This window comes from Stenotrophomonas sp. 169 (genome assembly GCF_014621775.1).
Classification (GTDB): Bacteria; Pseudomonadota; Gammaproteobacteria; order Xanthomonadales; family Xanthomonadaceae; genus Stenotrophomonas.
Map to the genome: position 1 here is coordinate 1024812 of NZ_CP061204.1, position 113180 is coordinate 1137991.

General features: G+C 65.8%; 104 protein-coding genes and 1 tRNA gene (2 of these 105 cut by a window edge). 50 read left to right on the forward strand and 55 right to left on the reverse strand.

Going from position 1 to position 113180, the window contains the following annotated elements:
* The 5 genes from ICJ04_RS04290 to ICJ04_RS04310 form a co-directional block, all read left to right on the forward strand.
* Positions 1-549, forward strand: partial view of a VWA domain-containing protein gene (locus ICJ04_RS04290; protein WP_223202985.1) — the 3' end only. The gene continues 1266 nt to the left of window position 1, outside the view; 549 of the gene's 1815 nt are visible here — the last part of the coding sequence; the start codon falls outside the window, past its left edge; the stop codon is at positions 547-549.
* Complete coding sequence (locus tag ICJ04_RS04295) at positions 549-2249, forward strand: BatD family protein (protein ID WP_188327196.1); 1701 nt, start codon at positions 549-551, stop codon at positions 2247-2249. The genes ICJ04_RS04290 and ICJ04_RS04295 overlap by 1 nt, the downstream gene beginning before the upstream one ends.
* A 65-nt stretch (positions 2250-2314) precedes the next feature.
* Complete coding sequence (locus ICJ04_RS04300; RefSeq protein ID WP_188326317.1) at positions 2315-3643, forward strand: dicarboxylate/amino acid:cation symporter; 1329 nt, start codon at positions 2315-2317, stop codon at positions 3641-3643.
* 226 nt (positions 3644-3869) lie between these two features.
* The gene (tkt, locus tag ICJ04_RS04305; protein WP_188326318.1) at positions 3870-5870 is read left to right on the forward strand and encodes a transketolase; all 2001 of its coding nucleotides are present in this window, start codon (positions 3870-3872) and stop codon (positions 5868-5870) included.
* Positions 5871-6051: 181 nt separating this feature from the next.
* Positions 6052-6774: an ankyrin repeat domain-containing protein gene (locus ICJ04_RS04310; protein WP_188326319.1), complete on the forward strand. Its 723-nt coding sequence runs from the start codon at positions 6052-6054 to the stop codon at positions 6772-6774.
* A 186-nt stretch (positions 6775-6960) separates the two neighbouring features.
* Here ICJ04_RS04310 and ICJ04_RS04315 read toward each other — a convergent pair whose 3' ends face one another.
* Complete coding sequence (locus ICJ04_RS04315; RefSeq protein ID WP_188326320.1) at positions 6961-8910, reverse strand: acetyl-CoA hydrolase/transferase C-terminal domain-containing protein; 1950 nt, start codon at positions 8908-8910, stop codon at positions 6961-6963.
* A gap of 206 nt (positions 8911-9116) precedes the next feature.
* Here ICJ04_RS04315 and ICJ04_RS04320 point away from each other — a divergent pair, with 206 nt between their 5' ends.
* Genes ICJ04_RS04320 through ICJ04_RS04330 form a run of 3 tightly spaced genes read left to right on the forward strand, consistent with a single transcriptional unit; the run spans position 9117 to position 11258 of the window.
* Entirely contained in the window at positions 9117-9479 is a 363-nt protein-coding gene (locus ICJ04_RS04320) for a BlaI/MecI/CopY family transcriptional regulator (RefSeq protein ID WP_188326321.1), read from the forward strand.
* A complete protein-coding gene (locus ICJ04_RS04325) occupies positions 9472-10680 on the forward strand; it encodes a TonB family protein (protein ID WP_188326322.1) in 1209 nt (402 codons plus the stop codon). Before ICJ04_RS04320 ends, ICJ04_RS04325 begins: the two co-directional genes overlap by 8 nt.
* 32 nt (positions 10681-10712) lie before the next feature.
* Positions 10713-11258, forward strand: coding sequence for an energy transducer TonB (locus ICJ04_RS04330; protein WP_223203035.1), 546 nt, complete (start codon positions 10713-10715; stop codon positions 11256-11258).
* 56 nt (positions 11259-11314) lie between these two features.
* On the opposite strand, the gene ICJ04_RS04335 is transcribed toward ICJ04_RS04330, so the two are convergent.
* Positions 11315-12115: an MBL fold metallo-hydrolase gene (locus ICJ04_RS04335; RefSeq protein ID WP_188326324.1), complete on the reverse strand. Its 801-nt coding sequence runs from the start codon at positions 12113-12115 to the stop codon at positions 11315-11317.
* An 11-nt stretch (positions 12116-12126) separates the two neighbouring features.
* Positions 12127-12954, reverse strand: a complete 828-nt coding sequence (locus ICJ04_RS04340) for a S1/P1 nuclease (RefSeq protein ID WP_188326325.1) — start codon at positions 12952-12954, stop codon at positions 12127-12129.
* Between the two features lie 118 nt (positions 12955-13072).
* On the opposite strand from ICJ04_RS04340, the gene ICJ04_RS04345 reads away from it, so the two are divergent.
* Positions 13073-13765 carry an aspartate/glutamate racemase family protein gene (locus ICJ04_RS04345; protein WP_188327197.1) on the forward strand — a complete coding sequence of 231 codons (693 nt, stop codon included), beginning with the start codon at positions 13073-13075 and terminating at the stop codon, positions 13763-13765.
* A 145-nt stretch (positions 13766-13910) separates the two neighbouring features.
* On the opposite strand, the gene ICJ04_RS04350 is transcribed toward ICJ04_RS04345, so the two are convergent.
* Positions 13911-14540 (reverse strand): OmpW family outer membrane protein, encoded by a 630-nt coding sequence (locus ICJ04_RS04350; RefSeq protein ID WP_188326326.1) that lies wholly within the window; start codon positions 14538-14540, stop codon positions 13911-13913.
* A 191-nt stretch (positions 14541-14731) separates the two neighbouring features.
* Between ICJ04_RS04350 and gap the strand changes: the two genes are divergently transcribed.
* The 9 genes from gap (at position 14732) to ICJ04_RS04395 (ending at position 27701) form a co-directional block, all read left to right on the forward strand.
* The gene (gap, locus tag ICJ04_RS04355) at positions 14732-15736 is read left to right on the forward strand and encodes a type I glyceraldehyde-3-phosphate dehydrogenase (protein ID WP_188326327.1); all 1005 of its coding nucleotides are present in this window, start codon (positions 14732-14734) and stop codon (positions 15734-15736) included.
* Between the two features lie 159 nt (positions 15737-15895).
* The gene (locus tag ICJ04_RS04360) at positions 15896-17050 is read left to right on the forward strand and encodes an N-acetylmuramoyl-L-alanine amidase (RefSeq protein WP_188326328.1); all 1155 of its coding nucleotides are present in this window, start codon (positions 15896-15898) and stop codon (positions 17048-17050) included.
* A gap of 89 nt (positions 17051-17139) precedes the next feature.
* On the forward strand, positions 17140-19830 hold the full coding sequence (locus ICJ04_RS04365; RefSeq protein ID WP_188326329.1) for a DUF2339 domain-containing protein: 2691 nt from the start codon (positions 17140-17142) through the stop codon (positions 19828-19830).
* Positions 19827-21185 carry a DUF3999 domain-containing protein gene (locus tag ICJ04_RS04370; RefSeq protein WP_188326330.1) on the forward strand — a complete coding sequence of 453 codons (1359 nt, stop codon included), beginning with the start codon at positions 19827-19829 and terminating at the stop codon, positions 21183-21185. Before ICJ04_RS04365 ends, ICJ04_RS04370 begins: the two co-directional genes overlap by 4 nt.
* Before the next feature lie 157 nt (positions 21186-21342).
* Entirely contained in the window at positions 21343-22518 is a 1176-nt protein-coding gene (locus tag ICJ04_RS04375) for a phosphoglycerate kinase (protein ID WP_188326331.1), read from the forward strand.
* Between the two features lie 60 nt (positions 22519-22578).
* The gene (locus ICJ04_RS04380) at positions 22579-23208 is read left to right on the forward strand and encodes an HAD-IA family hydrolase (RefSeq protein WP_188327198.1); all 630 of its coding nucleotides are present in this window, start codon (positions 22579-22581) and stop codon (positions 23206-23208) included.
* Positions 23209-23822: 614 nt separating this feature from the next.
* On the forward strand, positions 23823-25289 hold the full coding sequence (gene pyk / locus ICJ04_RS04385; protein WP_188326332.1) for a pyruvate kinase: 1467 nt from the start codon (positions 23823-23825) through the stop codon (positions 25287-25289).
* A 150-nt stretch (positions 25290-25439) separates the two neighbouring features.
* Positions 25440-26444, forward strand: a complete 1005-nt coding sequence (locus ICJ04_RS04390; protein ID WP_188326333.1) for a class I fructose-bisphosphate aldolase — start codon at positions 25440-25442, stop codon at positions 26442-26444.
* A gap of 129 nt (positions 26445-26573) precedes the next feature.
* Complete coding sequence (locus ICJ04_RS04395; protein ID WP_188326334.1) at positions 26574-27701, forward strand: ABC transporter substrate-binding protein; 1128 nt, start codon at positions 26574-26576, stop codon at positions 27699-27701.
* Positions 27702-27761: 60 nt separating this feature from the next.
* Here ICJ04_RS04395 and ICJ04_RS04400 read toward each other — a convergent pair whose 3' ends face one another.
* On the reverse strand, positions 27762-28358 hold the full coding sequence (locus ICJ04_RS04400) for an O-acetyl-ADP-ribose deacetylase (RefSeq protein ID WP_188326335.1): 597 nt from the start codon (positions 28356-28358) through the stop codon (positions 27762-27764).
* A 135-nt stretch (positions 28359-28493) separates the two neighbouring features.
* The gene (gene cysK / locus ICJ04_RS04405; RefSeq protein WP_188326336.1) at positions 28494-29453 is read right to left on the reverse strand and encodes a cysteine synthase A; all 960 of its coding nucleotides are present in this window, start codon (positions 29451-29453) and stop codon (positions 28494-28496) included.
* A gap of 209 nt (positions 29454-29662) precedes the next feature.
* Between cysK and ICJ04_RS04410 the strand changes: the two genes are divergently transcribed.
* A complete protein-coding gene (locus ICJ04_RS04410; RefSeq protein ID WP_188326337.1) occupies positions 29663-30646 on the forward strand; it encodes a LysR family transcriptional regulator in 984 nt (327 codons plus the stop codon).
* 62 nt (positions 30647-30708) lie between these two features.
* Here the strand turns inward: ICJ04_RS04410 and ICJ04_RS04415 are convergent, their stop codons facing one another.
* On the reverse strand, positions 30709-32220 hold the full coding sequence (locus ICJ04_RS04415; protein ID WP_188326338.1) for an amidase: 1512 nt from the start codon (positions 32218-32220) through the stop codon (positions 30709-30711).
* A gap of 258 nt (positions 32221-32478) precedes the next feature.
* Between ICJ04_RS04415 and ICJ04_RS04420 the strand changes: the two genes are divergently transcribed.
* The 4 genes from ICJ04_RS04420 to ICJ04_RS04435 all read left to right on the forward strand — a co-directional run bounded on the left by ICJ04_RS04420 (position 32479) and on the right by ICJ04_RS04435 (position 39245).
* Positions 32479-33633 carry an efflux RND transporter periplasmic adaptor subunit gene (locus ICJ04_RS04420; protein ID WP_188326339.1) on the forward strand — a complete coding sequence of 385 codons (1155 nt, stop codon included), beginning with the start codon at positions 32479-32481 and terminating at the stop codon, positions 33631-33633.
* Positions 33630-36755, forward strand: a complete 3126-nt coding sequence (locus ICJ04_RS04425; RefSeq protein WP_188326340.1) for an efflux RND transporter permease subunit — start codon at positions 33630-33632, stop codon at positions 36753-36755. Before ICJ04_RS04420 ends, ICJ04_RS04425 begins: the two co-directional genes overlap by 4 nt.
* Before the next feature lie 147 nt (positions 36756-36902).
* On the forward strand, positions 36903-38408 hold the full coding sequence (locus ICJ04_RS04430) for an alanine/glycine:cation symporter family protein (protein ID WP_188326341.1): 1506 nt from the start codon (positions 36903-36905) through the stop codon (positions 38406-38408).
* Positions 38409-39245 (forward strand): TrmH family RNA methyltransferase, encoded by an 837-nt coding sequence (locus ICJ04_RS04435; RefSeq protein ID WP_188326342.1) that lies wholly within the window; start codon positions 38409-38411, stop codon positions 39243-39245.
* Positions 39246-39466: 221 nt separating this feature from the next.
* On the opposite strand, the gene ICJ04_RS04440 is transcribed toward ICJ04_RS04435, so the two are convergent.
* A complete protein-coding gene (locus ICJ04_RS04440) occupies positions 39467-40807 on the reverse strand; it encodes a YcaO-like family protein (protein WP_188326343.1) in 1341 nt (446 codons plus the stop codon).
* A gap of 408 nt (positions 40808-41215) precedes the next feature.
* On the opposite strand from ICJ04_RS04440, the gene ICJ04_RS04445 reads away from it, so the two are divergent.
* A complete protein-coding gene (locus tag ICJ04_RS04445) occupies positions 41216-42670 on the forward strand; it encodes an alanine/glycine:cation symporter family protein (RefSeq protein ID WP_188326344.1) in 1455 nt (484 codons plus the stop codon).
* A 226-nt stretch (positions 42671-42896) separates the two neighbouring features.
* Here ICJ04_RS04445 and ICJ04_RS04450 read toward each other — a convergent pair whose 3' ends face one another.
* The 4 genes from ICJ04_RS04450 to ICJ04_RS04465 form a co-directional block, all read right to left on the reverse strand.
* Positions 42897-44318 carry a M28 family peptidase gene (locus tag ICJ04_RS04450; RefSeq protein ID WP_188326345.1) on the reverse strand — a complete coding sequence of 474 codons (1422 nt, stop codon included), beginning with the start codon at positions 44316-44318 and terminating at the stop codon, positions 42897-42899.
* A gap of 149 nt (positions 44319-44467) precedes the next feature.
* Complete coding sequence (gene mscL / locus ICJ04_RS04455) at positions 44468-44872, reverse strand: large-conductance mechanosensitive channel protein MscL (protein WP_188326346.1); 405 nt, start codon at positions 44870-44872, stop codon at positions 44468-44470.
* Positions 44873-44926: 54 nt separating this feature from the next.
* Positions 44927-45634 (reverse strand): fumarylacetoacetate hydrolase family protein, encoded by a 708-nt coding sequence (locus tag ICJ04_RS04460; RefSeq protein ID WP_188326347.1) that lies wholly within the window; start codon positions 45632-45634, stop codon positions 44927-44929.
* 109 nt (positions 45635-45743) lie between these two features.
* Positions 45744-46019: a hypothetical protein gene (locus ICJ04_RS04465; RefSeq protein ID WP_188326348.1), complete on the reverse strand. Its 276-nt coding sequence runs from the start codon at positions 46017-46019 to the stop codon at positions 45744-45746.
* A gap of 182 nt (positions 46020-46201) precedes the next feature.
* Between ICJ04_RS04465 and ICJ04_RS04470 the strand changes: the two genes are divergently transcribed.
* Positions 46202-46534, forward strand: a complete 333-nt coding sequence (locus ICJ04_RS04470) for a Rieske 2Fe-2S domain-containing protein (RefSeq protein WP_188326349.1) — start codon at positions 46202-46204, stop codon at positions 46532-46534.
* Positions 46535-46732: 198 nt separating this feature from the next.
* Here ICJ04_RS04470 and ICJ04_RS04475 read toward each other — a convergent pair whose 3' ends face one another.
* The 4 genes from ICJ04_RS04475 to thiS form a co-directional block, all read right to left on the reverse strand.
* Positions 46733-48580 (reverse strand): SLC13 family permease, encoded by a 1848-nt coding sequence (locus tag ICJ04_RS04475; protein WP_188326350.1) that lies wholly within the window; start codon positions 48578-48580, stop codon positions 46733-46735.
* Positions 48581-48619: 39 nt separating this feature from the next.
* Positions 48620-49354, reverse strand: a complete 735-nt coding sequence (gene trmB / locus ICJ04_RS04480) for a tRNA (guanosine(46)-N7)-methyltransferase TrmB (RefSeq protein ID WP_188326351.1) — start codon at positions 49352-49354, stop codon at positions 48620-48622.
* On the reverse strand, positions 49354-50148 hold the full coding sequence (locus ICJ04_RS04485) for a thiazole synthase (RefSeq protein ID WP_188326352.1): 795 nt from the start codon (positions 50146-50148) through the stop codon (positions 49354-49356). The genes trmB and ICJ04_RS04485 overlap by 1 nt, the downstream gene beginning before the upstream one ends.
* Before the next feature lie 61 nt (positions 50149-50209).
* The gene (thiS, locus tag ICJ04_RS04490; RefSeq protein WP_188327199.1) at positions 50210-50410 is read right to left on the reverse strand and encodes a sulfur carrier protein ThiS; all 201 of its coding nucleotides are present in this window, start codon (positions 50408-50410) and stop codon (positions 50210-50212) included.
* A 187-nt stretch (positions 50411-50597) separates the two neighbouring features.
* Here thiS and ICJ04_RS04495 point away from each other — a divergent pair, with 187 nt between their 5' ends.
* The 3 genes from ICJ04_RS04495 (at position 50598) to ICJ04_RS04505 (ending at position 53921) form a co-directional block, all read left to right on the forward strand.
* On the forward strand, positions 50598-52412 hold the full coding sequence (locus tag ICJ04_RS04495) for an autotransporter domain-containing protein (RefSeq protein WP_188326353.1): 1815 nt from the start codon (positions 50598-50600) through the stop codon (positions 52410-52412).
* 211 nt (positions 52413-52623) lie between these two features.
* A tRNA-Gly gene (locus tag ICJ04_RS04500) sits at positions 52624-52697 on the forward strand.
* A 378-nt stretch (positions 52698-53075) separates the two neighbouring features.
* Positions 53076-53921, forward strand: coding sequence for a hypothetical protein (locus ICJ04_RS04505; RefSeq protein ID WP_188326354.1), 846 nt, complete (start codon positions 53076-53078; stop codon positions 53919-53921).
* A gap of 28 nt (positions 53922-53949) precedes the next feature.
* Here ICJ04_RS04505 and ICJ04_RS04510 read toward each other — a convergent pair whose 3' ends face one another.
* Positions 53950-57204: a transporter substrate-binding domain-containing protein gene (locus tag ICJ04_RS04510; RefSeq protein ID WP_188326355.1), complete on the reverse strand. Its 3255-nt coding sequence runs from the start codon at positions 57202-57204 to the stop codon at positions 53950-53952.
* A 293-nt stretch (positions 57205-57497) separates the two neighbouring features.
* Between ICJ04_RS04510 and rimK the strand changes: the two genes are divergently transcribed.
* The 4 genes from rimK to ICJ04_RS04530 all read left to right on the forward strand — a co-directional run bounded on the left by rimK (position 57498) and on the right by ICJ04_RS04530 (position 61380).
* Positions 57498-58376: a 30S ribosomal protein S6--L-glutamate ligase gene (gene rimK, locus ICJ04_RS04515; RefSeq protein WP_188326356.1), complete on the forward strand. Its 879-nt coding sequence runs from the start codon at positions 57498-57500 to the stop codon at positions 58374-58376.
* Positions 58377-58725: 349 nt separating this feature from the next.
* Positions 58726-59220, forward strand: coding sequence for a hypothetical protein (locus ICJ04_RS04520; RefSeq protein WP_188326357.1), 495 nt, complete (start codon positions 58726-58728; stop codon positions 59218-59220).
* Positions 59221-59366: 146 nt separating this feature from the next.
* Positions 59367-60044, forward strand: a complete 678-nt coding sequence (locus tag ICJ04_RS04525; RefSeq protein ID WP_188326358.1) for a response regulator transcription factor — start codon at positions 59367-59369, stop codon at positions 60042-60044.
* On the forward strand, positions 60037-61380 hold the full coding sequence (locus ICJ04_RS04530; RefSeq protein ID WP_188326359.1) for a HAMP domain-containing sensor histidine kinase: 1344 nt from the start codon (positions 60037-60039) through the stop codon (positions 61378-61380). The genes ICJ04_RS04525 and ICJ04_RS04530 overlap by 8 nt, the downstream gene beginning before the upstream one ends.
* A gap of 109 nt (positions 61381-61489) precedes the next feature.
* Here ICJ04_RS04530 and ICJ04_RS04535 read toward each other — a convergent pair whose 3' ends face one another.
* Complete coding sequence (locus tag ICJ04_RS04535) at positions 61490-61903, reverse strand: hypothetical protein (protein ID WP_188326360.1); 414 nt, start codon at positions 61901-61903, stop codon at positions 61490-61492.
* A 443-nt stretch (positions 61904-62346) separates the two neighbouring features.
* Here ICJ04_RS04535 and ICJ04_RS04540 point away from each other — a divergent pair, with 443 nt between their 5' ends.
* The gene (locus ICJ04_RS04540; RefSeq protein WP_188326361.1) at positions 62347-62697 is read left to right on the forward strand and encodes a transcriptional regulator; all 351 of its coding nucleotides are present in this window, start codon (positions 62347-62349) and stop codon (positions 62695-62697) included.
* Positions 62698-62746: 49 nt separating this feature from the next.
* On the opposite strand, the gene coaE is transcribed toward ICJ04_RS04540, so the two are convergent.
* Genes coaE through ICJ04_RS04555 form a run of 3 tightly spaced genes read right to left on the reverse strand, consistent with a single transcriptional unit; the run spans position 62747 to position 65487 of the window.
* Positions 62747-63364, reverse strand: coding sequence for a dephospho-CoA kinase (coaE, locus tag ICJ04_RS04545; protein WP_188326362.1), 618 nt, complete (start codon positions 63362-63364; stop codon positions 62747-62749).
* Positions 63361-64224: an A24 family peptidase gene (locus ICJ04_RS04550; protein ID WP_188326363.1), complete on the reverse strand. Its 864-nt coding sequence runs from the start codon at positions 64222-64224 to the stop codon at positions 63361-63363. The genes coaE and ICJ04_RS04550 overlap by 4 nt, the downstream gene beginning before the upstream one ends.
* Positions 64225-64227: 3 nt before the next feature.
* A complete protein-coding gene (locus ICJ04_RS04555; RefSeq protein ID WP_188326364.1) occupies positions 64228-65487 on the reverse strand; it encodes a type II secretion system F family protein in 1260 nt (419 codons plus the stop codon).
* A 355-nt stretch (positions 65488-65842) separates the two neighbouring features.
* Between ICJ04_RS04555 and ICJ04_RS04560 the strand changes: the two genes are divergently transcribed.
* The 4 genes from ICJ04_RS04560 (at position 65843) to ICJ04_RS04575 (ending at position 72856) form a co-directional block, all read left to right on the forward strand.
* Entirely contained in the window at positions 65843-66247 is a 405-nt protein-coding gene (locus ICJ04_RS04560; protein WP_188326365.1) for a pilin, read from the forward strand.
* A gap of 277 nt (positions 66248-66524) precedes the next feature.
* Positions 66525-69572 carry a fused MFS/spermidine synthase gene (locus ICJ04_RS04565; RefSeq protein WP_188326366.1) on the forward strand — a complete coding sequence of 1016 codons (3048 nt, stop codon included), beginning with the start codon at positions 66525-66527 and terminating at the stop codon, positions 69570-69572.
* A gap of 685 nt (positions 69573-70257) precedes the next feature.
* Positions 70258-71982, forward strand: coding sequence for a type IV-A pilus assembly ATPase PilB (pilB, locus tag ICJ04_RS04570; protein WP_188326367.1), 1725 nt, complete (start codon positions 70258-70260; stop codon positions 71980-71982).
* A 166-nt stretch (positions 71983-72148) separates the two neighbouring features.
* Positions 72149-72856 (forward strand): YitT family protein, encoded by a 708-nt coding sequence (locus tag ICJ04_RS04575; protein ID WP_188326368.1) that lies wholly within the window; start codon positions 72149-72151, stop codon positions 72854-72856.
* A gap of 129 nt (positions 72857-72985) precedes the next feature.
* On the opposite strand, the gene ICJ04_RS04580 is transcribed toward ICJ04_RS04575, so the two are convergent.
* On the reverse strand, positions 72986-73522 hold the full coding sequence (locus ICJ04_RS04580) for a DNA-3-methyladenine glycosylase I (protein WP_188326369.1): 537 nt from the start codon (positions 73520-73522) through the stop codon (positions 72986-72988).
* Entirely contained in the window at positions 73519-75315 is a 1797-nt protein-coding gene (locus ICJ04_RS04585; protein WP_188326370.1) for a DUF4153 domain-containing protein, read from the reverse strand. The genes ICJ04_RS04580 and ICJ04_RS04585 overlap by 4 nt, the downstream gene beginning before the upstream one ends.
* 81 nt (positions 75316-75396) lie before the next feature.
* Between ICJ04_RS04585 and ICJ04_RS04590 the strand changes: the two genes are divergently transcribed.
* The 3 genes from ICJ04_RS04590 to ICJ04_RS04600 are packed head-to-tail and all read left to right on the forward strand — an operon-like array spanning position 75397 to position 77390.
* Positions 75397-75963, forward strand: a complete 567-nt coding sequence (locus ICJ04_RS04590; protein ID WP_188326371.1) for a YqgE/AlgH family protein — start codon at positions 75397-75399, stop codon at positions 75961-75963.
* On the forward strand, positions 75956-76423 hold the full coding sequence (gene ruvX / locus ICJ04_RS04595) for a Holliday junction resolvase RuvX (RefSeq protein WP_188326372.1): 468 nt from the start codon (positions 75956-75958) through the stop codon (positions 76421-76423). The genes ICJ04_RS04590 and ruvX overlap by 8 nt, the downstream gene beginning before the upstream one ends.
* Positions 76424-76439: 16 nt before the next feature.
* Positions 76440-77390, forward strand: a complete 951-nt coding sequence (locus tag ICJ04_RS04600) for an aspartate carbamoyltransferase catalytic subunit (RefSeq protein WP_188326373.1) — start codon at positions 76440-76442, stop codon at positions 77388-77390.
* Positions 77391-77425: 35 nt separating this feature from the next.
* On the opposite strand, the gene ICJ04_RS04605 is transcribed toward ICJ04_RS04600, so the two are convergent.
* From ICJ04_RS04605 to ICJ04_RS04685, 17 genes are all read right to left on the reverse strand, one after another.
* On the reverse strand, positions 77426-78370 hold the full coding sequence (locus tag ICJ04_RS04605; protein ID WP_188326374.1) for a hypothetical protein: 945 nt from the start codon (positions 78368-78370) through the stop codon (positions 77426-77428).
* Positions 78371-78622: 252 nt separating this feature from the next.
* Positions 78623-79423 (reverse strand): prolyl oligopeptidase family serine peptidase, encoded by an 801-nt coding sequence (locus tag ICJ04_RS04610; protein ID WP_188326375.1) that lies wholly within the window; start codon positions 79421-79423, stop codon positions 78623-78625.
* A 73-nt stretch (positions 79424-79496) separates the two neighbouring features.
* On the reverse strand, positions 79497-79763 hold the full coding sequence (locus ICJ04_RS04615) for a hypothetical protein (protein WP_188326376.1): 267 nt from the start codon (positions 79761-79763) through the stop codon (positions 79497-79499).
* Between the two features lie 11 nt (positions 79764-79774).
* Positions 79775-81136 carry a magnesium transporter gene (gene mgtE / locus ICJ04_RS04620; protein ID WP_188326377.1) on the reverse strand — a complete coding sequence of 454 codons (1362 nt, stop codon included), beginning with the start codon at positions 81134-81136 and terminating at the stop codon, positions 79775-79777.
* Between the two features lie 138 nt (positions 81137-81274).
* Positions 81275-83032 (reverse strand): phosphoenolpyruvate--protein phosphotransferase, encoded by a 1758-nt coding sequence (gene ptsP / locus ICJ04_RS04625; RefSeq protein WP_188326378.1) that lies wholly within the window; start codon positions 83030-83032, stop codon positions 81275-81277.
* A 2-nt stretch (positions 83033-83034) separates the two neighbouring features.
* Positions 83035-83304 (reverse strand): HPr family phosphocarrier protein, encoded by a 270-nt coding sequence (locus ICJ04_RS04630; RefSeq protein WP_188326379.1) that lies wholly within the window; start codon positions 83302-83304, stop codon positions 83035-83037.
* The gene (locus tag ICJ04_RS04635) at positions 83297-83689 is read right to left on the reverse strand and encodes a PTS fructose IIA subunit family protein (protein ID WP_188326380.1); all 393 of its coding nucleotides are present in this window, start codon (positions 83687-83689) and stop codon (positions 83297-83299) included. Before ICJ04_RS04635 ends, ICJ04_RS04630 begins: the two co-directional genes overlap by 8 nt.
* Positions 83690-83838: 149 nt before the next feature.
* Entirely contained in the window at positions 83839-84720 is an 882-nt protein-coding gene (gene rapZ / locus ICJ04_RS04640; RefSeq protein ID WP_188326381.1) for an RNase adapter RapZ, read from the reverse strand.
* A gap of 90 nt (positions 84721-84810) precedes the next feature.
* Positions 84811-85761 carry an HPr(Ser) kinase/phosphatase gene (gene hprK / locus ICJ04_RS04645; protein ID WP_188326382.1) on the reverse strand — a complete coding sequence of 317 codons (951 nt, stop codon included), beginning with the start codon at positions 85759-85761 and terminating at the stop codon, positions 84811-84813.
* Positions 85758-86210 (reverse strand): PTS sugar transporter subunit IIA, encoded by a 453-nt coding sequence (locus ICJ04_RS04650; protein WP_188326383.1) that lies wholly within the window; start codon positions 86208-86210, stop codon positions 85758-85760. Before ICJ04_RS04650 ends, hprK begins: the two co-directional genes overlap by 4 nt.
* 21 nt (positions 86211-86231) lie before the next feature.
* The gene (raiA, locus tag ICJ04_RS04655; RefSeq protein WP_188326384.1) at positions 86232-86564 is read right to left on the reverse strand and encodes a ribosome-associated translation inhibitor RaiA; all 333 of its coding nucleotides are present in this window, start codon (positions 86562-86564) and stop codon (positions 86232-86234) included.
* A 54-nt stretch (positions 86565-86618) separates the two neighbouring features.
* On the reverse strand, positions 86619-88067 hold the full coding sequence (locus tag ICJ04_RS04660) for an RNA polymerase factor sigma-54 (RefSeq protein ID WP_188326385.1): 1449 nt from the start codon (positions 88065-88067) through the stop codon (positions 86619-86621).
* Between the two features lie 40 nt (positions 88068-88107).
* A complete protein-coding gene (lptB, locus tag ICJ04_RS04665; protein ID WP_188326386.1) occupies positions 88108-88827 on the reverse strand; it encodes an LPS export ABC transporter ATP-binding protein in 720 nt (239 codons plus the stop codon).
* Positions 88827-89336, reverse strand: a complete 510-nt coding sequence (lptA, locus tag ICJ04_RS04670; RefSeq protein WP_188326387.1) for a lipopolysaccharide transport periplasmic protein LptA — start codon at positions 89334-89336, stop codon at positions 88827-88829. The genes lptB and lptA overlap by 1 nt, the downstream gene beginning before the upstream one ends.
* A 54-nt stretch (positions 89337-89390) precedes the next feature.
* Positions 89391-89951 carry an LPS export ABC transporter periplasmic protein LptC gene (gene lptC / locus ICJ04_RS04675; RefSeq protein WP_188326388.1) on the reverse strand — a complete coding sequence of 187 codons (561 nt, stop codon included), beginning with the start codon at positions 89949-89951 and terminating at the stop codon, positions 89391-89393.
* Positions 89948-90496, reverse strand: coding sequence for an HAD hydrolase family protein (locus ICJ04_RS04680; RefSeq protein WP_188326389.1), 549 nt, complete (start codon positions 90494-90496; stop codon positions 89948-89950). The genes lptC and ICJ04_RS04680 overlap by 4 nt, the downstream gene beginning before the upstream one ends.
* Positions 90497-90558: 62 nt before the next feature.
* Entirely contained in the window at positions 90559-91584 is a 1026-nt protein-coding gene (locus tag ICJ04_RS04685; protein WP_188326390.1) for a KpsF/GutQ family sugar-phosphate isomerase, read from the reverse strand.
* Between the two features lie 53 nt (positions 91585-91637).
* Here ICJ04_RS04685 and ICJ04_RS04690 point away from each other — a divergent pair, with 53 nt between their 5' ends.
* Genes ICJ04_RS04690 through ICJ04_RS04700 form a run of 3 tightly spaced genes read left to right on the forward strand, consistent with a single transcriptional unit; the run spans position 91638 to position 93457 of the window.
* Positions 91638-91868, forward strand: a complete 231-nt coding sequence (locus ICJ04_RS04690; protein WP_012510288.1) for a BolA family protein — start codon at positions 91638-91640, stop codon at positions 91866-91868.
* Positions 91869-91889: 21 nt separating this feature from the next.
* Positions 91890-93161 (forward strand): UDP-N-acetylglucosamine 1-carboxyvinyltransferase, encoded by a 1272-nt coding sequence (gene murA, locus ICJ04_RS04695; RefSeq protein ID WP_188326391.1) that lies wholly within the window; start codon positions 91890-91892, stop codon positions 93159-93161.
* Positions 93158-93457: an EF-hand domain-containing protein gene (locus ICJ04_RS04700; RefSeq protein ID WP_188326392.1), complete on the forward strand. Its 300-nt coding sequence runs from the start codon at positions 93158-93160 to the stop codon at positions 93455-93457. Before murA ends, ICJ04_RS04700 begins: the two co-directional genes overlap by 4 nt.
* A 65-nt stretch (positions 93458-93522) precedes the next feature.
* Here ICJ04_RS04700 and ICJ04_RS04705 read toward each other — a convergent pair whose 3' ends face one another.
* From ICJ04_RS04705 to purM, 6 genes are all read right to left on the reverse strand, one after another.
* Positions 93523-94206: a DUF3108 domain-containing protein gene (locus ICJ04_RS04705; protein ID WP_188326393.1), complete on the reverse strand. Its 684-nt coding sequence runs from the start codon at positions 94204-94206 to the stop codon at positions 93523-93525.
* Positions 94207-94208: 2 nt separating this feature from the next.
* Positions 94209-95009 carry a DUF3108 domain-containing protein gene (locus ICJ04_RS04710; RefSeq protein WP_188326394.1) on the reverse strand — a complete coding sequence of 267 codons (801 nt, stop codon included), beginning with the start codon at positions 95007-95009 and terminating at the stop codon, positions 94209-94211.
* Positions 95010-95073: 64 nt separating this feature from the next.
* On the reverse strand, positions 95074-95739 hold the full coding sequence (gene purN / locus ICJ04_RS04715) for a phosphoribosylglycinamide formyltransferase (protein ID WP_188326395.1): 666 nt from the start codon (positions 95737-95739) through the stop codon (positions 95074-95076).
* A complete protein-coding gene (locus tag ICJ04_RS04720) occupies positions 95736-96173 on the reverse strand; it encodes a hypothetical protein (RefSeq protein ID WP_188326396.1) in 438 nt (145 codons plus the stop codon). The genes purN and ICJ04_RS04720 overlap by 4 nt, the downstream gene beginning before the upstream one ends.
* Before the next feature lie 7 nt (positions 96174-96180).
* The gene (locus tag ICJ04_RS04725; protein ID WP_188326397.1) at positions 96181-96621 is read right to left on the reverse strand and encodes a hypothetical protein; all 441 of its coding nucleotides are present in this window, start codon (positions 96619-96621) and stop codon (positions 96181-96183) included.
* A gap of 133 nt (positions 96622-96754) precedes the next feature.
* On the reverse strand, positions 96755-97816 hold the full coding sequence (gene purM, locus ICJ04_RS04730) for a phosphoribosylformylglycinamidine cyclo-ligase (protein WP_223203036.1): 1062 nt from the start codon (positions 97814-97816) through the stop codon (positions 96755-96757).
* A 98-nt stretch (positions 97817-97914) separates the two neighbouring features.
* On the opposite strand from purM, the gene ICJ04_RS04735 reads away from it, so the two are divergent.
* The 3 genes from ICJ04_RS04735 to hda are packed head-to-tail and all read left to right on the forward strand — an operon-like array spanning position 97915 to position 100927.
* Positions 97915-99051, forward strand: coding sequence for a DUF2066 domain-containing protein (locus tag ICJ04_RS04735; RefSeq protein ID WP_188326399.1), 1137 nt, complete (start codon positions 97915-97917; stop codon positions 99049-99051).
* Complete coding sequence (locus ICJ04_RS04740; protein WP_188326400.1) at positions 99048-100220, forward strand: AI-2E family transporter; 1173 nt, start codon at positions 99048-99050, stop codon at positions 100218-100220. Before ICJ04_RS04735 ends, ICJ04_RS04740 begins: the two co-directional genes overlap by 4 nt.
* On the forward strand, positions 100217-100927 hold the full coding sequence (gene hda, locus ICJ04_RS04745; protein WP_188326401.1) for a DnaA regulatory inactivator Hda: 711 nt from the start codon (positions 100217-100219) through the stop codon (positions 100925-100927). Before ICJ04_RS04740 ends, hda begins: the two co-directional genes overlap by 4 nt.
* A 435-nt stretch (positions 100928-101362) precedes the next feature.
* Here the strand turns inward: hda and murU are convergent, their stop codons facing one another.
* From murU to ICJ04_RS04765, 4 genes are all read right to left on the reverse strand, one after another.
* Positions 101363-102076 carry an N-acetylmuramate alpha-1-phosphate uridylyltransferase MurU gene (murU, locus tag ICJ04_RS04750; RefSeq protein WP_188326402.1) on the reverse strand — a complete coding sequence of 238 codons (714 nt, stop codon included), beginning with the start codon at positions 102074-102076 and terminating at the stop codon, positions 101363-101365.
* A complete protein-coding gene (locus ICJ04_RS04755; RefSeq protein ID WP_188326403.1) occupies positions 102073-103095 on the reverse strand; it encodes a phosphotransferase in 1023 nt (340 codons plus the stop codon). Before ICJ04_RS04755 ends, murU begins: the two co-directional genes overlap by 4 nt.
* 52 nt (positions 103096-103147) lie before the next feature.
* Positions 103148-103420: a GlsB/YeaQ/YmgE family stress response membrane protein gene (locus tag ICJ04_RS04760; RefSeq protein ID WP_188326404.1), complete on the reverse strand. Its 273-nt coding sequence runs from the start codon at positions 103418-103420 to the stop codon at positions 103148-103150.
* 91 nt (positions 103421-103511) lie between these two features.
* Positions 103512-105005: a M20 family metallopeptidase gene (locus ICJ04_RS04765; RefSeq protein ID WP_188326405.1), complete on the reverse strand. Its 1494-nt coding sequence runs from the start codon at positions 105003-105005 to the stop codon at positions 103512-103514.
* A gap of 343 nt (positions 105006-105348) precedes the next feature.
* Here ICJ04_RS04765 and ICJ04_RS04770 point away from each other — a divergent pair, with 343 nt between their 5' ends.
* The 4 genes from ICJ04_RS04770 to ICJ04_RS04785 all read left to right on the forward strand — a co-directional run bounded on the left by ICJ04_RS04770 (position 105349) and on the right by ICJ04_RS04785 (position 108533).
* A complete protein-coding gene (locus tag ICJ04_RS04770) occupies positions 105349-105675 on the forward strand; it encodes a helix-hairpin-helix domain-containing protein (RefSeq protein WP_188326406.1) in 327 nt (108 codons plus the stop codon).
* 323 nt (positions 105676-105998) lie between these two features.
* A complete protein-coding gene (locus ICJ04_RS04775; RefSeq protein ID WP_188326407.1) occupies positions 105999-107057 on the forward strand; it encodes a L,D-transpeptidase in 1059 nt (352 codons plus the stop codon).
* Between the two features lie 88 nt (positions 107058-107145).
* On the forward strand, positions 107146-107805 hold the full coding sequence (locus ICJ04_RS04780) for a murein L,D-transpeptidase catalytic domain family protein (RefSeq protein WP_223203037.1): 660 nt from the start codon (positions 107146-107148) through the stop codon (positions 107803-107805).
* A gap of 128 nt (positions 107806-107933) precedes the next feature.
* On the forward strand, positions 107934-108533 hold the full coding sequence (locus tag ICJ04_RS04785; RefSeq protein WP_188326409.1) for a HutD family protein: 600 nt from the start codon (positions 107934-107936) through the stop codon (positions 108531-108533).
* 14 nt (positions 108534-108547) lie between these two features.
* On the opposite strand, the gene ICJ04_RS04790 is transcribed toward ICJ04_RS04785, so the two are convergent.
* From ICJ04_RS04790 to ICJ04_RS04810, 5 genes are all read right to left on the reverse strand, one after another.
* Entirely contained in the window at positions 108548-110155 is a 1608-nt protein-coding gene (locus tag ICJ04_RS04790; RefSeq protein ID WP_188326410.1) for a flavodoxin domain-containing protein, read from the reverse strand.
* Positions 110152-111111 carry an FAD:protein FMN transferase gene (locus ICJ04_RS04795; RefSeq protein WP_188326411.1) on the reverse strand — a complete coding sequence of 320 codons (960 nt, stop codon included), beginning with the start codon at positions 111109-111111 and terminating at the stop codon, positions 110152-110154. Before ICJ04_RS04795 ends, ICJ04_RS04790 begins: the two co-directional genes overlap by 4 nt.
* Positions 111112-111205: 94 nt before the next feature.
* On the reverse strand, positions 111206-112009 hold the full coding sequence (locus ICJ04_RS04800; RefSeq protein ID WP_188326412.1) for a DUF4198 domain-containing protein: 804 nt from the start codon (positions 112007-112009) through the stop codon (positions 111206-111208).
* Positions 112010-112097: 88 nt separating this feature from the next.
* Complete coding sequence (locus ICJ04_RS04805; protein WP_188326413.1) at positions 112098-112616, reverse strand: DUF2271 domain-containing protein; 519 nt, start codon at positions 112614-112616, stop codon at positions 112098-112100.
* Positions 112617-112647: 31 nt separating this feature from the next.
* Positions 112648-113180: the 3' portion of a PepSY-associated TM helix domain-containing protein gene (locus tag ICJ04_RS04810; RefSeq protein WP_188326414.1), read on the reverse strand. Its footprint extends 106 nt past the window's final position; 533 of the gene's 639 nt are visible here — the last part of the coding sequence; the start codon falls outside the window, past its right edge; it ends in the stop codon at positions 112648-112650.

Consider the following 113180-nt stretch of genomic DNA (forward strand, 5'->3'; position numbering starts at 1 on the left):
ATCCAGCGGCCGGCGATGGAGGATGCGGTCGCCAACCGGGCCGTGGTGGATGCGGCGCGCAAGCGCAAGAAGCCGCCCGGTGCGAAAGCGGGCGCATCGCCGCCGTCACAGGGCGGGAAGGGGCAGCAGCAGGCAGGGCAGGGCCAACCGCCGGCGCAACCGCCTGCGCAGCCACCGAAGGCATCCGGCTCGCCAGGCGCTGGCGCCCCACCGTCGCCGTCGCAGCAGAACACGACCCCCAACGCGCAGCCATCCAACAACGACGGCCAAGGTGCGCCGCAGCAGAAGCCTTCCGCTGATCCGCAGGCACAGGCACGCGCCGATGCCGAACAGCGTCAGCGCATGCAGCAGGCCATGAAGAGCGGCCAGGGCGATGGTGATGGCAAGCAACAGCAGCCGGCGCAACGCACGGATGGCCGGACTCCGCAGCAACGCGAACAGCAGCAGGCGGTGGAAGCCTGGATGCGGCGCGTACCGGACCAGCCAGGCGATCTGCTGCGGGCCAAGTTCCAGCTGGAAACCGAACGCAGGAAACGCGAAGGACCATGATGCGAAACGCCCCCCCCTCTACCCTCATGCGGATGCCGACCTGGCTGCTGGTGCTGATGCTGCTCTGTCTGCCGGCAGGCGTGCAGGCGCAGACCCGTGCCTGGCTCGACCGCGCCCAGGTGGACCTCGGCGACACGGTGACGTTGAACATCCAGACCGACAGCGATGCAGCGCCGGATCTGGCGCCGTTGCGCGCCGACTTCCAGCTCAGCAACCAGACCCGCAGCCGCCAGGTGGAGTGGAGCAACGGGCGCATGCAGACCCGCACGCTGCACGGCGTTGCGTTGTCACCGCGACGGGCCGGCACCCTGGTGTTGCCGCCGTTGCAGGTGGGATCGGTGTCCACGCCCGCCCTGCAGCTGCAGGTACGCGAGGCGGCGCCTGCACGCAACGACGGCAGCGCGCTGGCCTTCATTGAAACCGAGGTGGATGATCGCAGCCCGTATGTGCAGCAGAGCGTTGGCGTGGTCGTGCGGTTGTATTACGCCGCGCAGCTTGCCTCCGGCTCGCTGGTGCTGGATACCCCCGCGGGTGCGTCGCTGCAGGTGGTCGGACAGGACCGCACCGACGTGCGCGAAGTGAACGGACGACGCTATAACGTGGCTGAGCGTCGCTACCTGCTGATCCCGGAACGCAGCGGGCCGCTCACGCTGGTCGGTGCGCGCTTCGACGGACGCTCGGCGGGCAGCTTCTTCGATGATTTCTTCGGCGGCCGCGGCGATGGCCGCCTGCGTGCAGCCGCAGCGGACCAGACGCTCCAGGTGCAGGCACAACCGGCGGATGCACCGCAACCCTGGCTGCCGCTGCACGATCTGCGGCTGCGCTACACGCTTGCACCCGACCGTGCACGCAGCGGTGAAGCGGCGACGATCGAGGTCGAAGCAGTTGCCGTTGGCGCGACGCGCGCGCAGTTCACCGAACTGCCGGTGCCGGACGTGGGGGCCGATGCCCAGGTCTTCGCCGAGCCAGCGCAGTACGACGAAACCTTCGTCGGTGGATCGCCGCAGCTGAAGATCACGCGCAAGTACGCGGTCGTGCCGCGCCGCGAGGGCGCCCTGACCGTGCCGGGCATGCAACTGCGCTGGTGGGATGTGACGGCCGGGCAGCCGCGCAGCAGCACGCTGCCCGACCTGACGTTGGCCGTCGCGACGGGGGCGGCCGGCGCGGCATCCCCCGTGCCGCCGGTCCAGCCGGTGGATACCGACGCCGCCTTGCCGGGTAGTGAGGGCGAGCTGTCCGCCAACGGCCAGCATCCGCCGCGCGCGGCGGCTCCGTGGCCGTGGATCGCAGCGGTGGGCGCGCTGGTGCTGCTATGGCTGCTGACCCTGTGGTGGGGCTGGCGTCGCGGGCGCCAGCGTGCTGACGTGAGCGTCCCGGTGGCGGCTGCGGATGGCGCTGGTGCCACGCGTTCCTCCACCAAAGCGCTGCGCCGCGTGCTGGAGTCCGAAGACCTGTCCGTGGTCGCGTCCACCCTGTGCACCCTGGCCGGGGTGGCGCGACTGGAGCAGGTAATGGAAAAGCTGGGCGATCCCCGTCAGCGCGCGGCGCTGCAGGCGCTGCAGCAGGCGCGCTGGGCGGGCGAGGGCGACCTGGTCGCGGTGCGCCGGCTGTTGAAGGAGGCCTTCCATGACGGTCCGCACTGGTCGCAGCCCGTGGAAATCGCGCAGACTGGGTTGCCCCCCCTGTATCCGCGCGGTTGAAACACGCCGCGTGGCGGGGTGCAGCGCTTTGCTAAAGTACGCTCACTTGTAAGGAAAACGACCCGATGACAGCAGCCAGCCCCGCGAAGAAGAAGATGCCCCTGCACTGGAAGATGGGCATCGGCTTCGCCCTTGGCTTGGTCCTTGGCCTCGTGGTGCACGCGCTGGGCGGGCAGAACCCGGCCTTGATGGAGGCGGCCAAGTGGGTGATGCATTACGTCACCACGCCGGCCTCGGGCCTGTTCCTCAATCTCATTTTCATGCTCATCGTGCCGTTGATCTTCTCCGCGCTGGTGATGGGCGTGTCGGAAATGGGCGACGTGCGTTCGCTCGGCCGGATCGGCTGGAAGACGCTGGCCTACACCATCGTGTTGTCCAGCATCGCGGTGGCCATCGGGCTGGTGCTGGTCAACGTGCTCAAGCCGGGCGTCGGCGTGGATCCGGCGATGGCCAACCAGATCCTGGCCGAGAACCTGGAGCGCTCCAAGGAGATCGTCGCCGGCGTCGGCAGCCAGCCGAAGGGCGCGGACATGCTGCTGTCCATCGTGCCGAACAACATCGTCGCCGCCGCCTCCAGCAATGGGGCGATCCTGTCGCTGATGTTCTTCGCCCTGATGTTCGGCATCGGCATGGTGCTCACTGCGGAAGAGAAAGTCGCGCCGCTGCGTCGTGCGATCGAAGGTATTTTCGAAGTCTCGATGACCCTGATCAACCTGGTCATCCGCCTGGCGCCGTACGCGGTCGCTTGCTTCATGTTCAACCTGGCCGCGTTGTTCGGCTTCGAGCTGCTGATCCGCCTGGGCGCCTACGTCGGCGTGGTGGTGCTGGCGCTGGGGCTGCACATGGTGGTTACCTACGGCGTGGCCGTCTGGTTGTCCGGCCGCTCGCCGCTGGCGTTCTTCCGCGATACGCAGGAAGCCACGGTGATGGCCTTCTCCACGGCCTCCAGCAACGCCACCCTGCCGACCGCGCTGCGCGTGGCGGACGAGATGGGCCTGCCGCAGAAAGTGTCGCGCTTCGTGCTGACGGTGGGGGCCACGGCCAACCAGAACGGTACCGCGTTGTTTGAAGGTGTCACGGTGATCTTCCTGGCGCAGTTCTTCGGCGTGGACCTGAGCATCGGCCAGCAGGTGATGGTGATGGCGGTCTGCATCCTCGGCGGCATCGGCACAGCCGGCGTGCCGTCGGGCTCGCTGCCGGTGGTGGCGATGATCTGCGCGATGGTCGGGGTGAACCCGCTGGGCATCGGCCTGATCCTGGGCGTGAACCATTTCCTGGACATGTGCCGTACGGCGCTGAACGTCACCGGCGATCTGGCCTTGACCACGCTGGTGGCGAAAGGCGAGAAGGACGAGCCGGCAGTTCCGGCGGTCTCTACGGATCGTCTGGCCTGAATTGACTCACCCGCGTCGCCGGGGCGAATGACGCCTGGGTAGCGCCGAGCCGTGCTCGGCGGGTTTCCCCGTGTGCCCCTGCGCTCGCCATCCACGGGGCGGCGCTACCGGAATGACTGCCCCGTTGCCTGACCGGGGGGTTACCGTATGAGTCCGCCCGGCGTAGCGCGGCGCTACAATGACGTGCCCGCACGTCCGCGGCCGCCTCCCTGATTCCTATAGAACCATGACGCAGCCTACCCGCCGCCAGTTGGCCAACGCCATCCGTTTCCTTGCCGCCGATGCAGTCGAGACCGCCAAGTCCGGCCACCCCGGCATGCCCATGGGCATGGCCGACATCGCTGAAGTGCTCTGGAACGACTATCTCCGCCACAATCCGAACAACCCGAAGTGGTTCAACCGCGACCGTTTCGTGCTCTCCAACGGTCATGGTTCGATGCTGCAGTACGCACTGCTGCACCTGAGCGGCTATGACCTGCCCATCGAGCAGCTGAAAGCATTCCGCCAGCTGGGCAGCAAGACGGCCGGCCATCCGGAGCACCACGAAACCCCCGGCGTAGAGACCACCACCGGTCCGTTGGGTCAGGGTTTCGCCAATGCTGTCGGTTTTGCCTTGGCCGAGAAGCTGCTCGCCCAGCGCTTCAACCGTCCGGAGCTGGAGATCGTCGATCACCACACGTACGTATTCATGGGTGACGGCTGCCTGATGGAAGGCGTCTCGCACGAAGCGGCGTCGCTGGCCGGTACCTGGGGCCTGCATAAGCTCGTCTGCTTCTGGGACAACAACCACATCTCCATCGATGGCAACACCGATGGCTGGTTCACCGATAACACGCCCGAGCGTTTCGAAGCCTATGGCTGGAACGTGGTGCGTGACGTGGACGGCCATGATCCGGAAAGCATCAAGGCCGGTATCGAGGCGGCCTTGGGCCAGGACGACAAGCCGACGCTGATCTGCTGCCGTACCACCATCGGCTTCGGTTCCCCGGCCAAGGCCGGCAAGGAATCCAGCCACGGTGCACCGCTGGGCAAGGACGAGCTGGAGGCCACGCGCAAGGCACTGGGCTGGGAATACGGTCCGTTCGAAATCCCCGAATCGATCTACGCCGGCTGGCGTGCGGGCGGTACCGGTACCCTGCGCCAGGCCGAGTGGGAACAGCAGTTCGACAAGTACGCCGCGCGTTTCCCGGCGGAAGCCGAGGAGTTGACCCGCCGCTCGCATGGTGAACTGCCGGAAGATTTCATCGCCAAGGCCGACGCCTACATCGCGCAGGTCGCCGCGGAAGGCCCGACCATCGCCTCGCGCAAGGCATCGCAGCTGGCCATCGAAGCGTTCGCGCCGCTGCTGCCGGAACTGGTGGGGGGCTCGGCCGATCTGGCCCATTCAAACCTGACCCTGTGGAAGGCGAGCAAGTCGGTTGCTACCGACGATGCCAATGCCAACTACGTGTATTACGGCGTGCGCGAGTTCGGCATGACCGCGATCGCCAACGGCCTGGCCCTGCATGGCGGGTTCCTGCCGTTCGATGCGACCTTCCTGGTGTTCAGCGACTACGCCCGCAACGGCGTGCGCATGAGTGCGCTGATCCCGGCACATGCCATCCACGTGTACACCCATGACTCGATCGGCCTGGGCGAAGACGGCCCGACCCATCAGCCGGTGGAGCACCTGGCGTCGCTGCGCTACATCCCGAACAACGATGTGTGGCGTCCCTGTGACGCGGTGGAGTCGGCGGTCAGCTGGAAGGCCGCCATCACCCGCCAGGACGGTCCGAGCTGCCTGGTGTTCAGTCGCCAGAACCTGCCGCACCAGCCGCGTGACGCCGAGCAGATCACCCAGATCGAGCGCGGCGGTTACGTGTTGGCGGATGCGCAGGGGGGGGCGCCGGACGTGATCCTGATCGCCACCGGTTCGGAGGTCTCGCTGGCCACCGAGGCGAAGGCGGAGCTGGATGCCGCAGGCCTGAAGACCCGCGTGGTCTCCATGCCGTCCACCGACGTGTTCCTGCGTCAGGACGCGGCCTATCGTGAAAGCGTGCTGCCCAACGCCGTGCGCAAGCGCGTCGCGGTCGAGGCGGGCGTTACCGGTTTCTGGCGCCAGTTCGTTGGCCTGGACGGCGCCGTGATCGGCATCGACACCTTCGGTGCATCGGCACCGGCTGACGCGTTGTACAAGCACTTCGGCATCACCATCGCGCACGTGGTGGAAGCTGCCAAGGCGCTGTAAATACGGCCTGGAGGGTGCAGCGGGTCCTCGACCCGCTGCACCCGCTGTCCATCGGACCGCGCTGAATCGTCGCGGTTTTCCGGCCGCAGCGCCGGAATGATGCGTTGTCGCCTGGCCTGTTTCCAGCAGTGCATGGCCTTGTCATGCTGGCCCGTCCGCAACAAGCCGCGACGGCCCTTCAATGAAAACCACCCCGTTTCTCGCTGTCTGCCTGATAGCGATGAGCTGCTTCCCGGCCATGGCGGCCACGCCTGCCGTAAAGGCCGATCCGGCACTGTTCCGTTACAGCGTCGAGCAGATGCATAAGGTCTCGAACCCGGATCTGCTGGGGCATCGGAATTTCTATGATTTCCGGTCCACCGGTCCCGATGCGGCGTGGTTCGACGCGGTGAAGCAGGGCAATCTCGCCGAGGTCCGCCGACGCGTGGAAGCCGGGCAGAACCTGGAAGCCAAGGACGAAGACGCACTGGGCCAGACCGCGTTGGGCTGGGCGGCCTTCATCGGCTACGAGGACATGGTCCACTACCTGGTGGACCAGGGCGCGGACATCCGCGCGACGGACCGGGCCGACGTTTACAACGCGCTCAAGTCTGCCGTGATGGGCGGCAACGTGGCGGTGGTCGAATACCTGCACGGGCTGCTGCGCGACGAGACCGACTGGGACGCGCGTGAGAGCGACCAGGAAACGCTGTTCATGGTGGCCGCCGTGGACGGTCGCCTGGAGACGGTGGAGTACATCCTGCAGTTCCATCCGGATCTGAACGCGGTGGCGATCAACGAAAAACCGAAAATCAACGAAAGCCCGCTCAGCGGTGCCTGCGAAGGCGGGTTCGACGACGTGGCGAACCTGCTGATCGCAAAGGGCGCGATCAACCACAAGACCGGCCGATCAAGCTGCAACTGAGGGTAGAGCCGGCTTCAGCCGGCTGATCGTCCACGCAATCCCGCCGCCGAGCACGCCACCGCGCTACCACCGCGCGCGACGCCCACCGCATCACCCGGTAGAGCCGGCTTCAGCCGGCTGATTGACCTGCAGAATCCCGCCGCCGAGCACCCCTCCGCGCTACGGAGGTCGCACCCGCCCACCGCATCACGCCGTACGCGCCAACGCCAATCGCAGCAGTCGCGCATTCAACCGCTCACCGACGTTCGCAGGTGCCTGCAGACCCATCCGTTGCAGGTACACCGCATCGCCATCGCCGGGGGGTTGCCAGATCGCCGCCCACACGGTGCGCAGCTTCGCGCCGCGCGTCTGCGTATGAGCTTTCAGCCAGCCCAGCGCCTTCAGCAGCACCTGCTCCAGCTCCGTGAAATCACTACCCAGCGGATAATCCGGCAAGGTGCCATCGCTGCGGAACGCGGCCAGCGTGGCCGACAGTATCTGCGGCGTGTTGCGCTGTGCACGCGGGTCCGGCTGAGCATCGGTTCCGAGCTTGCGCGCCTCCTTCGCCTGCTGCAGCAGCGGGTCCTGGAAAGGCCGCTCGGTGATGCCCGCCATCGCAAGCACGCAATCCGCGTCCGTCAGACCGCGAAGATCCGCGATGCCATATTCGTCGAGGTAGATGTCGCGCAGGTGGCGCGGGATGGTCGTATGCCCGTAATTCCAGCGCACGTTGCTCTGGCGTGACCCCGCATCATCGCGGGCGGCACGGAACATCAGGATGCTGCGCGCCTCCGGCAAGGCGTGTGCCATGGCCACGAAGTTGTACTGGCCGCCGACACCGGATACCACGCGGCCATCTTCCAGCGCATCCGACACGGCCGCACCCAGCGCGGTAGCCATCATGCAGGAATTGAAGAAGCGCGCATGACGCCGCTGCAACCGCTCAAGCTCTTCATTGCTGCCGTACAACTGGTTGATTTCGCTGATGCGGCGCATGCCGATTGCGCGACACTCGTCCTCTGGCAGGTTGCGCAGCCAGTCGTAGAACTCGGGCGAGCCGAGATAGAACGCCCCGTGCAGGTACTCGCCTTCCGCCGCCAAGGTGGCGTGGTCGGCGGTGTAGGCGCTCCCGTTGTCCAGACGCTTCATCAGCGTCAGGTCATCGTGCACTTTCCGTTTGATCACGCCGCACTGCACGAGTTTGCGAAATCCTTCGTTGAGCATTTCGCTGCACCCGTACAAGCCTTCCTCGAACGGCCCCAGTCCACCGATCTCCGCCACCAGCGGATGCGTGGCCAACTGAGGGTCCAGTGCATGCAGCACGCGGCGGTACAACGCATTGTCGGTATGCCGCAGCACGAGGGCATGGCTGAGTGCATCGGCCAGTGCACCGATGCCGATCTGCAGCGTGCCACCGTCGCGCACCAAGGTGCTGGCGTACAGACCGATGGCATGGTCGGCATCGCTGACCGGCTGCCGCGGCAGGCCGAACAGCGCGGGGTAGGGGCCCGGTGGAGTGATGATCAGATCGAAGAAGGCTTCCTCCACGGCGGCCGTGCCGCCGATCCACGGCAGCTGCGGATCCACCTCGGCGATCAGCAGCGGACGTGGCAATCCCCGCGCGGCCATCGCATCGATCGTGTCCTGGGTGATGTCGTTGTTGCAGGACAACGACAGCCGGTCGCTGCCCTCGCGACGCGCTACCTTCTGCACGATGGCATGCGGTGCACGCTGCGCCACCGCATCTGCGGCGTGGGTGTAGTTGAGGCTGGTGTAGCTGGCCTGCGCCTGCCGCGAGCGCAGCAACGCACCGGACTGCATGTAGAACTCTTCCACCTGCACGTGGTCGGGCAGCGCATCACGCGCCATCGCATCGGCATAGGCCAAGCGCACCACGTCCTTGCCGAAGTGGCGCTCGGCGAAGGGGCCCATGAAACGCGCTTCCAGGCCGTCGCCGCTCGCCACCGGCGGGTTCAACGACAGTGCGGTGTAGATCTGCAGCGGGCGTGCGGGATCGTTTTCTACCCGTGCATACAGCGCGTTGAGCAGCCGATGCGGCTTGCCCAAGGCCAGTGGCGCACCGATCCGCACCGCCCCTTGCACCCGTCCCAACAACCAATCCACGGCAGCATCAAGGTCGGTCAGGTGATCGGTCATCGGCGCAGGTTCCTTGTTCGTGATGACCGCATTACAGCATGACCGCCTTGAACCGCCGTCTAAAAAGGGGACGGAGGGGATTAAGTCGCAATCGGCCACGCTGTCGGCCGATTGCGACTTAATCCCCTCCGTCCCCTTTTTCTCCTGCTTGACACGTGCTGCGATTACGTCTGTAATCGGCTTGTCGATTACAGGTGTAAACGTACATGCAGATCAGCGATGCAGAAGCTGTGGTGATGGAGGTGCTGTGGCAGCGGGCGCCGTTGGCTGCCGAGGAGGTCATCGCGGCCCTGCGTGCACGGGACTGGGCCGAGCCGACCATCAAGACATGGCTCAACCGCCTGCTGGCCAAGGGCGCGATTGCGGCTGAACGCGATGGCCGACGCTACCTGTATCGCCCGCTGCTGCAGCGGGAGGCGTGGGTGGCCCGGCAGAGCGAACAGTTCATCGAGCGCGTCTTCGAGGGCCGCGTCGCGCCCTTGGTCGCGCATTTCAGTGAACGCGGGCAGCTCAGCCCGCAGGACATCGCCGAGCTGCGCAGGCTGATCGGAGAGATGGGCGATGACTGACCTGCTGATGCTCTTATTGCGGGCCAGCGTGTGGCTCACGGTGGGCGTACTGCTGCTGGCCGTCGCGCGCCCGCTGCTGCTCCGGCTGGGCGGCGGGCCATTGGCGTATCGCAGCTGGTGGCTGTTGCCCCTGCTGCTGACGCTGCTGGTGGTGCCGCTGCCGTATCCGCCCGCCGCGCTCCCGGACGGTATGGCGTTGCTCGCCATGACGAAGGGTGCGGCGAACCAGAACGGACCGTGGCTGACCGCGAGCGGAGGGGCCACGTTGCTGGCAGCGCTGTGGGGGCTGGGTGCAGGGCGTGCTCTGCTCAGGGCATGCATCGCCCAACGCCGGTTCGAACGACAGTTGGGCGTCCTCCGGCAGCGCGAGGACGGTAGCTGGCAGGCAGACGTGGACGCGGGGCTGCCTGCGCTGGTCGGCGTGTGGCGGCCGCGGATCATCGTGGGTCTTGGCTTCGACACGCGCTTCGACCCGCAGCAGCGGGATCTCGTGCTTCAGCACGAACGCAGCCATCGCGACCATGGCGATCACTGGGTGAATGCCGTCGTCCTGCTGATGCGCTGCGTGTTCTGGTTCCATCCGCTGGCTGCCTGGAGCGCGCGCCGCCTGCAGCGCGACCAGGAACTCGCCTGTGATGCCCGCGTTCTTCGGTTACATCCGGCCCATCGCCGGTCTTACGCCACTGCGTTGCTGACAGCGCAACTGGCCCACCCGATCGCACCGGTGGCCTGCCACTGGCGCGGACAGCCTGTGTTGAAGGAGAGGATTTCCATGATGAAACAAGGAACGAGCGGACGCGTGCCCGTCGCCTGCGGTTATCTGATGGTGGCGGGATTGTGTATCGGTGCAGGCGGCATGGCCTGGGCAAGCCAAGGCGCAGGCAGCGCACCGGCGCTATCGGCGGCGCCGGTTGACCGCGATATCAAGGCGGCCCAGATGGCGGCCCCCGACTACCCGGAAGAGGCGTTCGAACGAGGTATCACCGGAAAGGTCGTACTTCGCGTTGATGTCGACGCCGACGGCAAGGCGAGTGATGTCAGGGTCGTGAGCGCGACGCCGGCGGGTGTGTTCGAGGCGGCCACCGTTGAGGCCGCGCGGCAGTGGACATTCACGCCCGCGGTGAGGGATGGGCGAAACGTACCGGGGACGCTGCAGATCCCCGTGCAGTTCGCACTCGACCAGCCGCCGGTGGGCCCATGACAGCACGTGCCGCCATCGCGATCGCGGCGTTGATGATGCTCGGTTGCACCCGCCACGACATCCGCCAGGCGGTGGATACACGCGAGGAGAATGTCGACCACCAGCGCCTGGATCCACTGCCCCGCTCCAGTATCGGGTCCGGCGCCGTGGAGACCTACACCCTGCAACCCGGCGAAAGCTACCGCATGCCGCAGCTGCACACGGCACCGCCCCCGGTGCTGGGAGATCGAGAACAGCGCCAGGAGCTGGCGTTGACCACGGTGTGCGTCCAGCTGGTGGTCGATGCAGACGGCAAGGTGGAGCGCAGTCTCCCGATTGCCGACCGCACGGAGTGCCGGGCCGGTGCGGCAGCCGAGAACGGGGCGCTGCGGCAAGCGGTCCAGGAGGCGGTGCAGCAGTGGAGATTCTCGCCCGCCGCCGTCTGTCACTTCGCGCCGGGCAAGCTTCCTCGCCAGCCGTCTGACTGTGAAGGTGCCGACCGCATCGAGCCCATACCGGTGAGCCTGCTGTACGCCTTCACCTTCGAAATAGTGAAGGGCCGACACTACGTCCGACGAAAAGGGGACGGAGGGGATTAAGTCGCAAACGGCCACATCTGTGGCCGTTTGCGACTTAATCCCCTCCGTCCCCTTTTTTATGCGCCGCCTTGCAGGTTGGCCTTGATGGCCGGGTGCATCAGCTTAGGCTCCGGCAGGGTGGCGTCGCGGGCTTGCCGGCTGGCGACGAAGGTCGCTTCATCCGTGCCGACGCGTACGTGGATGTTGTGCGCGCGCTGCTCGGCAATGGTGGTCTCGTTGCTGATCGCGCGGCCACCCGGGCCGTAGTCGTGACAGACGTATACCCGCGTGCTGTCCGGCAGTGCCAGCAGCGTCTGGATGGAGCGGTAAAGCTGGTGGGCATCGCCACCGGGAAAATCACAGCGCGCGGTGCCGGCGTCGGGCATGAACAGGGAGTCGCCGGGAAACAGCGCGTCACCGATCAGGTAGGCGATGCTGTCACTGGTGTGTCCTGGTACCGCGAGCACCCGGCATTGCACGGTTCCCAGCGCGAACGTTTCGCCATCAACGAACAGGTGGTCGAACGCCTCCCCGTCAGCGGCAACGTCCACTCCGTAGCGCGGGGCGAACGTTGCCTGCACCGCGCGGATGCCCTCGCCGATGGCCAGTGCGGCCTCTGGGAAGCGCTGCTTGAGCCAGCGGCCCGCCGACACGTGGTCGGCATGCGCATGGGTCTCCAGCACCCAGCGCAGCTCCAGTCCCTCGGCCTGCAGATGCCCGAGCACAGGGGTCAACGCCGTCTCGCTGACCGTGCCGGTTTCCGGGTCGTAGTCCAGCACCGGATCGATCAGGGCAGCCTGCTGGGTGGCCACATCGTGCACCACATAGCTGAAGGTGTTGCTGTCGGGATGGAAGAACGACTGGACATGGGCAGGCATCGGGTGACTCCTCAGCGCGGGCCGAGTGCGCGGTTCAGCACCTGCGCCAAGCGCTCGCCGGCGATGCGCAGTTCGCTCTCGGCCACGGGACGATAGCGGTCGGTGTAATCGTCTCCGAGCTTACGCGAGGTGGGGTAAACGCCTTTTTCAACCGCGATACGGCAGCTGGACTCAGCCCATGCCTCCGCATCCTTGCGCACGTCGACCCGGCGCGCCAGCGCAGGTTGCGGCAATGCCTGCAGCACCGTCAGGTAGCCGGTATCGTCCAATCCGCGGGTATTGAGCAGCCCGCTGTCCCAGACCGAATGCAGGTTGCTGCCGCGTCCATTGAACTGCACCTGGACCTCATTGCCGCCCTTGTCGTGGCCGAATCCCGCATGCATGGGCTGGTGGATGTCACCGACCAGGTGGACGACGAACTTCAGCGCCTGCGCGCGCTCGGCGTCGCTGTTCCTGCGGTCGGACAGGATACGGGTCTGGTCCTTCAGCGCTTCGACCACGCAGTTGCCGTCCGGGCAGTGCTTGGCGGCCTGGTAGACGCAGTTGTCTTCGGCAATGTTGACGTAATGCCAGCCGGCGGAACGCTTGCCGAGATCCCGGTCGGTGGCGCGCAGCTGGTCGGCCCAGGGGGCCACACCGGCGAGCGTGGGATCGGCTTCACTTGCCAGAAGTCTGTCTACTTCGGCACGTGCGGTGGGCGTCAGCCTGCTTTCTGCGACGCGCCCGACCAGACGATGGCCCTGTGCGCCCCACGCAAGCGCATCGGTGGAGCAGAGGGCCAGTGCCAGCGCCAGCGCGGTAAGGGGCAGGGGAGAGTGGAGGGGGAAGGGGCTTTTCATCGGCCCTATTCTAGCGGTCGGCCTGCAAGGTGGCTTGCCCCGAAAAGCGGGGGGCCGGACTCACGCAGCGGTATGCTGGCTTACGCAGGAAGTCGAGGAGAGCAGCGTGTCAGAAACCATGGTCGGCCTGATTGGCGGCATGAGCTGGGAAAGCTCCGCGCAGTATTACCGGCTGATCAACGAGCAGGTGCGGGAGGCCCGCGGGGGCGTGCACTCGGCGCGGCTGCTGTTGTGGTCTTTCGATTTCGCGCAGATCGAGGCGCTGCAGGCCGCAGGCGACTGGGATGGCGCAGGCACGCTGCTGGTCGATGCGGCCCAACAGCTTGAGCTTGCCGGCGCCAGCGCGGTCGTCATCTGCACCAACACCATGCACCGCCTCGCAGATACCGTGCAGGCCGCTATCGGCGTTCCCCTGCTGCACATCGCCGACCCGACCGCCACGGCGGTGAAAGCGGCAGGTATCCAGCGCATTGGACTGCTGGGCACCGCGTTCACCATGGAGCAGGCGTTCTACACGGGCCGTTTGGAACGCCAGCACGGCCTGCAGGTCGTCGTGCCGGATGCAGCAGATCGTGTGCTGGTGCACCGGGTGATCTATGAAGAGCTGGTGCGCGGCCACGTGCTGCCGGCCTCGCGGGAGGCCTATCGCGGGGTCATGCGGCGGCTGGTGGAACGCGGCGCGCAGGGGATCATCCTGGGCTGTACGGAGATCATGTTGCTGGTTGCGGATGACGATGCCGGCGTGCCCCTGTTCGACACGACGGCGCTGCACGCGCAGGCGGCCGCACAGCATCTGCTGGCGCAGCGGTAGCGCCGAGCCGTGCTCGGCGGGGCATTTCATGGGGAAGGCCCAGCGTCGGTAGCGCCGAGCCGTGCTCGGCGGGGCATTTCATGGGGAAGGCCCAGCCGGCTGAAGCCGGCTCTACCGGTACTGCAGAGGTAGCAGCCGCCGCCGGTCAGAACTTCACGACGTACGACACGCCATACGCCAGCGGGTCGATGTTGACGGTGCCCAGGTCCTGGCCATCCAGTTTGACCTTGCTGTCGATGTCCATCCAGCGCAGGTCCACCCGCAGGGCGGCTTTTTCGCTGAGGGCGAAGTCCACGCCCGCGTGCGCGGCAAGGCCCCACGAATCGTCCATTTTCAACGTGCTGCCGGCCAGTGCACCGCCTGTCTCTTCACTGAAAAACGTGGTGTAGTTGATGCCGGCACCGAGGAACGGCGATACCTTGCCGGCACTGTTGAAGTGGTACTGCAGGGTGACCACCGGCGGCAGGTGTTTGGTGCTGCCGACACGGCCCAGGCCGGCGATGCGGATGTCGTGCTTGAACGGCAGCGCGGCGAGGACTTCGATGCCCAGATTGTCGGCGATGAAGTACTCGCCGGTGATCGTCGGCTTGATGTCGCTGTCCACGTCCAGCTTCAGCGTACCGCCGGCCAAGGTGCCGTTATTGGATTTCGGCGCAACCTGGTGGACGCCGGCCGACAGCGTCCAGTCGCCCTTGGATTGGGCCATGGCAGGGGCGGCGGTAAGGGCCGAAGCGGCGGCCAGGGTGGCCATCATCAGGGGGGCGGTGCGGCGCATGGTGCAGGTCTCGTTGCGGGGTTGATGCCCGCAGTCTCTGCCCGCCCTGCACGCAACGCCTTGATCCGGATCAAATCCCTGGCGGGCGCGAGGGCTGGCGCGTCCTGTCCGCCGGTAGTGAAGGCGGTTTGCTAGACTAACCGGCCTTATCCATCCCGCCGCGCCGTGCGCGGCCGCAGGAGCTCATCAACATGGCAATCAAGGTTGGTATCAACGGTTTCGGTCGCATCGGGCGCAACGTCCTGCGCTCGGCGGTGCTGAACTTCGGCGACGACATCGAGATCGTGGCCATCAACGATCTGCTGGAGCCGGATTACCTGGCGTACATGCTGAAGTACGATTCGGTGCACGGCCGCTTCAAGGCGGAGGTATCGGTTGATGGCGGACACCTGGTGGTCAACGGCAAGAAAGTGCGCCTGACCCAGGAGCGTGATCCGGCCAACCTGAAATGGGACGAAGTGGGCGTGGACGTGGTGATCGAATCCACCGGCCTGTTCCTGACCAAAGAAACGGCGCAGAAGCATATCGATGCGGGCGCGAAGAAGGTGATCCTGTCGGCGCCGTCGAAGGACGATACGCCGATGTTCGTCTACGGCGTCAACGACAAGACCTACGCCGGCCAGGCGATCATCTCCAACGCCTCGTGCACGACCAACTGCCTGGCGCCGTTGGCCAAAGTCATCAATGACAAGTGGGGCATCAAGCGCGGCCTGATGACCACCGTACATGCAGCAACCGCCACCCAGAAGACCGTCGATGGCCCGTCCAACAAGGACTGGCGCGGTGGCCGTGGCATCCTGGAGAACATCATTCCCTCGTCCACCGGTGCGGCCAAGGCCGTCGGTGTGGTGATCCCGGAACTCAACAAGAAGCTGACCGGCATGAGCTTCCGCGTGCCGACCTCGGACGTGTCGGTGGTCGATCTGACCGTCGAGCTGGAGAAGGAAGCCACCTACGCCGAAATCTGCGCCGAAGTGAAGGCACAGAGCGAAGGCGCGCTGAAGGGTATCCTGGGCTATACCGAAGACAAGGTCGTGGCCACCGACTTCCGCGGCGAGACCCACACCTCGGTGTTTGATGCCGATGCCGGCATCGCGCTGGACAGCACCTTCGTCAAGCTGGTGTCGTGGTACGACAACGAGTGGGGCTACTCCAACAAGTGCCTGGAAATGGCCAAGGTCGTCGCGGCCAAGTAAGCCGCTTCACCACGTGATACGCGAACCCCGGCCGATGCCGGGGTTCGTCGTTTCAGGCCTGTGTCGGCGATCACGAAGCCCACGCGACAGGCGGTTTTCCGACAGCCGAGGACACGCCACGGATGCTAAATCTGTCGCTCCTCTTCGTAAGGCACCGCCATGTCGAACCCTCTCTTCCCACTGCTTTCTGCAGGGCTGTTCTGCGTTGTTGCAACGGTGCAGGGGGCGACGGCTGCCCCGGCGGACGATGCGGGTATCGTGGCGGCGATCGTGCAGCAGATGGAGCGGCCGCTCGCACCTTCGACCGGCACGGTCCGCGCTTCCACGGCTGCCGATGGCAGCTGGACCGTTGAGCTGGGCAGCCGTTTGCTCGCCGATGTGCGTGGCCCGCAGATACCGGCCGAGCTGGATGCGCGCCTGCAGGCGATCCGGTTGGCGGTAATGCTGCGGCGTGAGCAGCAGGGGGCCATGCCGCCGTCGCTGGAATTCCGCTTCAACGGCCACCGCCTTGAACATTATTTCCCGTCGCCGCCGGCGCGCCCGCGTGCGCACAATCCGCTCGATGAGGCGGCATCAGGGGTCGACGTTTTCATTTCAGCCAGCCATGGCTGGTACCTGCACGGCGGCACCACGTGGTACCTGCAGCGCCCGCCCACAAACGGCATGATCGAAGATCTGGTGACGCCGCAGTTCGCCCAGAAATTCGCGGACGCCCTGGATGGAAAAAAGGTGCGCTGGGCGTTCTCGCGCTCGGTGGAGACGGCGTTGCATCCGGTCGCCGGTAAACCTTGGTGGCAGATGGCCGCCCGCTATCACGCGCAGGCGCTGTATCCAGACCGCCCGGACATCTGGCAGAGCTACGCCGACCGCAGCACGCCGCTGCGCGAGTACAACGACGATATCCGCAGCCGCCCGCTGATGGCCAATGAAGTGGGGGCCGGTGTGCTGGTGCACCTGCATACCAATGCCGCCGATCCATTGGCTACTGGCATGATGGCCTTCCATCAGTCCGGTCGCAGCGAAGACCAGCGGCTGGGGCATGTGCTGCTGTGCAAGATGCGCGATGCCATCCGGCAGGTGCCGGCCTATGCCGATTATCGTGTGCGCGTGCAGCCGAGCACCGGCAACTTCGGTGAAATCCGCCTTGCACTGGCGCCCTCCATCCTGATCGAACTTGGCTTCCACACCAACCCGCAGGACGCGGCTGCACTGCAGGATCCGCAATTCCAGGCGGCCGTTGCCGAGGGCCTGCGCGAGGGCTATGACGCGTTCCAGCAGGGGGGCGGTGCAGGGGGCGAACGCGTCTGCCAGTGACCAGCGCGCCCAGCAGGCCCGGCTTGACGTAGCATGGCACGGCCCGTCGGCGCCATCGTGGCCCCGTAGCGACAGCAGGAAGCCGTTGAATGGAAGCGTTGATTGTCATGCTGGTGCTGGTGCTGCTGGCTATTCCGTTGTTGCTGGTGGTCGCCCTGGTGAAGATCGCCGGCCTGCGGCGCCGGGTAGGCGTTCTGGAAGAAGCCCTGCTGGGGCGTGAGGCATCACCGCACGCGCAGCAGCCCATCGCTGATGCGGCCGCTCCCGTTTCGGCCACGTGGGATCCGCTGCCGCCGATCCAGCCGTGGCCGGTGCAGGCAGCGGCTGCCGATGCGGATGATGTCGAGCGACCGGTGGTCGCGCCGCCCGTGCGCGAGGTCGCCGCCTCCGTTGCCGCGCCGCCGCCGCTTCCGCCCGGCACCCAGGAGGCCACGCCGCAGCCCGCCTACGTCGCACCGCCGCCGCCCTCCGGCCCGAATGCGGTGGAGCGCGCGCTGAGCGCTGCCAAGCGCTGGTTCACCGAAGGCAACGTGCCGGTGAAGATCGGCATGCTGGTGCTGCTGGCTGGCGTTGCGGCGCTGCTGAAATATGTAAGTGACCAGGGCCTGCTGGATGTGCCGATCGAGCTGCGCCTGGCCGGCATCACGGTAGGTGCGCTGGGCCTGCTGGTCTTCGGCTGGAAGCAGCGCAGCAGCCGCCGCCTGTTCGCGCTGGCGCTGCAGGGCGGGGCGATCGGCGTCCTGCTGCTGACCGTGTTCGCTGCCTTCAAGATCTACCATCTGGTCGACCCGCTGCCGGCGTTCATCGCCAGCATCGCCTTGGTCGCGGGCCTGTGTGTGCTGGCGGTGGTGCAGGATTCGCGCACCTTGGCGGTGCTGGGCATCCTGGCCGGTTTCATGGCGCCGCTCTGGCTGTCCACCGGCAGCGGCAACCACGTTGGCCTTTTCAGTTACTACGCCGTGCTCAACGCGGGCATCTTCGCCATTGCCTGGTTCCGTCCGTGGCGCGTGCTGAACCTGCTCGGCTTCGTGTTCACCTTCGGCATCGGCATCGCGTGGGGCGTGCTGCAGTACCGGCCGCAGGACCTGCCAAGCACGCAGCCGTTCCTCGTGCTGTTCTTCGTCTTCTATCTGCTGATCCCATTGCTGTACGCGCGTCGCCAGCCAGCGGAGAAGCGCGACCTGGTCGACGGCAGCCTGGTGTTCGGCACGCCGCTGGTCGCGTTCTCGCTGCAGGCCGCGATGCTGCATGACCAACCGATGCTGCTGGCCTGCATCGCGGTTGGCGTGGCAGCGCTGTATGCCGTGCTGGCCCGCGCCTTGATCCATCGCCGCTCGTTCGCGGTGCTGGCGCAGTCGCACGCAGTACTGGCGGTGGGCTTTGCCACGCTGGCGGTGCCACTGGCCCTGTCCGCGCGCGTTACCGGTGCCATCTTCGCGCTGGAAGGCGCCGGGCTTGTCTGGCTCGGCCTGCGCCAGCAGCGCCGCCTGCCGCAGATCAGTGGTGCGCTGCTGCAGATCGCCGCCGCGTTTGCGTTCGTGGCCGGTGCCGATTACTGGGACGGCGACGCACGCTTCCTGCTCAATCCCACCGCGATGGGCGTGCTGCTGATTGCCGTGGCCGGTTTTGCCGCAGCGTGGAGCTATCGTCGCCACGGTCGCGACAGCATCGCGCTGGTGTATTACCTGTGGGCGCTGTCGTGGTGGCTGGTGGGGCTGTCGGCCGAAAGCCTGCGCTTCCTGCCCAGCCGTCATGAACCGGCTGCGCTGCTGATCCTGACGGCGCTGACCGGCTGGCTGGCAGCGGAAGTGCACCGCCGGCAGCCGGCGCGTGCGCTCGGATTGACCACGTTGGCGATGCTCGCCTTGGCCTTCCCGTTGCTGCTGGCCCAGGTGGCGATGCACCGCCAGCCGTTCGCGGGGTATGGCGGCCTGGCATGGGCACTGGTCGCGGTGCTCGGCACCCGTTCGCTGCATGCGCTGCGCCAGGGCGCGGGCACGCTGGCGCGGGTGGCGCAGTTCCTGTGGTGGCTGCTGTGGCCGTGCGTGCTGTCACTTGCGCTGCAGCAGGTGGCCAGCCGCCTCAACATCGCGCAGGGCTGGGAGATTGTGATGGTGCTGCTGCCTTGGATCGTGCTGGTAGCGCTGACCATACACCGTTGGCGCTGGATCAGCCAGCCACTGGGGGCGGCGTTCGATCCCGCACGTCCGTTGCTGCAGATGGTGCTGTTCGGCGTGCTGGGTATCGCTTGGCTGTTCCTGCACTTCGTGCCGGGCTGGCCGGATCCGTTGCCGTGGCTGCCGGTGGTCAATCCGTCCGAACTCGCGCAGTGGGTCATGCTGCTGCTGGCCGCGCGCTGGTTGTATTCGACGCAGGCACCGGCCGTGCTGCAGCGGATCCGCGTGCCGGTACTGGCCATCGCCGGATTCATCGCCATCACCAGCGTGACCCTGCACGCCGTGCACCACTGGGGCGATGTGCGTTGGAATGACGCGCTGTGGTCGTCCAGCCTCGCGCAGACCAGCCTCACCGTGGTGTGGAGCGTGCTGGGCGTTATTGCCTGGGTGTGGGGCTCGCGCCGCGGCCAGCGGGTGTTGTGGACCGTCGGCGCGGTGCTGATGGCCGTGGTGCTGGCCAAGTTGATCCTGATTGATCGCAACCACCTGGGTAACCTGCTGGGCATTGCATCGTTCATCGCCTACGGCCTGCTGTGCACGGTCGTGGGCTACTTCGCGCCGGCGCCCCCGCGCCCGTCGCAGACCGTGGAGGAAGCTGCATGAAGACCTGGATGGCGCTGATGATGGCGCTGTGCGTGACCCCTGCCGCGCTGGCCCAGGAGCACCGGCAGCAGTATGTCGAGCAATGGCCGCTGCGCTTGTCCAGCGAGCAGTCCGGTGCGTATCGGGTCGTACTGGAGCCGGAAATCTACCGGCGTGCGTGGTCGCCGCAGCTGGCCGATGTGCAGGTCTACAACGCGACCGGGCAGGCGCTGCCGTCCGCCCTGCTGGCGCCGGACCAGCCCCTTGCGCAGCCGCCGGTGCAGCGTGAGCTGCCGTGGTTCGCCCTGCCGGCACTGGATGCGCGCAGCCGCAACGATCTGCAGCTGCTCACCGAACGCGATGCCGATGGCCGCGTCCGCCGTGTGGAAGCCCGCGTGGGCGCCAGCACGGGCACAGGTCCCTCGGCGGGCTGGCTGATCGACGCCAGCGTGCTGGGCCAGCAACCGCTGGCGGCATTGGTACTGGACTGGGCCGAGCGCGAGCAGCCGCTGCAGGTCAACGTGCAGGTGGATGTCAGCGATGATCTGCGCAACTGGCAGCAGATCGATGCGCAGGTGCCGCTGGTGGATCTGCAGCGGGCCGGCAAGCGTCTGCTGCAACGGCGGATCGAGATCGGCCATGGCGCGCGCTACGTGCGCGTGCTGGGCAACGATGCGCAGGCACTGCCGGCGTTGCGCGGCGTGCTGGCCGAGGTGCCGCCGGCACCGGCGACGATTCCTTGGGAGTGGCTGACGCTGCAGCCGAAGCAACAGGCCGATGGCGCGTTCGAGTTCGAGCTGGACGGTCGCTTCCCGATCGGTCGGCTGGACGTGGCAACCACCGGCAACAGCCTGGTGCAATGGACGGCCTTCAGTCGCGATGATCCAGGCGCGGATTGGCAACGCCGCACGGCGCCGTGGGTGGCGTATCAGGTGCAGGCGGACGCGGCCGGGCAGCAGCAGTCGCCTCCGCGCGAGCTCGGCGAGACGACGCGGGATCGCTACTGGAAGCTGGTGGCTGATCCGGCGAACAGTGCCACCGTTCCGCTGCTGCGCCTGGGGTACCGTCCCGAAGTTCTGATGTTCCTGAGCCAAGGGGCCGCGCCGTATGCCTTGGCCGTGGGCAGTGCGACCGCATCGCGGCAGGACGCACCGGTGGGCGTGGTGATTGCTGACCTGCGTTCACGTAATGGACCGGAGTGGCAGCCGAGCCTGGCGCGCCTGGAAGGGCCGCCGGAGGTGCTGGCAGGTGAAGCGGCATTGCAGGCACCGCGCGACTGGAAGCGATGGCTGCTGTGGTCGCTGTTGATCCTGGGCGTGCTGGTGGTCGGTGGGCTGGCCTTGAGCGTGCTGCGGCAGAAGCCTGCGGACGCCTGACCGAGGGTAGGGACGGCCGTTGGCCGTCAAACCTGCGCGGCGACGCAATGGCGTGCAGACGTCAATCACCTATCCCGGTTTGCGATGCGTCGTGACACCCCGGACAATAGTGGGCTGCGCCCTTCGCGGCGCCCCTACCATCGACCAGGAGTTGCCCATGTCCATCGTCCGCATGACCGATCTCGACCTTGCCGGCAAGCGCGTGCTGATCCGACAGGACTTGAACGTTCCGATCGAGAACGGCCAGATCACCTCCGAGCAGCGCATCACGGCCTCGCTGCCGACGCTCAAGCGTGCACTGGAACAGGGCGCGGCGGTGATGGTGACGTCCCACCTCGGCCGCCCGCAGGAAGGGCAGTGGAGTGAGGAAAACTCGCTGCAGCCGGTCGCCACCCGCCTGTCGGAGCTGCTGGGCCGTGACGTGCCGCTGATTCGCGATTGGGTAGACGGCGTGGACGTGCAGCCGGGCCAGATCGTGCTGCTGGAAAACTGCCGCATGAACGCGGGCGAGGGCAAGGATGACGAGGCGCTGGCGAAGAAGTACGCCGCGCTGTGCGACGTGTTCGTGATGGATGCCTTCGGTACGGCGCACCGTGCGCAGGCCTCCACCCATGGGGTGATCCGCTTCGCCCCGGTGGCTGCCGGTGGGCCGCTGCTGATGGCCGAGCTGGATGCACTGGCCAAGGCCCTGAAAGAGCCGGCCAAGCCGCTGCTCGCCATCGTCGCCGGCAGCAAGGTCAGCACCAAGCTGGAGCTGCTGGCCAGCCTGGTCGGCAAGGTGGACCAGTTGATCGTGGGGGGTGGCATCGCCAACACCTTCATCGCGGCGGCCGGATACCCGGTCGGCAAGTCGCTGTATGAGCCTGACCTGCTGGATACCGCGAAGAAGATCGTGGCCGATGCCAAGGCGCGGGGCGCTGAGATCCCGCTGCCGACCGACGTGGTGGTGGCCAAGCAGTTCCTGCCGGACGCCGAAGCGACGGTGAAGGCGGTCGACGCGGTGGCCGAAGATGACCTGATCCTGGATATCGGCCCGCAGACGGCGGCGCAGTACGCGCAGTTGATCCAGCAGGCCGGAACCGTGGTCTGGAACGGGCCGGTCGGCGTGTTCGAATTCGAAGCCTTCAGCAAGGGTACCGAGGCAATGGCGCGCGCGATCGCCACCTCCAAGGCCTTCTCGATCGCCGGTGGCGGTGACACGTTGGCCGCCGTGGACAAGTTCCACATCGCCGACGACGTCAGCTACATCTCCACCGGTGGTGGTGCGTTCCTGGAGTTCCTGGAAGGCAAGACCCTGCCGGCGGTGGCCGCGCTCGAAGCGCGGGGTGCGTAAGTGTCGGACGACCTGACCACGGCCAGCGTCGAGACGCGCTTGGCCGATGCGGGCCATGAGATGCTGTTCTTCGACCTCGACGGCACGTTGATTGATTCGCAGGTGGGCATCACCCGCTGCATCACCCATGCGTTCGAGCAGATGCAGCATCCGGCGCCGCCGGCGGAGTCGCTGCGCAGCTGGATAGGCCCGTCACTGCGGACCAGCTTCGGTCCGGTATTCAACGATGCGGCGAAGGTCGAGCAGGCCGTCGCGTTGTACTGCGAACGCTTTGAAACGCACGGCTGGAATGAGCATGCGGTGTTTGACGGCATCGAAGACGTGGTGCGCGCGCTGAAGGCGCGCGGTCATCGGCTGGCGGTGGTGACGGCGAAGAACGAGCCGCATGCGCGGCGCATCGTCGAGCACCTGCCGTTCGGGGACTGCTTTGAGGATGTGATCGGTGCCACGGCGGATGGGTCACGCAGCAGCAAACCGCAACTGGTGGCTGAGGCGCTGTCGCGGCTGTCAGTGCAGCCGGCGCAGTGCTGGATGATCGGTGACCGCCGCATGGACATCGAAGGGGCGCGCCATCACGGACTGCGCAGCATCGGCGTGCTGTGGGGGTTTGGTGGTGCCGATGAGCTGCAGGCCGCCGGCGCAGGCACGCTGGCAGAAGCGCCCACGGCGCTGTTGACCCTGCTCCCGTAGCGCCGAGCCTCGCTCGGCGGAATGTATCCGCCATCGCGGTGCCGGACGCAGGCCGCGCTGCGCGCTCGCCGACCACGGGTCGGCGCTACCGGGTGACCGGCGTCCACGCGTCCGTCAGGCGTGTAGCGCCGAGCCACGCTCGGCGGAATGTATCCGGCATCGGGATACCGGACGCAGGCCGCGCTGCGCGCTCGCCGACCATGGGTCGGCGCTACCGGGTGGCCGGCGTCCACGCGTCCGTCAGGCGTGTAGCGCCGAGCCACGCTCGGCGGAATGTATCCGGCATCGGGATACCGGACGCAGGCCGCGCTGCGCGCTCGCCGACCACGGGTCGGCGCTACCGGGTGACCGGCAGTCCTGTAGCGCCGAGCCACGCTCGGCGGAATGCGTCTGGCATCGCGATACCGGACGCAGGCCGCGCTGCGCGCTCGCCGACCATGGGTCGGCGGCGCCCAGGCAGCGCCCACATGCGCTGCGGACAAACCTGCTTTCACAATGCTGACCCGTATTGTCTTGCAGACATCGGGCAGACCGAGGCGCTGCAACGATGTAACCGCATACATGACGTGTGAAGGATGTGCTAATTTCTCTGCTTTAACGGGAGCCCATCCACCATGTTCGAGCGTCAGCGTCGCACCAAGATCCTAGCCACCCTCGGCCCAGCCACTGATCCGCCGGGCATCCTCGAGGAGCTTTTCCGCGCTGGCGTCAACGTGGTTCGCTTGAACTTCAGCCATGGTGATCCGTCCGGTCAGGCCAAGCGTGCCGCCGAAGTGCGCGCCGCCGCTGCCCGCGTGGGCGTGGAAGTGGGCATCCTGGCCGACCTGCCGGGCCCGAAGATCCGTATCGAGCGCTTCGCCGAAGGCAAGATCCATCTCAAGGCCGGCGACCGCTTCGACCTGGTGGCGGCGACCAACGTACCGGCCGGTGACACCACGCAGGTCGGCGTGAGCTACCTCGGCCTGCCGCAGGACGTGCGTCCGGGCGATGTGCTGCTGCTGGATGACGGCCTGATGCAGTTGCAGGTCGTGGAAGTGCAGGGCGAGCGCATCATCAACACCGTGCTCAACGACGGCGTGCTGTCGGATCGCAAGGGCCTGAACAAGCAGGGCGGTGGCCTGTCGCTGGGCGCGCTGACCGAGCGCGACAAAGAACTGATCGGCATCGTGGCGAAGATCGGCGTGGACTTCATCGCCGTCTCGTTCTGCCGCAACGCGCAGGACATGAACGATGCCCGCGAGATCGCCGAATCGCACGGCTGCTACGCCGCGCTGGTGTCGAAGATCGAGCGCACCGAAGCCATCGAGAACCTGGAAGAGATCGTCGACGCCAGTGACGTGGTGATGGTGGCACGGGGTGACCTGGGCGTGGAAATCGGCGATGCCGAGCTGCCGGGCCTGCAGAAGAAGATCATCAAGGCGTCGTTGGCGCAGAACAAGGTGGTGATCACCGCCACGCAGATGCTGCAGTCGATGGTGGAAAGCCCCATCCCGACCCGCGCCGAAGTGCTGGACGTGGCCAACTCGGTCATCGACGGTACCGACGCGGTGATGCTGTCGGCCGAAACCGCCGCGGGCATGTACCCGGTCAAGGCGGTCGAAGCGATGGCGCGTATCTGCCTGGGTGCCGAACGCCAGTTCCAGACCGAGACCGATTTCAGTGCCTCGCCGCGCAACCTGGAACGGGCCGACCAGGCCATCGCCATGGCCACCATGTTCCTGTCGCAGCACGTGGGCGTGCGGGCCATCGTGGCAATGACCGAGTCCGGCGGCACCGCGCGTTACCTGTCGCGCTTCCGTGCCTCCGCGCCGGTGTTCGCGGTGACCCGCCATGACGGCGCGCGCCGGCAGATGGCGCTGATGCGCGATGTGTTCCCGATCAACTTCGACAGCCGCGGCCTGACCCCGCGTGAAGCGGCGCGTGGCAGCATCCGCCTGCTGGCCGACGCCGGCCTGCTGGAAGCCGGTGACCGCGTCGTGTTCACCAGTGGCGAGCACATGGAAACCCATGGCGCCACCAACACGCTGCGCCTGCTGGAAGTCGGCGTGGACGGCACGGCCAAGGGGCTGGGCGAGCTCTGACCCCGCACGGGCCGGCTCCCTTCTGTCCGCAGAGGGGAGCCGGCCTGATCGTGCTGATGGTCTGGAATCGTTTCCATCCGACCTCCACGTCGAGGTCACGGCGTGCGCGGGCTATAATCACGTTTTTCCCGCACCCGCCACAGGAAGTACATGAGCATCGAACAGCTGGCTGAAACCGCCCAGGCCATGGTCGCCCCGGGCAAGGGCATCATCGCGATCGACGAATCCACCGGCACCATTGCCAAGCGCTTCGCCAGCGTCGGCATCGAGAACACCGAAGAGAACCGTCGCGCCTACCGCGAACTGCTGCTGACCACGCCGAAGCTCAACGAGCACATCTCCGGCGCGATCCTGTTCGACGAGACCATCCGTCAGTCCACCAAGGACGGCGTGCCGTTCGCCAAGTACATGTCCGACAACGGCATGATTCCGGGCATCAAGGTCGACAAGGGCGCACACCCGCTGGCGGGCTGCCCGGGCGAGCTGGTCACCGAAGGCCTGGACGGTCTGCGTGAGCGTCTGCAGGAGTACTACAAGCTGGGTGCGCGCTTCGCCAAGTGGCGTGCGGTCATCAACATCGGCGAAAGCATCCCGTCGGGCACCTGCATCGAGTCCAACGCCCATGCGCTGGCCCGTTATGCCGCCCTGTGCCAGGAATGTGGCCTGGTGCCGATGGTCGAGCCGGAAGTCATCATGGATGGCGACCACGACATCGAGACCTGCTACGAAGTGACCGAGGCGACCCTGCGTTCGCTGTTCGACGCGCTGTACCAGCAGAACGTGTTGCTGGAAGGCACCATCCTGAAGGCCTCGATGGTCATCTCCGGCAAGGACTGCGAAGAGCAGGCCGACGCCGAGGAAGTCGCCGAGTCGACCGTGATGTGCCTGAAGAGCACCGTGCCGGCGATCCTGCCGGGCGTGGTGTTCCTGTCCGGTGGGCAGAGCGACGAGCAGTCCACCGAGCACCTCAACCTGATGAACCAGATGGGCAACCTGCCGTGGCCGCTGACGTTCTCCTATGGCCGTGCCATGCAGCAGGCCGCGCTGGCGCTGTGGGGCAAGGACACCAAGGCCAACTACGCCGCCGCACAGAAGACCGTGTACGAGCGTGCCAAGGAAAACGGCCAGGCCGCCCTGGGCAAGTGGAACGGCTGAGTCCTGCCGTCCCCTGATGCACTGCAGACGCCGGCCATGTGCCGGCGTTTGTTTTTTCCGGGTATGGTGTCGCCATCCCGGGGCCTGGCCGACCCGCGGTACTTCCCTTACAGGCCAGGGAGAACATTCATGCGTATTGCAACGACGCTGCTGGCCGCTGGGCTCGCATTGGCACTGAGCGGTTGTGGACTGAAGCAGGCAGGCGCCTACGGTGCCAAGGCGGCGTCACTCGGATTCGACAAGACGGCCGTCGGTGAGATCACCTCGGCCAGCCCGCTGAGTTTCAGCGATGGCAGCCGCTACCAGCTCTACGCGATTGAACTGAAGGACAAGCAGGCGGTCTCGCTGAAGCTGAGCGGCGCCCTGTCCGGTGCATTGTCGGTGTTCCGCGAAGACGGCACGCTGGTGACGCGCGGTGAAGCCTCGGAAGAGGGGCCGGTGGAAGTGACCTTCCGTGCCGACGGCGCAGGTCGCTATCGCGTGGCAGTCAACGGTGACGGCGCATCCGCGTACGGCCCCTATCGCCTGCAGGCAGCCGAAGTAGTGCCCTACGATGGCAAGCCGCTGGTCGGCAGCGGGCAGATCGTCGACCTGCTGGCGTCGGACCGTCAGGAGTACACCCTGCAGGTCGAAAAGGCCGGCCTGTACCAGATCGACCTGGCCTCCGGCGCGTTCGATACGGTGCTGGAGCTGCATGGCCCCAACGTGGATGAAGAAGACGACGACGGCGGCAGCTCCACCAATTCACGCATGAACCTGATGCTGGAGCCGGGCACCTACACGCTGGCCGTCAAGTCGATCGACGACAGCAGCAGCGGGCAGTTCCGCCTGGACGTCAAGAACACTGCGCTGTCGGCTGACATCGTGTCCTCCGACGGCACCACGATCTCGCCGGGCATCACCGTGCAGGCGCTGCTGAGCCGGGAAGATGGCGAGCGCCGTTTCATGTTGAACGTGCCGCAGGCCGGCCCCGTGCGGATCGATGCGTTGTCTGACCAGGTGGACACCACCCTGCAGCTCAACGGACCGACCATCGATCTCAGTGACGACGATGGCGGCAGCGGCACCAACGCACGCCTGCAGGCCAACCTGCCGGCCGGCCGCTACCAGTTGGTGGTTGCGAGCCTGGAAGAACGCCAGGCCGTGGTGCAGGTGCGCGTGAGCAATGAAGGCGGCGAATCACTGTCGCTGCGGGATGCCGCCAATGCGGATGTCGCCGTGCCGGTCGCCGAGGCAGTGGACGTGGACACTCCCTGATCGCGAAGGGGCGACCGCGCTCGCGGTAGGGCTCTCAGAAGGCGTGGCGACCGCCGGTCGTCACGCCATCGCGGCGAGCGGAGCATGCATACGCTCCGCCCAGCTGCTCGACTCCGCGTCGCCAAGCGGTTGCCCGGCAGCTGCCAGTGCCTGCTGGTAAGCCTTGAAGGTGGCGGTGTTGTAGGCCACCAGGATGATGCGGCGCGGCTCACGATGGCTGCGCTGCCAGGCCAGGGTCTCGGTAGCCGCTACTTCGGCGGCACGGTACAGCGGATAGCCGTACACGCCGCAGCTGATGGCCGGAAAGGCAATCGAACGCGCTCCCAGCTTTTCAGCCAGTTGCAGCGACTTCCAATAGCAGTTGGCCAGCAGGGCGCGCTCGTCGCGCTGGCCGTCATGCCACACCGGACCGACGGTATGCAGCACGAAGCGGGCGGGCAGGGCGTGCGCGTCTGTCGTCACGACCTCACCGGTTGGACAGCGGACACCGGGGCGAACCTGCGGCAGTCGCTCGCAGTCTTCCAGCAGGCCAGGGCCCGCTGCCAGGTGGATCGCACCGTCCACGCCACCGCCACCCAGCAGGGACTCATTGGCCGCATTGACGATCGCATCCACCGCCAGGGTGGTGATGTCCCCCTGCCACACTTCGATCTTCATGCGTACTTCTCCTGGATGTCGTTGAAACGGCGCAACGGCCCGCGTTGCATGCGCCACCGTACCGGGGGCTGCATGCAGGCTGCGTCATGACCGTCTCACACGGTGCGAACAGTAAAAGAACAGGCGATCAGGTCCTCACGGCAGACCGGCCAGCCACTCGTCGTCGGAGCCTTCATTGACGTCGGCGAACAACGGCGTGGAGAAGTAGCGCTCCCCGGTGTCCGGCAGCATGGCCAGGATGACCGCGCCCGGTTCGGCGCGGTCGGCCACGTCCAGCGCACTGGCCAGGGTCGCACCGGCCGAAATGCCGACGAAGATGCCTTCTTCGGCGGCCAGCCGACGGGCGGTGGCGATGGCGCGGTCGTCGTCCACCGTCAGCAGCTCGTCCACCACATCGCGGTTCAGTACCTCGGGCACGAAGTCCGGGGTCCAGCCCTGGATCTTGTGCGGTTTCCAGTCGTCGCCCTTCAACAGCGCCGCGCCGGTCGGCTCGGTCGCCACGATGCGGGTCTGCGGACGGGCCACTTTCAGCACCTCGCCCACGCCGGTCAGGGTGCCGCCCGTACCCCAGCCACTGACGAAATAGTCCAGCCGCTTGCCGGCGAAGTCGCGCAGGATCTCCGGTGCGGTCGTATTGCGGTGGTAAGCCGGATTGGCCGGATTCGCGAATTGGCTGGCCAGGAACCAGCCGTGTTCCTTGGCCAGTTCTTCCGCCCGACGCACCATGCCGCTGCCACGTTCGGCCGCCGGCGTCAGGATGACCTTGGCACCGTAGGCGCGCATCAGCTTGCGGCGCTCGATGGAGAACGTCTCGACCATGGTGGCGACGAATTTGTAGCCGCGTGCGGCGGCCACCATGGCCAGTGCGACGCCGGTGTTGCCCGACGTGGCTTCCACGATCGTGTCACCGGGCTTCAGTACACCGCGCTGCTCGGCGTCGAGAATGATTGCCAGCGCCAACCGGTCCTTCACCGAGCCGCCCGGATTGAACGATTCCACCTTTGCGTACAAGGTGACGTGGTCCGGTGCCAGGCGCTGCAGCCTGACGATGGGGGTGTTGCCAATGGTGTCGAGGATGGAATCGTACAGGGCCATGGGGCGCTCCGGGGACGTGCCGCGCCATGCGCGGAGGGAAAGGAAAGGCGGTGGATGCTGCCATCCGCCCTGGCCGGTTGACCGTAGCGCTGCCATATGACAGCAGGAAATGACCAGATACCTGTCTTAAACAACATTTGGTTATAAGCTGGTGATGACATCTGCCCTACAGTGGATCTCTCCTCCCTTTCCCACCTGCCCGCACCGTCATGACGCTCACCCAGCTTCGCTATCTGGTGGCCATTGCCGACGCCGAGTTGAACATCACGCTCGCCGCGTCACGCGTGCATGCCACCCAGCCCGGTTTGTCCAAGCAGCTCAAGCAGCTGGAAGACGAGCTGGGTTTCCTGTTGTTCGTGCGCCGGGGCCGAAGCCTCGAATCGGTGACACCGGCCGGGGTTGAGGTGATCAGCCGCGCCCGCGCGGTGCTGGGCGAGGCCAACAACATCCGCACCTATGCGGCCAACCAGCGTCGCGAAAGCCAGGGGCAACTGGTGTTGACCACCACCCACACGCAGGCGCGCTTCGTGCTGCCGCCGGCGGTGGCGCGGATCAAGCAGGCCTATCCGCAGGTCAGCGTACACCTGCAGCAGGCCGCCGAAAGCGATGCGCTGGACCTGCTCAGCCAAGGGGACGCGGACATTGCGATCATCAGCACGGCCGGTGGTGAGCCCAGTGCAGGCATCGCCGTGCCGCTGTACCGCTGGCGCCGGCTGGTGCTGGTGCCGAAGGGCCACCCGCTGGACCGGACCGGACGCGCGCCGGACCTGGCGGACCTGGCGGCGCACCCGCTGGTCAGCTACGAATCCTCCACGCGCACGGCCTCGTCCCTGCAGCGTGCATTCGCCGGCTCCGGGCTCACGCCGGACATCGCGCTGACGGCGCTGGATGCAGACCTGATCAAGACCTATGTGCGCAGCGGGTTGGGCGTGGGATTGCTGGCTGAAATGGCCGTGAGCGCCGCCGATCACGATCTGCGTGCCTGGGTTGCCCCTGCACCGATCGCCGAGTGCATTGCCTGGGCCGTGCTGCCGCGCGACCGTGTGCTGCGTGATTACGCGCTGGAACTGGTGCACGTACTGGCACCGCAGATCGACCCCCGCGACCTGCGCCGCGTGCTGGACGGCAACCAGGCGCCTGCGTGGCCGCTGCCGCCGACCTGGGAATCGCTGACCCAGACCATCACCTCCTGAGGAAGCCCGGTAGTGACGGCCGCTGGCCGTCAGCCCCGGGGTCGCATCCCCGGCCCCACCCGTCAGCCGCCGACAGGCTCCATCGGCGTCAATCGGGGCATCGCGGCTTCGATCACCTCGCCGATGCGCAGGACGTCCTGCTCATGGAACCGCCTGCCCATCAGCTGCACGCCAGTGGGCAGACCCTCGGCCAGCCCGGTTGGCACGACCAGCGACGGGAAGCCCAGCACAGGTAACGCCATCAACGGCCAGCCGGATGCGATGGCCATACGTGCCGCCGGCAGCGAGGCGTAATGCTGACCGTGCAGCATCGGTTCGTCGTTGGCGACGGGCAGCAGAAGGATCGGATAGGACTGCAGCGTCTGTTGCACGCGGCCGATCAGCGCGGCCCTGCGTGTGTAGCCACGGATGTAGTCGGACAGGGTGGGATGCGGCCCCCACATTTCGGCGGCGATGGCGTAGTTGTAGCGAATCCACGCCTTGATGGGTGCGTCACCATCGCGCTCGATGTCCGGCAACAAGGCACGCGTTTCCTCCATCACCAGCAACCACCACAACCGCCACGCCTCTTCCAGTTCCGGCACGCGCAGTTCCTGCACCCGGTAGCCGGCGGCCTGCAAGGCAATCACGGCCCGTTCCAGTGCCGCGCTCACCGTGGCCGAGCGGGGACAGATGGCATCCTCGCGCAACACCCCGATCACCGGAGGCTGGCTGCCGGTACTGCCCGGGAAGGGCAGTGGGATCGATCCGGCGACGCGCGGATCGAAACCGCTGAACCCGTCCAGCATCAGGCGAAGATCGTCGACGCACCGTGCGATAGGGCCCTCGACCAACATCAGTTGCAGCCCCAGCGCGTCCTCGCCACGGACAGGACTGAACAGGCCAGGGATCCGGCCAGGGGTGGGGCGCAGGCCCGGAACGCCGCAACAGTAAGCGGGGTAGCGGATGGATCCGCCGATGTCGTTGCCCTGCGCCAGCGGCACCATGCCGGTCGCCACCGCGCAGGCCGCGCCGCCGCTGGATCCCCCGGGTGTATGCAAGGGGCTCCAGGGATTCCACGTGGTGCCATGCAGATCGTTGCGGGCATCCCAGCTGAAAGAAAAACAGGGGGTGTTGCTGCGGCCCAGCAGGACCGCCCCGGCCTGGCGAAGGCGGGTGATCTGCGGCGCATCGGCGATGGCGACGTTGTCACGCAGTGCAACCACGCCGTTGGTCATCGGTTGGCCGCGCACATCGGTGTTGTCCTTGATGGCGACGGGAATTCCGTGCAGCGGGCCGCTGCTGCGCCCTTCGGTCAGTGCCTTGTCGGCTTCAGCGGCAGCGCGCAGCGCGCCCTCCGCATCGACGAAGTTCAGGGCATTGACGTGTGGATTGACCTCGTCGATCCGACGCAGGCAACTGCGCACCAGCGCCGTCGACGTCAGCGTGCCCGCCCGCAGGCGTGTCGCGGCCTGGCGCGCCGTCAGCTGCCAGGGCGCGCGTGCCGGGCTTCGTGGCGTCGCCGCCCCTCTCGCGGTACATGCGGCGGCGGATGCTGCGGCGGCCAGGAACTGTCGACGATTGATGGGTGCCATGGTGAGGGCCTTCCAGGTGGCAGGACACCCTCAACATGGACGGTGCCCGGCGCGCCGGCCAGAGGCACATGCGCCGTTGAGCTGACGCGGCAAGGCCCGACACATCCCGACACATCGCGATACGCCGCGCCAAGCCCTTGCACGGAAAGGGTTCCGGCCGCCACCGCAGGCCGTGCACATGACGGTAAACGCTTGGCACATACGGTCTTCGCACGCTGGCCCCTACACTCGGCGGTCATGCAGAAGGCGGGATCTTTCATGTTGGGACGTTTCGCAATGGGCACGGCTGCCGGTCTTGCCCTGCTGATGGTGGTCGGGTGCAAGGGCGAACCGGAGGCGGCACGCCGCCAGGCTGCCGATGTGCCGGTCACCGCGCAGGTCGTGGAGATGGCCGCGTGGAGCGATACGTTGCAGGCATTGGGCACGGCAAAAGCACGCGAGTCGGTGACCATCACCGCCAAGGTCAGCGAAATCATTGAACAGGTGCACTTTGACAGCGGCCAACAAGTGCGCGCCGGTGCACCGCTGGTGACCCTGCGCGGGCAGGCACAGCAGGCTGCACTGACCCAGGCCCAAGCGACGTTCGCTGAAGCGGATCAGCTGTACCGTCGGCAGCGCGAGCTGGCACAGCAGCGGCTGGTCGCCAGTTCCACGCTGGATACGCAGAAAGCCATCCGCGATTCGGCCGAGGCCCGCGTGGCGGAGATGCAGTCCGAGATCGGTGACCGCAACGTGCGCGCGCCCTTCGCTGGCGTGCTCGGCATCCGCCAGGTAAGCCCCGGCTCGCTGGTCACCCCGACCACCGCCATCGCCACGCTGGACGACATCGAGCGCATGCACGTGGATTTCCAGGTGCCCGAGTCCGAGCTGTCCTCGCTGGCCAACGGCAACAAAGTGGAAGCCACCAGTGTGGCGTGGCCGGGCCGTACGTTCGAAGGTGAAGTGACCACCATCGATGCCCGCGTCGATCCGTCCACACGTGCGGTGACCGTGCGCGCCGATTTCGCCAACGGCGACCACGCGCTGCGCCCCGGCATGCTGCTGGACGTGAACATCTATCGCCCGGAACGCCAGGCGCTGATCGTGCCGGAGATCGCGGTGGTGCAGGTCGGACGCGAGTCCTTCGTCTATCGCCTGAAGGCCGACAGCACCGTCGAACGCGCCGACGTGATGACCGGTGCGCGCCGTGCCGGCGTGGTCGAGTTGAAGCAGGGCATCCGCCCCGGCGAGCGGATCATCATCGATGGCACTGGCAAACTGCGGCCCGGCTTGAAGGTGGAGGCGCGCGAGGTCGCGCCCGTCGCGGCGCCGGAACCGGAAAAAATGACGCCTCCGCCGGCGACGCCAGCGCCAGCAGCCGACGCCCCGACGGCACCGGTCACCCCGGTCGCACCGGCGGGTAACGGCGGATGAAACTCTCCAACATCTCCATCCAGCGGCCGGTGTTCGCGGTGGTGATGAGCCTGCTGCTCATCGTGCTGGGCATCATGTCGTTCACCCGGCTGACCCTGCGCGAGTTGCCGGCCATCGACCCGCCGGTCGTGTCGGTATCGGTGGATTACCCCGGCGCGTCGGCGGCGGTGATTGAAAGCCGGGTCACCCAGGTGCTGGAAGATTCCCTGTCGGGTATCGAAGGCATCGACATGATCAACGCGCGCAGCACCAATGGCCGTGCGCAGATCAGCCTGGAGTTCACCAGCAACCGCGACATCGAAGCCGCCGCCAACGACGTGCGTGACGCGGTCAGTGGCGTGGCCGACCGCATGCCCGACGAGGCACGCGCGCCGGAGATCGAAAAAGCCAACAGCGACGACGAGGCCATCATCTGGTTCAACCTGTCTTCGTCGAACATGGACACGCTGGCACTGAGCGATTATGCCGAGCGTTACGTCGTGGACCGGTTCGCCAGCCTGGACGGTGTATCGCAAGTGCGCATCGGTGGCCGCCAGCGTTATGCGATGCGGATATGGCTGGACCGCGACCAGTTGGCAGCGCGTGGGCTGACCACCGGCGACGTCGAGACCGCCCTGCGCAACGAAAACGTGGAGCTGCCCGCGGGCCGCATCGAATCGGCCGATCGGGACTTCACCCTGCGCGTGGAGCGCAACTACGTGAAGCCTGCGGACTTCGCCACCATTCCGCTGGGCAAGGGCAGCGACGGCTATGTGGTGCGGATGGGCGATGTGGCCAAGATCGAGCTGGCCTCGGCGGAACGGCGCGCCTACTACCGCAGCAACGGCGAGCCCGGCGTCGGACTGGGTATCGTCAAGACCTCCACCGCCAACGCGCTGGACGTGACCCGCTCAGCGCGTGAGCAGGCCGATCGCATCGCCGAAACGCTGCCGCAGGGTACGCAGATCGGCGTCACCTTCGACAACACGACCTTCATCGAGGCCGCGGTTGATCGTGTCTACGCCACGCTGGTGGAGGCGATGCTGCTGGTGCTGGTGGTGATCTGGTTGTTCCTCGGCAGTTTCCGTGCCGCGTTGATCCCGGCGGTGACCGTGCCGGTGTGCCTGGTAGCGGCCTTCATCGCGCTGTACGCGTTCGATTTCTCGATCAACCTGCTCACCCTGCTGGCGCTGGTGCTGTGCATCGGCCTGGTGGTGGATGACGCGATCGTGGTGGTGGAGAACGTACAACGTCGCATCGACCTGGGTGAGCCCCCGTTGGTGGCCTCCAAGCGCGGCACCGCGCAGGTGGCCTTCGCGGTCATCGCCACCACGGCCGTGCTGGTGGCGGTGTTCCTGCCGGTTGGCTTCCTGGAGGGCAATACCGGACGCCTGTTCCGCGAACTGGCGGTGGCGTTGGCGGCCGCGGTCGCGTTGTCCGCCTTCGTTGCGCTGACGCTGACGCCGATGATGGCTTCCAAGCTGCTCAAGCCGCATTCCGGCAAGGCGCCGCGCGGGCTGTACGGCGTGATCAACCGCAACCTGGACAAGCTCGCCAGCGGCTATGGCAATGTGCTGGATCGCCACGTCGACCGCACGTGGGTCTATCTGCTGGTGATGGTCGCCGCGCTGGCGGCAAGCTGGGTGCTGATCAAGTCGCTGCCTTCCGAACTGGCCCCGGCCGAAGACCGCGGCTCGTTCCAGATCATGATCGACGGTCCGGAAGGGGCGGGCTTCGACTACACCGTCGGCCAGGTGCAGCAGGTGGAAGCGATCGTGGCGCGCCATGTAGGCGACGAACAGCCCATCGCCCGCGCCAACCCGCGCGTGCCTGGCGGCTGGGGCTCCAGCGAGGAAATGCATACCGGCCGCATCAGCGTGTTCCTGCAGCCGTGGCGCGAGCGCACGACCTCCACCCCGGAAGTGGCCGACGAACTGCAGAAAGAGCTGGATACCGTGCGCGGCGTGCGCGTGCGCACCCAGGTCGGTGGGGGACTGGTGCGTGGTGGCGGACAGCCGTTCCAGATCGTCCTCGGCGGGCCGGAGTATGCGGAGATAGCGCAGTGGCGTGATCGGGTGCTGCTGCGCATGGCCGACAACCCCGGCCTGGTCGGCGTGGATTCGGATTACAAAGAGACCCGGCCGCAGATGCGCGTGAACATCGACCGCCAGCGCGCGGCCGACCTCGGCGTGCCGGTGACGGCGATCGGCTCAGCGCTGGAAACGATGATGGGCTCGCGCCGCGTCACCACCTTCGTGGACAACGGCGAAGAGTACGACGTGCTGGTGCAGGCTGGCCGCGACGGGCGGGCGACACCGGCCGACCTGGCCGCGATCCGCGTGCGTTCCAGCGGCGGCGAACTGGTGCCGCTCTCCAACCTGGTCACGCTGAGCGAAGTGGCGGAAGCCGGCTCGTTGAACCGGTTCAACCGGCTGCGCTCGATCACCATCAGTGCCGGCCTGGCGCCGGGCTACCCGCTGGGCGAGGCCATCACCTGGGCGCAGGGCGTCACCCGCGAAGAGCTGCCGCAGCACGCGCAGGTGAGCTGGAAGGGCGAATCGCGCGAGTACCTGAGCTCCGGTGGCGCCGTGCTGCTGACCTTCGCCATGGCGCTGCTGGTGGTGTACCTGGTGCTGGCGGCTCAATTCGAAAGCTTCATCCATCCACTGACCATCATGTTGACCGTGCCGCTGGGCGTGCTCGGGGCCTTGGTCGGGTTGTGGGTGAGCGGGGGGACGGTGAACCTGTTCAGCCAGATCGGCATTGTGATGCTGGTCGGCCTGGCCGCGAAGAACGGTATCCTGATCGTCGAGTTCGCCAACCAGCTGCGCGACGAAGGGCGGACGGTGCGCGAGGCGATCATCGAGTCCGCGCGGGTGCGCCTGCGGCCGATCCTGATGACGTCCATCGCCACCGTGGTGGGGGCGATTCCACTGGTCGTGGCCGGCGGCCCTGGCTCGGCCAGCCGTGGCACGATCGGCGTGGTGATCATTTTCGGCGTCACCCTGTCCACCTTCCTGTCGCTGTTCGTGGTGCCGGCGTTCTATGCCCGGCTTGCCCCGTTCACGCGCTCGCCGGAAGCGGTGGCCCGCGAGCTGGAAAAGCAGGAAAAGGACACCCCCTCGGTCGGCGGCCACGCCTGAGAGACCCGGTAATGACGGCCGCTGGCCGTCAGGTTTTCCGGACATTGACGGTCAGTGGCCGTCACTAGCGGCCGTTCGCCAGCTAGAATCAACGCGGTTCCCTTCAGCCGACGGGACGTCCTTTGTTCCGCCGACTGGAGAGAGCGCGTGGAAGCAGCTGTACATTTCATCAACAGCATCATCTGGAGCAAGGCGCTGATCTTCATGTGCCTGGCGGCCGGCCTGTATTTCAGCGTCCGTACCCGCTTCATGCAGCTCCGCGGCTTCTTCGAGATGTGCCGACTGACCGTTGCCGGTGAGAAATCCGACGCCGGCGTCTCGTCATTCCAGGCGCTGGCCATGTCGATGGCCGGCCGCATGGGCATCGGCAACATCGCCGGCGTGGCCACGGCCATCGCCTTCGGCGGACCCGGTGCGATCTTCTGGATGTGGGTGATGGGCTTCCTCGGCGCATCGACGTCCTATATCGAATGCACGCTGGCGCAGATCTACAAGACCAAGGATGCCGAGGGCCGGTATCGCGGTGGCCCGGCGTACTACATCGAAAAGGCCATGGGCCTGAAGTGGTATGCGATGGCCTTCGCCCTGGCCACCATTGTCGCGGCCGGCTTCCTGATGCCTGGCGTGCAGGCCAATGCCATCGCTGACAGCATCATCAATTCCTGCCGCGGCAGCTCGCTGTGCGGTCCGCTCGATGGCCAGGCGTTCGGCATGGACCAGGTGCAGGCGCTGAAGCTGGGTATCGGCATCGTCGTCGCCCTGCTGCTGGGCGTGGTGATCTTCGGCGGCGTCAAGCGCATCGCCAGCTTCGCCGAAATCGTGGTGCCGTTCATGGCCGCCGGCTTCATCCTGATGGCGGTCACCATCATGATCCTCAACGCGGATCGCGTGCCGGAAATGTTCGGCATCATCTTCGACAGCGCGTTCGGTACCCATGCCGCCTTTGGCGCAATGATGGGCCTGGCCGTGGAGTGGGGCGTCAAGCGCGGCATCTACGCCAACGAGGCAGGCCAAGGCACCGGTCCGCACGCGGCGGCGGCATCGGAAGTCTCCCACCCGGCCAAGCAGGGCTACGTGCAGGCTTTCGCGGTCTATTTCGACACCATGATGGTGTGCACCTCCACCGCGTTCCTGATCCTCGCCGCCGGTACCTACAACGTGTATTCGCCCGTTGCTGGCGCCGAGCCGGTGTTCCAGGGGCTGGCGGGGATCGCCGAAGGCGCCGGCTATGCACAGGCCGCCGTGGAAAGCGTGATCCCGGGCTTTGGTGCGGCCTTCGTTGCGGTGGCGATCTTCTTCTTCGCCTTCACCACGATCATGGCCTATTACTACATGGCCGAGACCAACCTCACCTACCTCAACAACAACGCCAAGCGTCCGCTGACGGTGCTGGCCCTGCGCCTGGGCATCATCGGCATGGTCATCTTCGGTGCGTTCCACAACGCGCAGCTGGCCTGGGCGCTGGGTGACATCGGCGTGGGCCTGATGGCATGGCTGAACATCGTTGCCATCCTGATCGTGCAGAAGCCGGCGATGATCGCGTTGCGCGACTACGAGCGACAGAGAAAACTGGGCCTGGATCCGACCTTCGATCCGGTCGCATTGGGTATCAAGAATGCCGATTTCTGGCAGAAGAAACAGGAAGCTGCGTAAGTGAACAATCCTTGGAACAACCGCCGTCCGTCCGCGCGTCCGCCGCGTGCAACGCCGCTGCCGCGTACCGAAGCACCGGCGCCGCCGGGCGGTGGGCGCGGCAACACCGATGAGCTGCGGCTGTTCGGCGTCAACGCGGTGCTGGCCGCATTCAACAAGCGGCCGCAGGCGGTGCGCAAGGTGTACCTGCTGGAGGCGCTGATCCCGCGCATGCAGCCGCTGCTCAAGTGGTGTGTGGCCAATCGCGTCGGCTACCGCGTGGTGGAAGACGGGGACCTCAACAAGCTCTCCGGAACGACCCATCACGAAGGCATCGTCGCTGACGTGCAGCGCTCGCCGGTGCTTACCCTTGAAGCGTGGCTGCAGGATCTGCCCGCGGGACCTGCGGTGGCGCTGTGGCTTGACGGGGTAGGCAATCCGCACAACCTCGGCGCGATCCTGCGTTCTGCGGCGCACTTCGGTGTGGCCGGGCTGCTGTTGCCGGAAACCAGCACGTTGGGCATCTCCGGCGCGGCCGCCCGCGTTGCCGAAGGTGGGGCAGAATCGGTTTCGCTGGTCCGCCTGCCGGCTACCGCCGAGGCGATGCGGATGCTGCGGCAGGCCGGCTTTGGCTTAGCCGCCACGGTGGTGGACGGAGGCACCAACGTGTTCGCCGCCTCGCTGCCGGACCGCCTGGTCTATGTGATGGGCGCGGAAAGCGAGGGCATGGACCGCCAGCTTGCCGCCGACTGCGAACAGCAGGTGTCCATTCCCGGCACCGGTGCCGTTGAGAGTCTCAATGTGGCGTCTGCCACGGCCGTCCTGCTCGCACAGTGGGCAGGCGCACGTAATTCCTGATCCACCGGCCGGTGCTTTCCCTATGCCCCGGGTCGGGGCATAGGAGCAACGTGTAGCAGCACCATCGTGTTGGCAGTCTGCAGGACGATGGCGTTGGCCGGTACATCCGCAGGGATGCACCCCACCGTGTGGGGTGGGGTGATGCGGCGGCCCGGCCGCGATGCGGCCGGGTACTTTTTCAACGCCTGTGGCACGTGTCAGTGTCGGCAGGAGCCGATCGGTCAGCCTTGGTTGGACGCCTCGTCCAATGCCGCCAGCGAGACCGCCACCGGTATGCCCTGCAGCAGCAGATAGTTCGCATCGAACGGCGCGATCAGTACCTGCACGCATGCAATGGACTGCTCTGCCGCCTCCCAGGCCGGCAAGTACTGCGTCTGCCAGACCGTGAGTCCGCTGCGCTTGAAGTTCTCCTGCAGGAACACGATGCGACTGGCCAACGTCGTACCCACCGTACCTTCGCGCATCTGGCCGAAGGGCACGCGGTCGACGCTGGCACAGGAGATCACCTCCTGCAGGTTCTGCAGCGCGAACTGGCGATGTTCACCCTGCAGGAGCGGCACGGACCCCTGCCGACGCTGAGCGGACACGGCATCCCCATCATGGCGACTGGGCGCCCAGGCACTGCCCTCGTGCTGCTGCAGCAGGTGCCGCAATGCGCGCGTCGCGGCGTGTTCCGGGCTGATGCCTGCGCCGGCGGCCACGCACCAGGCATCGGCCGTCGGTCCTTCCGCGCATGCCAGATAGGTCGGCACCGAGCCCTGGCCGGCGATGTCGAACAGGTGCACCGGGCTGCCTTGGCGCTTCGTCGTGGTTTCCCACAGCGCGCGGATCTGTGCTGGCAGGGTGTCGGTATCCACGCGACGCAGGTACCGCCGCTGGCGCAGGCCGATGCCCTGCACCGCGAAGCGTCCCAGCGCCACCTCTTCCTGGGCCGACAACATGCCCTGCAGCAGGGCTTCGTCCTGGGTCGCCCCCGCCGCCACGCTACGGTTGCTGCTATACCGTCCCAGCAGCGTGTAATCGAAGTCGTCATGGACCTTCGTCGGCGAGGATCCGCGCGTCACGTCGTGCAGGTACTGGGCATTCACCAAGGCGGTGGGCACCGGCAGCGAGCGGCTTGCATTCACTTCATGGAACAGGGTGGTCGCGATGCTCGCACGCGGCTGCTCGGCGATCACCGGCATCAGTTCGGAGAATGCCTGCTCTACGCCTGGCAGCGTCAGATAGTCGCTCGCCTTGCACGTCACCATGCGTGATGTATTGGCGTAATCCGCATGAAGCAGCTGGGCGATGGCCGGGAAGAGGGCGCTGCGCAGGGCTTGCGCGTGATCCATGCCGGATCCACACACTTCGATGTCATGTCCGATACGGGCACGCGTCTGCAGACGGACTCTCTCCAGGTGCAGCCCCTGCGTGTCCAGGCAGATCTGCTCATGGTCCACCTTCATCGCGGTGATCAGCTCGCTTGCCGCGTTGTTGGCCACAGCAAACGGAATCTCGCTTTCCAGCCCGGCGACGTCTGCGATCGGTGAGCTGCAGAGGGGCAAAGGACGTGCATTCATTGGTGCGCTCCTGAAGATATCGAGTGGCTGCCTGCATCCGCTGTACGTTGCTGACGTGGGGTCATTGGACGTCGGCGGGGCCAGGCAGGCAGCGGGGTATACCTGGCACCGACGATGCTGCGTTCGTCGTCGTGTCGCAGGGACACTCCGGCCTGGCAGCTTCAGGCGCGGTTTGCCAATGTGCGCGACGACAGACAGCGGCTTGCGTCGCAACCGTTCCTGATCGATGGCGAAAGAGCTGCTTGGGTCAGAAAAACACTTCTGTCGGGGGGAGCAGAAATCTGCATTCGAATGGCGAACCGGGGCGAGCGGGACGTCGGGCAATGCGTCATTTCGTTTTTTTCTCATTGCTGTGTCCGATCACGCTGGGCAACGTGGGGCCACCCACCGGCAGCAAGGAAACACGCAATGAGTATCGAGTCGGCAACAAGCACGATCGTTGCCCTGGTATGGAGTCCCTACCTGGTCGGCCTGTGCCTGGCGGCCGGTCTGTACTTCAGTATCCGGACACGTTTCATCCAGTTGCGTGCGCTGCCGCAGATGCTGGCGCTGATGTTCCAGCACCGTGGTTCCGCGGCGGGCTTGTCGCCGTTCCAGGCGCTGAACATTTCGCTGTCCAGCCGCGTCGGGGTCGGCAACATCGCGGGCGTCGCGATGGCCATCGCGTTTGGCGGGCCGGGCGCGATTCTGTGGATGTGGGTGGTGGCGTTCTTCGGCGCATCCAGCGCCTTCATCGAGTCCACCCTGGCCCAGATCTACAAGGAACGGGACAGCCAGGGCCACTACCGCGGCGGGCCGGCGTACTACATGGAAAAGGGACTGGGACAGCGCTGGTATGCGCTGATCTTTGCCCTGTGCACCGTCGCGGCAGCCGCGATGCTGGCCGGCACCCAGTCCAACGCGATCGCCGGTGCGCTCAACGAAGCGTGGGACGTGCCGGTGGCCGCGACGGCGGTGGCGGTGGTGTCCCTGCTGGGGCTCATCATCTTTGGCGGCGTGCGCCGCATCGCGGTGGTTACCCAGTGGGTCGTGCCGGTGATGGCCATCGCCTATCTTTTGGTTGCACTGGTGGTGATGGTGATGAGCTACGAGCGCATTCCGGAGGTGATCGGCCTCATCGTCCGCAGTGCCTTCGGCGTTGACGCTGCCTTCGGCGCGATGGTGGGCGTGGCCATCCAGTGGGGTGTACGCCGTGGTGTGCTGTCCAACGAAGCCGGCATGGGCAGCGGTGCACATCCTGCTGCGGCCGCCGAGGTCTCCCACCCGGTCAAACAGGGTCTGGTACAGGCTTTTTCGGTCTACATCGACACCATGGTGGTCTGCAGCGCGACGGCCTTTCTGATCCTCTCCACCGGTCTGTACAACGTGTACGATCCCGCGGTGAACGGCGTGCCTGACGAAGCGCGCATGCTGGTCGCCAACCTGCCGGGGATGGAGGCAGGGCCACGATTCGTGCAGCATGCGGTGGAATCGGCGTTGCCGGGCTTCGGCAAATCGTTCGTCGCGCTGGCGATCCTGCCGTTCGCGTTCACTACGATCCTGGCGCTCTATTACATGGGCGACACCAACATCAGTTATCTCTGCCGGAACAAGCCGGCGGCCTGGGTGGTCAACGCCTTCCGGCTGACGTTCCTGGGCATGGTGGCGTATTCCTCGCTGCACAGCGCGACCGTGGCGTGGACCCTGGGCGACATCGGCGTGGGGGTGATGAGCTGGTTGAACATCATCGCCATCCTGCTGCTGCAGAAGCCCGCGTTGGCCGCGTTGCGCGATTACGAGAAAAGCCGCAACGCAGGCATCGACCCGGTGTTCAACCCGCGTGCGATAGGCTTGAAAAACGCACCGTTGTGGGAGCATCCGTAGTCAGGTAGAGCCGGCTTCAGCCGGCTGCCGTTCGCGCGGTCCGACACCGCGTGGCCGCTTCGCTCGCCGACCGTGGGTCGGCGCTACCGGGGCGCGGTCCGGCACCGCGTGGCCGCTGCGCTCGCCGACCGTGGGTCGGCGCTACCGGGGCGCGGTCCGGCACCGCGCGGCCGCTTCGCTCGCCGACCATGGGTCGGCGCTACCGGGGGCTGCGTGGTCCGGTGGATCACTCGTTCGGCGGAACGGTGGCCTTGGCTTCGCTGCCGAATGTGCCGTCGGCATCGGCGGCCAGATAGGCCATCACCGTGTACGCCGCGACGTTCTGCGCCAATGCTTTGGGGTCGATCTTGTCCAACGTATCGTCGGCCGTGTGGTGCAGGTCGAAATAGTCCGTCCCGTCCTGCGCCAGCCAGGCCCATGCGCCGCCCTTGGCCGCAAGCGGGCCGATGTCCGGACCCGGGCCGCCCTTGTCGGCGGCGTACTCGATACCCAGCGGCTTCAGCACCTCGGCAATCTGCCGCGTGGCATCGCGCGAGGCGTCCGGGTTCGGCGAACCGGTGTTGAAGGCGTAGATGCGGCCAGCGCCGAAGTCACTCTCGGCAGCCAACTGGTGCCGCACGACATCCTTCGCGTGCGCCTCGGCATACGCCTTGCCGCCGTAAAGACCCTGTTCTTCATTGGCAAACGCGACGACCCGGATGCTGCGCTTCGGTGCCTGCTTCAACTGGCCGATCAAGTGCCCGGCGGCCATGGTGATGCCGACGCCAGCGCCGTCGTCCACCGCGCCCGTGCCCAGATCCCAGGAATCCAGATGGCCCCCGATGACGACCACTTCCTTCGGCAGCGAGCGCCCGGTTATTTCGCCGATGACGTTGTACGAGGTCGCCGTTCCATCCCAGCCGCAGTCCAGCGCCAGGCTGACCGTGGTGCTGCCCCGTGCAACCAGACGTGCCAACTGGTCGGCGTCAGGCACCGACAATGCCGCCGAAGGGACCGGCTGCAGGCCATCGTCATAGCGGGTGATGCCGGTATGCGGCACACGGTGCGAATCGGTACCGGCGGAGCGCATCAGGAAGCCGACCGCGCCCTTGCGAATGGCTTCGGACGGTCCCTTGCTGCGGATGGCGCCGCCACGACCGTAATCGCGGCCGTCGCGGAACGGCAGCATCTGGTAGTCGACGAAGGCGATCTTGCCCTGCAGCGATCCTGCGGGCGCGGCCTGCAGCGCGGCCAGATCAGCGAAGCGAACCACCTCGGCCTGCACCTTGCCGCCCGGGCTGCCGCCGAGGGCGGTAATCGTCAAAGGCTGTGCGTGCGCGCCCACCACCGCTGCGTGCTCACTGCGGCGCTCCCATTTCGGGAACGTCACCGGTTCCTTCCACACCTTGTCAAAGCCGAGTGCCTTGAATTTGGCTTCGGCCCAGGCAACGGCGCGCGCGTCTGCCTCACTGCCGGCAATGCGCGGACCGATCTCGGTCGTCAGCGATTCCACCACTTTCCAGCCGGTGTCGTCGGCCAGGGCCTGCTCCCGCAGTTCAGCAGCGGTACCCAGCGAGGCGGGGGCCAGCGTGGTGGTATGCGGGGCGGCGAAGGCCGGTGACGCGAGCAGGGCAAGGGAAGAGGCGAGGGCAAGGACGCGGCGACGCATGGACGACTCCAGCAGGGGCATAAGCGTCCGAGCTTAGCAGTGCCGCCGCCCCGCGCATGGGCCCTAGGTCATGGCCATGGGAAATGGCCAGATGAGGAAAAGGGCCAGGTCCGCTCCGGCGGGAGGACGGGCCTGGCCGTGTGCCGCGATCAGTGCTTCAGGTTGTCGCGGATTTCGCGCAGCAGCAGCACTTCTTCGGACGGGCCCTTGGGCGCGGCTTCCTTCTTCTTCGACATACGGTTGATGAACTTCACGACCAGGAAGATGGCAAACGCCACGATCACGAACTGGATCAGGGTATTGATGAAATCACCGTAGCCGATCACCACGGCCGGGATCTCCGTCCCGTCAGCCGCCAAGCGAGCAGGCGCCAATGTCCACGCCAGGTCGGAGAAATCAACTTGGCCGATCACCCAGCCCAGTGGCGGCATGATGATCTTCTCGACCAATGCGGTAACGATCTTGCCGAAGGCCGCACCGATGACAACACCGACGGCGAGATCGATGACATTGCCACGCGTTGCGAATTCCTTGAACTCACTGATGAATCCCATGGAGATCTCCTGATAGGGGGGGGCTGACTGCGAAAAATCCTATCGCAGGCAATGTCAGCCGGCGATGACGCCATGGCGTTCGCCGACATTTTCCAATCGTGCACTGAAACGATCACCGGGTTTCAATGCGGCCACGCCGGACGGCGTTCCCATGAATACCAGGTCGCCTGCGCGCAGCCGCCACAGCTGCGACAGCTCATGCAGAATTTCCGGGACGCTCCAGATCATCTGGTCCAGCAGCGATTGCTGGCGTACCTCGCCGTTGATTTCCAGCGACAGGTTCAGCGCGGCGAGGTCACCGACTTCACCGGCATGCACGATCTCGCTGATCGGCGCCGAGGCGTCGAACCCTTTCGCGGTGTCCCACGGGTGACCCTTCTGCTTGGCCGCGGCCTGCAGGTCACGACGGGTCAGGTCCAGGCCTACGGCATAGCCGTACACCAATGCCTGCGCCTGCTCGATGGGCAGCACGCCTTCCGGCGCATCGCTGCCGATGGCAACGACCAGCTCTACTTCGTGGTGAAGGTCGGAGGTGGCAGGCGGGTAGGGGATGACATCATCGTGGCCGACCACGATGGCGTCGGCAGGCTTGCTGAAGAACATCGGCCGACCCCGCGCCGCGGCATCGGGAACGACGGCGCCCATTTCCTTTGCGTGGTCGGCGAAGTTGCGCCCTACGCAATAGATGCGGTGTACGGGGAACGTGCCGCCACCGACAACCGGGATACGGGGAACAGGATGGGCGGGAATTACATCGGTCATGCGCGCGTCCTAACGATCAGGTCGTCGCAGTGTAGCGCCGCGCCCGGCGAACGTGGCGCCTGCTGGGAGAGGCAGCGCTACGCCATGCCTTATCGAGCGGAGCGGCCTGTCAGTGGGTCGGCAGCGCAGGCTTGCGGACCACGCGGTACTCGCCTTCCACCACGGTGGCATCGGCCACGCGGGTGGGCGCCTTGCGCTGGGCCAGCAGCTTCCACGCCAAGCCGGCAAGGATCATCGCTGCACCGACGAAAACACCCACGAACACCATCACACCCAGAATGGCGACCCCAAGCAGACCCACCGCAACGCGCACCAGCGGGTGACGCGGCTTGCGCGGCGCAAACAGAGTGCGGAATTGGCCGAATTGGAAGGTGCGGTTGATCATGGGTAACTCACTTGGCTGAAATCAGCGAACAACCAGTATCAGGGCGATGCTTCGGCGCATGAGTGAAAAAATCGTTAAGTACGCCGCTCGTTCATTACAGATCAACGACTTGCATTCATGTAACAGCCAGCCATGTGGACAGGCATGCGACAATCAGTGCTTTCCCCGATTCAGAGTCAGAAATGACCGACCAAGCGCTCATCGCAGTCGACAAGATCACCGACGGTGGCTTCGCCGAGGCCGAGGTGGTGATTGACGGGGATGCCGAGTCGCTGGTGCTGTATCGCGAAGGCGACAGCGTGCGGGGGTTCCTCAATATCTGCCCGCACGCAGGGCGCCGGCTGGACTGGGCCCCCGGCCAATTCCTGAAAAGCCGGGAAGGACACCTGGTCTGCGCCGCGCATGGGGCCTCGTTCGCGCTGGACAGCGGGCAATGCGTAGCCGGGCCGTGCAAGGGTGATCGATTGCGCGCGGTCGCCGTGCAGGTGCGCGACGGACATGTCTTCCTGGCATGAACCGCCCGGCGCGCCCGCCCGCACGGTAGAGCCGACTTCAGTCGGCTTCCAACAGCAGAGGTAGAGCCGACTTCAGTCGGCTTCCACAACGGCAGCCGACTGAAGTCGGCTCTACCACCAGCCCCCCCCAGCCAAGCCCCCCAGCAGCCGGCCCTCCAGCAGCCAGCAGCAAGCAGCCGACCCCAACCCCAATCCGGCTCAGAACATGATGTTGATCATCGCCACCACCACCATCGTATAGATCAACGACAGCGGTCCCCCCACGCGCCACAGCTCGCGCGGGGTGTAATTGGCCGGTCCCATGACCATCGAGATCACCGGGTTCGACGCGGTCATCAGGTTGTTAGACGCAGACAACGCCACGATCAGCGCAAACGCGGTCGGGTTGCCCCCAGCCGCCAACGCAAGATTGACCGCGATGGGCACCATCACGATGGTCGCGCCCACGTGGCTGATCACCAGCGAGAACGCGGTCGTCAGCAACGCCAGCGCCACTTCCAGCACCCACACCGGGATGCCCTCGGGCAGTTTGTCGATCGTATGCCCCGCCACCCAGGCCGCTGCGCCGCTGGAATCCATCGCCCAGCCGAGCGGAATCAGCCCGGCCATCATGAATACCGTCTTCCAGTTGATCGATGCGTAGGCTTCGTCCATCCGCAGCACGCCGGTCAGCAACATGCCGGCCACGCCGGTCATCAGGGTCAGCGCCACCGGCAGGTTGGATGTCAGCGCGATCAGGATGGTCAGCGCGAAGATGGTCATCGCCAGCTTGAACTTGTGTGGCCGCTGCTCGCCCTTGGGGTAGTCGGTGACGATGACGAAATCGCGTCCGCGGGCGGCCTGCGCCAGATCGGTCCAGATGCTGTGGAAGACCAGCATGTCGCCGGCGCGCAGCTGCACCTTGCGCACGTCCTCGCGGATCACCTGCTTGTCGCGGTTGATCGCCAGCAGGCTCAGGCCGCGTTCCTTGCGCAGGCGCAGCTCGGCCGCGCTCTTGCCGATCACATCGGAGGTCGGCGGCACCACTGCTTCGGAAATGCCGGCGCGGCTGGGATTGAACAGATCGCCAAGGTGCTTCAGTCGGGAGGACATGCGCAGGAACTGGTTCTGCGCGAAGTCACTGACCAGCCGCCGCGAGCCCATCACCCCGATCACGCTGCCGACCCAGATGCGCATCTCGGCCGGCGGTGCCAAGCGGGTGTCGTTGCCGGTCTTCAACGCCAGCAGCAGCGGCGCATCGTGCAGGGTTTCGGCTTCGCCCAGGGTCATGCCGACCATCGGACTTTCGGCGCTGACCACCAGCTCGAAGACATCGCCTTCGATGCCGTAGGTCTTGGCGAAGTAGCTCTCCGTGCGCGCTGGCGTGACGCCGTCATTGGCCAGCGTTTCTTCTTCCACCAGCTTGCGGTTGCCGTAGAAGTGGAAGTACAGCAGCGAGGCGATCAGCAGCGCGACACCGATCGGCAGCGGCGCGAACATCCGCAGCGGCTCGATGGTGGCCAGGCCGGAGGGCAGGTTGTTGTTGGCCGATGCCAGCAGATCGTTGAGCAGGATCAGCGGCGAGTTGCCCACCATGGTCAGCGCGCCGCCCATCACGATGGCCGCGGCGATCGGCAGCAGCAGCCGCTGCAGGGTCAACCCGGTGCGTGCGGCCAGGCGCGAGGCCACCGGCAGGTACAGCGCCATCACCGACGGGTTCTGCATGAAGGACGAGTTCAAGCCGGAAATGGCCGTGGTCATCAACAGCAGGCGCTGCTCCACCCCATGGCCGCGCCGCAGCAGCCACGCCGCCAGTCGGTTCAATGCGCCAGTGCGGTCCAGACCCGCGCCGAGGATGGTCGTGGCGATGATGCTCATCACCGCGTTACCGGAGAAACCGGCGAAGATTTCTTCCGGCGCGATCAGGCCGGTGACGCCCAGCACGACCAGCACCACCAGCGCCACCACATCGGCGCGGATGCGGTCGAACAGGAACATCGCCATCGTGAAACCGACCAGCCCGAGGACGAGCTTCATGTCGGTTGTCAGCGTCAGCGCGGTTTCCATGGGGGACGCGTTCCGGTCAGCGTGGGGGAGGGTGGATCTTTACGTGCGGTCGTACAACAGATCCCAAACGCCGTGCCCCAGCTTCTGGCCACGGGTTTCGAAATGGGTCTGCGGCCGCCATTCCGGGCGCGGTACATGGCCGCGCGCACCGGCACGGTTGACCAGCCCATCGGTCGCGTCAAGCACGTCCCACATCTGCTCGGCGTAGTCTTCCCAATCGGTCGCGCAATGCAGGCGGCCACCTGGACGCAGCTTTCGCACCAGCAGGTCGGCGAAAGCCGGCTGCACCAGGCGACGCTTGTTATGGCGCTTCTTGTGCCACGGATCCGGGAAATAGATGCGCACTTCATCAAGCGCGCCATCGGCGATTTCCTTCTCCAGCACTTCCACGGCGTCGTGGTGGTACAGGCGAACGTTGTCCACATCGTCGTCAGCCAGCGCGTTGAGCAGGCGGCCGACACCCGGCGCATGCACTTCGATGCCGATGTAATCGCGGCTGGCGTCCTGCTGCGCAGCGAAACGCAGGGCAACACCATTGCCGAAACCGATCTCGAGCACCTTGTGCGCATCGCGTCCGAAGGTGGAGGCCAGGTCGCGGACTTCACCAGTGAAGTCCAGGCCGAAACGCGGCCAGCGGTCATCGAACGCGCGCTGCTGGGCCGGGGTGAAGCGACCTTGGCGCAGCACGAAACTGCGGATCTCGCGGCGGCCTTCGTGCACGGTGAACGGCTTGGCGGGCGCCTTGGAGCCGGTACTGGAAAACGGGTCGGTCATCAGCCGATCAATCCATCAAGGGGGGAAGAGGCGCTGGCGTAGCGCTTGCGCGGAATGCGGCCAGCCAGGAAGGCCTCGCGGCCAGCTTCCACGGCCTTGCGCATCGCGCTGGCCATCAGCACCGGATGGCGGGCACCGGCAATGGCGGTGTTCATCAGCACGCCATCGCAGCCCAACTCCATGGCAATGGCCGCATCGGACGCGGTACCTACCCCGGCATCCACGATGATCGGCACCTTGGCATCTTCGATGATCTGCAGCAGGTTGTACTTGTTCTGGATGCCCAGGCCCGAGCCGATGGGCGCAGCCAGCGGCATCACCGCGGCGCAGCCGATCTCTTCCAGCCGCTTGGCCAGGATCGGGTCGTCGGAGGTATAGACCATCACCTCGAAGCCGTCCTTCACCAGGATCTCGGCCGCCTTCAACGTGGCCACCACGTCCGGGTACAGCGACTTCTGGTCACCCAGCACTTCCAGCTTGGTCAGGTTGTGCCCGTCCAGCAGTTCGCGTGCCAGCCGGCAGGTGCGCACGGCGTCTTCAGCGGTGTAGCAGCCGGCAGTGTTGGGCAGGATCGTGAAGCGATCCGGCGGCAGCACGTCCAGCAGGTTCGGTTCGCCCGGATTCTGGCCGATGTTCGTGCGGCGGATGGCCACGGTGACGATCTGTGCGCCCGCGGCCTCGGTGGCCAAGCGGGTTTCTTCCAGATCCTTGAACTTGCCGGTGCCGGTGAGCAGGCGCGAGGCGTACGTCTTGCCGGCAATCACCAGCGAATCAGAGGGGGCATGTTCGATCATGTCGCGGATTATCCCCTAGTTGGTAGCGCCGGGCCATGCTCGGCGAACGCAGCGGTCAGCTTCACCCACCGCCCAGCGCGTGCACGATCTCCACCACATCGCCGTCCGCCAGCACATGCGTGGCATGCAGGCTGCGGGTCACGATCTCGTTGTTGACCTCTACCGCCACGCGACGTTCCAGCAACTGCTCGCGCTGCAGCAGGTCGTGCAACGTGGTGCCAGAGGGCAGGGTGCGGGCTTCGCCATTGAGCTGGATGTCCATGTCGGCATTGTCCCCGATGCGTCCGGCGAAGGCACGCGGGCGGTGCCCGTCATCGGGCAGGGATGTCGCTGAAGGACCCCAAGAGCGACAATGCATGTCGCGGCGCAGCGTGACTTTGGCTGCGCGGGTGAAACCATTGCACCGTGCGCTGGCGTACTGCCGGCGATTGATACCACAGGAGTTCCACATGTTGTTCAGCAAACGTCCCGTCCGCACCCTGATTGCCGCCGCAGTCGCCCTCGCTGCGCTGCCGGCCATGGCGGTCGAACCGGCCTTCAACCGCACGGTGTTCATCGGCGACAGCTTGACCGACAGCGGATACTTCCGCCCGCTGCTGCCCGCTTCGGTACAACCGGTGACCGGCAAGTTCACCACCAACCCGGCATGGGTGTGGGCTGAACACGTGGCCGATTACTACGGCACCAACGCCACGCCGAACGGCAACGGCCAGACCGGTGACAACTACGCCGCCGGCGGCGCCACCGTGGCGACTGACGTGGTGGGTCCGCTGGGCCCGACCCCGTCGCTGGCGACCCAGGCCAGCCGCTATCTGGCGGCCAACGGCGGCAAGGCCGATCCGAACGCGCTGTATACGGTGTGGGGCGGTGCGAACAATCTGCTGGGCATCACCAGCCCGGCGCAGGCTCCTGCCGTGATCGGCGCGGCCGTGACCAGCCAGATCGGCATTGTCGGCACCTTGCAGGCGGCGGGTGCCAAATACGTGGTGGTGCCGAACCTGCCGGACATCGGGCTGACCCCGATGGCCCGTGCCGGTGGCCCGGCGGCGATGGCGCAGTACACCGCGGTCGCCTCGGCCTACAACAACGCCCTGTACGGCGGCCTGACCCAGGCGGGCATTGAGTTCATCCCGCTGGATACGTTCACCATCCTGCGTGAAATCGTTGCGGATCCGACCACCTATGGCTTCCGCAACGTGACCAACGCGGCCTGCACCGTGGCCTCGTCGGTCACCTGCAACCCGACCAGCCTGGTCGCGCCGGATGCGGCGACCGCCTATGTATTCGCCGATGGCATCCACCCGTCTGCAGCCACCCACGAAATGCTTGGCCAGTACGCGATTTCCGTGCTGGAAGCACCGCGCCTGCAGCAGGTGCTGACCCATTCGGCGCAGACCGTCGGCCGTTCGCGCGCTGACCAGGTCAGCCTGCACCTGGGCGGCGCACCGGCCGATGGCCTGTCCTGGTGGGGCGGCCTGCGCGGCGACATGCAGCGCTACGACCACGCCGACCTGTACGACGGCATGGCCCCCGCCGGCCTGTTCGGCATCGACTGGGCACGTGATGGCATGGTCGTCGGTGGCTTCGCCGGCTACGGCCGCATGGATGCCGACTTCGGCAACAGCCAGGGCGATTTCACCCAGTCCGACACCACGGCCGGCCTGTTCGCCGGCTGGTACGGCGAGCGTGCATGGGTCAATGGCCAGGTCAGCTACAGCTGGCTGGACTACGACGTCACCCGCAAGGTGCACCTCGGCCCGGCAACCCGCGAGCACAAGGGATCGCCGGAAGGCAGCAACCTGACCGCCGCGCTGAACGCAGGCTACGAGTTCGGTGAAGAGGGCAGCTTCCGCCATGGCCCGGTGGCCGCGGTGATCTGGCAGAAGATCAAGCTGGACGGCTACCTGGAAAGCAACGCCAGCAGCACCGCGCTGGGTTACAACAACCAGGATGCTGATTCCACCGTGGGCCGCCTCGGTTGGCAGGCGCGCCTGGACGGCGGCAGCATCAAGCCGTACGTGCAGATCACCTATGACCACGAGTTCGAAGACCGCCAGGACGGCAGCGCCTTCCTGCAGAGCCTGCCGGGCGTGGGCAGCTACCGCGTGCCGGGCCTGAAGTTCGACAAGGACTACGCCACCGCCATCCTGGGCGCGCGCATGGAACTGTTCGGCCTGCAGAGCAACATCGGCCTGAGCGCGACCACGATGCAGAAGAAGGCGATGGACACGTCCATCTTCGCCAGCGTCAGCGGCGCGTTCTGACCCTGATCCGGAATGACGGCCGCTGGCCGTCATTCCGGACCGCTATGGGCATGGGTAGAGCCGACTTCAGTCGGCTTCTTTCACCGCCCGGATTTCTGACGCGCCGGTGCAGCCGACTGAAGTCGGCTCTACCAGTCGGCTCCATTGCTTGGGTGACCGCATGCGCGCATTGCGCTCATGCCACCCCGCCGCCTAAACTGTGCTCCGCGATGCGGGTGTAGCTCAATGGTAGAGCTGTAGCTTCCCAAGCTACTGACGAGGGTTCGATTCCCTTCACCCGCTCCACTGTTCCAAATCAGTCCGCAAGTGATTGATTGAGCCATGCCCAGCATTCGATGCCATGCGGCAAGGCGCTCACCATCCCCCCCAGATCGATACGCTGGCCGATGCGGGCGCGCCTGCATCAGAAGAGTGTGCTGGAAAGTCGCCCCAAGCCGGCCAATCCGCTGCGCTGGTGTGCACGCGACGTTCGCACCCCAGCCGTAGCTGCCCGCTGCATGGAAATGCACCGCCGCATGCCAATCAGGATGATCCGGCCCGGAGCCCTATCTGCTTTTTTTTGTTTCTATTCTGGAACGTTTTTCGTTTGGAATGGAGTTACTTGCCTGAGCTGCGTCCGAGAACATCGGGCGGTAGAATCACCAAAACTGCGAAGAGTTGCGCATGAAGCTCATCAGCAAACAACACGATTATTACGACACCGTGTTGGCCTATGGTCGCGATGAAAGCATTGTGTATGTGCGGGAGCCCAGCAGGGATGTGCTGCCGCTGCCAGGCGACTTGCTTCCGTGGGCTGTCGCAGACAAGTACGGCGGGCCAGCCGGGCCGCGGGCGGCGGTTGTCTTTGAAACCCATCACCCTCCGTATCCGTATTGGCAGCGATATGGTCATCAGATCCTGCCAGAGAGCGCGTCGTTAAGCCCCTATTTCCACGAAGCATTTTTGAGTGTTGCGGGTACGGTCTACCCGATATGGGTGGATGTGAGCGCCAGCCGTCATGATGATCCGGCAGCGGTAGGCGTGTGTGGCACCCCTTCGCTTGAGTCCTATCGGGCCGTTGTCATGGACAACCATGCCCGTTACACCGATCGGGACCCGCATGAAATCGCGGAAGTAGAGGTGGAGATTTTTGAACGCGAGCGAGAAGTGGAACGGCGGTATGAAAATGTGCGGGATCGCCTGCTGGCCCACGACTTCACTGACCTTCACATTGAGCAGGGGGCCCCGGTGCTCTTGTTTGCGTCGACCATGACGCTGGATATAGAGCCGGTCCGTTGGGAGGGCCTGCCCCGGAACAGCGTCGTGATGGTGCGGAACCCTAACTTGAAGGACTTGGGCTTCCAGCGGATCCTGGACCCACACAGTTGCTTCCAGCAGATTTCGCAGTTCATTGGCGGCGTCATGCCAGGCCGCCAGATGCCCATGGTGCAACTGGACGACAAGCACATGGTTCAAAAGAAGGGCTTTGACATCAAGTATTCCTTCCGTAAGCGCCCCACCGGCAAGTAAGTCCGGCAGGTCACCTCTCGGCTCCCGGCTACGGCTCGCCGTGCAGCGCGTGTGTTACGTCGGTTCGACTCCGCAGGGCGCGCGCGACGGCATCTCCCAGTTCGTTGAGCGACGCGGATTTGGGCAACAGTTCTCCAATGCCAGCGGACGCGCTCAGCTCGACTTCGGAAGGGAAGATACTCGCGGTCAGCGCAATGATGGGCAGATTGCGTGCTGATCCGTCCGTCGCCCGGAGTTCCCGGGCCAGCGTGTAGCCGTCCATCACGGGCATCTGGCAATCCGTCACCAAGAGATCGAACCGCCCGTCGCGCAACGCCGCGAGCGCCTGTGCGCCGTCTTCCACGGCGACGCATTCCACGCCCAGTTGCCCCATCCGCCACTGGATGATCTCCCTGCTGGTGGCATCGTCTTCTGCTACCAGAACGCGCCATCTGCGTCCCGGTGGCGGGGCAGGCAAGAAGGGTATTGGCCCAGTGCCTGACGGTGCGGCCTCTCCAGCAGTGGCCGGTTCTGGCGGCAACACGGCGAGGCGCAAGGAAAGGACGGCGCAGGTCCCCAGGCCTGGCGTGCTCTTCAGTTCCAGCTCGCCTCCCATCAGATCGGCCAAGCGACGACTGATGCTGAGGCCCAGACCCGTGCCGCCATACTTTCGCGCGGTTGAAAGGTCTGCCTGGGTGAAAGGCTCGAAGATGCGCTCCAGCTGGTCGGCAGGGATGCCGATGCCGGAGTCGGTGACAGAGAAGGCCAAGCGTTGCTCACCCACCGCATCGGCCACGACGTCGACACGTATGGACACTTCACCGTGCGCGGTGAACTTGATGGCGTTGCTGGTGAGATTCATCAGTATCTGTTGCAGTCGAAGTTCATCGGCCAGGACGCGGCTGGCGACGGCAGGGGCGAGCGTTGCCGACAGGACAAGCCCCTTGGCGGCGGCTTGTGGGGCCAGCATCGCGTGCACCGTGTCCACTGAATTGGCAAGATCAACGGCGGTCCATTCCAGTGTCAGCGCGCCTGCCTCGATCTTCGACATGTCCAGGGTGTCATTGAGCAATTGGCGCAATACAGCCGAGGATCGATTGATCTTGGCGAGGATCGCACTCTGTTCCTGGTCGAGGCCGGTGTGGCCAAGAACTTCGAGCATGCCGGCGACGCTGCTCATCGGCGTGCGGATTTCGTGGCTCATCGTAGCCAGGAACTCGTCCTTCGCTTTGCCGGCCTTTTCTGCGACTGCAATAGCGTCTTCCAGGGCAATCGACGCTTCGTGCGACTCGGTCACGTCCACCCAGTAGCCACTCCACTCCGTACCGGCTTCCGTGTTTTCCGTAAGCTCGCCCTTGGAGTAAATCCAGCGCCATCCTTCCGGGGACAGGGCCCGGAATTGGAATGACAACCCCGTGCCTGTGGCAGCGGCAACTTCTGTTGCATCGACCAGTATCTTCTGATCATCAGGATGGACCCGAGCGAATAGTGCGCGCTCGTCCTCGAGCACGTCTGACAGCTCAACGCCGAAAAGTGAAAAGACGTCGCCAGCTACATAGGGGAAAGTGAAGGTGCCATCCGGCGCGCGGTGGACCTGGTAAACGATGGCAGGTAACTTGCGGGTGACCCGGGACAGCCGATTTTCTGCAATGCGACGCTGGGACACCTCGCGTCGAAGCCGCATGTGGCCAACGGTGTGGACGAGGCCGCCAGTGAGGAGAATCAACAAGGCAGGCAACGCCCAGAGCATGACCCGCCGCCAATTGATCGCCGGTTGGTCGCCAACGCCCAGCCAATCGTTTCGAATGCGTTCCCGTTCTCCTGCAGCCACATTGCGGACAACCTGATCAAACGCGGAGGCCAGGGCGGCGCTGTTCCCAAAGGCCGCAAACGTCAAACGGTCCTCAGTGCCCGCCGGTGCAGCAATCTGCAGCCGCCCCGCGTACGCATCGCGGAGATACGGATCCACCACAGCAAGATTGCCGACATAGGCGTCTGCACCGTCTCTGTCCAGAAGCGTGAGGGCTGTCGCCGCATCGGCTGCAGTGATGAGTCGAACGTCGGGCGCTTGCGCCTTGATGAGCGGTCCCAGCCTGTCTGGCTCGGACAGCACGACCCGCCGGTGGTTGAGATCGCGCAGGTCAATGACTCTGGGTGCGCCAACGTGGGTGAGGATGACATTTGGAATGGTGATGAACGGCTCGCTGAAACGCCAGCCCGCGCTTGCCGCCGCGTTGGTCATGGGGACGGCCAGTGCCGCATCTATCGTCCTGTCCCGCATTGCCCGCTGCAGCGCCTCGCCGTCCTCGAATTCCACGATCTGCAGATTCCTGGCGCCGGCTTCAACGAATCGCTGCAGGTAATCTCCGGCAACGCCTGACGGTTTGCCCTGTTTGTCGCGAAAAGCGATGGGTTCCCAATTCAGGGGCACGCCCAACCGTATTGGCTGAGAGAGGGTCTTGGTCTCTTCAGGAGAGAATCTTATGCCTGGGGTGACTGCCCAGTCCAAGGGCGTGAGCCACTTCACGCGCAGGGCAGCGCGCGTCGCGTCTGGCAGCGAATTGAGTGCCACGTCCAATGCTTCGGCCAACGGCTGAGCGGAATTTGGAACGCCAAAGTACAGATTCATGGGGGGAATGTCGGGACGCTGCAGCAGGGTCAGTCCGCGCAATGGTTCCTGCTTGGTCAAGTGCTGTATGACGTAAGCGTTGCCGATATAGAGGTCGGCGTCCTCAAGCGCCACGCTCTTCAAGGCGGCCCGTGTTCCGTTGGCACGCACAATCTGAGCGCCGGGATAGCGATCCCTGACGCCGAGTGCTGTCACCTGATCATCTTCAACCGCTATCCGTAGACCCGCCAGATCAAGGCTGGTGATGGATCGGCGATCAGTGGAGCGCGCCGTGATTCCCAAGGGAGCCGTGGCAAATTTCTGTGTGAACACCATGCAGCGGGTGCGCGCGGACGTGAGCTGCACGTCCATGACCACGTCGATGTCCCCTGCGCAGGCAGCCTCAAGCACCGCTTCCCAACCAGGATAGTTCCTGGGTTCCAGCCTCACGCCAAGTGCGGTCGCTGCGGCTTGCAACGTCTCCGGAGCGAAGCCGGAAAGCCGAGCGCCTTCGACTTTCTCAAAGGGCAACCAGTCGTTGTCATTGACACCGACCCGGATGACCGGATGGGCATGCAGCCACGCACGTTGTTTAGGCGTCAGCGGCAGCTCAGGTGCCTGAGCATGTGACAGCGCGCTGCAGGCAGCGCAATACGTTGCCAGCAGCCATCCGAACACCATGCCAGGACGCATCATCCTCCCTCAGGTCGTACAAGTAACTCAGCTTAATGAAGACAATGAGAAAATGGCGTGTCGATGGGTGATGGGCAGTGACGCCTCCTCATTGGCGTGTGCTGTGAAGGCGGACCCGGCAAGGGCAGTGGAGTGATCCGCGTAATGCATGGCAGCGAGGCCCATTTATGGCCCTGAGGACGCTGAGATCGGAGCGAGGGCGAGCGCTGAATCAAGGTCCGGTCACTCGTGCTCGACCGCCGGGCATCGTCACCGCGCACACGCTATGCTGCGCGCTTCTGCACGGCCCGGCTCCGATGAAACTCGCCATCCTTTCGCGCAACAGCAAGCTGTATTCCACCCGGCGCCTGGTAGAGGCCGCTCGCAGCCGCGGCCACACCGTACGCGTGCTTGATCCGCTGCGCTGCTACATGCGGATCGCCGCCGACGGCTTCACCATGCATTACAAGGGGAAGCCGATGACCGGGGTGGATGCGGTCATCCCGCGGATCGGTGCCTCGGTCACCCGCTACGGTACGGCCGTGCTGCGCCAGTTTGAGCTGATGGGCGCCCGCACCCCTAATCCGTCCGATGCGATCCTGCGCTCGCGCGACAAGCTGCGTGCGCACCAACTGCTGGCTGCCAAGGGCATCGACATGCCGGTGACGGTGTTCGGCGACAACCCGGATGACACCGTGGACCTGCTGTCCATGCTCGGCCCGCCGCCGCATGTGGTGAAGCTCAACGAGGGCACCCAGGGGCGCGGGGTGATCCTGACCGAAAAGGCCAGCGCCTCGCGCGGCATCGTCGAGGCCCTGCGCGGCCTGTATGCCAACTTCCTGATGCAGGAGTTCATCGGCGAGGCCCAAGGGGCCGACCTGCGCTGCCTGGTGGTGGGCGATCACGTCGTGGCCGCCATGCAGCGGCAGGCACCAGAGGGCGATTTCCGCTCCAACCTGCATGCCGGCGGCAGCGCGCATCCGGCCAAGGCCAGCCGGGCCGAGGCGCAGATGGCCGTGCGATCGGCCAAGGCGCTGGGCCTGAGCGTGGCCGGCGTGGATCTGATCCGCTCCGCACGCGGGCCGCTGGTGCTGGAAGTGAACTCCACCCCCGGCCTGGAGGGCGTGGAAGGCGCCTGCAACGTGGACATCGCGGGCCGCATCATCGCCCACGTCGAAAAGATCGTCAGCCGCTAGCGCGCCGTAGATGCCATCACCCCGGTAGGGCCGAGCCACCCTCGGCGGAAAGCCCTCCACAAGCGCCCGTCTGCAGGTTGCTTGTGTAACCAATTGAAACAAAAGACTTCCTGTACTTTCGCAAGTGCAGGGTCCACGTTTTAACGACCCTTTAATTGCGCGTGTCGTAATCTCCTCCCTACCGCAGCTCTGCCTCATCAGCAGGATCGGTATCGGGATATGAAATTTTAAGGCCCGGGCGTGTTCGCCCGGGCTTTTTTTTATCTGACGCGCCGTAAGGGCCAGTGCGCCCTTGATTCCGTCGTCACATGCCTCGTACAGTCTCTTCTCATTCATGGAGGTGACGGGTATGAAATCGTGGCAGAAGGCGGTCTTGATGGCCGCGCTGGGCATGGCCTGCATCACCGCTGCTTACGCGGAATCCCCGAAGCAGAACGACGCCACCCCCGTCCAGCTGGACCTGAATGTGCCGGCCAAGGAGCAGCTCAGCGGGGTCGAACGCGCGCTCCACAGCGAGCGGTACAGCGAAATCACCTTGGATGAAAAGAGCAAGGTCAGCGCCGCCATCAACCGCATCCGCGTCCGCCTTGGGGACAACGACACCGTGGAGCAACTCAATCCGCAGGCACGCACGGAAGTGCTCAATGACGAAGCGGTGGTCAACACCATCCTCGGCCGCGCCCATGCCGACAGCCGCATGGTCTGCCGCCGCGAGCGCGCCACCGGCACCAACCGCCCCGAACGCCTTTGCCTGACGGTTGCGCAGCGGCGCGAGGCGACCGAGCGTGCCCGCAAGGACATGAGCACCCTGACGCGCCCCAGCCCGAAAGACGTGAACCTCTGACGTTGACGCGCCCTGCGCGCCCCTTCGTGTGAAATGTTAATGCCCGGGGCTGTATGGTTGGCGTCAGCCGCCAACAGGCCCGGGTCGTAACCCTCCAGGTTGCGACCGCGCCAAGGCAGGCATCCCACCACGAACCAGAGGTCCCAGTGCGAATTCTCGTCATCGAAGACAACAGTGATATTGCCGCCAACCTCGGCGACTACCTCGAGGACCGCGGGCACACGGTCGACTTCGCCGCCGACGGTGTAACGGGCCTGCACCTGGCCGTGGTGCACGAGTTCGACGCCATCGTGCTGGATCTGAACCTTCCCGGCATGGACGGCATTGAAGTCTGCCGCAAGCTCCGTAACGAAGCCCGCAAGCAGACCCCCGTGCTGATGCTGACCGCCCGTGATTCGCTGGACAACAAGCTGGCCGGCTTTGATTCCGGTGCGGATGATTACCTGATCAAGCCGTTCGCGCTGCAGGAAGTGGAAGTGCGGTTGAACGCGCTGTCCCGCCGCGGCAAGGGTGTGCAGACCCGCGTGCTGGAAACGGGCGATCTGGAATACAACCTCGACACCTTGGAAGTACGTCGCCAGAGCAAGCTGCTGCAGCTCAACCCGACCGCGCTGAAGATCCTGCAGGCGCTGATGGAAGCCTCGCCGGCCGTGGTCACCCGGCAGGAGCTGGAGACCCGCGTCTGGGGCGAAGAACTTCCGGATTCGGACTCCCTGCGCGTGCACATCCATGGCCTGCGCGCCGTGGTGGACAAGCCTTTTGAAGTTCCGATGATCCAGACCCGTCATGGCATCGGCTACCGGATCGCTGCACCGGATGCCTGAAGACCCCGTACGCAGGGGGCGTCGCCGGCGCGGACCTTACCGTCGTCGGCTGCGCAGCCGCATCATCGTCTCCTTCGTGCTGTTGGGCTTCTGCCTGACCACGCTGTTTGCGTTCGCCACGAACTGGGCGCGCGCGCGCGTGGAAAACCAGCTCGTCGAAGACGTGATGAACCGGAACATCGACGAGTACGCCAAGCGCTACTACTCCGATCGCAGCCGCAACCCGGACCTGCCCGTGCAGCAGATCCGGGCGTTCTTGTACCCGCGCGACAAGTTCGACCGCGTCCGCGAAGAGCGGCCCGAATGGGCAGGCTTGCCCAATGGCAACCACAACGTCAGTGGCCTGGACGAGGATGGCAGGCCGTACGCCTACAAGCTGGCTGTGCGCAAAGCCGATGACGCCTGGTTCTTCCTTGCCTACGACATGACCGAGGCCACGCGGGGTGAGGCGCAGCTGAAACGCGCGCTGTGGATTTCCGTGCTGGTGTTCAGCCTGCTGTCCTTGGTGCTCGGCTGGTGGTCCGCTTCCAAGGTGATGAAGCCCGTCTCAGACCTGGCGAAACGGCTGCGTGCGTATCGCGGCGGCACCAGTGATCCCGAACCGCTGGCACCGCGTTTTCCCGACGACGAAGTGGGGCAGCTGGCCCAGGCGCTGGACGATTATTCTTCGCGGCTGACCGAGGTGGTGCAGCGCGACCGCGAGTTCAATGCCGACGTCAGCCATGAGCTGCGCACACCGCTGGCGGTGATCCGCGGTGCCACCGAGCTGCTGCTGACCCGGCCTGGTCTGGACGAAAAAGTGCTGCAGCGTCTGCAGCGTATCCAGCGTGCCGAACAACAGTGCAGCGATCTGATCGGCGCGTTGCTGCTGCTATCGCGCAATGAGCGCGGGCAGGGCACCAGCAACGTGGCACGGGTCGCCGAACAGCTGCTCGAATCGCACCGCGCACAGCTGGGCGGCAAGCCCATCACCCTGACCTTGGAAGGTGACCGCGACCTGATCGTGGATGCACCGGAATCGGCATTGTCGGTGGCGTTGGGCAACCTGATCGGCAACGCGGTGAAGTACTCGCAGGACGGCGAAGTGCGGGTCAACGTGGGCAACAACGCCGTATCGGTGGCCGACAGTGGGCCCGGCCTGAGCGAAGAGGACGCTGCCAAGCTGTTCCAGCGCGGTTACCGCGGCACCCACGCCGGTCACTCGCAGGGCGGCGGCATCGGCCTGTCGATCGTCAGCCGCCTGTGCGACCTCTACGGCTGGCAGGTCAGTGTCCGCCCCGGCGGCGACCGTGGTGTCGTGGCCACGTTGACCTTCGCCCCCAAGCTGCTGGGCTGACGGCAACGAGGGTAGTGACGGCCGCTGGCCGTCCGCCCTTGCCGCTGCGCTCGCCGAGCATGGCTCGGCGCTACCGGGATGGTGCCCACTGCTCGGTCCGCAGCGCGCTTCATCGCCCAGCGTCCAGTACAGCCACCGCCGAGTCCGCCAACTCCCTACCAGCTAACAGCAGGCCCTGTTCGACGCGCGCATCCAGCGAAGACCGCCCATCTCCCTGCTGCCGTGTCCGGTGGACGGCATGCAGCAGGCGCATCACCGCGCTCAGTGCAGCCAGATTCCTGCTCACGCGCGCAAGTTCGGCGCAGCGATCGACCGGCACTCCGGCCTCTCCCCACGGCTCGCCATCGCCGGCATCACCGCGCTGCATTGAATCGAGGAAGTCGATCAGCGCAGGCTTTGGCTCGGGCATTCCGCCGTCTGCCAACGCCGCGTCCAGCCGTTCAACCAGGTGGAAGGGGATGTCCAACACCGCATCGCCGATCAGGGCGTGCAGCCGTGCACCAGGGGGAGAGAATGCCGCCATGAAAGCCCTCGCAGAATCGTAAAGCCACCTGCCCAGCGGCGAGGTGGCGGACGGTGCGGGTTGGCGTACCGGACCTCGATCGGATAAACCGGCGGATATGGGAATCCCCACGCACCGCCCGCCGCAGAACGGAAGGGCAGTGCATTCTCCGCCGTGCCCGGAACCGGCCACAACAGAGTCATCCAGCTAAGAGCAACGGGACGCCAATCCCGGCCGGAACTGCTCGTTCCAGCCCGGTCATCGTGGGCAGAACTGCCACGCGCGTACATCAGGAAAGCTGTATTCGTTTCATGAGCCGGCTGCGGTCCGTAGTCACCGGCGCTTGCGGAGCAACCCGAGTTTACGAGTGATGTAAACTTGACAACAAAGGACGTGTTTTGGTCGCTTGAAGCACTGATTGATGATTTCTGGGACGACGTGGCTCAACTGTGAGAGAGGCCCCAATGAACATTTTGACTATTGGCGTTGCCAGCATATCCGACGTCAAATCACGCCTGAAGGCCCTGATTCCTACTCAGCGTGACAGCTCACCTCGATTCACTTTCACGAGTGGTGAGGATCTGTTGCGCACGTTGAATCCGAATCGCTGGAGCCTGCTTCAAGCGCTCGCTGGAGCGGGCCCTCTTGGGGTGCGTGAGCTGGCCAGACGCGTTGATCGAGATGTAAAAGGTGTACATACCGATAGTGCCGCCCTCGTTGCATGTGGGTTGATCGACAAAACGGCTGCGGGCGCATTGCACTTCCCCTATGACGGAGTGCATGTGGAGTTCGACACGAAGGTTCGAGCTGCTTAGGTACCCGGCGCCGCTGCGCTCGCCGAGCGTGGCTCGGCGCTACGAGGAATCAGGCCGCGGCGGTCGCAAGTTGCAGGTAGATCGCATGCAGCCGCTCGACTTGCGCCTGCAATGCATCCGGGTGGCCATCGTTGGGCACTACATCGTCCGCCAGGGCGAGCCGCTGCGCGCGGCTGGCCTGCGCGTCGATCATCTGCTGCGCCAGCACCGCGTCGCTGCCGTCGCGCTGCATCAGCCGGGCAAGTTGAAGGGCTTCCGGCGCGTCCACCACCAGTATCCGATCCAGCCAGCTATAGGCATCGCGGCCGCCAGCTTCGGTAAGCAAGGGGATGGCGGCAATGGCGTAAGGGCTTTCCGCCTGCGCGCACTGGTCGTGCAGCAGTTGGCGAATGGCCGGGTGGGTGATCGCTTCCAGCGCTTTACGCTCCGCCACGGCGGCAAACACATGAGCACGCAGGCGGCCACGGTCCAGCGTGCCATCGGCCTGCAGCATGTCCGGCCCGAAGCGTTCGGCGATCATCGCCAGCGCCGGGCTGCCTTGGGACACCACTGCACGGGCAGCCACATCGGCGTCGGCCACGGTGACGCCAAGCGCTTCAAAGCGGCGGGTCACTTCGCTTTTTCCGGAGGCGATGCCCCCGGTCAGGCCGACCACGAACCGGCTCATCGCAGGTTCGCGTAACTCAGGTAGGCATTGATCAGCGGCTCGCCCCACATGAAGACCAACCAGCCGGCGATCGCCAGATAGGGGCCGAACGGGATAGGCGTCGCGCGGTCGCGGCCTTGGCTGTACAGCAGGATGGAGCCGATGATCGCGCCCACCACCGACGACAGCAGGATGATCGGGAGGATGCCCTTCAGGCCTACCCAAGCGCCCAGTGCGGCCAGCAGCTTGAAGTCGCCGTGGCCCATGCCTTCCTTGCCCGTCAGCTGTTTGAAGATCCACCAGACCGACCACAGTGACAGATAGCCCACCAGCGCACCCAGCAGGGCAGGTTTGGCCGGCATGTACAGGTTATCGACAGCCCCTATCAGTCCCAGCCACATCAGCGGCAGGGTGAGCTGGTCCGGCAGCAGCTGCGTTCGCACGTCGATGCCGGACAGCGCCACCAGGAAGCACGACAGCACGATGGCACCGAAGCCCTGCCAGCCGAAGCCGAACTGCCACACGCTGGCCAGCACCAGTACGGCGGTCAGCAGCTCGACCAGCGGATATTGGATGGAGATCGGGACGTGGCAATGACGACACTTGCCACGCTGGATCAGCCAGCTGAACAGCGGGATGTTCTCGTACCACGCCAGCTTGTGCTTGCAATGCGGGCAGTGCGACGGCTCCACCACGATGCCAGGCGGCGGCGGCTCGTAGATGTCCTCCTGCTCCAGCACCTCGTGCGCGTCACGCTTCCACTGCCACTCCAGCCGCTTGGGCAGGCGCAGGATGACAACGTTGAGGAAGCTGCCGAGCAACAACCCCAGGCCGGCCGCGGCGGGAAAGCCGAGGCCGGGATGCTGGTCTAGAAATGCCATGTGTTATCCAACCACCGCGCCGAGTTTGAAGATGGGCAAGTACATGCCGATCACCATACCGCCAACGACCACGCCAATGAAGACCATGATCATCGGTTCCAGCAGGCTGCTGAGCGAATCGACGGCGTTGTTGACCTCTTGCTCGAAGTACTCCGCCACCTTGAACAGCATGGTGTCCAGGGCGCCGGCCTCTTCGCCGATGGCGGTCATCTGCACCACCATGTGCGGGAACAGGTTGATCTGCTTCATGGCCATGTTGACCGGGTAGCCGACCGACACGTCGTCACGCATACGCAGCACGCCTTCTTCGTACACCTTGTTGCCGGTAGCGCCTGCGACGATGCCGAGGGCTTCGACCAGCGGGACACCGGCTTTGAAGGTTACCGCCGTGGTGCGGGCGAAGCGGGCGATCGAGCTGTTGTGCATGATCTGGCCGATGACCGGGACCTTGAGGATGAACCGGTCCATGGTGTGCTGCATTTTAGGAGAGCGCTTGTAGGCCATGATGGAGCCGACGATCACTCCCGCGATTATGATCGCGATCAGCCACCACCACGACGTCATGAAACGCGACATATTGACAATGATCTGAGTAAACGCGGGAAGCTCGGCCCCGAAGCCGGCGAACACTTCTTCGAACTGGGGAACCACGAAAAGCAGAAGGATTGACGAAACGATAAGAGCAACTGCCATGACCATCGCAGGGTAGAACAATGCCTTCTTGATCTTGCCCTTCAACGCCTCAATGTTCTCTTTGTAATTGGCGACCGTATCGAGCACCGTCTCCAGCACACCAGCCCCTTCACCAGCTCGGACCAGGTTTCGATACAGCTCGTCGAACTGTACCGGATGCCTGCTGATGGCCTCATGTAGCGACGAACCCCCTTCAATATCCGTTCGAATTGAGTCCACCATCTTCTTCATCCGGGGGTTCTTATGACCACCGCCAATGATCTCCAATGACGAGACAATTGGTACGCCGGATTTCATCATAGTCGCCATCTGACGACTGAAGAAGGCGATATCTTTAGCAGACACAGGCTTGCCTGCCGCACCAAACAGCGGCTTGCTCTTTGGTTTCACGATCTTGGGTGTGATCCCCTGACGTCGAAGCTCTGCCTTGAGCAGATTGGCATTCTTGGCCAACTGCTCACCTTTCATCTTCACGCCCCGCTTGTCGGTCCCCTCCCAGACAAACGGTGCCATCTCCGTGGTGCTGCGCGCCACGGGCTCTTTCTTCATCGCACTGCGACTTGCGGACATTCTGCACTCCCCGGCCTGCCATCCCCAGCAGGCATCTATTTCGAGATGCTAGCGGATTCGTAGCCATCTGGGCAGTGCAGGGGGCTGACTACATCAGACTGGGCCGGAAGTGACCTAAAGTGACGCCCTGCGTCACATTGCGGGGTGCATCGCACTTCAAGGTCCGGGAGCTTCTCAAATCTGCAAATGCTGCCATCATTGTGCCCGGGGAAGATTGGTCGTGCCGGGGAAAGTTGGCACGTAACCTGCTTTGACTTCACCCGCAAGGCGCTGCGACCCGCTCATCCGGTGGGATCACCGGCTCCGGCAGCAATTCCTCTTCCGTGCCAACTTTTTTTCTTGGGGATGTATAAAAATGAAGAACCAGAAGGGCTTTACCCTCATCGAACTGATGATCGTTGTTGCGATCATCGCAATCCTGGCTGCTATCGCTCTGCCGGCGTATCAGGACTACACCATCCGCTCGCGTGTCTCCGAAATGGCCGTGCTCGCTTCGGGCGCGAAGGCGACGATTGGTGAAAACATCGCTAGCGAGAATGCGATTAATGACAATGCCTGCCGCGGCGTTGCTACCTTCGACACCCCCACCACTAACACTGCCTCGCTTGAATGTGCAGCTGGCGTTGTGACCGTCACGGGTACCGAGAAGGCGGCCGAAGTCGTTCTGACCTACACCCCTGACCTGGTCGATGCGGGTACGCGTTGGACCTGCGCTTCCGAGAGTGAACCAAAGTACCTGCCGGCTGAGTGCCGCAGCTAAGTCCATTGACACCACTCATAAGGTGGATTTAAGTCAGTGAGACAAGGGCTCTGCGTTTGCAGAGCCCTTTTTTTTTACGAGCCTTGTTAGCTGGAAGGATTCGCGGCGCGTACCGACCTGGCATGCCAGGTCGCGAGTAGACCTGTTCGGTCAGGAGCTCAAAAATCTATCTCACCAAAAGGTTATGAGTGGGTGGGGCGACTCGAGAATTCCGCTCGTTGACTGGGGTCGATTCCTTCGGTAAGAGGGAACGTGTGCCTTTCGACTGCCCCAATAGATGACCCCCGCCACCCGCCACCCCAGCATCTACCTCCTCCCCATCTTCATCCTCTCCGGCTTCGCCGGCCTGATCTACCAGTCCATCTGGAGTCAGTACCTCGGCCTGTTCCTCGGCCACTCGTCCCACGCCCAGTCCCTCGTCCTCATGCTCTTCATGGGCGGCATGGCCCTGGGCGCATGGTGGGCCAGCCGGCGCAGCACTGCTTGGCGTTACCCGCTGCTGGCCTACGCCGCCATCGAGCTGCTGATCGGCATCCTTGGCCTCGTATTCGATTGGACGTTCCAGGGCATCACCGGGCTGGCATACACGTATCTGTTGCCGGGGCTGCAAGGGCAGGGCGCCACCGCCTTGCGTTGGCTGCTGGCGACGATACTGGTATTGCCCCAATGCATCCTGCTCGGCGCAACGTTCCCTTTGATGAGCGCGGGCTACCTGCGTGCGCAGCCGCAGGCGCAGGGCGAAGTGCTGGCGGGGCTTTATTTCGCCAACAGCATCGGCGCGGCGTGTGGCGCACTGGCATCCACGTATCTCCTGCTGCCTGCGTTGGGCTTGCCGGGTGCGGTGATGGTGGCAGGGGCGCTGAATATCGTCGTGGCCGCGCTGATCTATCCACTGGCGCGGGGCGGACTAGGTCACGCAGTCAACGCGAAGGCCGAGAACCCGGCATCACCCCCGCGATCCGGCGAAGCAAGCGGGCACTCCACGCTCCGGGTCATGCCGGTGCTGGCCGTGCTCAGCATCGCGCTGCTGACCGGAGCTACCTCGTTCGTCTACGAAATAACCTGGGTGCGCATGCTGTCGCTCGCTTTGGGCACCACCTTGCACTCGTTCGAGCTGATGCTTGCCGCGTTCATCGCCGGCATCGCCTTCGGTGGGCTGTGGTTGCGCCACCGGGCCGACCGCATGGTTTCTCCCCTACGCGTGGCGGGCTGGGTGCAGGTGCTGATGGGCCTTGCCGCGTTGGCGTCGATGTTCGTCTATGCGCAGGCCTTCGAGTGGGTCGGCTGGCTGATGCGGGTGATCGTGCGCAGTGCGGAAGGCTACGGTCTGTACAGCGTGGCCAGTGCGGTAATCGCGGTGGCGGTGATGTTCCCGGCGGCGTTCTTCGCAGGCATGACATTGCCACTGCTGACGCTGGCGCTGCTGCGCGAGGGACGCGGTGAAAAGGTGATCGGGCAGGTGTATGCGTTCAATACGCTGGGTGCGATCGTCGGTGTGCTGGCCGCCGTGCATGTCCTGATGCCGATGCTGGGGTTGAAGTACGCACTGCTGGTCGCGGCGGTGGCAGACATAGCTTTGGGTGTGTGGCTGTTGTGGCCCATCGCGAGCCGCGAAAAGGCGACCCGTCGCACAGGCTCCCGGACGGGCGCGTTCACTGCGGTCGCGTTGGGCCTTGCCGGCGTCGTCGCTGCTGTCAGTCTGGTGCGCTTCGATCCGCTGGTGCTCAGTTCGTCGGTGTATCGCCACGGGGGTGCACGCCTGCATGACAGCGCGAAGATGCTGTTCTTCAAGGATGGCCAGACCGCCACTGTGTCTGTATTCGAGACCGATCGCGGCGCCGGTCCGGTGCGTTCGATTGCCACCAATGGCAAGGTGGATGCCGGCATGACGGTCACCCTGGACCAGGAGCCCAGTGGCGATGAGTCCACGATGGTGTTGCTGGGGGCATTGCCTTTGGCGCTGGGCCATGGCGTTGATCGGGTGGGGGTGATCGGCTTTGGATCCGGCCTTACCACGCACACGCTGCTCGGCGATCCGCGCGTGGCGCGTGTGGACACGGTGGAGATCGAGCCGGCGATGGTGGAGGGCGCGCGCCTGTTCGGTGATCGTGTGTCGCGCGCCTATACCGATCCACGCTCGCATATCGTCATCGATGATGCCAAGGCGCACTTCGCGGGCAGTGGGCAGCGGTACGACCTGATCATTTCCGAGCCGTCCAATCCGTGGGTGGGCGGCACGGCGTCGTTGTTCAGCGATGAGTTTTATGCATTCGTCCCACGCCAGCTCAACGAGGGTGGGCTGTTCGTGCAGTGGCTGCAGTTGTACGAGATCACGCCGGAGCTGGTGTCGTCCGTACTGGATGGGCTGGTGGATCATTTCAGCGATGTTCGTGCGTATCTGGCCAACGATTCAGACCTGATCATCGTCGCGACGCCGAAAGGCCGTCTGCCGGAGCTCAACGCGGAAATCTTCGACCAGCCGGCGCTGCGTGCGGAGCTGGCGCGCGTGGGCGTACATGGGCTGGATGACCTGCGCGACACCTTCGCCATGGGAGATGCTGCGCTGCGTGCGTATCCGGCTTTGTATCCGTCGCCGCGTCATTCCGATTACCACCCGATTCTAACCTTGCGCGCGCCAGTGGCCCGCTTCCAGCAGGGGTATGTCGGCGACGTGGAATCGATCATGACCGCACCCTGGCCGCTGACGCGCGACTGGGGTGGGGCAGAGCCGCGACTGCCCCGCGCCGATGGCAGCCAGTTGAATCTGCAGGTATTGCAGCGTCGCACCACCGCGCAGCTGTTGTCCCAGCGCCTGCAGCATGGCGCGGACCTGCCTGGCGGCGGCGACCATGCGTTGGCGGACGCGCTGCGCACATTGGGCGCTCGCTGCGAGCTGGAGATTACGCCGCTGGAGACCGCCGGGCTGGTCTTCTTCCTGGCGGGGGAGACGGTGCCGTTCCTTGCACCCGAAGAACGCGAAGCGCTGTGGGTGAGGCCGACGTGGCGGCCTTGCCCGTTGCGCGATCCGACGGTGATTGATGCGCTGGCCCTGGTGTCGGCTGCCGCGTCTGATGACCACGCACAGGTGCTGGCGACAGGGCAGCGGTTGCTGGAAGGGCGGCATAGCGCGGGGCTGCTGGCAGATGCGCGATCAGGGTATTACCTGTTCGGCGCGCTGCAGCACGCTGCGTGGGCGAGCGGTGACACGCGATTGGCGCGGGCGCTGTCGGATCGCTATTGGGATGCGCTGGGGCCGGATGCACGAGCCAGTGGCCGGCTGCGGCTGCTGACCTACATGGCTGCGTTGGGGAAACAGGACCGGTAGGCCCGAGCCGTGCTCGGCGGATTCTGTCCGGCATTGTGGTGTCTGACACAGGCCGCGCTTCGCGCTCGCCGACCATGGGTCGGCGCTACCGGGTGATCGGCAATCGGGTAGCGCCGAGCCGTGCTCGGCGGGTTCTGTCCGGGAGTGGGGTGTCTGACGCAGGCCGCGCTTTGCGCTCGCCGACCATGGGTCGGCGCTACCGGGTGATCGGCAATCCGGTAGCGCCGAGCCGTGCTCGGCGGGTTCTGTCTGGGATTGTGGTGCCTGACACAGGCCGCGCTTTGCGCTCGCCGACCGTGGGTCGGCGCTACCGGGTGATCGGCAATCCGGTAGCGCCGAGCCGTGCTCGGCGGGTTCTGTCTGGGATTGTGGTGCCTGACACAGGCCGCGCTTTGCGCTCGCCGACCGTGGGTCGGCGCTACCGGGTGATCGGCAATCCGGTAGCGCCGAGCCGTGCTCGGCGGATTCTGTACGGCATTGTGGTGCCTGACGCAGGCCGCGCGTTGCGTTCGCCGACCAGGGGTCGGCGCTACCGACAGGTCGAGGCGGTGATCCGCTGGGGCAGTGCAGGGCAACGTGGCCGACTCAGGTAAGATGTAAGGGCTGCAGGGGGAGCCGGCAGCGGACCAACAATGCAGGGCCATGTGGGGCGGGATGCGCCGGGTGGTCTGGAGTGAGGAGCCGCATGAACGCAGTTGCCACCGCTAACCTCGTCGGTATCACCGGCATCGCGCGCCGTCTGGTGCAGGACGGTGCGTTGGATGAAGCCGGCGCCCGCGATGCGATGGCCAAGGCGACCGCTGCGCGGTTGCCGCTGCCGCAATGGTTCGCCCAGAACAAGGTCGTCACCGCCTCGCAGCTCGCCGCGGCCAACGCGCTCGAGTTCGGCATGCCGCTGTTCGATGTCAGCGTGTTCGACGCCAATCAGAGCGCGATCAGCCTGGTCAGCGAGGAACTGCTGCGCAAGCATCACGTGTTGCCGCTGTTCAAGCGGGGCGGCAAGCTGTACGTGGGCACCAGCAACCCCACCCATTCGCTGGACGAGATCAAGTTCCACACCAACCTGGTGGTGGAGTCGATCCTGGTCGATGACGACCAGATCCGCCGGGCGCTGGAGCAGTGGCAGACCAGCCACGATTCGATGACCTCGTCCATGGGCGACGACGACGAGGGCATGGCGAACCTCGAGATCGGCACCGACGACGACATGGCGGCCAGCGACTCGGGCATCGACGCCAAGGGTGATGACACCCCGGTAGTGAAGTTCGTCAACAAGGTGCTGGTGGATGCAATCCGCAAGGGCGCGTCGGATATCCATTTCGAGCCCTACGAAGATGACTATCGCGTGCGCCTGCGCATCGATGGCCTGCTGAAGATGGTGGCGCGTGCGCCGGTCAAGTTGAACCAGCGCATCGCGGCGCGCCTGAAAGTCATGGCGCAGCTGGATATCGCCGAAAAGCGCGTGCCGCAGGATGGGCGCATCAAGCTCAACCTGAGCAAGACCAAGCAGATCGACTTCCGCGTCAGCACCCTGCCCACGCTGTTCGGTGAAAAGGTGGTGCTGCGTATCCTGGACGGCAGTGCGGCCAAGCTGGGCATCGACAAGCTGGGCTATGAGGCCGATCAGCAGAAACTGTTCCTGGACGCCATCCACAAGCCGTACGGCATGGTGCTGGTGACGGGACCGACCGGCTCGGGCAAGACCGTGTCGCTGTACACCGCGCTGGGCATCCTGAATGATGAAACGCGCAATATCTCCACGGCCGAAGATCCGGTGGAAATCCGCCTGCCCGGCGTGAACCAGGTGCAGCAGAACAACAAGCGCGGCATGACGTTTGCCGCCGCGCTGCGTTCGTTCCTGCGCCAGGATCCGGACATCATCATGGTCGGCGAAATCCGCGACCTGGAAACGGCCGAGATTGCGATCAAGGCGGCGCAGACCGGTCACATGGTGCTGTCCACGCTGCATACCAATGACGCGCCGCAGACCATCGCACGCCTGATGAACATGGGCATCGCGCCGTACAACATCACCAGTTCGGTCACGCTGGTGATCGCCCAGCGCCTGGCGCGTCGCCTGTGCAACAACTGCAAGCGCCGCACCGACCTGCCGGCGCATGCCTTGCTGGCCGAGGGCTTTACCCAGGCCCAGCTGGATGCGGGCATCGAACTGTATGAAGCGGTCGGCTGTGATGAGTGCACGGAAGGCTACAAGGGCCGTACCGGCCTGTATCAGGTGATGCCGATGACCGATGAGATCTCGACGATCATCCTGGCTGGCGGCAACGCGCTGCAGATTGCCGATGCCGCCCAGGCGATCGGCGTGAATGACCTGCGCCAGTCCGCGTTGATCAAGGCTGGCAAGGGCGTGACCAGCCTGGCTGAGATCAACCGCGTGACCAAGGACTGAGGGTGCTGACGGCCGCTGGCCGTCATTCCTGGTGATGACGGCCAGCGGCCGTCATCACCGGTCTCTGGCCTGAATCGCCTCGGCCATCACGACCGTGAATGATTTCAACTGCAACTGTCATCGGGATCGTGTCTAATACGTCTCCCCACCGCGACACCCCACGCTCATGTCCCTCCAATCCCATGGCCCCGCGCCGTGCGACGACGCTGACGGCCACCTCGTCACTGCCGGTCCGCTGACCCCGCCGCCGGACGTTGCCGGCACTGCGCTGGATGCCAAATCATTGCGTCATTCGTATGCCGAGGACGTGCAGGGCATGGTGCTGGCCACGTTGGTGGCGTCGTTGGGTCTGGCCATCTTTGCCAAGGGCGGGCTGATGATCGGTGGCATGGCCGGGCTCGCCTTCCTGATCCACTACGCCGCCGGCTGGAACTTCGGGCTGGTGTTCGTGCTGGTCAATCTGCCGTTCTACTGGGTGGGCGTGCGCCGCATGGGCTGGGAGTTCACCCTGAAGACCTTCGCGGCCGTCACCGCCTGCGGCATCCTGACCGACCTGCTACCGCGCTGGGCCGATTTCGCGCACATCGCGCCGTTGTATTCGGCAGTGGTGGGCGGTGCGCTGGCTGGGCTGGGCATCCTGTTTTTCATCCGTCACCGGGCCAGCCTGGGCGGCATCGGCATCCTGGCGGTCTACCTGCAGCGTACCCGCGGCTGGAGCGCTGGCAAGGTGCAGATGAGCTTCGATGCCATGCTGATGCTGGTGTCGTTCTCTGTGCTGGCGCCGATCCAGGTCATGTATTCGGCGATCGGCGCGGTAGTGCTCAGCTTGGTGCTGATGTTCAACCATCGCCCCGGTAGGTACATGGGCGTCTGATCGGCCGCTGCGCTCGCCGAGCATGGCTCGGCGCTACCGGGCGCAGGCGTTACCGCCGGGGCCGGTACATGGGCGTCTGATCGGCCGTTGCGCTCGCCGAGCATGGCTCGGCGCTACCGGGCGCAGGCGTTACCGGGACGCCCACGCGGGTTTCAATTCGAGTATCCGCGCCTGCACCGGGCAGTCATCGGCGTGGGCGCCTTTCAGGTAGCCCAGGCTCATCAGGAACTCGCCGGTGATCTCGCCGCCGGTGAAGCGGAACGTCTTCTTGAACAGCTTCACCCACTCGGCTTTGTCCAGCGGGTGATGCGCATCCAGCCACCCGACGAAGCTGCCGTGGCGCTCACGCAGCCCTTGGATCACCTGCGCATTGTGGATCGCCGCGGCCACCTTCAAGCGGTTGCGGATGATGCCCGCGTCACCGAGCAGGCGGTCGATGTCCGGCTGTTCGTAGGCCGCCACCACATCCACATCGAACCCGTCATAGGCGCGGCGGAATCCTTCGCGCTTCTTCAGGATGGTTTCCCAGCTCAGCCCAGCCTGGTTGATTTCCAGCACCAGCCGCTCGAACAGTTCGCGTTCTTCGCGCTGCGGAAAGCCATATTCGTGGTCATGGTAATGGCCATGTACGGGATGGCCGGGGGCGATGAGGCAATAGCCGCTCATGGCGTCTGCTCCGGTTCTTCGGAAAGATTATCGATGCTGACCGGCGTCCGGCCATCGACCGCCAGACCGGGCCAGCGCGGCGCCTGTGGAACCAGCTTGCCCTCGCGAACGGCGGCATGCAGCTGTGCACTGCCATCGCGGGTATCACCGGAACCAAATGCATAACTGCCTGCGGTCCACCAGCCCTGGCGGCCCAGTGCGTGCAACTGGCAATACGCGCCCAGCTGATGCGGCAAGGCACACAGCAGCACGTCCTGTCGGCCGTCGTTGTCGAAGTCAGCGCTTACGATCACGCAGGGTTTTTCGCCGTCCAAGCAGTCAGCGGCTTCCAGCTTTCGTGCCAGCAGCGCCTGCCACCAGCTGTCCGGCGGGGATGCTGATCCGCTGGCAAGCGGCAGGCGCTTGCGCAGCACGGTGACATCCCGAATGCCCGCGTCGATGGCCGGCTCGCCTGTGCCCCACTGCCCGGTGCGGGCCAGCACCTGGGTGACCACGCTGCTCGCACGTGCGTCGGCAACAAATGCAGGCTCCTGCTGCAGGTCACGCAGGGCCTGCACGCCGCGGCGGCCGACCTCGAAGCGCAGCATCATCGCATCGGCGATGCTGATGCCATCGGGGTTGGCCAGCAGACGCGCGCGCTGGCTGGCGACGGTGATGCGGGCCGGGTCCAGCAGGGGCGAGCTCGACAGCAGGGCTGCGCCGAGCACCACCCAGCACATGACCCGGTTGACCGGCTCCAGCCCCTGCAGCCAGCGCCCGCGCCGATGCACCGCCGCCCAGCCGTAACCCAGCGCGTAACCGATCACCACCACAGCGATCAACACGGCCCAGAAGCGGTCCAGCGTCCAGCCGTACTGGGTGATGCGCAGGCACGTGGCATACAGCGCCAGCGCGGCGAGCACCGGCAGCGCGAGCAGGCTGGCTTCCACCAGACGCCGCAGCCATGCAGGGTAGGGCGGTGTGTCGCTGTCATGCTGGTAGACGGCGTTGACGAAGGTCACCAGCAGCAGTGTCAGGGTGATCAGCAGGAAGGCGGCCGAGCGGGTGTTCCACAACGCGTCCAGGCCGGTGAAGGGCAGGCTGACGGTGAAGATCACCGTTATGAAAGACAAGAGTGGCAGCAACCCGCGGCATACGGCGAACAGCACCTGACGGGTGATCTGGATCGCGCGCTGCTGGGTGCGGCCAATCAGTACGCCGAAGCCGGCCAGCGTGCCGGTGGCCAAGGCGATGAAGGCGTCCTGGCCGAACAGCTCCTTGAAGAAGGTGATGTTCAACAGACCGAACAGCGCTGCCCACAACCACAGCAGCAACCAGGTGAGCAGGGTGAACAACGCGGCCAAGGCCAGCGTCAGACCGTTCTGCCACGCGCGTTCGAACAGCGCGTCATAGCTGGCGCGCCAGTGCCCGTGCTGCAACCGATACTGCCACCACGGCAGGCTGATGAACGTGGCAATGGCCATCGCCAGCGAGAACGGCAGGCGCAAGGGTTCGCTGCGCAGCCCGGTCTCGCCCTGCAGGTTCCAGCCGATCCAGCTGGACAGCCCCAGCACCACCACCGACGCCACTGCGGCGTGCAGCCACAGTCGGCGGTCACGCAGGTCCACGGCGGTCAGCGCGATGGCGGTGGGCACGGTCAGCACCCACGCATACCAGCGGTAGCGCGAGCCGATATCCTGCAGCGGCCAACTGCCGGCCAGTTCCTGCGCCACGTACAGCATCAGCCCCTGCAACAGCGCAATGAGCACGATGGCACTGCGGGTGGACGGGGGCAGTGGGGGGCTGGTGGGCATCGCGGTCTCACAAGCTGCGGCGTGGCCGCCATCCTACCGTCTCACGCACCCACACACGGCCCAGCAGGTAGAATGTGGCCCATGCCTGAGATCTCCACATCCCTCGCCCATCATCTGCTCGTCGCGCTGCCCTCGCTGGCAGAGGCGCCCTTTGCCCGTAGCGTCGCGCTGATCTGCCAGCACGATGAAAACGGCACCATGGGCGTGCTGGTGAACCAGCCCACCGACTACACCATTGGTGAGGTGCTGGCCCAGATGGACATCACCACCGACGACGAGGCGCTGCGCGTGCGCGTGGTGCTCAACGGCGGCCCGGTACACCCCGAACGCGGCTTCGTCATCCATGACGACGCACGTGCGTGGGAGTCCAGCCTGCCCGTGGGCGATGGCCTGTTCCTGACCACCTCGCGCGACATCCTGGAAGCGATGGCACGCGGCGATGGCCCGGCCAATGCTTTGGTCACCCTCGGCTGTGCGGGGTGGGGCGAAGGGCAGCTGGAAGGCGAACTGGCGGACAACAGCTGGCTCACCGTGCCGGCCGACGCCGACCTGCTGTTCCGCACCCCGCTGGACGAGCGCTGGCAGGGCGCGGCCTCGCGCATCGGCGTGGACATGTTCCGGATGACCGATTACAGCGGCCATGTCTGAGCCGGCCGCCATCCCCCGCGATGGCACGGTGCTGGGCTTTGACGTCGGCTCGCGCCGCATCGGCGTAGCCATCGGCAGTGCGTTCGCTGCGCATGCGCGCGCGGTGGCCGTGGTGGATGTACACGGCAGCGGACCGGACTGGGCGGCGGTGGAACGATTGATCAAAGAATGGTCGCCCAACGGCCTGGTGGTGGGTGATCCGCTCACTCTGGACGGCAAGGACCAACCCAACCGCAAGCGTGCGCAGGGCTTCGCCCGCCAGTTGCGGGAACGTTTCAAACTGCCGGTGGTGATGATCGACGAGCGCTCCAGTTCGGTCGAAGCCGCGCGCCGCTTTGCGGTTGAGCGCAGCGAAGGGCGCAAGCGTCGCCGTGATGCCGCCGCGCTGGACGCGGTGGCCGCTGCCGTGATCATCGACCGTTGGTTGTCCAGCCCGGATGACGCCATTCCTGTTTCCTGACCTGCCGACCCTGCCCATGACTGCCTCGCAATTCGATTCTTCCGGACGCCTGCGTCACCTGCTCACCCTTGAAGGCCTGCCGCGCGACACCCTGTTGCAGCTGCTGGATCGCGCGGGGCAGATCCGCGACGCCGCCGTTGGCCGGGTCGGCAACAAACGCGCAGTGCTGGCCGGGTCTGCGGTCTGCACGCTGTTCTTCGAGCCGTCCACGCGCACCCGCAGCTCATTCCAGCTGGCCGCGCAGCGGCTCGGCGCCGATGTCCTGAACTTCGATGCGTCCACTTCGTCCACCCGCAAGGGCGAGACCGCCACCGACACGCTGCGCAACCTGGAAGCGATGGGCGTGCGCGGCTTCGTCGTGCGTCACCCCGATGATGGGGCAGTGGCCGAACTGGCTGCCTCGGCGGGCGAAGGCACCGCGCTGATCAATGCCGGCGACGGCCGCAGCTCGCACCCCACCCAAGGGCTGCTGGACATGCTGACCCTGCGCATGGCCAAGGGCAGTGATTTCGCGAAGATGAAGGTAGTGATCGTGGGCGACGTGAAGCACTCGCGCGTGGCCCGCACCGACCTGCATGCGCTGCGCACGCTGGGCGTGGGCGAGATCCGGGTATGCGGTCCGCAGTCGCTGCTGCCGGACGATGACACCCTGCACGGCTGCGTGGTCGGCGACGACTTCGATGCCATGCTGGAAGGCGTGGACGCGCTGATGATGTTGCGCCTGCAGCGCGAGCGCATGGAAGAAGGCCTGGTGCCGTCACTGGAGCAGTACCACGCGCAGTACGGTCTGCATGCCGCCCGCCTGGCCCGCGCCGGAAAGGATGCCGCCGTGCTGCATCCCGGCCCGATCAACCGCGGCGTGGAGGTTACCGACGAGGTGGCCGACGGCCCGCAGTCGTGGGTGTTGCGCCAAGTCGCCAACGGCGTCGCCGTGCGCATGGCGGTGCTGGAAACACTGCTGGGTTGACCCTGCGGGGCAACGGCTCAATCCGTTGCCCCGTGTTACCCCGATTGTTTCCCCTGTTCGCGGATCTGTTCATCGGGCGTGGCCTGGCCCTGCAGGTCGAGCCACCTCGTCAGTGCCTGCTGGGTCCGCTCGTTCCATCCGTCGAGATGCAACTGCAGCGTACCGTTTGAGAATATGAAGAACTGCGGTGTATCCCACACCTGCACGAACGGCCAGTCCCGTTCGTGGCGGGCGATAAGGAGAGCCTGATCCTGATGCGACGCGTTCCAGTCCGTTATCAACGGTAATTGCAGGTCGCCGTCCACTGGCGTCAGCCACCTCACCATAGATGGGCGCCGCTCTGGCGCGATCGTGCGCATCCAGGCTGCCGCCTCGCGTGAGAAACCGCAGGCAGGATGCCCCAGGATCAACACGCCGCTATATGCGTGCATGTCCAGGGGGAGCTCCAGCAGCCGCGACCCATCTGCAGAGACCGCGTACGCGTTATGTCGCTGTGGGGCGGACATCCGCTCCACCTTCGGCACGGTGGTCAGTTGAACCTCGGGGAAGCGCTTGGACCAGTATGAAGCGCCGTCGAAATCACGCTGGGCCAGCAGCATGCGATGGACGTAGCTGATCTCGCGATGATCTGCTGCCTGCCGGCCGTGCAGTATCGAGGCCAGCGCGGCAGCTTCTTTGGCCAAGCCCTCATCCGGCGCGTGATGTGCGACCGTCGCCAGCCCGTACAGCCGTGCTTTCAGGAGTTCGGTGGAGGACTGGGAATCAGCGGGCGTGGCACCGAAGTGGTGAAGGAACGCACGTCGTATCTGATCGGCACGGTCTTCTGAATCGCGCGACGAGATAACCTTTACATCACGTTTAAAGGCGACAAGGAGCGTCTCAGTGGGCGCAGCGCTAGCCAGTGCAGATAGGATGAGCCCTGCAAGGAGCAGGGTCAGCCTCGCGGATGGCGCCCGCCAACAAACAGTGTCGAGTTTCATGTCAGACCCCTGCGGCTTCTTCTTTCAACCTATCTGGCGAAGCGGTCGTGGGCTATCAAAAACCGCGCGTGTAGCGAATGCCGGCCGCTGGTCGTCAGGACGTCACGGTGCCCGAAGAGGGATCGGCGACCTGCGTTCAATTTTTCGCTGCTCATGGCCCATCGTGCGGGTTGCCAGGGCGGGGCGCAGTCGGTGCAGGGTTGAGCGTGGGGTGGGGGAGGGCTGACGGCCAGCGGCCGTCCTTACCGGGATTCAGCGCTTCTGCGCGAACAGCCAGGTCCACATGGCCGCATCGGCGTACGTGGCATCCCACGCGTTGTGGTTGCCGTCCGGGTATTCGGTGTAACGGGCATCGCGTGCGCCGACTGCCTTGAATGCAGCGTGCAGCTTGCGGTCGTCGCTTGGCGGCACGACGTCGTCCTCGGCGCCATGGAACATCCAGATCGGCACGTTCTTCAACCGCGCCGCAAGCGCCGTGTAGGGGTCTGCTTCGTGGGCGACCGCCTCGACGAACAGGCTCTCCCGCTCTTCGCGCGGGGCCAGCACCGCGCCGCATACCGGCACGATGGCGGCGAACCGCGTCGGCTCGGCCAGTGCGATGTTCCAGCTTCCGTAGCCGCCCATCGACATGCCGGTCAGGTACTGACGGGCGGGATCTGCAGCGAACTCGGCAACGCTGGCGTCCAGCGCGGCCAAGGCGATGCGGTTGTTGCGGCCACTCCATTCCTCGCGGTTGGGCACCTGCGGCAGCACGACCAAGGCCGGGAACGTCTTCGCATGTTCACGCAGATACGGCCCGATGCCTGCCTTGGTCTGCTTCCTGCCATCGCGGCCGCGCTCGCCGGACCCGTGCAGGAACAGCACTACCGGCAGGGGGCCGGCCGCGCGGATGGCGTCGGAGGGAACGAACACCTGGTAGCGCGACGCCTGACCGTCAACGGTGATCGTGCGCGATTCAAAATGCCCGGCGGTGGGGTCCGGCGCCGTGGCGCAACCGGCGAGGGTCATCATGAAGACGGCAAGTGCGGAGCAACGCAGCAGCAGACGGCGCATGGGAGTCCAGGAGGCAGTGATGTAATCGCTTCCATCGTAGTCCTGTTCTGCCGCCGCGGCATCGTGCGCTGCATCAGTCGGGGCGGGGGAAACTCGCGATGATGTCCAGCTGCTCGCGGGCTTCTTCGTTGCCTGCCGCCGCAGCGGCCTGTACCTGTTCGATATCCGGATGGACCACGATCAGCAACGGGTTTTCGCAGACAGGGCAGTCATATTCGGTCACGTCCTCGGCCAGCTCCATCACCATCGTGCGCGAGCTGCCCTTCCATTCGCATGAGGCGCAGGTGTGCTGCTGGTCGCGCCAGCCGGTCTGGAAGTAATTGTTTACGGTAGTGGCCATATCGGTATCGGTCAGTGCAGCAGAATGAGGGTGGCCAGGCCCAGGAAACTGAAGAAGCCCATGACGTCGGTCACCGCGGTGACCACCACGGTACCGGCCACGGCCGGGTCCACGTTCATGCGCTTGAGCATCAGCGGCAACAGCACGCCGGCCAGTGCAGCGGCACAGAAGTTGATCATCAGGGCCAGGGTGATGACGATCGACAGCAGCCAGCTGTGGAACCAGACGAAGGCGATCAAGCCGACCAGCAGGCCGATCAGGGTGCCGTTGATCATGGCGACCCGCAGTTCTTTCCACAGCAGGATCTTCGCATTGCTTGGGCCGACCTGGCCGAGCGCGATGCCGCGCACCATCAGGGTCAGCACCTGCACCGCCGCATTGCCGCCGACGCCGGCGACGATGGGCATCAGCACGGCCAGCGCGACCACTTTCTGCAGTGTCAGTTCGAACTGGCCGATCACACTGGCGGCGAGGAAGGCAGTGCACAGGTTGATGCCCAGCCAGACCACGCGACCGCGCACGGCGCGCTTGATCGGCGAGAACAGATCTTCTTCTTCGTCCAGGCCGGCGGCGCCGAGCGCCTGGTGTTCGGCCTGCGAGCGGATGATATCGACCACGTCATCGATGGTGATGCGGCCGAGCAGGATGTTGTTGTCGTCCACTACGGGGGCCGATACCCAGTCATGATCGGAGAACTGCCGGGCGACTTCATCCGCGCTTTCGCCGACGTCGATTGCGGGCTGCTCGTCGTCGATCAGCCGGTTGATCGGCGTGTTGTCCTCGTGGGTGACCAATGCCGCAAGCGACAGGCGTCCCAGGTACTGATGGCGACGGCTGACCACGAACAGGTGATCGGTGTGATCGGGCAGCTCACCGCGCAGGCGCAGATAACGCAGCACGACATCGACGTTGACGTCCGCGCGCACGGTGACCACGTCGGGATTCATCAAGCGGCCGGCGCTGTCCTCTGGATACGACAGCACCTGTTCGAGGCGTTCGCGGTTCTCGCGGTCCATCGACTTGAGCACTTCGTCGATGACGGTGTCCGGCAGGTCTTCGACCAGGTCGGCAAGGTCATCGATGTCCAGGTCTTCGACCGCAGCGATGATCTCGTCCGGGTCCATGTCGGCGAGCAGGCTCTCGCGCACTTCGTCGCCGACGTGGACCAGCACCTCGCCGTCGTCTTCCGGATCGACCAGCCCCCACACGATCTCGCGCTTACCGGGCGGCAACGATTCGAGCAGGTTGCCGATCTCGGCCGGCGCCAGCGTGTTGACCAGGCGGCGCACCGGGCCGAGCCGACCACTGTCCAGTGCATCGGAAAGCAGGCGCAGTTGGCGCGCGGTCTTGTCGTGGCGTATGGCCTCGGCCATCGGAACTCCCGCAGGAAAGAGAAAGGCTGCGATCCCGGGGAGGATGCCGCATCAGGGGTGGTCAGGGCGTCATTATGGTCCTGCTATGTGAAAAGCAGAAGCCAGGAAAGAGTGACGGCCAGCGGCCGTCGCCACCGGTCAGCAGGCTTCCAGCCAGCGTTCGATGCTGCGGCGGTCGCGGGCGGCGAGCAGCTTCGGCGCACGCTCGCGTAGTTCGCCGAGGTTGCTTTCGCGGATCGCGCGGCGCACTTCCAGCAGCGTGCCGGGATGCAGGCTGAATTCCGTAAGTCCCAAGGCCAGCAGCAACGGGGCCAACCGCGCGTCGCCGGCGATCTCACCACAGACCGCCACCGGGATGCGGTAACGCTGACCGGTCTCGATCACCAGCTTCAGCAAGCGCAGTACCGCAGGGTGCAGCGGCGAATACAGCTCACCCAGGGCTTCGTTGTTGCGGTCGGCGGCGAGCAGGTACTGCACCAGATCATTGGTGCCGATCGACAGGAAATCGACCAGGTCGATGAAACTCTCCAGCGCGAACGCGGCGGCGGGCACTTCAATCATCGCGCCCAGCGGCACCCGTTCGCTGATTGCATGGCCTTCGGCGCGAAGCTGCACGGTCAGCTTGGCCATGCGACGGCGCACGGCCAGCAGCTCCTCGCGCGTGCTCACCATCGGCACCAGCACGCGCACTTTGCCGTAGGCGCTGGCACGCAGGATCGCGCGCAGTTGGGTGTCTGCCACCAGCGGACGGGCCAGCGACAACCGCACGCCACGCAGGCCCAGTGCGGGATTTTCCTCGTTGCTCAGGGTCAGGCCGGTGCGGTCGGCTTTGTCGGCACCGAGATCCAGTGTGCGGATGGTGACCAGTCGGCCGGCCATGCCCAGCGCCGCATCACGGTAGGTGCGGAACTGTTCTTCTTCGTCCGGCAGTTCGTTGCGCTGCAGGAACAGGAATTCGGTGCGGTACAGGCCAAGCCCCTGCGCGCCCAGCGCATGCGCCTGGGTCACGTCTTCCAGCGATTCGGCGTTGGCCAGCAACGCGATGTCCACGTGGTCGAGCGTGCGGCTGGGCTTGCTGCGCAGGCGGCCCAGGTCGCGCTGTTCGCGTGCGTGTTCTTTCAAACGCACGCGGTAGTCGCGCAGGTCTTCGGCGCGCGGGTTGACGGTGATGGTGCCATCGCTGGCGTCCACGATCAGCACGTCGCCGTCGCTGACCTTGTTGAGCAGGCCCGGCACGTTGACGATCAGCGGCAGGTGCAGGCTGCGTGCCAGGATCGCGCTGTGCGACAGCGCGCTGCCGGCCACGGTGACGATCGCCACCACGCCCTGCGACTGCAACTGCGCCATCTCCGACGGGGCGATGTTGTCGCAGACCAGGATCTCGCCGGCAAGGCCCTTTACCGCGGGGGGCAGCACCGGCTGCAGGAAGGCGTGGATGCGGCCGATCACATGATCCAGATCGTCCATGCGGCTCTTCAGGTAGGCATCGTCCATGCCATCGAAGACCTTGGCCAACCGGTCGCGTTGCAGGCGCAGCGCATACCCGGCGCTGTAGGGCCCACTGCGGATCAGTTCGTCCAGCCCGAACAACAGCTCGGGATCGTCCAGCAACAGTGCGTGCAGGTCGAGAAACTCGCCGGCTTCCTGGTTCAACGCCCCCTGCAGCCGCTGCCGCAGGTCGTGCATCTCCGCACGTGCGGCGTCCAGTGCGGCGTGCAGGCGCTTGAGCTCCTTCTCCACCTGCTGGGGGGCGATGCGCTTTTCGGCAACGTCCAGCGAGTGCGCCAGACGCACCCGCGCCCGCCCCAGGGCGGTACCACGGGACGCGCCATGGCCGGACAGCCGTTGCACCGGCGGCAGGCCGGTGGGGGACAATCCAGCGCGGGCGCGCGGCATGCTCAGCTGTCCTCGTCGAAGCGACGCTCGAACAGCGAGACCACCGCATCCATCGCGGCCTGCTCGTCTTCACCATTGATGCGGATGGTCACCGGTGTGCCTTGGGCGGCGGCCAGCAGCATCACACCCATGATGCTCTTGGCATTGATCTCGCGGCCCTTGGCGGCCATGGTCACGTTGCAGCGGAAAGGCGCCAGCTCCTGCACCAGCTTCGCAGTGGCGCGGGCATGCAGGCCCAGGCGGTTGGTTACGGTGAGTTCTTTCTCAAGCATCGTCGACTATCGCTCCATTGCGCGCGCCCGCCGCCGCAGTGGCGGGCAATTGATCCAGGTCCTGTTCCGGATAGTTCATCACTCGTAACAACATCGGCAGGCTCAAGGCCGCTACCCGCCGCGCCGGCGTTCCCAGTCGGGCCAGTTTCGCGGCCAGGTTGCTGGGACTCGCGCCGTACAGGTCGGTCAGGATCAGCACCCCATCGCCGCCATCCACACGGCGCATGGCAGCCGATGCGTGGGGCAGCAAGGTGTCCAGATCTGCATCGAACGGCACGTCGAACGCTTCAGTCTTCAACGGCAGATGCCGCAGCAGCCGGGTCGCCACATCAAGCAGGGCAGATCCGACGCCAGGGTGGGTTACGAGGAGAATGCCACAGGTCATGCCTGAACGTTAACAGGTCGGCATGAAGCTGCGATAGCAGTCGTAGAGCCCTTCAGTGTTCCGTATTCATAAAAAAGGGGACGGAGGGGATTAAGTCGTTATTGGCTACTGCACGCCGATAACGACTTAATCCCCTCCGTCCCCTTTTTTCAGTCGAGTTCGCGGTGGTAAGTGGCAACGTCCTGCCAGCCCTGTTCGCGGGCATGGCGGGCGAGGCGTTCGGCGAGGAACACCGAGCGGTGCTTGCCGCCGGTGCAGCCGAAGGCCACGGTGACGTAGCTGCGGGTGTCGTTGCCCAGCTTGGGCAGCCAGGTGTCGAGGAAATCGGTCAGCTGGCCGACGTAGCGTTGGACTTCGGGCTGCGCCTCCAGGTAATCGCGCACGCCGCCTTCGCGGCCGCTCAGCGGGCGCAACTCGGGGTCCCAGTGCGGGTTGGGCAGCACGCGCGCATCGAACACGAAGTCGGCCTCGGCCGGCACGCCGCGCTTGTAGGCGAACGACTCGAACAGCAGCGACAACGGCGTGGCATGGCCGAGGGCGTACTCGGTCACGATGCGCCGGCGCAGCTGGTGCACGTTGAGCGCGGTCGTGTCGATGATGGCGTCGGCGGCGTCGCGGAGCGGAGACGTCAGCTCGCGTTCGCGCTCGATGGCCTCCGGCAGCGACAGGCCCAGCTGGCTCAGAGGGTGCCTACGGCGGGTGTCGGCGTAGCGTTTCAGCAGCGCTTCGTCGTTGGCTTCGAAGAACAGCAACTGTGCGCGCACGCCGGCTTCTTCGGCCTGGCTGCGCCACTGCGCGAGCTGGCTGAGGTCGCTCTGGCCGCGCACATCGATGCCTACCGCCAGGCGCCGCGGCGCGGTGCCCTTCACTGCCAGCACGCTGCGCACGAATCCGGGCAGCAGGTCGATGGGCAGGTTGTCGGAGCAGTAGTAATCCTGGTCTTCGAAGGTTTTCAGGGCCACGGACTTTCCAGAACCGGACAGGCCACTGACGATGATCAGGGTCGGGGCGGGCGGGGCAGGGCGGTTCATGGCGGGCTCACTGGTGGCGGGCGGGGTGGTGGCGGCTGGCGGGGTGGCGGTGATCCGTGGGTTGACGGCCAGCGGCCGTCACTACCGGGTTCAGGGGCTGCGGCGTTCGAGCAGGTTGCTGTGGCGGGCGATGAACATCGCGGCGGGGTCGATGCCCTTGGTGCGCAGGATGTGCAGGCGCGTGGCGGCCTCGGTCAGCACCGACAGATTGCGTCCGGGCATCACGGGCAGGGTGATCAGCGGCACATCCAGGTCCAGCACGTGGCGGGTCCCGGAATCACCGGTCAGGCGTTCGTATCCGTAAGCGCTGGGTTCGGTCATCGGCTTTGTCAGGTGGACGATCAGCCGAAGGTACTTGTTCTTCTTTACCGCCGTGTCACCAAACATCTCGCGCACGTTCAACACGCCCAGGCCGCGCACTTCCAGCAGGTCCTGCAGCAGCTCCGGGCAGGTGCCGTCCAGCACATCCGGGGCGATCTGGGTGAATTCGGGGGCATCGTCGGCGACCAGGCGGTGACCACGGCTCAGCAGTTCAAGCGCCAGCTCGCTCTTGCCGGACCCGGCTTCACCGGTGATCAGCACGCCGATGGAATAGATCTCCATGAAAACGCCATGCAGGATCACCCGCGGTGCCAACGTACGGGCCAAGTGGTACGACAGGTGGTTCAGCAGCTCGTGCCCGCGCTTGGGCGAAAGCCATAGCGGCGTATTGGATTCATCGGCTGCAGCACGCAGGTCTTCCGGGCAGGGTTGGTTGCGGGTGATCACCAGTGCCAGCGGGTGCGACTGCATGATCTTTTCGATGGTCTCCCACCGCAGCCGGGAATCGAGCGAGTCCAGCCAGGTCAGTTCTTCGGTGCCGAGGATCTGCACTTTGTTGGGGTAGATCGCATTGAGGTAGCCGGCCAGCGATGGGCGGCGGGAAACCGTGTTGCCGGCCTCTAGCTCGCGCTTGTCGCCTTTCTGTCCGGCGACCCAACGCAAGGCCAGCCTGTCGCGTTGCTGGTCGAACAGTTCGCGTGCGGTGATGCTCGTATTCATGCGGCGCTCGCCGGTGGCGGGAAGTCGATGATGGCGCGCAGTGCGTCTGCGTCCTTGGCGTCGCGCAGCGCGTCGCGGATGCTGGATTCGGAAAACAGTTCGGCCAGCTCGGACAGCAGCATCAGGTGCTGGTGGGTGTAATGAGACGGCACCGCGATCGCGAACACCAGGTCCACCGGCTCTTCCGCACCGAAATCCACGGGCGTCAGCAGCTTCAGCAGCGCGCCGCGGGGGCGTTCCAGGGCGGGTGCGCGGCCATGTGGAATGGCGATACCGTGGCCGATGGCCGTACTGCCCAGCGCCTCGCGCTCGCGCAGGTTGCGGTGGATCTGTTCGGTGTTGGCCTGTCGGCAGGCCAGCAGGTGCGCTGCAGCCAGCAGGACGCCGTCGCGGTCGGTGGCCGCGCAGACCTGGGTCTGCACGGCTGCCATCAGATCAGTCAGGGGCATGAGCGGGATGAAGTGAAGGCATCAGCCGTCATTGTCGCCCAACGGCAGGGGGACGTGCGCTTGTTTCTTCTGCTGCTTCTTTTCCTTCTCCGACGTCAGCAGTCGGTCGACCTTGTCGGCCAGGATGTCGATGGCCGCATACATGGTCTGGCCATGGGCTTCAGCGTGCAGCGTCTGCCCCGGAATGTTCACGGTCGCATCCACGTGGTGTTCGTTCTTCTGCAGCTTCAACGTGACCCGAGTTTCGCAGTGCTCGCCGACGAAGTGGTTGCCTGGCCGCTTGAACTTGGTCTCTACATATTCCTTCAGGGCCGGGGTGACTTCGACGTCTTTGCCAAACGTTTCAATGCGCATCGGGTATCTCCTTTTGGATTTGCCAATGAACCTTTCCGCCGGGCGCGGTATGCGTCAAGCGATTCTGACTCTTTCGTGCGAGGCGGAAATGTTCATGGCTTCACGATACTTCGCCACGGTCCTGCGCGCTACCGGGATACCCGAGGTTTTCAGCAGGTCAGCCAGCTTGGCGTCAGAAAGCGGCTTGCGCGGGTTCTCATCGTCGATCAGTTTCCGGATCATCGACTGGATGGCCGTACTGGACGCCTCCCCGCCGCCGTCGGTATCGATGCCGGAGGCGAAGAAGGCACGCAGCGGCAAGGTGCCGCGTGGCGTGCGCACGTGCTTGCGGGCGATGGCGCGCGAGATGGTGGATTCGTGCAGGCCGAGCTCTCCGGCGATTTCGCGCAGGGTGAGCGGGCGCAGTGCCTGTGCGCCGAACTCCAGGAACCCGGCCTGGTGCTGCAGCAGGCTGCCGACTACCCGCAGCAGGGTCTCGCCGCGCGCCTCCAGCCCCTTTAAAAGCCAGCGTGCCTCTTGCAGGTGGGCTTTCAGGTACCCGGCATCTGCTTCGCCACAGCGGCGGATCAGGCTCTCGTAGCCCCGGTGGATGACCACCTTGGGCCCGGCGTGACCGGCCAGCGCGGCCCGCCATACGCCGGCCTGTCGCCAGATGACGACATCCGGCACGACATAGGTGTCCTGTGCCACAGCGGCGATCTGCGTGCCTGGGCGCGGATCCAGCGAACGCAGCAGCGTCACCGCCGCGTCCACGTCGGCCACGGGTTGTTTCAGCTCCTGTGCGATACCGGCTACGCCGCTGCGCGGCAGGCGCTCCAGCGGGCCGCCGGCGATGCGCCGGGCCAGCGCAAGCGCCGGTGTGTCCAAGGGCAGTACATCCAGCTGCAACTGCAGGCATTCGCCCAGTGTGCGCGCCCCCACGCCGACCGGATCAAAGCGTTGGATCTGATGCAGGACGGTCAGGATTTCGTCGTCGCCCGCATGGATGTCGGGCAGCAGCGTTTCGGCGATGCCGGAAAATGCTTCCCGCAGGTAGCCGTCGTCTTCGATCGCATCGATCAGTGCGGCACCGATGTTGCGGTCGCGGCTGGACAGCGGCGAAAGATGCAGTTGCCACAGCAGGTGATCGGCGAGGGTTTCGGTATCGGCAACCCGCTCGGCGGCGCTGCCCAGGTCATCTTCATCGAACGAGCCGCTGCTGCTGCCCGAGCCGCTCCAGTCCACTTCTGCGGGCGTCCAGTCATCATCGCCACCGGCATCCGCGGACGGCGCCCCGCTGTCTGCCGGTGCGTCCTGACCGGCAGGTGCTTCACTGCTGCCTACTTCGCTGCCGGGCGTCCGCTCCGGGCTGTCGTCCCAGTCCAGCAGCGGATTGGTTTCCACTGCTTCGGCGATTTCGACATCCAGCTCGGTCGTCGACATCTGCAGCAGCCGGATGGCCTGGCGCAGCTGCGGCGTCATGACCAGATGCTGCCCCAGCGATGTCTGCAACCGCGTTTTCATGCCACCGCCCAACGGAAAGAGGAGGGTCCGGCGGCCACCTTCAGAGCTTGAAGGAGTCTCCCAGATAGACGCGGCGGACATCCGCGTTGTCCAGCAGATCCGCAGGCGCACCTTGGGCGAGCACCGTACCTTCAGCGAGGATATACGCGCGGTCGCAGATTCCCAAGGTTTCGCGGACATTGTGATCGGTGATGAGTACGCCGATGCCGCGCTGCTTCAGGTGGGTCACGATGCGCTGGATTTCGCCGACCGAAATCGGATCGACACCGGCGAAGGGCTCGTCGAGCAGGATCAGGCGGGGCCGTGCGGCCAGTGCGCGGGCGATTTCGCAACGACGTCGCTCACCGCCGGACAGGCTGGCACCCAACTGTTCGGCGACGTGGCCGAGCTGCAGTTCGTCCAGCAGGCTGGCCAGTTCGCGTTCGCGGCCGGCACGGTCCAGGTCATCGCGCAGCTCCAGCACCAGGCGGATGTTGTCGGCCACGGTGAGCTTGCGGAACACCGACGGTTCCTGCGGCAGGTAGCCCACGCCCTGCTTGGCGCGGGTGTACATGGGGTCGCTGGTGATGTCTTTGCCATCCAGCACGATGCTGCCGGCATCGGCGGCCACCAGGCCGACGATCATGTAGAAGCAGGTGGTCTTGCCGGCGCCGTTGGGACCGAGCAGGCCCACCACTTCGCCCGCTTCCAGGGTAAGCCCGAAGTCCTTGACGACTTCGCGCTGCTTGTAGCTTTTGCGCAGGCCTTTGGCAACGAGCATTACTTGCTGCTCCCTGCGGCCGGTGCCTTGTTCTTCGGCTGGATGACCGTGCGCACGCGGGTGCCGTCGCCACCGCTGTTCATTTCACCGCTGCGCGTGTTGTAGACCATGCGCTGGCCCGCATTGGTGCCGCGCGCGCTGGTGACCTTGTAGTTGCCGGTCAGGGTGATGATTTCACCGGTGATGTCGTAGTCGATGCGGTCGGCGGTGGCGTCCATCCAGCTGCCGTCGTCCATCTGCTGGCGCATCTTGGCTTGCTTGCCGGTGAAGATCGCACGCACCGGTTCGCTATCCTTGATCTGGATCTCCGCACTGGCCGAGCGCAGGTCCAGCGAGCCCTGGGTGATGATCACCCCGCCGGACAGCGTTGTCTTGCCGTCACCGGTGAGCGTGCCGGACTGGGCGCCGGCGTCGATGTTCATCGGCTCGTTGCGGTCGGTGGATTTCGCATGGGCGGCCACCGGGAACAACAAGCTGAGCGCGCAAAGAACTGCAAAGTGGATTTTCATCGTGTCCGTTCTGCCGGATGGGGTGCCCGGGCCAGCCGGGCAGGAAAAGAGGGATCAGCGCTGGGGCGTGTAGCGGCCCTTGGACTGGCTGAGGAAATGATACGTGTTGTTCTTGGAATCCAGCTCGAAGCCGACGCCGCTCTGTTCCATGCCCGGCCGGGTCATGGTCACCAGCGCATCGGTGGCGGCGCGGTTGTCTTTCGGGAAGACGTTGAGGTGCGTGGTGCGGAACGTGGTCGGCGGGGTCGCCCCCTCGCTGGGACTGTCGCCACTCACATCGCCGCGCAGGCGCATCTCTTCGCCCTTGGCGCTGACCCAGCCGGTCTGGCTGCGCAGCGTCCAGTGGTTGCCATCGCTGGCCGGCATTTCGAACACCGGGGTGGCGATTGTCATGGTCTGGTCGGCGCGCAGGCGCTCAAGCCGCGGCGCGCGCAGCGTGGTCGATTCCTTGCCCTCGTCGTCCAGCACCACGATCTGGAAATCGTGCAGGACGTAGTCCACGGTGCCGTCGTCCACGGTGACCTGCGGGCCCTTGTCCCGGTTGCGCAACAGCGACCAGCCGCTGAGCACGGCCACCACCAGCAGTACGCCGCCGATCACGGTGCGCCAGTTCATGCGCCGAACCCTGCAAGCACGGCGTCGACACGGCCCTGAGCGGCGAGCAGCACATCGCACAGTTCGCGTGCGGCACCGCGGCCACCCTCGGCGTGGGTCTGCCAGTGCACGCGCTCGGCGATCCACGGGTGCGCATTGGCCGGCGCGACCGCCAGGCCGACGTGGCACAGCGGGGCCAGGTCGGGCAGGTCATCGCCCATGAAGGCCACCTGGTCCAGCCCGATGCCGTGCTGTTCGCACAGCGCCTGCACGCTGGCCAGCTTGTCGCCGACCGCGATCTGCGTGTCGATGCCCAGGTCTGCCCCACGCTTCAACGCCGACTGGCTGTTGCGCGCGGTGATCAGCACCGGATGGATGCCGTGCTTCTGCAATAGTTTCAGTCCCAGCCCGTCCTGCACGAAATATGCCTTGCTCTCATTCCCTTCACGGTCGTAGTAAAGCTGACCATCGGTGAGCGTGCCGTCCACGTCAAAGCAGGCCAGCCGGATACGCCCGGCAACGGCATGCAGGTGGGCGGGGAAAGCGGGCAGGGGGGACCAGGGCATCGTCAGGGGGGTATCCGGATTCGTCGTGCGGTAATCAATGAATGGGGGCGGGACGTGTTCGGTTAAACCACCCGGGCCCGCAACAGGTCATGAATGTTGAGTGCACCCACCGCGTGCCCGCCGCCATCCACCACCATCAAGCCGTTGATTTTATGCGTTTCCATCAGTCGTGCGGCCTCGACCGCCAACTGATCGGCATTGATGGTGCGGGGGTTGCGGGTCATCACATCGGCAATCCGCGCGCTGCGCACGTCCAACTCGCTGTCCAGCGCGCGGCGCAGGTCACCGTCGGTGAACAGGCCGATCAGTACCCCATCCGCATCGACCACGGCCGTCATGCCGAGCCGTTTGCGGCTCATTTCCACCAGCGCCTCGCTCAGGCTGGCGCCGATGTCCACGCGTGGCAGATCGTCACCGCTGTGCATGACATCGGTGATGTGCAGCAGCAGGCGGCGGCCCAGGCTGCCGGCCGGGTGCGAGCGGGCAAAGTCATCGGCGGTGAAGCCGCGCGCATCCAGCAGCGCAACCGCCAGCGCATCGCCCATCGCCAACGAGGCGGTGGTGCTCGAGGTCGGTGCCAGCGCCAGCGGGCAGGCTTCGGCCGGTACGCTCACATCCAGATGCACGTCCGCGGCGCGCGCCAGGCTGGACTGCGGCTTGCCGGTCATGGAAATCAGCACGTTGCCCTGCCGTTTCAGTACCGGCAGCAGCATCAGCAGCTCATCGGACTCGCCGGAATAAGACAGCGCCAGCACCACGTCGGCTTCGGTGATCATGCCCAGGTCGCCGTGGCCGGCTTCGCCGGGGTGCACGTAGAACGCCGGCGTGCCGGTCGACGCCAGCGTGGCGGCGATCTTGCGCGCGATGTGCCCGGACTTGCCCATGCCGGTGGCCACTACGCGGCCCCGCCCGGTCAGGATGTGCTGGCAGGCCTGCTGGAAGGCATCGCCCAGGCCGGCGGCCACCGCCTGCAGCGCTTCCTGTTCTATCTGGAACACGCGCTTGCCGCTGGCGACCAGCGCGGCCGGGTCGGCCGGGGCCTTGCCCGGCAGGCCGGCAGGAGGGAGGGGCAGGTTGGTGTCAGCCATTCGGATGCCACGCAGCAGAGTAGAATGAACCGACATTTTATTAGGAAAGCCCGTTGGACGCTGACACCATCCGCAATCTGATCGAAACCGGCCTGCCCGGCGCCCGTGCCGACGTGCAGGGCGATGATGGCGTGCACTTCGAGGCGACCGTGGTCTGCGATGCCTTCGCGGGCAAGATGCCGCTGGCCCGCCACCGCATGGTGTACGCCACCCTCGGCGATCTGATGGGCGGCGCGATCCATGCGCTGGCACTGAAGACCGTGACCCCGGCCGAAGCCGGCTGAACCCGAAAAAGACCCTGATACATGGCCAAGATCGTTGTGACCGGCGGCAAAGCGCTGCACGGTGAAGTAAGCATCTCCGGCGCCAAAAACGCCGTCCTCCCCATCCTGTGCGCGACCCTGCTGGCCGACGAACCGGTCGAGATCACCAACGTGCCGCACCTGCACGACGTGGTGACCACGGTGAAGCTGCTGGGCGAACTGGGCGCCAAGGTCACCATCGACCAGGGCACGCTGTCGCGTGGCAGCGCCATCGTGGTCGACCCGCGTCCGGTCAACCAGCACGTGGCGCCGTATGAGCTGGTGCGCACCATGCGCGCCTCGATCCTGGTGCTGGGCCCGCTGCTGGCCCGCTTCGGCGAAGCCGAAGTGTCGCTCCCGGGCGGCTGCGCGATCGGCTCGCGTCCGGTCGACCAGCACATCAAGGGCCTGCAGGCCCTGGGTGCGGACATCGTGGTCGAAAACGGCTTCATCAAGGCCAGCGCCAAGCGGCTGAAGGGTGGCCACTTCACCTTCGACATGGTCAGCGTGACCGGCACCGAGAACGTGCTGATGGCCGCGACCCTGGCCGAAGGCACCACCGTTCTGGACAACTGCGCGATGGAGCCGGAAGTCACCGATCTGGCGCAGTGCCTGATCGCGCTGGGCGCGAAGATCGAAGGACTGGGCACCGCCCGGCTGGTCATCGAAGGCGTGAAGCGTCTCCATGGCGGGCGCCATGAAGTGCTGCCCGACCGCATCGAAACCGGCACCTTCCTGGTGGCGGCGGCAATGACCGGCGGCAGCGTGACCGTCACCCGTGCGCGCCCGGACACGATGGAAGCGGTGCTGTCCAAGCTGATCGAGGCCGGCGCCACCATCAGCACCACCGCCGACACCATCACCCTGGACATGCAGGGGCAGCGGCCGAAGTCGGTGAACCTGACCACCGCGCCGTATCCCGCGTTCCCGACCGACATGCAGGCGCAGTTCATGGCGCTCAACTGCGTGGCCGATGGCGTAGGCGTGATCAACGAAACCATCTTCGAAAACCGCTTCATGCACGTCAACGAACTGCTGCGCGTGGGCGCGGACATCCAGGTCGAAGGCCACACGGCGATCGTGCGCGGTGCCGAGCGGCTGAGCGGTGCACCGGTGATGGCGACCGACCTGCGCGCGTCGGCCTCGCTGATCCTGGCAGGCCTGATGGCCGATGGTGATACGACCATCGACCGCATCTACCATCTGGACCGCGGGTACGAGAACATCGAAGAGAAGCTTTCTTCGCTCGGTGCCACCATCCGGCGCGTGCAATGATCCTGCGCGGCAAGTTCACGCGCCGCCGCAAGGCGCTGCTGGCCCTGGTGCTTCTGATGCTGGCTTACCTGGCGTATGCCTGGTTTGCCGGCCTCGCCATCACCAAGGGAGTAGAGCAGAAGGACATGGACTGGAACGCCGACGGCACGGTGACCCGTGACGAGATCCTGCAGGCGTTTTACGCAGTGGGCGTTTCAGAAACCAAGGAAGGCAACCGCGAGTGCCGCACCTTCCTGTGGCGCAAGAGCGGCGAGCAGATCCGCGTGGACTGCCGCACGGTGTTCCAGGCGGAATGAGGGTAGTGACGGCCGCTGGCCGTCAACACGGGGAATGACGGCCAGCGGCCGTCACTCCCCATGCCTCAGTTGATGCCCTTGATGGTCAGGTCCAGCGCGTCCTTGCCGCTTTCACGCTGCAGCAGCCGCGCCGGCACCGGGAACTCCGGCACAATCCAGGCGATCAGTTCCTTGTTGCCGTCCACGCGCGACACCTTCGTCGCTTCGTAGCTCTTGCCAGCCACGGTGACAGCCTCCTTGCCCACCACGCGGTAGGTCATCGGCTTGATGCGGCCTTCGTCGACCATGCGGTAGTTCAGCGGCTTGCCGGCGGCAAGGTCGCGCGCGATCGCCAGGTTGATCAGCAGCGCATCCATGTCGCCGGCCTTCAAAGCGACCGGTCCTGCGCGTTCGGGCTTGATGTCGCCGGTCCACGTGGCCTGGTTGCTGGTCCAGTTGTAGTTGGCCTGCACGTTGCGCTTCTTCACCAGCAGCACCGAGCTGTCCTGGCTGCTCAGCGGACGCAGGCGCCCGTTGGCTTCCTCGAACACGGTGCTCTGGCTCAGGTCGGCCAGCTGGTTCTTCACCTTGAGGCTGTAGCGCCATTTGCCCGTGCCTTCACTGGCCAGTGTCATGGTGCCGTTGGCCTGCATGCCCATGTAGCTGGCCAGGTAATCGGCCTTGAACGGCTGCAGGGCCATGGCGGGCAGGCTGGCCACCGACAGGGCGGCAGCGGCGATCCAGGTCAGCGGGCGTTGAAACGTGGTCATGCTCAGACTCCTTGGTATTCGATCAGGCGCAGGTCGATGTTGTCCTCGCCATCTTTGCGTTGCAGGATCCGCACCGGCGTGGGAACACCGTTTGCGATCCACAGGATGGTTTCGTCATTGCCGCCATTGGTGCGGTACACGCGCAGCGCGTCGTAGGACAGTTCGCCGACCTGCACGCTTTCGGTGGCAGGGGCGGCCTGGTAGTCATGCTGGCGCACGCGGCCGACATCGACGTAGCGGTAGTGCAGGCTGCTGCCCGGGCGGGCGTCACGCATGATCGCCAGGTTCAGCAGCAACGCGCTCTGGTCGCCGGGTTGCAGCGCAATGGGCTGGGTGCGTTCTTTCTTCAGGTCGCCCAGCCAGCGTGCCGTCCCGGCCTGCCAGTCGTAGGTGCCGGTGACTTTCTTGCCGAGGAACAATCCCTTGCGCACGGTGCTCTGGCTCAGCGGCACGTATTGGCCGTTGCGGTTCTCGAACACCGTGCTCTGTTCCAGATTCAAGCCGAGCACGCTGGCAAAGCCACGCCGGCCGACCACCTGCATGTCCACCCGCCATTGAGTGCCGCTGGCATGGGTGACGCGCATGGTGGCATCGCCTGCTTCCTTGCCCTTGTAGAGGGCCTGGTAGGTGGCGGTGAACGGCTCCAGTACCGGGGGCTCCCACGCCATCGCCGCCAGGCCGGGCACCGGCGGCGCTTCGGCCGGGACGGCAGGCGCGGCCTGCTGCGCAGCCGAAGGCAGCGCCGCCATGCAGAACAGGGCGGACAGCAACAGCGCGGGTCGGTGCAGCGTCGTCTTCTTCATACCGGGCAGAGGCAAAGGGAAGGGGGCAGCATGCCAGCGCCACGGTCAGTGGCGCGTGTTCAGCTCAGAGGGGCGAGCGCAGCACACCCGACGAATCTAGGACCAGCGGGCTGAAAAGGGGGTGACCGTCCAGCTGCAGCTGACCTCCCTGTTCAGCTACGCGTCCGCTGACCAGCAGCACCAGGCTGGCGATCAGCAGGGGATGCTCGACCTCCAGCACCCGCGCGGCCAGCATTTCGGCGGTATCGCCAGCGTGGACGGGAACCCGCGCCTGTGCCAGCACCGTGCCTGCATCCAGCTCCGGCACGACGAAGTGCACGCTCGCACCATGCTGCGTGTCGCCGGCCTCCAGCGCGCGCGCATGGGTGTGCAGGCCTTTGTACAACGGCAGCAACGAGGGGTGGATGTTGACCAGTCGCCCATCGAAGCGCGCCACGAAGGCCGGCCCCAGGATGCGCATGTAGCCCGCGCAGACGATCCAGTCCGGTGCGCTGACTGCAACGGCATCGGCCAAGGCGGTCTCGTACGCGGCACGATCTGCGAACCCACGGGGTGCCGCCGCCCATCGCTGTGCCGCAGGAACGCGCAGAAGGGCGGCGGCGTCCGGCTTGTCGGAGAACACCCCCACGACATCGGCCTGCAGGACGCCCTGTGCGATCGCATTGAGGATGGCCTGCAGGTTGCTGCCCCGGCCGGATGCCAGGACGGCGATGCGGGCAGGCCGGGTCATGCGGCGACCGCGCGGCCGGTGCCGTCGAAGCTGGCCACCACTTCCGGGCGCAACAGCGCCCATAGCGCATAGGCCGCAAGCGCGATGCCCAGCGCTCCGGTCAGGCAGGCCAGGCCGGCGACGATCAGGCACAGCCGATGCTGGCGACGCGCGCCCATGCAGCCTGCGGCCTTGATGCTCAACCCGCCCAGCGCGGCGAACGTGGCCGTGCCTGCTCCCAGCAGCACGAACAGCAGCAGGGGTGCGGCGTCCGGGCCGCTGCCGGGGGGCTCGCTGACATAGCCGGCCACCGTCGCCAGCAGCAGGAATGCGGCAAGGATCAGCTCCAGTCCGCCCAGCACATAGAACATTATTTTCAGGGTGTGCAGGTGCGAGGCGACCTGCATCGACGTCCAGCCGCGCGGGACATTCAACGGGGGAGGTGTGGCGGACATCCGGGCCTCAGGCTTGGGTAACGGGAGCAACGCCGAACGCGGCCTTGACCGACGGGCGCAGCAGGACGATCAGGGTGAACACCCCCAGCACCGTCCCGAAGGGCATGAAGCAGCAGGCGATGCCGGCCACGACCATGCACAGCAGGTGGCGGCGGCGCTGTGCCAGGCAACGCCCGGCATAGGCGATGAAGCCGGCCAGGGTGAGACCACCGACGATGAACGTACCGGCGAACGCAACGAAGAACCAGCCAAACAGGCGCGGGTCGAACGGTTCGTTGCCTTGCTGGCTTTCCATCGGCAGCTTGCCGGTGACGATGGCCAGGCCCATGACCAGGTGGATCACCGGGATGAGCGAACACAGCGCGGTGATCCCGGCCACGATGTAATGAAAGATCGACAGCAGGCGCAGATGGTCAGCGTCCTGCGCACTCAGGGGCGTGGTGGACATGGCGGTCTCCTTGGTGGCCGTATGGGGCAGGGGCCCCGGCGTCGGTAGCGCCGAGCCATGCTCGGCGAGCGCAGCGGGCGTTTCAGGCAGTCCGCCGAGCATGGCTCGGCGCTACCGGGCGCTATCGCGCAGGTCAGCCGATATGCACGCGCTCGGCGCCTTCCACGGCCGGCACGACCGTGCCGATGGTCCAGTGCTGCAGGCCCTGCGCTGCGGCGGCGTCGGCCACGGCAGCGACCTGATCCGCCGCCACGATCAGCACGAAGCCGATGCCGCAGTTGAAGGTGCGCCACATCTCGGCATCGGCCACCGCGCCTTCGCGCTGTAGCCACTGGAACACCGGCGGCAGGGTCCAGCTCTTCGCGTCGATCTCCAGGCCAAGGCCTTCGGGCACCACGCGGATGATGTTCTCGGTCAGGCCGCCGCCGGTGACGTGGGCCATGCCGTGGATCGCTTCGCCGTGGGTCTTGAGCAGTGCCAGGATCGGCTTCACGTACAGGCGGGTCGGCGCCATCAGCGCATCCACCAGCTGCACCCCGTCGTCCAGCACCAGATCGGCCGGTTGGCCGGCGCGGTCATAGATGCGGCGCACCAGCGAGTAGCCGTTGGAGTGCGGCCCGGAGGAGGCGATGCCGATCAGCACGTCGCCTTCGGCAACGCTGGCGCCGTCTTTCAACTCGCTCTTTTCCACGCCCGCCACGGTGAAGCCGGCCAGGTCGTACTCACCTGGGGCATACATGTCGGGCATTTCAGCGGTTTCGCCGCCGATCAGCGCGCAACCGGCCTCGGTGCAGCCATTGGCGATGCCGCCCACCACCGCTGCGGCGGTGTCGATGTCGAGCTTGCCGGTGGCAAAATAATCCAGGAAGAACAGCGGCTCGGCGCCCTGCACCAGCACGTCGTTCACGCACATCGCGACCAGATCGATGCCGATCGTGTCGTGGCGGCCCAACTGCTGGGCCAGCTTGAGCTTGGTGCCCACGCCGTCCGTGCCGGATACCAGCACCGGCTCGCGGTACTTGTTGGACAGGTCGAACAGCGCACCGAAGCCCCCCAGCCCACCCATCACCTCGGGGCGGAAGCTGCGCTTGACCAGCGGCTTGATGCGCTCGACCAGTTCGTTGCCAGCATCGATGTCGACACCCGCGTCGCGGTAGGTAAGGGGCGTAGGGGCGGAGGACGGGCTGTTGGTCACGGGCGTCGGCGCTGGCAAGGGTGAGATCCCGATTTTAACAGGCCACGTTGGCGCAAAGACCCTATTCGGGCAACAATCTCCCCGGATACGTCGAGCCAATGGAAGTCCAGATGCCCCGCAGCCCCCTCAGGACCACGTTCTTCACCCTGCTTCTTGCAGCGTGCCTGCCCTTTGCTGCCTTGGCGCAGAGCGGCATGCGCACCGAAGGAGACGTGGCAACCGCCAGCGGCGCGTACGAGGCCGAGGTGCCCGTGCGTGGCCAAAGCGACGCGGACCGCAATGGCGGTATGTCGCGCGCCTTGGCCGAAGTGCTGGGCAAGTTGTCCGGCGACCGCAACATCACGGCCCGACCGGGCGTGGTGCAGGCCCTGCGCAATGCCAAGGATTACGTGCAGAGCTATGACTACAAACAGGACCAGAGCACCGGTGTGAGCGGTGCGCCCAGCTTCCGTACCCTGCTGGTGGCCCGTTTCCGCGAGGATGATGTGGATGCCATGGTGGCCGCGCTGGGCTTGCCCGTGTGGCCGCAGCCGCGTCCCAAGCCCGTGCTGTGGCTGGCCATCGATGACGGCAGCGGCCCGCGGCTGGTCAGTGTGCCGCAGGCCAATGCGGTGCGCCCGGTGCTGGCGCGTGCGGTCGAGCGCGGCTACAAGCTGGGCCTGCCTGCGGGAAGCACGGCCGAGCAGGCGCTGGTCGGTGCGATCTGGCGCCAGGACAGCGGCGCGGTGGCCCGGGCATCGGCACGCTACGCCCCGCCCATGCAGTTGATCGGCAAGCTGTACCGCGCCGACGGCGGCTGGACGGCGGACTGGGTGTTCGTCGACAACGGCCGCGAGCTGAACAAATGGACCACCAAGGATGCGAACGCGATGCGCGCGATGGCTGCCGGCGCCGACGGTGCCGCCGACGCACTGGTGCGCCGCTATGCCAAGGCCGGAGCCGCAACCGGCCAGGCCGGGACCTACCGTATCGTGGTGACCGGCATCGACAGTGCGGACGATTACATGCGCATGGCAGCCGGTCTGCGCCAAGTGCCGGTGGTGCGTGATGCCATCCCGCTGCGCGCGGTGGGCAGCCGCCTGGAACTGAATCTTGAAATGACCACCGGCCTGGCCGGGTTGAACCGCATGCTGGGCGAAGACGGCATCCTGGTGCCGGTCGCGCCGGTGGCGATCACCCTGGAAGGCGACGAACAGAACCCGGCCCCGGCCAGCAACGAGTACCGCCTGCGATGATCCACACCCCCGAGGCGGAAATCGCCCTTTTCCTGCGACGCGTCAAGTTCGTCGCGGTGGCCTTGTTGATCGGCTGGGTGGTGTGGCTGCTGGCGCCCATCCTGACCCCCTTCGTGCTGGCCCTGGCGTTGGCCTGGCTGGGCGATCCGCTGGTGGATCGGATCGAAGCGACCGGGCGCTCGCGCAATACCGGCGTGATCCTGGTGTTCGTCGCGATGGTGCTGGTGATCACCGCGTTGCTGTTGATCCTGGTGCCGATGATCGAACGGCAGATCAGCACGCTGATCGCTTCGGCGCCGCAGGCGCAGGCCTGGCTGATGGAGAAGGGCATTCCCTGGTTCGAGCAGAAGACCGGCCTGGAAGTGATGCAGTGGCTGGATTCGGAGCGGGTGATGGATTACATCCGCAGCCACTGGCAGCAAGCCGGTGGGATTGCCAAGCAGTTCTTCGGCTACGTGCAGCGTTCCGGCTTTGCGATGGTGACCTGGGTGGTCAACCTGCTGCTGCTGCCGATCCTGGCGTTCTATTTCCTGCGTGACTGGGACCTGCTGGTCGAGCGCGTACGCTCGGTCATCCCGCGCAATCATGTGGGCACCATCACCCAGCTGGCGCGCGAGTCCAACGACGTGCTCGGCGCGTTCATCCGTGGCCAGTTCCTGGTGATGATCGCGCTTGGCGTGATCTATGCCGGTGGCCTGACCCTGGTCGGCCTGAACCTGGGTCTGTTGATCGGCATCATCGCCGGCCTGATCAGTTTCATTCCCTACCTGGGCGCCACCACCGGGATCCTGATGGCGGTGGTCGCCGCCCTGGTGCAGTCGCAGGGCTTCGACCTGAAGCTGCTGTTGCTGGTCGGCGTGGTGTTCACGGTGGGCCAGCTGCTGGAGAGCTACGTGCTGACCCCGCGCATCGTCGGCGACAAGATCGGCCTGCACCCGGTCGCGGTGATCTTCGCGGTGATGGCCGGTGGCCAGCTGTTCGGCTTCCTGGGCATGTTGCTGGCGCTGCCGGTCGCGGCGGTGAGCAACGTGCTGCTGCGCTACGCCCACCAGCGCTATCGCGAAAGTGAGCTGTACGCCGGCGAAAAGCCGTCCATCGTGCTGGATTCGTACATCGACAAGCCCACCATCATCATCGACACCACGCCGAAGGGCCCGGAGACGAAGTGAGCGCGGTACCGCAGCTTCCGTTGGCCCTGCATTACCCGCAGGACGAACGGCTGGAAACCTTCATCGGCGCGCCGGACGGTGCGCTGGCGCAGCTGCGCGCGATCGCGGTGGGGGCGAGCCAGGACTGGGTCTATCTGGAAGGGGCGGCCGGCACCGGCAAGACCCATCAGGCGCTGGCGACGTGTTCCAGTGCCGAGCAGGCCGGTCGGACGCCGACCTACGTGCCGTTGGCAGCCGTCACCGGCCGTGTGCGCGCTGCACTGGAAGGCCTGGAGCAGCGTGATCTGGTCGTGCTGGATGGCCTGGATGCAATCGCCGGATCGCGCGACGACGAAGTGGCGTTGTTTGATTTCCACAACCGTGCCCGCGCTGCCGGTACGACGGTGATGTACACCGCGCAGGTGGCACCGGCCGATCTCGGGCTCGTACTGCCCGACCTGCGCTCGCGGTTGGGCCAGTGCGTGCGGGTGGTGTTGCAGGCGCTCGACGAAGAAGGACGCGCGGCGGTGCTGCGGGACCGCGCGCTGCGCCGCGGGCTGTCGATCGACGAGGCGTCCATCGATTGGCTGCTATCGCACTCCGGCCGTGAGCTGGGTGGGCTGATCACGCTGATGGACTGGCTGGACCGGGAATCGCTGGCGGCCAAGCGGCGCATCACCGTACCGTTCCTGCGGCAAGTGCTGGAAGACGGCCGCCCGCGGTATTAAAGCTGTGGCCGGGGGTCCACGTCATCGCATTCGCGCTGCCGCTCCCACGCTTTGCTTCGCAAACCATGGGCCCCGTCTCACCAGCACCCACACCCCGCCGCTTCGCGGCCGCCCCTGACTCAGGGGCTCCCTCCACCAGACGGGTCAACGAGGTCCGCGGTAGCGCCGACCCATGGTCGGCGGAATGTTTCCGCCAACGGCCCGCTGCGCTCGCCGACCATGGGTCGGCGCTACCGCTTTTCTTCTTTTTTCATACGCGGCTGGCGGCACCGGGAACCTGTCAGGGCGACGGGCGGTGGGGCTGCGCGGGGGCGTTGAGCGCCATGGATGGCGCGAAACGAGGCACGCAGGAGCGGCTTTTGCCGTCCCCCGCCCAGCCCCACCGCCCGTCGCCAAGCTCAGCTGCGGCTTGCAGGCGCCACCCGCGAGGGGGTCTCACCCGTTCGACCGACCCAACTCCGCATCCAGCGCACGCAGGCGCTCCACCGTGCCCACGTCGGTCCACCGGCCGCGATGGTGCTGCCCGCTGACCCGTCCCTGCGCCATGAAATGCTTCTGCAGCGGCACCACGCTGAAGCGCGGCGGCGTGCGCTCGCTGCCCGGTGCGGTACCGATCACCTGCTGCCAGTCGTCCACGATCGATGGCCGGTAGACGCCGATGCCGGCGTAGGTCAGGCACTCGCCGGCGCGGTCATGGTGCAGCACGCCGGTGGCATCAAGGCGGTAATCGCCGCTCGGATGCTGCGCCGGGTTGTCCACCATCACCAGATGCGCCTGGCCCGTCGGTTCGCGTGGCAGCGTGGCGAAATCGAAATCCGTCCAGATGTCGCCGTTGACCACGAGGAACGGCGTGTCACCCAGTATGGGCAGGGCATTGAGGATGCCGCCGCCGGTCTCCAACGGCGTGTCGCCTTCGTTGACGAAGTGCAGTTGTACGCCCCACTGGCTGCCATCGCCCAGGGCCGGCGCGAAGGCCTCGGCGAGCCATGAAATATTGAGCACGACGTCGCGGATGCCGAGCGCCGCCAGCCGCTCCAGGTGCCACACGATCAGCGGTTTGCCACCGACGCTGAGCAGCGGCTTGGGCGTGTGCAGGGTCAGGGGGCGCATGCGCTCGCCCAGCCCCGCCGCGAAGATCAGCGCCCTCATCGTGCCATCGCCGGCTCGGACAGCGCTGACATCGCGGGTTTGATGCGCGTGTCCAACAGGTGCTGCAGTCCGGCCAGTTCCGGGTAACGCGGCAGCACTTCGTCCAGGTACGCAATGAAACGTGGTGCATCGTCCAGGTAATGGCCCTTGCCATCGCGGTAGCGCAGCCGGCTGAAGATGCCCAGGCATTTCAGGTGGCGCTGGATGCCCAACCAATCGGCGTCGCGCAGGAAGACCTCCCGCGTCGGCACCGGCAGGCCGGCCTCGTGCGCGCGCTGGTGATAGCGTGCCAGCCAGCCATCCACCTGCGGCAGCGGCCAGCTCAGGAACGCATCCTTGAACAGGCTCACCGGATCGTACGCGATGGGGCCGCGCACCAGGTCCTGGAAATCCAGCACCGCCGGGCCGTCGGCGACGGGCATCAGGTTGCGCGGCATGAAATCGCGGTGCGTCATCACCTGTGCTTGGCCGAGCGCGTTGTCCATCAGCAACTGCTGCACATGCTGCAGCTGCTGCGCGTCATCGCCATCCAGCGTGATGCCGAGATGGCGCTGCAGGAACCACGTGTCGAACAGGCCCGCATCGCGCTGCAGAAGGGCTTCACCGAAGCGCCCGAAATCATCCGGCACCGGCATCTGCTGCAGGGCCAGCAACTGATCCATCGCGCGCTCGAACCACGCATCCGCGGTGTCCGCCGCGATGACTTTGGCAAGGGTGGGGCCGCCCAGGTCTTCCAGCAACAGCAGGCCGGCCTCGAGGTCTTCGGCCAGCACGGCAGGAACCCGCAGACCTTGCGCGGCCAGCAGACCGCGCATGCGCAGCCACGGCCGTACATCCTCCAGGCCCGGGGGGGAATCCATGACGATATGGGTGCCGGTGCGGCCGGTGGCGCGCCAGTAACTGCGCATGCCCGCATCGACCGATGCGCGCTCCAGCACAGCCGTCGCATCGTCCAGGCGCAGGCGCGCCCACTGCAGACGTTGCGCCGCGCGCTCGGGATGGGAAGCAGGATCGTTCATGCAGGAAACATCCGGGCACCCGCAGGCACCAGCATCGAGAAGGAAAAAGAATTCAGCGCCGGCCGCCGCTGACCAGGCGCAGCAGCGCCAGTACGGCAACGGCACCCAGCACGGCGCCCAGGAAACCGGCGGGCTCACCGGCGGCGTACCAGCCCATGTACTGGCCGAACCAGCCTGCCAGCAACGCGCCGACAATGCCCAGCACGATGGTCAGCAGACAGCCCATGCGGTTGTTGCCCGGCATGAAGAAGCGACCCAGCAATCCGACAACGAAACCGACCAGGATGATGTAGAGCCAACTGGTGCTGCCGAACAAACCGTCCATGCGCGGGACTCCAACGAGAAAAAGGTCAGCCCAGTCTACGGGAGGTGCCAGCCACCGGCGGGCACCTCCGCGTCAGATCAGCAGCAACCGATCAGCAGCAACCGTGGTCGCCGTGGCGGGTACCGCTGTCGGCGGCCACCGGCGAACCGCTGGTCTCACCGCGCAGGCTGGCCGCATGGTGTTCGCTGATCACCTTGGACACGCAGGCGGTGACCTTCTTGCCCATCGGGATATGCAGGAACTCATTCGGACCGTGTGCATTGGAATGCGGGCCGAGCACGCCGGTGATCATGAACTGCGCACCCGGGAACTTCTCGCCCAGCATGCCCATGAACGGGATCGATCCGCCTTCACCCATGTACATCGCCGGCTTGCCGAAGAAGGTCTGGCTGGCATCGTCGATCGCCTGGGTCAGCCACGACGACAACGCCGGCGCATTCCAGCCGCTGGACGCCTTTTCCAGATCCAGGGTCACTTCCGCGCCATTCGGCGGATCGCTCAGCAAGGCTTCCTGCAACAGCTCGCCGCAGCGCTTGCCATCGGCGGTCGGCGGCAGGCGCAGCGACAGCTTCACCGCGGTATGCGGGCGCAGGACGTTGCCCGCCGATTCCAGCGTCGGCATGCCGCCGATACCGGTCACCGACAGCGCCGGACGCCAGGTGCGGTTGAGCACCAGTTCGGTCAGGTCGTCGTTCATTGGCTTCAGCCCGTCGACCAGCGGGAATTTGTCGAAGATGGCGGTGTCCACGACGTCGGCAGCGCGCTTGGCCTGCTCCAGGCGCTCGGCGGGGATCTCCACCTGCATGCCGTCGATCAGGATGCGGCCGGTGTCCTGGTCTTCGATGCGCGACAACAACTGGCGCAGCAAGCGGAAGCTGGACGGCACCACGCCGGACGCATCGCCGGAGTGCACGCCCTCGTTGAGCACCTTCACCGAGAAGTTGCCGCCGGTCAGGCCACGCAGCGAGGTGGTGCACCACAGCTGGTCATAGTTGGCGCAGCCCGAATCCAGGCAGACCACCAGCGACGGCTTGCCGATGCGGTCAGCCAGGTGGTCCACGTAAGCGGGCAGGTCGTAGCTGCCCGACTCTTCGCAGGCTTCGATCAGGATCACGCAACGGGCATGCGGCAGGCCCTGGGCCTGCAGCGCCAGCACGGCGGCCAGCGAGCCGAAGATCGCGTAGCCATCGTCAGCGCCGCCGCGACCGTACAGTTTGTCGTCACGCAGTACCGGGATCCACGGACCCAGATCATCATCCCAGCCGGTCATTTCCGGCTGCTTGTCCAGATGGCCGTAAAGCAGGATGGTGTCATCGCCGGTCTCGCTGCCACTGGCCGGGATCTCCAGGAACAGCAGGGGCGTACGGCCTTCCAGGCGCACCACGTCGACCTTCAGGCCGGGGATGTCCTGCGCGCGGGCCCAGGTTTCCATCAGGACAACGGCCTGCTCCATGTAGCCGTTCTGCACCCAGTTGGCGTCGAACATCGGCGACTTGTTGGGGATGCGGATGTAGTCCACCAACTGCGGGACGATTTCGTCATCCCACTTCTTGTCGACATAGTGGCCAAGCTTGGCGCTGTCCATCAGGAACTCCGGTTGTAAATGACTGATCCGCCCATTCTACGCTGGCCGCGATGGGGCGACCGCTGGGCCCGGTGGAGCGGGCGCGGTGAGGGGCGGCCTTGACCGACCCGCTGTCCACGGACGCACGTACCGCCATGACGGGGCCTCACGCGCCGGCCGTTGTCGTGACTGGCCTGTCAGCTGGCGCTCAAGGGGGTAGGGGTTTTCCTACACGACGTCGGGTATTTAGCTGGCTGTTAGAAATGTCAGTGGACGATAGGCTGTGCACATGTGGTGACGGACACTGTTTCGAACCGACGGGAAGACGGTCGGAACGGGTCCGGATCACAAGGAGAACAACGTCGTGCCTTGGTGGATCGTGTCAAGGGCACTGTTGCTGGGACTGTGGATCGGTCAGGCCTTCGCGGCCGAGCGGATCGACATCAACCTCGCAGATGCCACTGCACTGCAGCAGGGATTGACGATGGTGGGGCCCAGCCGGGCCGCCGCGATCGTCGAGCACAGGCAGCAGCACGGGCCTTTTCATCGCGTCGAGGACCTGACGCAGGTGAAAGGCATAGGGAAAGGAATCGTCGAACGGAATCGACAGCGGATCACCCTCGGTGACAGGACGTCATCGGTGGATCCGGTACCCGGAGCGGTACCGGTGCGCTCCGTACCCAGGCGATGACACAAGGGGATTGTCGCGATCCACAGGAGGTGGATCAGGGCCGGTCACGGGACGTGACGGCAGCGACCGGCGCAGGGAGGCGTCAACTGCACCAGGAGGGTGGCATCACAGACCTGTGGAAGGGGCTGGGATAGACAGCCAGGGATGATCGCGACCTCCGTGCACGGAGCACGCTGCCCCCATCGCAGGATGCGCGGGGCGGCAGGAGGTCGACACGGATGTGACAGTTGCCCGGTACGACACATGGTGTGTCGCCGGGCAATCTTCTTTCCGGCGACCGGACACGATAGCGTGGAGTCCCCACGCCCTGGATGACGTTACCGATGCGACTGCTGCGTTGTTCCCTGATGTTCGCCAGCGCCGTCGCGTTGGCCCTTCCTGCGACGACCTTCGCGCAGAAGCCGGCACCGGCACCGGTCGAGGCCACGGTCCGCGGGCCCACCGATCTGAAGCCGGGCGAGTATCTCTGGCACCCCGAGATTTCACCGTCCGGCCCCATCGTGCTGGTGGTCAGCCTGGATGAGCAGCGGGCGTATGTGTACCGCAATGGCATCGCCATCGGCGTCAGTACGGTCAGTTCGGGCAAGACAGGCCACGAGACCCCGACCGGGGTCTTCACCATCCTGCAGAAAGACAAAGACCATCGGTCCAATCTGTACAACAGCGCGCCGATGCCCTACATGCAGCGGCTGACCTGGGATGGGATCGCGCTGCACGGCGGGGCGCTGCCCGGGCATCCGGCGTCGCACGGCTGTGTCCGCCTGCCTCAGGCCTTCGCGCAGAAGCTGTTCAGCGCGACCCAGCGCGGCGATACCGTGGTGGTCGCCGATGCCAAGAGTTCGCCGATGACACTGGCCTATCCCGCGGTGCTGGCCCCGGTCAGCAGCCGTGGCGTGGCCTTTTCCGAAGTGTCCACCACCGACGCAACGGGCGCGTACTGGAACGACGCCGCGGCGCCGGTCGGCCAGGTCGGCGTATTGGTCAGCCTGCACGATCAGCGCGTCTACGTGCTGCGCGACGGTGTGCTGATCGGTGAATCGCCGCTGGAGGCGTCCGCCTTGCCCGCGTTTGCCGGCACCACGTTGTTCGTGATGGGCGAAGGGTTTACCGATACCCCCAGTCCGTTGGACAACCACCAGCGTCTGCACCGCTGGACGGCCTATCCGTTGCTCGGCCAAGCGGCAGCAGACGCCTCGCCGGACCTGTTGGCGACGCCGTCGCTGCCGATGGCCCTCCCCGCGGATTTTGCCCGCCACCTCTACGCGGCGCTGGTTCCGGGCACCACGTTGCTGGTGACCTCGTTGCCGGCGGTGCGCCCAAGCGCGGCTGAACCGGGCATGCAGCCGGTGTTGGAATCCGAGCCGGTCGGGTCCACCCTGTAACGTCTGTGTCCGATAGCGCCTCACTGCTCTGATGAAACCGCCACGCCGTCACTGGCTGGCTGCCGTCGGCCTGTTGTCGGCCTGCGTCATGCCTGCCTACGCCCAGTCCCGGCCATCGCCGGGCGCCAGTGCTGACCTCGGCGCCATCCTGGCCCGGGTAGCGCCCAATGCCGACCGCAAGGTGCTGCAACTGGCGGCCAGCGCAATGCGCTGTGCGCTGCGCCGGCCGGAACTGGGGGTGGTGCCGGACCGCTTGGGCGTGATCGACTACTCGCGACCGTCCACCCAGCAACGCTTGTGGGTGTTCGATCTGCGACGCCAGCGCCTGTTGTTCGAGGAATGGGTGGCGCATGGGCGCAACAGCGGTGCCGACCGTACCGAGCACTTCTCGAACCGGGAAGGGAGTTTCATGTCCAGCATCGGGGCCTTCACCGCACAGGAAACGTATGTCGGCGGCAACGGCTACTCGCTGCGGCTGGACGGGCTCGAACCGGGCTTCAATGACCACGCACGCGAGCGTGCCATCGTCATCCACGGCGCGCCCTATGTGAATCCGACGATGGCGCGGATGCAGGGCCGTCTCGGCCGCAGCCTCGGCTGTCCAGCGGTACGGCTGAAAGTCGCCAAGCCACTGATCGATGCGTTGAGTGGCGGCACGATGGTGTTCGCGTATTACCCGGACCAGGACTGGCTGAAGCGCTCCCAGCTGCTGGACGCCGATTGCGGCGGCGCGCTGGCCCAGCGGTAGAGCCGACTTCAGTCGGCTGCTCCTGCATCCGGCGGGCTGCTCTGTCATCCCGCGGGCAAGCAGCCGACTGAAGTCGGCTCTACCGTCGGCGCTACCGTTTCTGGCATAGGACACGGCACACTATCGGGATGGACATCGCCACCACGCTGCAGCATCCCACCCAGGTCATCCACAGCGTCGATTATCGTCGCGAGCGCTGGCGCAATGGCTTGGGATGGACGCGGGAAATCCTGCGTTTACCGCCAACAGGCGACGACTGGGCGCTGCGCCTGTCCATCGCGGAGATCGAACGCGACGCTGCATTCTCGACCTTCCCGGGCGTGGAGCGCGAGCTGGTGCTGCTGCACGGCAATGGGGTCCGCCTGCGCTTCGATAATGGTCGCGTACAGGAGGTGCTGCCTCCGCATGGACGGGTACGGTTTGCCGGCGAGGACGCGTTGCACGGCGAGCTGGTCGACGGCGTCACCCACGATTTCAACCTGATGTGGCGACGCGGCCTGCTAACCGCAGAGGTACTGCACCGTCCCGTCGTGGGGCCGATGTATTTCTTCACCGAGCCCACCGTCGCGTGGGCCATCCACCTGCTTGCCGGCCAGGCGGCTTTGGACGCGGATAGTGGTTTGCCCTCCATGCAGCAGGGCGATACGGCGTGGTTGGCGGCAGGTGAGCGCACGCGATACGCGTTGCACGGCGGTGGCGAGCTGCTGGCGATCCGGGTATCGGGATAGTCCGTCGCGCTGCGTCAGTACACGTCGCGTCGGTAACGCCCGGCGACCACCAGGGCGTCCTTGCGTTTTGCCCCCACCACTTCTTCGATCACCGCGTCCACTGCCGGCGCCATGCCCTGCAGGCTGCCGCAGACCAGGATCGTTGCGCCGTCGTCCACCCATCGCTGCAGAAGCGGCGCTTCTGCCTGCAAGCGGTGCTGCACGTACCGGTGCGGCGCGCCATCACGGCTGAATACCGCGTCCAACCGCTCCAGCATGCCGCGCTGCTGCATCTGCTCCAGCTCTGTGCGGAAGTGGAAATCGTGGGCGGCACTGCGTTCACCGAACAGCAGCCAGTTGCGGCTGGCGCCTGCGGCGTCGCGCTCGCGCAGGTGCGCACGCAGGCCGGCGATACCCGTGCCGTTGCCGATCAGGATCAACGGGACGTCTGCGGCAACGCCATGGAAATTCGGATTGCGGCGTACCCGCAGGTCGATCGTGTCCCCCAGCTGCGCGATGTCGCACAACCAGCCGCTGCCGATGCCCGGGGTGCCGTCATCGCGCACCTGGCGGCGCAGCACCAGGTCGACGGCGTCCTCGTGCGCGGCCGAGGCAATGGAATACTCGCGGTGCGGCAATGGCTGCAGGAGGGAAAGTAGAGTCGGCAGATCACCGCCTGCGGTCACGCCGGGCAGGTGCGAGCGGGACAGGTGCTGGTGCAGGGTCTGGCCGTCATCCAGCCGCGCGTCCCCGTCCAGCGCGTGCGACCGCAGCCAGGCATCGACCACTGCAGGTGCATGCCGTGGGCCGATCTCGGCGATGTCCCCGGCCTGCCAGCGGACGTCGGCCTGGTCGACAGGAGGCCGCAGGCGCAGCCAGTGCACCGGCCCGCCCACGCTGCCGGGATTCAGATGTTCGCGTTGCACCAGCGTCCATGGCTGGTAGTCGATCGCGGTCCAGTCGGGTTGTTCGGTGGGTGCCCCCCCCAGCTGGCCGAGCAGCTGTTGCCAATGGCGCAGGCTGGCTGGATCGGCATTGTTCACTTCGACGGTATCGAACATCGCGCGTGCACCGTGTCGGCGCAGCCAGCCATCCAGTTGATGGCCGAACGCGCAGTAGTGGTCATAGCTGCGATCCCCCAGCGCGAGCACGCCGTACTGCAGGTGCGCGAGGCCCGGCATGGGCTGGTCCATGCGCTGTAGAAAAGGCGCGGCGTGATCCGGCGGATCGCCCTCGCCGGTAGTGCTGGCAACGAACAACACCCGATCGCTTTGCGCCAGCAACGTGGCATCCAGCGCTTCGATGCTGCGCAGGCGGACGGCAAGCCCGGCACTGCGCAGGGCATCGGCCGTGCGTTCGGCCAACTGCAGGGCAAAGCCGGTCTGGCTGGCCCACACGACCAGCACGGGCCGTTGGCTGGGGTCCACGCGTTCGATGCGCGGGCGCATACGCCACCACAGCACGCCACACAGGCCAACGTAGGCCAGCAGGCTGGTGACGGCCCATTGCCAGTCACGCGGGCGCGGGGCAACCTGCCACCCGCTGTCGTCCACGTGCAGGCGCAGCAGGAGGGCGGCGATCAGCAGCAAGGCGCCGATCACCAGCACATTGCCGAGCAGCGCACGCGATGGACGCAGGTTCATGGCAGCAAGGCTTCAAATGCCGGGGACAGCTGTTCGCGTGGACCGTCCGCACTGCGTTCAAGGAAGCGCGCGGCCAGGTGCAGGCGCGTGGCGAGGGCCAGTCCGGCATCGACGCCCAGTACCGTCAGTGCGGTGGCCCACGCATCGGCGAGCATGGCCGTCGGGGCGACCACGGTGACCGCTGCGGTCGCGCGGCGTACGGGCTGGCCGCTGCGTGGGTCGACACTGTGGCTGATGTGCTCGCCATCGTGCTGGTACTGGTGCCAGCGATCGCCGGAGGTCGCTACGGCCTGATCCCTCAGCGCCAGCACGCGGGGCGGCGTGGGCGTGGTCGCGTCCTCGTCCGGTGCGGATTCCACCAGCACGCGCCACGGCGTGCCGTCCGGCTTGCCGCCGTAGCCATGCAGCTCGCCGCCCACCTCGACCAGCGCCGCTTCGACGCCCTGCGTGCGCAGCCAACGCACGACCTCATCCACGCCGAAGCCTTTCGCGATTGCAGACAGGTCCAGCTCCAGCCCGCCGGGTTGCAGCAGCGCGTCGTCGTTCCACTGCACCTGCTGCCAGCCGCAGCGTGCGCGGGTGGCGGCCAGTGCGCGATCATCCGGGCGGCCGCGCGGCGCAGCGTGCGCACCGAATCCCCACAACGCAACCAAGGGGCCGATCGTAGGATCGAATGCACCGTCGCTGGCCCGGGCGATGTCGCAGGCACAGTCCACCACCGTGCGCGTCTGCGGGGACATGCGGTGCCACGTGTCCGCTGCCGCCCGATTGAAGCGACTCACATCGGAACCGGCCTCCCACGTGCTCATCTGCGCCACGACGCGGTCCAGCCGGGACTGGATGCCGGCATGCAGCGCGTGCAGGTCACGGGTTCCGGGCACGACCAGCGAAGCGCTCCAGGTGGTGCCCATGGTGGTGCCGCCGAGGCGGGCTGAATCGAAGCGGGAAGCGGTCATCGGGATCGGTGTACGTGTTTCCGGTAGCGCCGGGCAGTGCCCGGCAACCCATTCTGCAGTGACGGTGCGTGGCCGTCACCCACCGGTATCGACGTTATTGGGGCAGCACTTCCAGCGTGGCCACGTAGCTCAGGCGGCGCTTCTGTGCCTGCTTCACCGAGGTCTTGTTGTCTTCGGTGCCGGTTTCCAGCCAGTACATGCCGGCCTCCGGCCAGGTCACCTTGATCTCGCCTTTGGCGTCGCTGGTGACCTTGATCTCGTCCTGGGCATTGCGGTAACGCGTGGCGCCGCGGACGATCTCGAACTCCAGGCCAGCGCTCGGCTTTCCGTCGACCAGCACGCGGAACGTGGCCTCTTCACCGGCGAACAGGTCGTTGGGATGGCCTGCGGCAACCAGCTCGATGCCCTTGTTGGTCGGCTTCAACGCCGTGGCATTGGGTGCGCCGTTGGTGACGAAGGTTTCCACGCGGCCCACCGACTGGGAGACCTGCAGGTTCTTCGCCTCCTTCGGCAGCTCGGCGAACGTCGCCGCGTTGCCGCGCCAGCGCTTGCGTTCGCCGTTCAGTTCATAGGTGGCGAACAGGCCATCGTTGACCGAGGCGATGCGGTAGGTGCCGGCCTGCTTGAGTTCGACGTCGAACACGCTACGGAACTTACCGGTGGCGCCATTCTGCGGCGCTGCGGTGCTGCCATCCGGCGCGGTCACCACCACCGATTCCACGCGGATCGGCACGTGGTTGAAGTAGAACAGATCGTTGGACACCGCAGCGTCCACGGTGATCCACGGGTCGGTACCGGCGATGACGGTCTGCGACGGCAGCAGCCATGCCTTGTGGGCAAGGGCAGAGAAGGGAAGGGCGGCGGCCAGGGCGGCGGCGAGAACGAGCGTGCGCTTCATGGGCGTGTGACTCCGGAAGAAGAAAAAGTGCGGTAGAGGTCGGGCCCGGTTGCTACGCGAACCGGATCCGACCGCAGGACGTAAGGGATCAGGGCTTCACTGCCAGCGTGACCTTGCCCAGTTCGGTGCTGCCCTGCGCCGAGCCGGCCTGCGCGGTCTTCGCCGGCCAGGTGAAGGGCACTTTGACCAGCTCGCGGCCGCCGACTTCGCGCACTGCCTCCACCACCAGGGTGTAGTTGCCCGGCGCAAGCTGCTTCAACGCCGGTTGGCTGTCCTTGAATGACAGCGCATGCGTGCCGACCGGGCGGGTCGGGCCGGTCACACCGTCCACGGGAACCTCCAACGTGCGCCCGCTCTTGCGCCACCACTGGCGCAGGTCCGGCAACCACTTGGTGCCATGGCCTTCGCTGTTGCCGGTCTGCTGGTACCACACCGACAGGTTGGCGGCGACCTTCTGGTCGGCCCCTTCCAGCCACACTGCCACGTAAGGCCGGTGGTATTCGGCAACGTTGAGCTTGGGCACCTCGACGGTGATGTCCAGGGTGGTTGCGTAGGCCGGCGAGGTGGCCAGCAGGCCACTGAGGGCGATGGTGAGGGTGACGCGCATGGGCGGCTCCAGCAGGGAGGGGACGGGAAGGTCAGTGGATCAACAGCAGGGCGATCAGCAACGGAATCAGCAGGCCCAGGCCCACCAGCGGCCAGGTCATGCGCCGCTGCCGCGCATGCAGGTGCAGCAGGAACAGGCCGGTGATGCAGAACACCAGGCAGGCAACGGCGAACACATCCAGGAACCAGCCCCAGGCAGGGCCCGCGTTGCGGCCCTTGTGCAGGTCGTTGAGGTAGGACACCGCGCCGCGCGAGGTGGATTCGAATTCCACCGCGCCGCTTTCACGGTCGATGCTCAGCCACGCATCGCCACCGGGACGCGGCAGTGACAGGTAGATTTCTTCCGGCGACCACTCCGCGGCACGGCCGCCGATGGAGGTGCCCAGCTCGCCATCCAGCCACTGGCGTACTGCGCGCGGCACCGGTGCGTTGCCCTCTTCGCGGTCGCCGAGCTGGCCCAGCACCGTGGGGGGCAGCGACAGCTGACGATGCTGCACGTCCGGCGTCGCCTCGATCTTCGCCGCGTGGTTCAACGTGATACCGGTGATCGCGAACAGCAGCATGC

Coding starts and splice junctions, on each gene's coding strand:
- ICJ04_RS04680 (WP_188326389.1), bottom strand. CDS start 90,496: ATGCCCTGGTCCCCCCTGCCCGCTTTCCCCGCCCACCTGCATGCCGTT.
- ICJ04_RS04635 (WP_188326380.1), bottom strand. CDS start 83,689: ATGACCTGTGGCATTCTCCTCGTAACCCACCCTGGCGTCGGATCTGCC.
- ICJ04_RS04590 (WP_188326371.1), top strand. CDS start 75,397: ATGCCTGAGATCTCCACATCCCTCGCCCATCATCTGCTCGTCGCGCTG.
- tkt (WP_188326318.1), top strand. CDS start 3,870: ATGACGCAGCCTACCCGCCGCCAGTTGGCCAACGCCATCCGTTTCCTT.
- ICJ04_RS04530 (WP_188326359.1), top strand. CDS start 60,037: ATGCCTGAAGACCCCGTACGCAGGGGGCGTCGCCGGCGCGGACCTTAC.
- ICJ04_RS04535 (WP_188326360.1), bottom strand. CDS start 61,903: ATGGCGGCATTCTCTCCCCCTGGTGCACGGCTGCACGCCCTGATCGGC.
- ICJ04_RS04740 (WP_188326400.1), top strand. CDS start 99,048: ATGATCCACACCCCCGAGGCGGAAATCGCCCTTTTCCTGCGACGCGTC.
- ICJ04_RS04440 (WP_188326343.1), bottom strand. CDS start 40,807: ATGAATGCACGTCCTTTGCCCCTCTGCAGCTCACCGATCGCAGACGTC.
- ICJ04_RS04390 (WP_188326333.1), top strand. CDS start 25,440: ATGAGCATCGAACAGCTGGCTGAAACCGCCCAGGCCATGGTCGCCCCG.
- mgtE (WP_188326377.1), bottom strand. CDS start 81,136: ATGGCCGAGGCCATACGCCACGACAAGACCGCGCGCCAACTGCGCCTG.
- ICJ04_RS04365 (WP_188326329.1), top strand. CDS start 17,140: ATGGAAGCGTTGATTGTCATGCTGGTGCTGGTGCTGCTGGCTATTCCG.
- ICJ04_RS04735 (WP_188326399.1), top strand. CDS start 97,915: ATGGAAGTCCAGATGCCCCGCAGCCCCCTCAGGACCACGTTCTTCACC.
- ICJ04_RS04580 (WP_188326369.1), bottom strand. CDS start 73,522: ATGAGCGGCTATTGCCTCATCGCCCCCGGCCATCCCGTACATGGCCAT.
- ICJ04_RS04340 (WP_188326325.1), bottom strand. CDS start 12,954: ATGAAAAGCCCCTTCCCCCTCCACTCTCCCCTGCCCCTTACCGCGCTG.
- gap (WP_188326327.1), top strand. CDS start 14,732: ATGGCAATCAAGGTTGGTATCAACGGTTTCGGTCGCATCGGGCGCAAC.
- ICJ04_RS04510 (WP_188326355.1), bottom strand. CDS start 57,204: ATGATGCGTCCTGGCATGGTGTTCGGATGGCTGCTGGCAACGTATTGC.
- ICJ04_RS04460 (WP_188326347.1), bottom strand. CDS start 45,634: ATGACCGATGTAATTCCCGCCCATCCTGTTCCCCGTATCCCGGTTGTC.
- ICJ04_RS04760 (WP_188326404.1), bottom strand. CDS start 103,420: ATGGACGGTTTGTTCGGCAGCACCAGTTGGCTCTACATCATCCTGGTC.
- ICJ04_RS04800 (WP_188326412.1), bottom strand. CDS start 112,009: ATGAAGCGCACGCTCGTTCTCGCCGCCGCCCTGGCCGCCGCCCTTCCC.
- ICJ04_RS04425 (WP_188326340.1), top strand. CDS start 33,630: ATGAAACTCTCCAACATCTCCATCCAGCGGCCGGTGTTCGCGGTGGTG.
- ICJ04_RS04465 (WP_188326348.1), bottom strand. CDS start 46,019: ATGATCAACCGCACCTTCCAATTCGGCCAATTCCGCACTCTGTTTGCG.
- ICJ04_RS04400 (WP_188326335.1), bottom strand. CDS start 28,358: ATGAAGATCGAAGTGTGGCAGGGGGACATCACCACCCTGGCGGTGGAT.
- raiA (WP_188326384.1), bottom strand. CDS start 86,564: ATGCGCATTGAAACGTTTGGCAAAGACGTCGAAGTCACCCCGGCCCTG.
- murU (WP_188326402.1), bottom strand. CDS start 102,076: ATGAGGGCGCTGATCTTCGCGGCGGGGCTGGGCGAGCGCATGCGCCCC.
- mscL (WP_188326346.1), bottom strand. CDS start 44,872: ATGGGATTCATCAGTGAGTTCAAGGAATTCGCAACGCGTGGCAATGTC.
- murA (WP_188326391.1), top strand. CDS start 91,890: ATGGCCAAGATCGTTGTGACCGGCGGCAAAGCGCTGCACGGTGAAGTA.
- ICJ04_RS04605 (WP_188326374.1), bottom strand. CDS start 78,370: ATGAAACTCGACACTGTTTGTTGGCGGGCGCCATCCGCGAGGCTGACC.
- hprK (WP_188326382.1), bottom strand. CDS start 85,761: ATGAATACGAGCATCACCGCACGCGAACTGTTCGACCAGCAACGCGAC.
- ICJ04_RS04360 (WP_188326328.1), top strand. CDS start 15,896: ATGTCGAACCCTCTCTTCCCACTGCTTTCTGCAGGGCTGTTCTGCGTT.
- ICJ04_RS04410 (WP_188326337.1), top strand. CDS start 29,663: ATGACGCTCACCCAGCTTCGCTATCTGGTGGCCATTGCCGACGCCGAG.
- ICJ04_RS04540 (WP_188326361.1), top strand. CDS start 62,347: ATGAACATTTTGACTATTGGCGTTGCCAGCATATCCGACGTCAAATCA.
- ICJ04_RS04660 (WP_188326385.1), bottom strand. CDS start 88,067: ATGAAAACGCGGTTGCAGACATCGCTGGGGCAGCATCTGGTCATGACG.
- ICJ04_RS04560 (WP_188326365.1), top strand. CDS start 65,843: ATGAAGAACCAGAAGGGCTTTACCCTCATCGAACTGATGATCGTTGTT.
- ICJ04_RS04630 (WP_188326379.1), bottom strand. CDS start 83,304: ATGCTTGAGAAAGAACTCACCGTAACCAACCGCCTGGGCCTGCATGCC.
- ICJ04_RS04585 (WP_188326370.1), bottom strand. CDS start 75,315: ATGCCCACCAGCCCCCCACTGCCCCCGTCCACCCGCAGTGCCATCGTG.
- ICJ04_RS04720 (WP_188326396.1), bottom strand. CDS start 96,173: ATGTCCGCCACACCTCCCCCGTTGAATGTCCCGCGCGGCTGGACGTCG.
- ICJ04_RS04795 (WP_188326411.1), bottom strand. CDS start 111,111: ATGACCGCTTCCCGCTTCGATTCAGCCCGCCTCGGCGGCACCACCATG.
- ICJ04_RS04600 (WP_188326373.1), top strand. CDS start 76,440: ATGACTGCCTCGCAATTCGATTCTTCCGGACGCCTGCGTCACCTGCTC.
- ICJ04_RS04415 (WP_188326338.1), bottom strand. CDS start 32,220: ATGGCACCCATCAATCGTCGACAGTTCCTGGCCGCCGCAGCATCCGCC.
- trmB (WP_188326351.1), bottom strand. CDS start 49,354: ATGACCGACCCGTTTTCCAGTACCGGCTCCAAGGCGCCCGCCAAGCCG.
- ICJ04_RS04325 (WP_188326322.1), top strand. CDS start 9,472: ATGACTGACCTGCTGATGCTCTTATTGCGGGCCAGCGTGTGGCTCACG.
- ICJ04_RS04785 (WP_188326409.1), top strand. CDS start 107,934: ATGGACATCGCCACCACGCTGCAGCATCCCACCCAGGTCATCCACAGC.
- ICJ04_RS04790 (WP_188326410.1), bottom strand. CDS start 110,155: ATGAACCTGCGTCCATCGCGTGCGCTGCTCGGCAATGTGCTGGTGATC.
- ICJ04_RS04295 (WP_188327196.1), top strand. CDS start 549: ATGCGAAACGCCCCCCCCTCTACCCTCATGCGGATGCCGACCTGGCTG.
- ICJ04_RS04495 (WP_188326353.1), top strand. CDS start 50,598: ATGTTGTTCAGCAAACGTCCCGTCCGCACCCTGATTGCCGCCGCAGTC.
- ICJ04_RS04330 (WP_223203035.1), top strand. CDS start 10,713: ATGATGCTCGGTTGCACCCGCCACGACATCCGCCAGGCGGTGGATACA.
- ICJ04_RS04375 (WP_188326331.1), top strand. CDS start 21,343: ATGTCCATCGTCCGCATGACCGATCTCGACCTTGCCGGCAAGCGCGTG.
- ICJ04_RS04710 (WP_188326394.1), bottom strand. CDS start 95,009: ATGAAGAAGACGACGCTGCACCGACCCGCGCTGTTGCTGTCCGCCCTG.
- lptC (WP_188326388.1), bottom strand. CDS start 89,951: ATGAACTGGCGCACCGTGATCGGCGGCGTACTGCTGGTGGTGGCCGTG.
- ICJ04_RS04565 (WP_188326366.1), top strand. CDS start 66,525: ATGACCCCCGCCACCCGCCACCCCAGCATCTACCTCCTCCCCATCTTC.
- ICJ04_RS04755 (WP_188326403.1), bottom strand. CDS start 103,095: ATGAACGATCCTGCTTCCCATCCCGAGCGCGCGGCGCAACGTCTGCAG.
- ICJ04_RS04615 (WP_188326376.1), bottom strand. CDS start 79,763: ATGGCCACTACCGTAAACAATTACTTCCAGACCGGCTGGCGCGACCAG.
- ICJ04_RS04505 (WP_188326354.1), top strand. CDS start 53,076: ATGAAGCTCATCAGCAAACAACACGATTATTACGACACCGTGTTGGCC.
- ICJ04_RS04520 (WP_188326357.1), top strand. CDS start 58,726: ATGAAATCGTGGCAGAAGGCGGTCTTGATGGCCGCGCTGGGCATGGCC.
- lptB (WP_188326386.1), bottom strand. CDS start 88,827: ATGCTCGTTGCCAAAGGCCTGCGCAAAAGCTACAAGCAGCGCGAAGTC.
- ICJ04_RS04470 (WP_188326349.1), top strand. CDS start 46,202: ATGACCGACCAAGCGCTCATCGCAGTCGACAAGATCACCGACGGTGGC.
- ruvX (WP_188326372.1), top strand. CDS start 75,956: ATGTCTGAGCCGGCCGCCATCCCCCGCGATGGCACGGTGCTGGGCTTT.
- purN (WP_188326395.1), bottom strand. CDS start 95,739: ATGACCCGGCCTGCCCGCATCGCCGTCCTGGCATCCGGCCGGGGCAGC.
- cysK (WP_188326336.1), bottom strand. CDS start 29,453: ATGGCCCTGTACGATTCCATCCTCGACACCATTGGCAACACCCCCATC.
- ICJ04_RS04555 (WP_188326364.1), bottom strand. CDS start 65,487: ATGTCCGCAAGTCGCAGTGCGATGAAGAAAGAGCCCGTGGCGCGCAGC.
- ICJ04_RS04315 (WP_188326320.1), bottom strand. CDS start 8,910: ATGACCGATCACCTGACCGACCTTGATGCTGCCGTGGATTGGTTGTTG.
- rapZ (WP_188326381.1), bottom strand. CDS start 84,720: ATGAACCGCCCTGCCCCGCCCGCCCCGACCCTGATCATCGTCAGTGGC.
- ICJ04_RS04775 (WP_188326407.1), top strand. CDS start 105,999: ATGCGACTGCTGCGTTGTTCCCTGATGTTCGCCAGCGCCGTCGCGTTG.
- ICJ04_RS04725 (WP_188326397.1), bottom strand. CDS start 96,621: ATGTCCACCACGCCCCTGAGTGCGCAGGACGCTGACCATCTGCGCCTG.
- ICJ04_RS04310 (WP_188326319.1), top strand. CDS start 6,052: ATGAAAACCACCCCGTTTCTCGCTGTCTGCCTGATAGCGATGAGCTGC.
- pilB (WP_188326367.1), top strand. CDS start 70,258: ATGAACGCAGTTGCCACCGCTAACCTCGTCGGTATCACCGGCATCGCG.
- ICJ04_RS04550 (WP_188326363.1), bottom strand. CDS start 64,224: ATGGCATTTCTAGACCAGCATCCCGGCCTCGGCTTTCCCGCCGCGGCC.
- coaE (WP_188326362.1), bottom strand. CDS start 63,364: ATGAGCCGGTTCGTGGTCGGCCTGACCGGGGGCATCGCCTCCGGAAAA.
- ICJ04_RS04765 (WP_188326405.1), bottom strand. CDS start 105,005: ATGGACAGCGCCAAGCTTGGCCACTATGTCGACAAGAAGTGGGATGAC.
- pyk (WP_188326332.1), top strand. CDS start 23,823: ATGTTCGAGCGTCAGCGTCGCACCAAGATCCTAGCCACCCTCGGCCCA.
- ICJ04_RS04300 (WP_188326317.1), top strand. CDS start 2,315: ATGACAGCAGCCAGCCCCGCGAAGAAGAAGATGCCCCTGCACTGGAAG.
- ICJ04_RS04420 (WP_188326339.1), top strand. CDS start 32,479: ATGTTGGGACGTTTCGCAATGGGCACGGCTGCCGGTCTTGCCCTGCTG.
- ICJ04_RS04475 (WP_188326350.1), bottom strand. CDS start 48,580: ATGGAAACCGCGCTGACGCTGACAACCGACATGAAGCTCGTCCTCGGG.
- ICJ04_RS04450 (WP_188326345.1), bottom strand. CDS start 44,318: ATGCGTCGCCGCGTCCTTGCCCTCGCCTCTTCCCTTGCCCTGCTCGCG.
- ICJ04_RS04650 (WP_188326383.1), bottom strand. CDS start 86,210: ATGCCCCTGACTGATCTGATGGCAGCCGTGCAGACCCAGGTCTGCGCG.
- ICJ04_RS04685 (WP_188326390.1), bottom strand. CDS start 91,584: ATGGCTGACACCAACCTGCCCCTCCCTCCTGCCGGCCTGCCGGGCAAG.
- ICJ04_RS04700 (WP_188326392.1), top strand. CDS start 93,158: ATGATCCTGCGCGGCAAGTTCACGCGCCGCCGCAAGGCGCTGCTGGCC.
- ptsP (WP_188326378.1), bottom strand. CDS start 83,032: ATGCCGCGCGCCCGCGCTGGATTGTCCCCCACCGGCCTGCCGCCGGTG.
- ICJ04_RS04370 (WP_188326330.1), top strand. CDS start 19,827: ATGAAGACCTGGATGGCGCTGATGATGGCGCTGTGCGTGACCCCTGCC.
- ICJ04_RS04445 (WP_188326344.1), top strand. CDS start 41,216: ATGAGTATCGAGTCGGCAACAAGCACGATCGTTGCCCTGGTATGGAGT.
- ICJ04_RS04705 (WP_188326393.1), bottom strand. CDS start 94,206: ATGACCACGTTTCAACGCCCGCTGACCTGGATCGCCGCTGCCGCCCTG.
- ICJ04_RS04350 (WP_188326326.1), bottom strand. CDS start 14,540: ATGCGCCGCACCGCCCCCCTGATGATGGCCACCCTGGCCGCCGCTTCG.
- rimK (WP_188326356.1), top strand. CDS start 57,498: ATGAAACTCGCCATCCTTTCGCGCAACAGCAAGCTGTATTCCACCCGG.
- ICJ04_RS04610 (WP_188326375.1), bottom strand. CDS start 79,423: ATGCGCCGTCTGCTGCTGCGTTGCTCCGCACTTGCCGTCTTCATGATG.
- ICJ04_RS04345 (WP_188327197.1), top strand. CDS start 13,073: ATGGTCGGCCTGATTGGCGGCATGAGCTGGGAAAGCTCCGCGCAGTAT.
- ICJ04_RS04805 (WP_188326413.1), bottom strand. CDS start 112,616: ATGCGCGTCACCCTCACCATCGCCCTCAGTGGCCTGCTGGCCACCTCG.
- lptA (WP_188326387.1), bottom strand. CDS start 89,336: ATGAAAATCCACTTTGCAGTTCTTTGCGCGCTCAGCTTGTTGTTCCCG.
- ICJ04_RS04395 (WP_188326334.1), top strand. CDS start 26,574: ATGCGTATTGCAACGACGCTGCTGGCCGCTGGGCTCGCATTGGCACTG.
- thiS (WP_188327199.1), bottom strand. CDS start 50,410: ATGGACATCCAGCTCAATGGCGAAGCCCGCACCCTGCCCTCTGGCACC.
- ICJ04_RS04780 (WP_223203037.1), top strand. CDS start 107,146: ATGCCTGCCTACGCCCAGTCCCGGCCATCGCCGGGCGCCAGTGCTGAC.
- ICJ04_RS04335 (WP_188326324.1), bottom strand. CDS start 12,115: ATGCCTGCCCATGTCCAGTCGTTCTTCCATCCCGACAGCAACACCTTC.
- ICJ04_RS04320 (WP_188326321.1), top strand. CDS start 9,117: ATGCAGATCAGCGATGCAGAAGCTGTGGTGATGGAGGTGCTGTGGCAG.
- ICJ04_RS04575 (WP_188326368.1), top strand. CDS start 72,149: ATGTCCCTCCAATCCCATGGCCCCGCGCCGTGCGACGACGCTGACGGC.
- ICJ04_RS04380 (WP_188327198.1), top strand. CDS start 22,579: ATGCTGTTCTTCGACCTCGACGGCACGTTGATTGATTCGCAGGTGGGC.
- ICJ04_RS04485 (WP_188326352.1), bottom strand. CDS start 50,148: ATGATCGAACATGCCCCCTCTGATTCGCTGGTGATTGCCGGCAAGACG.